Annotated in this window: 102 protein-coding genes (2 of these 102 cut by a window edge); 39 read left to right on the forward strand and 63 right to left on the reverse strand. The window is 53.3% G+C overall.

The window, feature by feature from the left end:
- The 16 genes from AC1UKS_RS20110 to tssB form a co-directional block, all read right to left on the reverse strand.
- Nucleotides 1–2098: the 5' portion of an ImcF-related family protein gene (locus tag AC1UKS_RS20110; RefSeq protein WP_482434990.1), read on the reverse strand. 1316 nt of this gene lie to the left of the window's left edge; the window shows 2098 of its 3414 coding nt (coding positions 1–2098); its start codon is at nt 2096–2098; its stop codon lies beyond the left edge, outside the window.
- Complete coding sequence (locus tag AC1UKS_RS20115) at nt 2085–3245, reverse strand: hypothetical protein (RefSeq protein WP_482434991.1); 1161 nt, start codon at nt 3243–3245, stop codon at nt 2085–2087. The genes AC1UKS_RS20110 and AC1UKS_RS20115 overlap by 14 nt, the downstream gene beginning before the upstream one ends.
- Before the next feature lie 3 nt (nt 3246–3248).
- The gene (locus tag AC1UKS_RS20120) at nt 3249–3515 is read right to left on the reverse strand and encodes a PAAR domain-containing protein (RefSeq protein WP_482434993.1); all 267 of its coding nucleotides are present in this window, start codon (nt 3513–3515) and stop codon (nt 3249–3251) included.
- 167 nt (nt 3516–3682) lie between these two features.
- The gene (locus tag AC1UKS_RS20125; RefSeq protein ID WP_482434995.1) at nt 3683–4300 is read right to left on the reverse strand and encodes a hypothetical protein; all 618 of its coding nucleotides are present in this window, start codon (nt 4298–4300) and stop codon (nt 3683–3685) included.
- A 3-nt stretch (nt 4301–4303) separates the two neighbouring features.
- Complete coding sequence (locus AC1UKS_RS20130; RefSeq protein WP_482434996.1) at nt 4304–4873, reverse strand: hypothetical protein; 570 nt, start codon at nt 4871–4873, stop codon at nt 4304–4306.
- 190 nt (nt 4874–5063) lie between these two features.
- Nucleotides 5064–7007: a lipase family protein gene (locus tag AC1UKS_RS20135; protein ID WP_482434997.1), complete on the reverse strand. Its 1944-nt coding sequence runs from the start codon at nt 7005–7007 to the stop codon at nt 5064–5066.
- 462 nt (nt 7008–7469) lie between these two features.
- Entirely contained in the window at nt 7470–10337 is a 2868-nt protein-coding gene (locus AC1UKS_RS20140) for a type VI secretion system Vgr family protein (protein ID WP_482434998.1), read from the reverse strand.
- Nucleotides 10338–10711: 374 nt separating this feature from the next.
- Nucleotides 10712–11179 carry a putative T6SS immunity periplasmic lipoprotein gene (locus AC1UKS_RS20145; RefSeq protein WP_482434999.1) on the reverse strand — a complete coding sequence of 156 codons (468 nt, stop codon included), beginning with the start codon at nt 11177–11179 and terminating at the stop codon, nt 10712–10714.
- Nucleotides 11173–11727, reverse strand: a complete 555-nt coding sequence (locus tag AC1UKS_RS20150) for a type IV secretion protein Rhs (RefSeq protein WP_482435001.1) — start codon at nt 11725–11727, stop codon at nt 11173–11175. The genes AC1UKS_RS20145 and AC1UKS_RS20150 overlap by 7 nt, the downstream gene beginning before the upstream one ends.
- Nucleotides 11720–14359 carry a type VI secretion system ATPase TssH gene (gene tssH, locus AC1UKS_RS20155; RefSeq protein WP_482435002.1) on the reverse strand — a complete coding sequence of 880 codons (2640 nt, stop codon included), beginning with the start codon at nt 14357–14359 and terminating at the stop codon, nt 11720–11722. The genes AC1UKS_RS20150 and tssH overlap by 8 nt, the downstream gene beginning before the upstream one ends.
- 330 nt (nt 14360–14689) lie before the next feature.
- On the reverse strand, nt 14690–15181 hold the full coding sequence (gene hcp / locus AC1UKS_RS20160) for a type VI secretion system effector Hcp (RefSeq protein WP_482435004.1): 492 nt from the start codon (nt 15179–15181) through the stop codon (nt 14690–14692).
- 4 nt (nt 15182–15185) lie between these two features.
- Nucleotides 15186–16910 carry an OmpA family protein gene (locus AC1UKS_RS20165; protein ID WP_482435005.1) on the reverse strand — a complete coding sequence of 575 codons (1725 nt, stop codon included), beginning with the start codon at nt 16908–16910 and terminating at the stop codon, nt 15186–15188.
- A gap of 3 nt (nt 16911–16913) precedes the next feature.
- Nucleotides 16914–17567: a type VI secretion system protein TssL, short form gene (gene tssL, locus AC1UKS_RS20170; RefSeq protein ID WP_482435006.1), complete on the reverse strand. Its 654-nt coding sequence runs from the start codon at nt 17565–17567 to the stop codon at nt 16914–16916.
- On the reverse strand, nt 17564–18901 hold the full coding sequence (tssK, locus tag AC1UKS_RS20175) for a type VI secretion system baseplate subunit TssK (protein WP_482435007.1): 1338 nt from the start codon (nt 18899–18901) through the stop codon (nt 17564–17566). Before tssK ends, tssL begins: the two co-directional genes overlap by 4 nt.
- Before the next feature lie 18 nt (nt 18902–18919).
- The gene (gene tssC, locus AC1UKS_RS20180; RefSeq protein ID WP_482435008.1) at nt 18920–20467 is read right to left on the reverse strand and encodes a type VI secretion system contractile sheath large subunit; all 1548 of its coding nucleotides are present in this window, start codon (nt 20465–20467) and stop codon (nt 18920–18922) included.
- Between the two features lie 28 nt (nt 20468–20495).
- Entirely contained in the window at nt 20496–20993 is a 498-nt protein-coding gene (gene tssB, locus AC1UKS_RS20185) for a type VI secretion system contractile sheath small subunit (RefSeq protein WP_482435010.1), read from the reverse strand.
- Nucleotides 20994–21516: 523 nt separating this feature from the next.
- On the opposite strand from tssB, the gene umuD reads away from it, so the two are divergent.
- The 3 genes from umuD (at nt 21517) to dld (ending at nt 24171) form a co-directional block, all read left to right on the forward strand.
- A complete protein-coding gene (gene umuD, locus AC1UKS_RS20190; RefSeq protein ID WP_482435011.1) occupies nt 21517–21936 on the forward strand; it encodes a translesion error-prone DNA polymerase V autoproteolytic subunit in 420 nt (139 codons plus the stop codon).
- Between the two features lie 13 nt (nt 21937–21949).
- Nucleotides 21950–22333, forward strand: coding sequence for a hypothetical protein (locus tag AC1UKS_RS20195; protein ID WP_482435012.1), 384 nt, complete (start codon nt 21950–21952; stop codon nt 22331–22333).
- Nucleotides 22334–22476: 143 nt separating this feature from the next.
- Nucleotides 22477–24171, forward strand: a complete 1695-nt coding sequence (dld, locus tag AC1UKS_RS20200) for a D-lactate dehydrogenase (protein ID WP_482435013.1) — start codon at nt 22477–22479, stop codon at nt 24169–24171.
- Nucleotides 24172–24240: 69 nt separating this feature from the next.
- Here dld and AC1UKS_RS20205 read toward each other — a convergent pair whose 3' ends face one another.
- Complete coding sequence (locus AC1UKS_RS20205) at nt 24241–24825, reverse strand: YceI family protein (RefSeq protein ID WP_482435014.1); 585 nt, start codon at nt 24823–24825, stop codon at nt 24241–24243.
- A 144-nt stretch (nt 24826–24969) separates the two neighbouring features.
- On the opposite strand from AC1UKS_RS20205, the gene AC1UKS_RS20210 reads away from it, so the two are divergent.
- Both AC1UKS_RS20210 and AC1UKS_RS20215 read left to right on the forward strand, forming a co-directional pair.
- Nucleotides 24970–25320, forward strand: coding sequence for an MFS transporter (locus AC1UKS_RS20210; RefSeq protein ID WP_482435016.1), 351 nt, complete (start codon nt 24970–24972; stop codon nt 25318–25320).
- Nucleotides 25320–25742 carry an MFS transporter gene (locus tag AC1UKS_RS20215; protein ID WP_482435018.1) on the forward strand — a complete coding sequence of 141 codons (423 nt, stop codon included), beginning with the start codon at nt 25320–25322 and terminating at the stop codon, nt 25740–25742. The genes AC1UKS_RS20210 and AC1UKS_RS20215 overlap by 1 nt, the downstream gene beginning before the upstream one ends.
- Before the next feature lie 3 nt (nt 25743–25745).
- Here AC1UKS_RS20215 and AC1UKS_RS20220 read toward each other — a convergent pair whose 3' ends face one another.
- The gene (locus AC1UKS_RS20220) at nt 25746–26603 is read right to left on the reverse strand and encodes an SDR family oxidoreductase (RefSeq protein WP_265909822.1); all 858 of its coding nucleotides are present in this window, start codon (nt 26601–26603) and stop codon (nt 25746–25748) included.
- A gap of 115 nt (nt 26604–26718) precedes the next feature.
- Here AC1UKS_RS20220 and AC1UKS_RS20225 point away from each other — a divergent pair, with 115 nt between their 5' ends.
- A complete protein-coding gene (locus AC1UKS_RS20225; protein ID WP_482435019.1) occupies nt 26719–27138 on the forward strand; it encodes a winged helix-turn-helix transcriptional regulator in 420 nt (139 codons plus the stop codon).
- A gap of 37 nt (nt 27139–27175) precedes the next feature.
- The gene (locus tag AC1UKS_RS20230; protein ID WP_482435020.1) at nt 27176–27592 is read left to right on the forward strand and encodes a nucleotide triphosphate diphosphatase NUDT15; all 417 of its coding nucleotides are present in this window, start codon (nt 27176–27178) and stop codon (nt 27590–27592) included.
- A gap of 58 nt (nt 27593–27650) precedes the next feature.
- Here the strand turns inward: AC1UKS_RS20230 and AC1UKS_RS20235 are convergent, their stop codons facing one another.
- Nucleotides 27651–28676, reverse strand: a complete 1026-nt coding sequence (locus AC1UKS_RS20235; protein ID WP_482435021.1) for a Gfo/Idh/MocA family protein — start codon at nt 28674–28676, stop codon at nt 27651–27653.
- A 151-nt stretch (nt 28677–28827) separates the two neighbouring features.
- Between AC1UKS_RS20235 and AC1UKS_RS20240 the strand changes: the two genes are divergently transcribed.
- Nucleotides 28828–29607, forward strand: coding sequence for a HalD/BesD family halogenase (locus AC1UKS_RS20240; protein WP_482435023.1), 780 nt, complete (start codon nt 28828–28830; stop codon nt 29605–29607).
- 95 nt (nt 29608–29702) lie between these two features.
- Here AC1UKS_RS20240 and AC1UKS_RS20245 read toward each other — a convergent pair whose 3' ends face one another.
- The 5 genes from AC1UKS_RS20245 to AC1UKS_RS20265 all read right to left on the reverse strand — a co-directional run bounded on the left by AC1UKS_RS20245 (nt 29703) and on the right by AC1UKS_RS20265 (nt 34191).
- Nucleotides 29703–30119, reverse strand: coding sequence for a helix-turn-helix domain-containing protein (locus AC1UKS_RS20245; RefSeq protein WP_482435024.1), 417 nt, complete (start codon nt 30117–30119; stop codon nt 29703–29705).
- Nucleotides 30116–30427 carry a type II toxin-antitoxin system HigB family toxin gene (locus tag AC1UKS_RS20250; RefSeq protein ID WP_482437057.1) on the reverse strand — a complete coding sequence of 104 codons (312 nt, stop codon included), beginning with the start codon at nt 30425–30427 and terminating at the stop codon, nt 30116–30118. The genes AC1UKS_RS20245 and AC1UKS_RS20250 overlap by 4 nt, the downstream gene beginning before the upstream one ends.
- A gap of 80 nt (nt 30428–30507) precedes the next feature.
- Entirely contained in the window at nt 30508–31623 is a 1116-nt protein-coding gene (locus AC1UKS_RS20255; protein WP_482435025.1) for a DUF2817 domain-containing protein, read from the reverse strand.
- Between the two features lie 5 nt (nt 31624–31628).
- Complete coding sequence (locus AC1UKS_RS20260; RefSeq protein WP_265909813.1) at nt 31629–32408, reverse strand: ABC transporter substrate-binding protein; 780 nt, start codon at nt 32406–32408, stop codon at nt 31629–31631.
- 160 nt (nt 32409–32568) lie between these two features.
- Nucleotides 32569–34191, reverse strand: a complete 1623-nt coding sequence (locus tag AC1UKS_RS20265; RefSeq protein ID WP_482437059.1) for an alpha,alpha-trehalase — start codon at nt 34189–34191, stop codon at nt 32569–32571.
- A gap of 479 nt (nt 34192–34670) precedes the next feature.
- Here AC1UKS_RS20265 and AC1UKS_RS20270 point away from each other — a divergent pair, with 479 nt between their 5' ends.
- Together AC1UKS_RS20270 and AC1UKS_RS20275 are read left to right on the forward strand one after the other, a co-directional pair.
- Nucleotides 34671–35972: an MFS transporter gene (locus tag AC1UKS_RS20270; RefSeq protein ID WP_265909811.1), complete on the forward strand. Its 1302-nt coding sequence runs from the start codon at nt 34671–34673 to the stop codon at nt 35970–35972.
- A gap of 156 nt (nt 35973–36128) precedes the next feature.
- A complete protein-coding gene (locus tag AC1UKS_RS20275; protein WP_482435027.1) occupies nt 36129–37025 on the forward strand; it encodes a LysR family transcriptional regulator in 897 nt (298 codons plus the stop codon).
- Between the two features lie 30 nt (nt 37026–37055).
- Here AC1UKS_RS20275 and AC1UKS_RS20280 read toward each other — a convergent pair whose 3' ends face one another.
- Together AC1UKS_RS20280 and AC1UKS_RS20285 are read right to left on the reverse strand one after the other, a co-directional pair.
- On the reverse strand, nt 37056–37835 hold the full coding sequence (locus tag AC1UKS_RS20280; protein WP_013200418.1) for an L-threonylcarbamoyladenylate synthase: 780 nt from the start codon (nt 37833–37835) through the stop codon (nt 37056–37058).
- A 183-nt stretch (nt 37836–38018) separates the two neighbouring features.
- Nucleotides 38019–39086, reverse strand: a complete 1068-nt coding sequence (locus AC1UKS_RS20285) for an SDR family oxidoreductase (RefSeq protein ID WP_482435028.1) — start codon at nt 39084–39086, stop codon at nt 38019–38021.
- A gap of 98 nt (nt 39087–39184) precedes the next feature.
- Here AC1UKS_RS20285 and AC1UKS_RS20290 point away from each other — a divergent pair, with 98 nt between their 5' ends.
- A complete protein-coding gene (locus AC1UKS_RS20290; RefSeq protein WP_482435030.1) occupies nt 39185–40096 on the forward strand; it encodes a LysR family transcriptional regulator in 912 nt (303 codons plus the stop codon).
- Here the strand turns inward: AC1UKS_RS20290 and yjdN are convergent.
- The 7 genes from yjdN to AC1UKS_RS20325 all read right to left on the reverse strand — a co-directional run bounded on the left by yjdN (nt 40086) and on the right by AC1UKS_RS20325 (nt 46003).
- Nucleotides 40086–40526, reverse strand: a complete 441-nt coding sequence (yjdN, locus tag AC1UKS_RS20295) for a VOC family metalloprotein YjdN (protein ID WP_482435031.1) — start codon at nt 40524–40526, stop codon at nt 40086–40088. The genes AC1UKS_RS20290 and yjdN overlap by 11 nt on opposite strands.
- Before the next feature lie 168 nt (nt 40527–40694).
- A complete protein-coding gene (locus AC1UKS_RS20300; RefSeq protein ID WP_482435032.1) occupies nt 40695–40871 on the reverse strand; it encodes a hypothetical protein in 177 nt (58 codons plus the stop codon).
- A gap of 81 nt (nt 40872–40952) precedes the next feature.
- The gene (locus tag AC1UKS_RS20305; protein WP_482435033.1) at nt 40953–41261 is read right to left on the reverse strand and encodes a helix-turn-helix transcriptional regulator; all 309 of its coding nucleotides are present in this window, start codon (nt 41259–41261) and stop codon (nt 40953–40955) included.
- 137 nt (nt 41262–41398) lie between these two features.
- Complete coding sequence (locus tag AC1UKS_RS20310; RefSeq protein WP_265909807.1) at nt 41399–41809, reverse strand: GNAT family N-acetyltransferase; 411 nt, start codon at nt 41807–41809, stop codon at nt 41399–41401.
- 348 nt (nt 41810–42157) lie between these two features.
- Complete coding sequence (locus AC1UKS_RS20315) at nt 42158–43471, reverse strand: c-type cytochrome (RefSeq protein WP_482435034.1); 1314 nt, start codon at nt 43469–43471, stop codon at nt 42158–42160.
- A gap of 10 nt (nt 43472–43481) precedes the next feature.
- On the reverse strand, nt 43482–45263 hold the full coding sequence (locus AC1UKS_RS20320; RefSeq protein ID WP_013200413.1) for a GMC family oxidoreductase: 1782 nt from the start codon (nt 45261–45263) through the stop codon (nt 43482–43484).
- A gap of 2 nt (nt 45264–45265) precedes the next feature.
- Nucleotides 45266–46003, reverse strand: coding sequence for a gluconate 2-dehydrogenase subunit 3 family protein (locus tag AC1UKS_RS20325; RefSeq protein ID WP_482435035.1), 738 nt, complete (start codon nt 46001–46003; stop codon nt 45266–45268).
- Nucleotides 46004–46273: 270 nt separating this feature from the next.
- On the opposite strand from AC1UKS_RS20325, the gene AC1UKS_RS20330 reads away from it, so the two are divergent.
- The gene (locus AC1UKS_RS20330; RefSeq protein WP_482435036.1) at nt 46274–47686 is read left to right on the forward strand and encodes an MFS transporter; all 1413 of its coding nucleotides are present in this window, start codon (nt 46274–46276) and stop codon (nt 47684–47686) included.
- Nucleotides 47687–47734: 48 nt separating this feature from the next.
- Here AC1UKS_RS20330 and AC1UKS_RS20335 read toward each other — a convergent pair whose 3' ends face one another.
- On the reverse strand, nt 47735–50701 hold the full coding sequence (locus AC1UKS_RS20335) for an EAL domain-containing protein (protein WP_482435037.1): 2967 nt from the start codon (nt 50699–50701) through the stop codon (nt 47735–47737).
- A gap of 335 nt (nt 50702–51036) precedes the next feature.
- On the opposite strand from AC1UKS_RS20335, the gene sbmA reads away from it, so the two are divergent.
- Nucleotides 51037–52266: a peptide antibiotic transporter SbmA gene (gene sbmA / locus AC1UKS_RS20340; protein ID WP_265909802.1), complete on the forward strand. Its 1230-nt coding sequence runs from the start codon at nt 51037–51039 to the stop codon at nt 52264–52266.
- An 855-nt stretch (nt 52267–53121) separates the two neighbouring features.
- Here the strand turns inward: sbmA and AC1UKS_RS20345 are convergent.
- Nucleotides 53122–54774 (reverse strand): dihydroxyacetone kinase subunit DhaK, encoded by a 1653-nt coding sequence (locus AC1UKS_RS20345; RefSeq protein WP_482435039.1) that lies wholly within the window; start codon nt 54772–54774, stop codon nt 53122–53124.
- Between the two features lie 686 nt (nt 54775–55460).
- Between AC1UKS_RS20345 and AC1UKS_RS20350 the strand changes: the two genes are divergently transcribed.
- Nucleotides 55461–57017 (forward strand): 2-isopropylmalate synthase, encoded by a 1557-nt coding sequence (locus tag AC1UKS_RS20350; RefSeq protein WP_482435040.1) that lies wholly within the window; start codon nt 55461–55463, stop codon nt 57015–57017.
- Here the strand turns inward: AC1UKS_RS20350 and AC1UKS_RS20355 are convergent.
- From AC1UKS_RS20355 to gltP, 3 genes are all read right to left on the reverse strand, one after another.
- The gene (locus AC1UKS_RS20355) at nt 56990–57553 is read right to left on the reverse strand and encodes an AraC family transcriptional regulator (RefSeq protein ID WP_482435041.1); all 564 of its coding nucleotides are present in this window, start codon (nt 57551–57553) and stop codon (nt 56990–56992) included. The two genes, AC1UKS_RS20350 and AC1UKS_RS20355, sit on opposite strands and share 28 nt — an antisense overlap.
- A 55-nt stretch (nt 57554–57608) precedes the next feature.
- Nucleotides 57609–59153: a methyl-accepting chemotaxis protein gene (locus AC1UKS_RS20360; protein WP_482435042.1), complete on the reverse strand. Its 1545-nt coding sequence runs from the start codon at nt 59151–59153 to the stop codon at nt 57609–57611.
- Nucleotides 59154–59518: 365 nt separating this feature from the next.
- On the reverse strand, nt 59519–60820 hold the full coding sequence (gene gltP, locus AC1UKS_RS20365; protein WP_482435043.1) for a glutamate/aspartate:proton symporter GltP: 1302 nt from the start codon (nt 60818–60820) through the stop codon (nt 59519–59521).
- 532 nt (nt 60821–61352) lie between these two features.
- On the opposite strand from gltP, the gene acs reads away from it, so the two are divergent.
- The 3 genes from acs (at nt 61353) to AC1UKS_RS20380 (ending at nt 65411) form a co-directional block, all read left to right on the forward strand.
- The gene (acs, locus tag AC1UKS_RS20370; RefSeq protein ID WP_482435044.1) at nt 61353–63308 is read left to right on the forward strand and encodes an acetate--CoA ligase; all 1956 of its coding nucleotides are present in this window, start codon (nt 61353–61355) and stop codon (nt 63306–63308) included.
- Nucleotides 63309–63444: 136 nt separating this feature from the next.
- Nucleotides 63445–63756: a DUF485 domain-containing protein gene (locus tag AC1UKS_RS20375; RefSeq protein ID WP_013200401.1), complete on the forward strand. Its 312-nt coding sequence runs from the start codon at nt 63445–63447 to the stop codon at nt 63754–63756.
- Nucleotides 63753–65411, forward strand: coding sequence for a cation acetate symporter (locus AC1UKS_RS20380; protein WP_013200400.1), 1659 nt, complete (start codon nt 63753–63755; stop codon nt 65409–65411). Before AC1UKS_RS20375 ends, AC1UKS_RS20380 begins: the two co-directional genes overlap by 4 nt.
- Before the next feature lie 41 nt (nt 65412–65452).
- On the opposite strand, the gene AC1UKS_RS20385 is transcribed toward AC1UKS_RS20380, so the two are convergent.
- The 3 genes from AC1UKS_RS20385 to AC1UKS_RS20395 all read right to left on the reverse strand — a co-directional run bounded on the left by AC1UKS_RS20385 (nt 65453) and on the right by AC1UKS_RS20395 (nt 67263).
- Entirely contained in the window at nt 65453–65998 is a 546-nt protein-coding gene (locus tag AC1UKS_RS20385) for a YfaZ family outer membrane protein (protein WP_013200399.1), read from the reverse strand.
- Nucleotides 65999–66143: 145 nt separating this feature from the next.
- On the reverse strand, nt 66144–66842 hold the full coding sequence (locus AC1UKS_RS20390) for an LrgB family protein (protein ID WP_265911573.1): 699 nt from the start codon (nt 66840–66842) through the stop codon (nt 66144–66146).
- On the reverse strand, nt 66835–67263 hold the full coding sequence (locus AC1UKS_RS20395; protein WP_134823251.1) for a CidA/LrgA family protein: 429 nt from the start codon (nt 67261–67263) through the stop codon (nt 66835–66837). The genes AC1UKS_RS20390 and AC1UKS_RS20395 overlap by 8 nt, the downstream gene beginning before the upstream one ends.
- A gap of 101 nt (nt 67264–67364) precedes the next feature.
- Here AC1UKS_RS20395 and AC1UKS_RS20400 point away from each other — a divergent pair, with 101 nt between their 5' ends.
- Nucleotides 67365–68282 carry a LysR family transcriptional regulator gene (locus AC1UKS_RS20400; protein ID WP_265911576.1) on the forward strand — a complete coding sequence of 306 codons (918 nt, stop codon included), beginning with the start codon at nt 67365–67367 and terminating at the stop codon, nt 68280–68282.
- 474 nt (nt 68283–68756) lie between these two features.
- Here AC1UKS_RS20400 and AC1UKS_RS20405 read toward each other — a convergent pair whose 3' ends face one another.
- The 4 genes from AC1UKS_RS20405 to soxR all read right to left on the reverse strand — a co-directional run bounded on the left by AC1UKS_RS20405 (nt 68757) and on the right by soxR (nt 73400).
- Nucleotides 68757–70406 carry a Na+/H+ antiporter gene (locus AC1UKS_RS20405; RefSeq protein ID WP_482435045.1) on the reverse strand — a complete coding sequence of 550 codons (1650 nt, stop codon included), beginning with the start codon at nt 70404–70406 and terminating at the stop codon, nt 68757–68759.
- A gap of 168 nt (nt 70407–70574) precedes the next feature.
- Nucleotides 70575–71924 carry an NCS2 family permease gene (locus AC1UKS_RS20410; RefSeq protein WP_265911577.1) on the reverse strand — a complete coding sequence of 450 codons (1350 nt, stop codon included), beginning with the start codon at nt 71922–71924 and terminating at the stop codon, nt 70575–70577.
- Between the two features lie 282 nt (nt 71925–72206).
- Entirely contained in the window at nt 72207–72869 is a 663-nt protein-coding gene (locus tag AC1UKS_RS20415; RefSeq protein ID WP_482435046.1) for a glutathione S-transferase family protein, read from the reverse strand.
- A gap of 72 nt (nt 72870–72941) precedes the next feature.
- Nucleotides 72942–73400, reverse strand: coding sequence for a redox-sensitive transcriptional activator SoxR (soxR, locus tag AC1UKS_RS20420; protein WP_013200392.1), 459 nt, complete (start codon nt 73398–73400; stop codon nt 72942–72944).
- 91 nt (nt 73401–73491) lie between these two features.
- Here soxR and soxS point away from each other — a divergent pair, with 91 nt between their 5' ends.
- On the forward strand, nt 73492–73920 hold the full coding sequence (soxS, locus tag AC1UKS_RS20425) for a superoxide response transcriptional regulator SoxS (protein WP_482435047.1): 429 nt from the start codon (nt 73492–73494) through the stop codon (nt 73918–73920).
- Here the strand turns inward: soxS and dgcN are convergent.
- Together dgcN and AC1UKS_RS20435 are read right to left on the reverse strand one after the other, a co-directional pair.
- Nucleotides 73917–75200, reverse strand: coding sequence for a diguanylate cyclase DgcN/YfiN (gene dgcN / locus AC1UKS_RS20430; RefSeq protein ID WP_482435048.1), 1284 nt, complete (start codon nt 75198–75200; stop codon nt 73917–73919). The two genes, soxS and dgcN, sit on opposite strands and share 4 nt — an antisense overlap.
- The gene (locus tag AC1UKS_RS20435) at nt 75187–75324 is read right to left on the reverse strand and encodes a hypothetical protein (RefSeq protein ID WP_265911582.1); all 138 of its coding nucleotides are present in this window, start codon (nt 75322–75324) and stop codon (nt 75187–75189) included. The genes dgcN and AC1UKS_RS20435 overlap by 14 nt, the downstream gene beginning before the upstream one ends.
- Before the next feature lie 761 nt (nt 75325–76085).
- Between AC1UKS_RS20435 and AC1UKS_RS20440 the strand changes: the two genes are divergently transcribed.
- Nucleotides 76086–76367: a YjcB family protein gene (locus AC1UKS_RS20440; protein ID WP_013200389.1), complete on the forward strand. Its 282-nt coding sequence runs from the start codon at nt 76086–76088 to the stop codon at nt 76365–76367.
- A 56-nt stretch (nt 76368–76423) separates the two neighbouring features.
- Here the strand turns inward: AC1UKS_RS20440 and AC1UKS_RS20445 are convergent, their stop codons facing one another.
- Together AC1UKS_RS20445 and AC1UKS_RS20450 are read right to left on the reverse strand one after the other, a co-directional pair.
- On the reverse strand, nt 76424–77377 hold the full coding sequence (locus tag AC1UKS_RS20445; RefSeq protein WP_322874504.1) for an ATP-grasp fold amidoligase family protein: 954 nt from the start codon (nt 77375–77377) through the stop codon (nt 76424–76426).
- A gap of 8 nt (nt 77378–77385) precedes the next feature.
- A complete protein-coding gene (locus tag AC1UKS_RS20450; protein ID WP_265911583.1) occupies nt 77386–78642 on the reverse strand; it encodes an MATE family efflux transporter in 1257 nt (418 codons plus the stop codon).
- A 544-nt stretch (nt 78643–79186) separates the two neighbouring features.
- Here AC1UKS_RS20450 and AC1UKS_RS20455 point away from each other — a divergent pair.
- On the forward strand, nt 79187–79582 hold the full coding sequence (locus AC1UKS_RS20455) for a transposase (RefSeq protein ID WP_482435050.1): 396 nt from the start codon (nt 79187–79189) through the stop codon (nt 79580–79582).
- A 1079-nt stretch (nt 79583–80661) separates the two neighbouring features.
- Nucleotides 80662–81597, forward strand: coding sequence for a VirK/YbjX family protein (locus AC1UKS_RS20460; RefSeq protein ID WP_482435051.1), 936 nt, complete (start codon nt 80662–80664; stop codon nt 81595–81597).
- A 29-nt stretch (nt 81598–81626) separates the two neighbouring features.
- Here AC1UKS_RS20460 and AC1UKS_RS20465 read toward each other — a convergent pair whose 3' ends face one another.
- Both AC1UKS_RS20465 and AC1UKS_RS20470 read right to left on the reverse strand, forming a co-directional pair.
- The gene (locus AC1UKS_RS20465; protein WP_265911587.1) at nt 81627–82073 is read right to left on the reverse strand and encodes a DUF3828 domain-containing protein; all 447 of its coding nucleotides are present in this window, start codon (nt 82071–82073) and stop codon (nt 81627–81629) included.
- A gap of 97 nt (nt 82074–82170) precedes the next feature.
- The gene (locus AC1UKS_RS20470; RefSeq protein WP_482435052.1) at nt 82171–82872 is read right to left on the reverse strand and encodes an alpha/beta fold hydrolase; all 702 of its coding nucleotides are present in this window, start codon (nt 82870–82872) and stop codon (nt 82171–82173) included.
- Nucleotides 82873–83012: 140 nt separating this feature from the next.
- On the opposite strand from AC1UKS_RS20470, the gene AC1UKS_RS20475 reads away from it, so the two are divergent.
- The 6 genes from AC1UKS_RS20475 (at nt 83013) to AC1UKS_RS20500 (ending at nt 87784) form a co-directional block, all read left to right on the forward strand.
- Entirely contained in the window at nt 83013–83783 is a 771-nt protein-coding gene (locus AC1UKS_RS20475; RefSeq protein WP_482435053.1) for an IclR family transcriptional regulator, read from the forward strand.
- Between the two features lie 337 nt (nt 83784–84120).
- Complete coding sequence (locus tag AC1UKS_RS20480; protein WP_482435054.1) at nt 84121–85428, forward strand: MFS transporter; 1308 nt, start codon at nt 84121–84123, stop codon at nt 85426–85428.
- A gap of 33 nt (nt 85429–85461) precedes the next feature.
- Entirely contained in the window at nt 85462–86367 is a 906-nt protein-coding gene (locus tag AC1UKS_RS20485) for a ketopantoate reductase family protein (RefSeq protein ID WP_482435055.1), read from the forward strand.
- Nucleotides 86364–86726: an SDR family NAD(P)-dependent oxidoreductase gene (locus AC1UKS_RS20490; RefSeq protein ID WP_482435056.1), complete on the forward strand. Its 363-nt coding sequence runs from the start codon at nt 86364–86366 to the stop codon at nt 86724–86726. The genes AC1UKS_RS20485 and AC1UKS_RS20490 overlap by 4 nt, the downstream gene beginning before the upstream one ends.
- 52 nt (nt 86727–86778) lie before the next feature.
- On the forward strand, nt 86779–86880 hold the full coding sequence (locus AC1UKS_RS20495; RefSeq protein WP_482437060.1) for an SDR family oxidoreductase: 102 nt from the start codon (nt 86779–86781) through the stop codon (nt 86878–86880).
- Nucleotides 86881–86884: 4 nt separating this feature from the next.
- Nucleotides 86885–87784 carry a polysaccharide deacetylase family protein gene (locus tag AC1UKS_RS20500; protein ID WP_482435057.1) on the forward strand — a complete coding sequence of 300 codons (900 nt, stop codon included), beginning with the start codon at nt 86885–86887 and terminating at the stop codon, nt 87782–87784.
- Between the two features lie 47 nt (nt 87785–87831).
- On the opposite strand, the gene AC1UKS_RS20505 is transcribed toward AC1UKS_RS20500, so the two are convergent.
- On the reverse strand, nt 87832–88755 hold the full coding sequence (locus tag AC1UKS_RS20505) for a carbon-nitrogen hydrolase family protein (RefSeq protein WP_482435058.1): 924 nt from the start codon (nt 88753–88755) through the stop codon (nt 87832–87834).
- 77 nt (nt 88756–88832) lie between these two features.
- Between AC1UKS_RS20505 and AC1UKS_RS20510 the strand changes: the two genes are divergently transcribed.
- Both AC1UKS_RS20510 and AC1UKS_RS20515 read left to right on the forward strand, forming a co-directional pair.
- Nucleotides 88833–89756, forward strand: coding sequence for a LysR family transcriptional regulator (locus tag AC1UKS_RS20510; RefSeq protein WP_482435059.1), 924 nt, complete (start codon nt 88833–88835; stop codon nt 89754–89756).
- A 150-nt stretch (nt 89757–89906) separates the two neighbouring features.
- On the forward strand, nt 89907–90164 hold the full coding sequence (locus AC1UKS_RS20515) for a hypothetical protein (protein ID WP_482435060.1): 258 nt from the start codon (nt 89907–89909) through the stop codon (nt 90162–90164).
- Between the two features lie 754 nt (nt 90165–90918).
- Here AC1UKS_RS20515 and AC1UKS_RS20520 read toward each other — a convergent pair.
- The 8 genes from AC1UKS_RS20520 to ssb1 all read right to left on the reverse strand — a co-directional run bounded on the left by AC1UKS_RS20520 (nt 90919) and on the right by ssb1 (nt 101787).
- Nucleotides 90919–91194 (reverse strand): hypothetical protein, encoded by a 276-nt coding sequence (locus AC1UKS_RS20520; RefSeq protein ID WP_482435061.1) that lies wholly within the window; start codon nt 91192–91194, stop codon nt 90919–90921.
- A gap of 1223 nt (nt 91195–92417) precedes the next feature.
- Nucleotides 92418–94460 carry an antiviral reverse transcriptase Drt3b gene (drt3b, locus tag AC1UKS_RS20525; RefSeq protein ID WP_482435062.1) on the reverse strand — a complete coding sequence of 681 codons (2043 nt, stop codon included), beginning with the start codon at nt 94458–94460 and terminating at the stop codon, nt 92418–92420.
- A complete protein-coding gene (gene drt3a, locus AC1UKS_RS20530; protein WP_482435064.1) occupies nt 94453–95802 on the reverse strand; it encodes an antiviral reverse transcriptase Drt3a in 1350 nt (449 codons plus the stop codon). The genes drt3b and drt3a overlap by 8 nt, the downstream gene beginning before the upstream one ends.
- Nucleotides 95803–95853: 51 nt before the next feature.
- Entirely contained in the window at nt 95854–96273 is a 420-nt protein-coding gene (locus tag AC1UKS_RS20535) for a hypothetical protein (RefSeq protein ID WP_482435065.1), read from the reverse strand.
- Complete coding sequence (locus AC1UKS_RS20540) at nt 96266–98290, reverse strand: integrase (RefSeq protein WP_482435066.1); 2025 nt, start codon at nt 98288–98290, stop codon at nt 96266–96268. Before AC1UKS_RS20540 ends, AC1UKS_RS20535 begins: the two co-directional genes overlap by 8 nt.
- Nucleotides 98283–99845: a site-specific integrase gene (locus AC1UKS_RS20545; protein ID WP_482435067.1), complete on the reverse strand. Its 1563-nt coding sequence runs from the start codon at nt 99843–99845 to the stop codon at nt 98283–98285. The genes AC1UKS_RS20540 and AC1UKS_RS20545 overlap by 8 nt, the downstream gene beginning before the upstream one ends.
- Nucleotides 99832–101079 (reverse strand): tyrosine-type recombinase/integrase, encoded by a 1248-nt coding sequence (locus AC1UKS_RS20550; RefSeq protein WP_482435068.1) that lies wholly within the window; start codon nt 101077–101079, stop codon nt 99832–99834. The genes AC1UKS_RS20545 and AC1UKS_RS20550 overlap by 14 nt, the downstream gene beginning before the upstream one ends.
- 159 nt (nt 101080–101238) lie before the next feature.
- Nucleotides 101239–101787: a single-stranded DNA-binding protein SSB1 gene (gene ssb1 / locus AC1UKS_RS20555; RefSeq protein ID WP_013200372.1), complete on the reverse strand. Its 549-nt coding sequence runs from the start codon at nt 101785–101787 to the stop codon at nt 101239–101241.
- Nucleotides 101788–102091: 304 nt separating this feature from the next.
- Here ssb1 and uvrA point away from each other — a divergent pair, with 304 nt between their 5' ends.
- Complete coding sequence (gene uvrA, locus AC1UKS_RS20560; protein WP_265911597.1) at nt 102092–104923, forward strand: excinuclease ABC subunit UvrA; 2832 nt, start codon at nt 102092–102094, stop codon at nt 104921–104923.
- A 375-nt stretch (nt 104924–105298) separates the two neighbouring features.
- Nucleotides 105299–106354 (forward strand): NAD(P)-dependent alcohol dehydrogenase, encoded by a 1056-nt coding sequence (locus AC1UKS_RS20565; RefSeq protein WP_482435070.1) that lies wholly within the window; start codon nt 105299–105301, stop codon nt 106352–106354.
- A 107-nt stretch (nt 106355–106461) separates the two neighbouring features.
- Here AC1UKS_RS20565 and AC1UKS_RS20570 read toward each other — a convergent pair whose 3' ends face one another.
- Both AC1UKS_RS20570 and AC1UKS_RS20575 read right to left on the reverse strand, forming a co-directional pair.
- Nucleotides 106462–107112, reverse strand: coding sequence for a TenA family protein (locus tag AC1UKS_RS20570; RefSeq protein WP_482435072.1), 651 nt, complete (start codon nt 107110–107112; stop codon nt 106462–106464).
- A complete protein-coding gene (locus AC1UKS_RS20575) occupies nt 107113–107958 on the reverse strand; it encodes a BtpA family protein (RefSeq protein ID WP_482435073.1) in 846 nt (281 codons plus the stop codon).
- A 27-nt stretch (nt 107959–107985) separates the two neighbouring features.
- Here AC1UKS_RS20575 and AC1UKS_RS20580 point away from each other — a divergent pair, with 27 nt between their 5' ends.
- Complete coding sequence (locus AC1UKS_RS20580) at nt 107986–108846, forward strand: PfkB family carbohydrate kinase (protein ID WP_482435074.1); 861 nt, start codon at nt 107986–107988, stop codon at nt 108844–108846.
- A gap of 36 nt (nt 108847–108882) precedes the next feature.
- Here the strand turns inward: AC1UKS_RS20580 and AC1UKS_RS20585 are convergent, their stop codons facing one another.
- The gene (locus AC1UKS_RS20585) at nt 108883–109836 is read right to left on the reverse strand and encodes an ABC transporter substrate-binding protein (RefSeq protein WP_482437062.1); all 954 of its coding nucleotides are present in this window, start codon (nt 109834–109836) and stop codon (nt 108883–108885) included.
- 353 nt (nt 109837–110189) lie between these two features.
- Between AC1UKS_RS20585 and AC1UKS_RS20590 the strand changes: the two genes are divergently transcribed.
- The 6 genes from AC1UKS_RS20590 to AC1UKS_RS20615 form a co-directional block, all read left to right on the forward strand.
- Nucleotides 110190–111203: a LacI family DNA-binding transcriptional regulator gene (locus tag AC1UKS_RS20590; RefSeq protein ID WP_482435075.1), complete on the forward strand. Its 1014-nt coding sequence runs from the start codon at nt 110190–110192 to the stop codon at nt 111201–111203.
- A 406-nt stretch (nt 111204–111609) separates the two neighbouring features.
- Nucleotides 111610–112356 carry an ATP-binding cassette domain-containing protein gene (locus tag AC1UKS_RS20595; RefSeq protein WP_482437063.1) on the forward strand — a complete coding sequence of 249 codons (747 nt, stop codon included), beginning with the start codon at nt 111610–111612 and terminating at the stop codon, nt 112354–112356.
- 19 nt (nt 112357–112375) lie between these two features.
- Nucleotides 112376–113377: an ABC transporter permease gene (locus AC1UKS_RS20600; protein ID WP_482437064.1), complete on the forward strand. Its 1002-nt coding sequence runs from the start codon at nt 112376–112378 to the stop codon at nt 113375–113377.
- A 3-nt stretch (nt 113378–113380) separates the two neighbouring features.
- Nucleotides 113381–114460, forward strand: a complete 1080-nt coding sequence (locus AC1UKS_RS20605; protein ID WP_482435076.1) for a phosphotriesterase family protein — start codon at nt 113381–113383, stop codon at nt 114458–114460.
- Between the two features lie 12 nt (nt 114461–114472).
- Nucleotides 114473–115228, forward strand: a complete 756-nt coding sequence (locus tag AC1UKS_RS20610) for a glutamine amidotransferase (protein WP_482435077.1) — start codon at nt 114473–114475, stop codon at nt 115226–115228.
- A 43-nt stretch (nt 115229–115271) separates the two neighbouring features.
- Nucleotides 115272–115343: the 5' end (the start) of a M20 family metallopeptidase gene (locus tag AC1UKS_RS20615; RefSeq protein ID WP_482435078.1), read on the forward strand. It continues 1047 nt past the right edge of the window; only the first 72 of its 1119 coding nucleotides appear in the window; its start codon is at nt 115272–115274; its stop codon lies off the right edge, out of view.

The following is a 115343-nucleotide window of genomic DNA, read 5'->3' on the forward strand; positions in this document are numbered from 1 at the left end:
AGCGCAGGCTGTTCAGAAACTCAAGCCAGGCTCCGCCAAAGTCGGCAAAGTAACGCTCGGTCAGGCGCTTTTTCAGCGCTTCCGGCGAGGTCTCGTCCTGTTTATTTACCTGACGCTTGCTGTCAGTCAGCACCCAGTCGAGTTCATCCCGGCGCGCCTTCACCACTTTCTCAATGGCAGGCTGTACCGCCTTCTCCCAGGCGTGCCGCGTAAACATGCCCGGCACGACTTCGGTGGTGTTGAACAGGCGAGACGCATCGGTATCGCCGGTCATGTCTTCAAGGCGCATATCGGCATACAGGTGCGCCACCTGGGAGAGCATTTTCTGATAGAGGGAGGATTCGCTGTTACGTACGCCCATCAGGCGAACCAGCAGGGAACGCGCCTGGTTGACCATGCTTTCATCAGCACTAAGCTGCCACCCAGGGTGTGCAACCAGCTGCGCGCCATAGAACTTCAGCAGTGACGTAGCCACGCCCTGCCAGACGCCATCCTTCACGCCATCACGCTTTGGCCAGTCGTGCAACAGCATCGTACTGAACCAGGCCGCATCCATGTTTTCCGGACGGGCCAGCATCAGGTAGAGCTTTAGCTGGTCATAGGTGGTTTTTGCCATCTGCTCACGCAGCGGGCTGCCCGGCGGCAGCACGTTAAAGGCACTGACCTGCTTCTGCAGATGGTCTGCAGCCGCATCCCGCAACAATGGCAGTGCACTGTCCTGATAGCGTGGCCAGAGTGCCGTCAGCAGGGCATTGTTCTGACTCAGCCCGGCCCGTTCGTACCATGGCACACCATGCTCAGAACGGTACTGCAGACGGGCCAGCGTTTTCTGGAGTTCAGACAGCGCGTGCAGGCGCTGTTCCAGCGGCTGATTTTGTCGGGCGGCAAGTGCGGCCTGGACATTCGCGCCGTCAATCTGGCTGCGGTTGGTGGCATACGAAGTCACCATCCAGAGAGCCCAGCCTGCCATCGCCAGGGCAACAATTGACGCAAACACCTTACGCCATGGAATGCCCGGCTTGCGCGGACGCAGCCTGGCAGGAAGCGTCCGGACAGACTCAGGCAGAATATCCCAGCGCTTATCCATGCCCCAGTGGTGCGGCACGGCACGTTCAGCACCGGCCGAAGGCTGACTGAATACCACGCCGGCCAGCGGTAGCGGGCGGTATGGATTGAGCATCACCGACAGCGGCACAGTCACGCTCTGTGGCTCACGGATAAGCAAGTCAGCAAGCATCAGCAGGAAGTTATGTTTCACTTCACCGCAGGTCTGCTGCAGACCCTGTGAAGTCAAATCCGGCGTCAGGGCAGAGAGTTGTTCTGCCAGCACTTCGGTACGACATCCGGCAGGCAACAGACAGCCGGTCGCCTGAGTAATGCGCCCTTCCGGCTTACCGGCGCGCGGGTGCAGGGACCAGACATACAGCGGAAGCTGCCAGCCAAGTGTATCCATACGCGCGCTGATGGCATGAGACAGGGAGTCCATGTTGCTTTCAGACAGTACCGGCAGTGGCTGCTCCAGACCAGGTGCTGAGAGCTGGTCAAAGGCCGAGGTAACCCACACCAGTCCATCCACCGGACGGCGGCGCAGTTTGCCCAGCGCGGTCAGCCAGGCACTGTCTGCTGGGGTATTGAGGTCACCGCCCCACAGCAACAGTGTGCCGCGGTCTTCCTGCCAGAGCTGAGTTGTAAGGCCCGGAGTCAGTTGCTCCACTTCAGCGGTGGTGCCAGTGACCAGCAGGATGCGTGTTTTACGTCCCCAGCGCCGGCCGTAGAGGTTACGCATGGCGTCACGGATGGTATCTACAGTGACATTGCGAGGTGCGGTCCGGGCCACTCTTAATTCATCAGAAGGCAACGCATTGTTCTTCTGTTCCCGCCAGCGGTAATGCTTTTCCCGCATGAACCGGAATATTAACGGCGAATAAAAAAAAATTAGCAATCCAACCCAGACGACAGCAAATGCAAACACTTGCTTCAGTCGGGAATCAAGGCCATGCGAGGGGCCAGAATGAAGGATCAAGGCTACTATTACTGCTGAGATGAAGGCTATTATGCCGGCAAGCCCTCCTCTACTCCATGAACTACCCGGCATCATTTTTTCCACTCCCTGAAGTAACAGTACTGACAAAACGATCAGTACCTGAGGTAAACAGACCTAAAACAGGTTTATTGCTAACAGACACGATGTCGGACAGTAATGTGGCTAAAAGCCACGCACTGCCAGCCCCTGGAATTCCGTTATATTTTTCCAGTACATCAATTTCCTGCGGCACCCACGGTGTCAGATGTGATTGAGACGCAGTCATTAGATCAGCAAACCCGTCATTCCAGTGCCCGTAATCACAGAACACGTTTGACGTCTGGCAGGCGATCGTTTGTGTTTCGAGTAACAACCCCATATCAGCCCTGAAATTTGTCATGTCCAGCGGCATCGGTCGCAATATGCGGGCGGAGTGTGAAAGCTGATATTTTTCAGCTACATCATCGCTGGTAAGTACCATCGCTGCGAGTGCATCGGAATACTGTTCAGCCCCCTGATTCTGTAATATCAGGATCAAATCAATATCAAAAACGGTATTTTTAAGACGCTTTTCGATCCAAGCAAAAGAAAGGTTTTTACAAAATGAAACCGGACCTGTTAGCGCACGACCCGGGTAAATTCTTCCCCATGATTTGCGGAACCGGGTTTCGAATTCTGAGGAAATCATGTCACTCACAATGGTGACGTTGAATGGCACTGTCGCAGGCAACATCGCGATCGCGTTTTGTACACCGGCCAGACCCAGTTCAAGCAAGGAGGTGGACGTCGCTGAATTCGCATCAAAATGGCTGGTCAGTGAAAACAATTGCGGCGTATCTGCAGCATCCGATTTAGCAATGGCGTCAGAGGTCACTCCGGAAGGTAGCAGTATGCTGCTTCCAAGCACTGCCAGATAGCGTCCAGCCCAGGCTTCCCACTGTTGCTGTCCGTATTCCGCTTCCTTCTGCAAAAACTGATGTTCATTGACTGTTCTGCCCCACAGCCATCCCCGCAAACAAAACAGAAAAAACCAGCCAAGAACCGGGCTGGATGCCAGCCACCAGATATTGAATACAGCCAGTGCCTTAACCATGCCTGATGCATGTAGAATAAAAAGCAAAATACCCACAACCGCGGCCCCGCCCCCTGCCAACAGCCATCCCGTAAAAGATGGCTCAGGAGGCAACTCCATTGTTGTTGCTTTCGTCCTTTCCCAGCCCATTGATTATCCTACTGTGCTGTTCTGAGCACTTGAAATTACAGTACAACCGCACTGACATTTGCAGCCATTGACGACCACAGCACGACCGTTAAAGGTCCGGTGCGGTGCTCCTTCCACGATGGGATTCGTTCCATGCCCCTCTATCGGGCAGCTGACCATATCGCCAACTAACGCGGCTTTTTTCCCGTCGACAGTAATATTGGAAGAAGCGGAGATCACTTTTCCGCCGTGAGAGGTTTTGTCTCCGATCAATACGATGCCATTGGACATAATAAACACCTATATTTATTAGCAGTTACTTTGCATTGATTTTATTAAAATCAGGAATTATTGTACCTTCTGGCGCTACGCTTCCATCCGGATAAATTATCTTCGCGTATGAGCCAGGCTCCTTCTTTGCCACTCCAATATACCGAGTAACTTTTGATTCATCTAACCTAGGAATAAAAACTAATCTTATTAGTCCCATCAGCCTTCAATGAGATGAAATTTTTCTCACCTAAAAGTGACAAAGTAGTTTCTGTAGAGTTTAATTTTCTCTTCCTTATATATGGGTAATATATTGGAGACAAATTAATATCACCATGAACTGTCTTAAATAGACCATTTTTTGTTGCATTATCATCAAACGCAATTGTTGCGCCAACTGCAGTTCCCGGTACCAATCCCTTACCAAGGTGAGTTGCATCAATATATTCAATACCCAAGTTGAATTCACTCAATTGCCAATTACACTTACCACCGCCATCTTTAGTTATTTTTGCGACCCATATATCTGAATCACTTTGTTTCTGAAGTGGAATTTTAACTGGATTATATCCCACCTTCTCATAATGCTGACCATCCCGCATACTCATCAACTCACGCTTGCAAGTCGTAGATACATACAACACTTCAAGAGGAAAAGGCTTTGTATACGTAGAAGGATTTTTTATCTCAATATTAACCCAGGCAGTATTTAGTATGGGTGACAGTGTACGATCATCTGCACTGACACAACTAACAATAAAGGACATTAGCGTGCAGAGGAATAATTTATTTAGCCCCTTACACATAAATTAATCCTTCAACCTGTTTACATCAGGGTGAGTTGTTCCATCAGATACAACCGAGCCATCAGGGTAGATAATTTTATAGTACACTCCAACTTTTTGTTCTGTTGGAGCAATCATCCTAACCACTTTAGACTCATCAACTGTTGGCTCGAATTTAATCGAGACGTTTTTGGCAGTAGGGACTATCCTTTTTTTCACAAAATTGACTTTACCAAATAAATTTAAAGTGTCATTCACGTCAATATCTTTATTACTATCTATCAAAGGGTAGTACACAGGAGATAAAACGAGTTCAGAACCTTTAAACACATCAAACCGACCACTTTTTATTGCGTTATCATCAAATGCAATTGTAGCACCAACAGCCGTCCCCAGCGCCAACCCCTTACCAAGGTGAGTTGCATCAATATATTCAATGCCCAGATTAAATTCACTCAGTTTCCAGTTACACTTACCACCACCATCCTTCGCTATTTTTGCAAGCCATGTATTAGAGTCATCTTGTTTCTGAAGTGGGATCTTTATGGGGTTATATCCCACTTTCTCATAGTGCTGGCCGTCTCGCATACTCATCAGCTTTCGCTTACACGTCATTGATATGTACAGGACTTCAAGGGGAAAAGGTTTTGTATACGCCGAAGGGTTTTTTATCTCGACATTTACCCATTCAGTATTCGATGGTGGTGATAATGTTCTGTCGGTTGCCTGAGCGCATCCATTTAGCAATAAAACAAAATGGAGCAAGACGAATGAATTTAATCTCTTATACATTTTCTATATCCTCTTCACCATAATGGCCAAATCTTTTAAGAGCATCGCAACCGGATGCGGCAGAGATGGTTGAGCTAAGCGAATTTTTTAGCAAATCCTCGATCGAAAGAAACTTTTTATTCCTGTCAAATTCATTCTTAGGGATTTCACTTGAATAGTGATCCATTTGTAAATTGAAGGATGCTACTTTATCGGCATGCTCAGTGAAGCTCTTTCCATCGCTTAACCCTTTTTCATAAGCTAATCCTAACAATTTATTATTTATATAGGGCATATAGGATGTCATAAGATGATTTCCAACATTCGCAGGCATCCCTCGATTTGGATTCATGCCTTTGGGGAAAAATTCTTGAAGATCTTCCTTAGTAAGTGAAGCTTTAAAATCCTTTTGATCTTGCCCGGATTGCTTAGCCTCCTGAAGTGCCAGCGAAGGGACAAGATAGAGCTTAACTTTTTCAGGAAGTCTTGCCTGAATGGTCATGCAATTTCTTGGGTATGGAAGCTCAATACTACACTGTTGCCATTTTCTACTTTGCATAGAGGTTAAAAATACGACCGTATTCCCATGGTGCCAAAAACAATCTCCCCACTCTACGACTTGCCAGGCCGTAAGTTCAACGACAGACCATAAAAAACCAAGTGTTGTTCCCAAAGGCCCCCATAACTTATATAAACGATTATCCAAGTCAGCTTCAGGTGGAACTGATGGTACAGGGTCTTGATCGTTTACATGCCGATAGTGGGTAATGCTTGATAATGCATCTACAGCATTTTTAGTGAACGTTCTTGGCATACCGTATGTGTAAAGAAGTGGGTTCCTATTTTTTAACCTAGCAGAATGAATTAATGCCAGCGATCCTCCTAAGCTATGACCACAAATGAATAAATCTTTACCCAATATTTGTCTGGCTAGTTCACGAAGCTGCTCTTCAAACATTCGTTCAATTAAGGTATAGCTTGCCCAAAATCCCGTATGCACCTTCCCCACAGGAACTAATGAAGTACATTCTGATTTGATATTGCAGCTATCGGACTCTACAGGCCTAAATGAGGCATCCGTTATCCCATCAGTCAGACTAGCAGTTCCGCGCCACGCTATAACTATTTTATTCTTATTGTAGACATAATAAAACTGCGTATCACCTTCAGGTTCTTCTGCTTTAGCTGAATCAAAACCGACAGGGGCAGCATATCGATCAGAATATGGAATATCGATAACTAAAGCATTAATAATCGATTTCCCAATTTTTCGGGAGGGTATAGTCGACAGGTTCTGGCATTGATTAATAAAATACTTCGTGATGATGTCTGTATCATCATAAGCTAAATCTGAGGCTAATCCTAAATTGATGGCATTTGCCATAGAGTAATCATTCTGATGATGGAGAACTAACTCCCAGGCTCTAAACGGGCAAATTTCGATCACATGACGTTTTTCAAGTTCATTTGTTCTGACCTTAACACCCTGAAATGAGCTACTCATGGGAAAATGGAATAAGGGCAATCCCTCCCCGTCCCTTAATTGCAAATCAGGTTGCTCATGACATAGTTCCCCCACTACAGCGTAGTGCCATACATAGACATTTTTCTCTGCTTCTGGACGAACGGTCGAATCTTTTATAGGATCCCTACCAACACGAAGAACTCGCTTTTCCATTTCCTTTGTCAGTTGATTACTGTCAAGTGTCAATTTCAACTCAAGTCCATGGGGCATATCTATGCGAATAAGTCCTTTTGCATCGCTTTGACCTGAATGCGTAAAGTTATCGACTGGCCCTGAAACAGGGTGAGAACTTTCGGCTATCCATGGCATATTCGCCACTGGATCACCCTGCTCATCGACCAGCTGAAATTCAACCCAGTAGGGTTTTTGCTTTCCCGCCTTAGCTTTTGTATCTGTATGCTTAACAGAGGTCACTAATGAATTTCCTGCCATAAACATCCCTCCTTATCCAGGTTTAATAACAAACTTATTGGCTCTCTTTTCTTGTTAGATAAAATGTTCTAATCTTTATTATCTCTGAGATGAACACAGCAGCAAGAAATATCACTCCAGCCTTGATTGACATAGATTTAAACACCCATGGCAATATCGATATAGAAGGAATCATGAAGAACAACCTGAATGGCGTTTGAACATAGACTATCCAATTTGCATACTTCCACTTTTTTAAGAACATTACAGCAGAAAAGATAATTGATATGTTAAGCAGTAACGAGAAAGAAAAAAGGATTAGCGAATACACTCCTTGCTGCGGATAGATATCGCTAAAATATAATATATCATCAACTAAAGGAATTCGGCCCTGAGAGATATTCAACCAACCAAACCTGACAATGTAAAAGAGGTCAAACATAGCCCAAAAATACAATACACGATTCCGTTTTAAGAAAAATTTCATTTACTTCCCTCATAGACATCATCAGCGGTAGTTGGTTGCCAGTGCCACGACTGACCTGTAACAGCCCAGCCATCGTCACCTTCCCGAAAGGTTTGCGTTACCTTTCTCTGATCTCCGTAACGATGAACTGCTGATTGCTGCTCTATCTCGTCTGTAGCATCTGATGGCAAAGGCTGCCATTCCTGGATTTTATCTCTTTTCGTATTCATATAGTCCTTCCCGTCAGAACCAAAAACACGCCCCTCATCTCCCATAGAAGTTAAGCGGTTGATTGCCATAATTGCAGTATTCTTCAACCCGTGATAATCATGATCAACAGTAACCCAATGCCCAGGTCCTTCATCCTTTTGCTCACGTGGAAATTCAATGTTTACGTTGCCAGGCATCGATGTGTAAAGCGGTGCGGTCTTCCCTGACGAGTCAGATATTCCTTCAAATATCTCACCATCAGGAGACGTTACTTTATAACTGGTGAATGGTTTGACATCCCCTGATTCGGGATCGGTAACGGTAAAAGTTCCGCCATATCCTTTAGGGAAAGTAAGAGGTGGAGTATTAAGTGTTGCAGGTCCCGTTTGATTAACATTGGCCGCTTTCAGCAAAATATTTCCCGGACATCCCAATTCAATATTCCCGCCGCTAAGCTTTATATAAGCACCACCGCAACTTAAAATCAGTTCCTTGCTGGCATTTACCTTCACGCTCCCCTGACCGCTGGCGACAGTGATGTCCTGTAATGCTGAGACATTCATAGCATCAGCTTGTGCCTGAATATCGACCTTCCCTGCCCCGGCATACATTTTCATTCCTGTAGCCTGTGCAAACAAACTTACAGCCTCGCTTGCCGCCACAGTGAACGATTGCCCGGTGCTGATATCGGTGTTTTTACCTGACATGATGCCAATACTTGCCCCGCCTGAAGCAAGCCGGACAGCCTCAGGACTCAGAATACCTATACCGGCAGGTGCACTGGCCAGCATTCCTGGCATTTTCAGATATTTCAGTGAGCTGTTAAGCGTCTTTTGGCTGTCGATATCACATACCGTTGCCTGTGCCCCTTTCGCAGCTGCCTGGAGGCTTCTTGCCAGCGTGAGTGCCTGCTCCAGTTGTTCTACAGCCCTGTCCATTTCAAGCATTTTACTGCCGACGTCAGGCTGAGCATCTGCAGTAAGCATTACTCCCTTACCACCACGAACGCTGACCCAGTCGTTAGTGCGCAGTTCCGCCCCCTCGCCACGAAGAATCCGGGAAGCATTGACGTTGTGACCTAAATTGAGCTGAGTCTTGCCGCCATACTCCGTACTGAGCTTAACGTGCTCTTCGCCGCGCTTGTCCTCCATCCGCAGTTTATTCAGCCCGGCGGTGCGGATAACGTTACGCGTGCTGTTGGCTTCAGTAACGTGGTCAACGTGGCGGGAGTCGTGAAGGGCATGCGCGATATACGGACGGTCCGGATCGCCTTCGTGGAACGCAATCGCGACTTCAGTGCCCTGTATCAGCGGAAAGTGGAAGCCGTACTTGTCGCCACCGTAAGGCCTGGCAAAGCGCACCGGCATGCTTTCCATGCCCTGGCGTTTATCGTCGCGGTCGGCATCAAACTTCACCCGGTACAGGCCCGATGCATCCTGCCAGGCGTAAATGTCATTGTCCTTGGCGCTGGTCACGCGCGCCATCAGGGTGCCGCTGACCACCGGGCGCTTTTTAGCGGCAGGACGCCAGCAGCGGTTTTCGTAATACGGCATCCCCTCCCACATCACCTTCAGGGCATTCTTACGGCTGGCAATATAGCCCGTGCGGGTAATGATGATGCCGTTGTCCGTTTCTGAGGGTAGCGTCGGTGGTACCACACGTTCACTGATAGTCAGCACCTGGGCTGGCGAAAGCAGGGCATCATTACTGCTGCCGCTGACGGTCGTCTGCCCGGACAGAAAACGCTCGTGCTCAAGGCGGGCCCAGAAGTTGCCGGTTTCCGCTGAGGGTGTGATTTTGTCGCCACGCTCAAGGTGACGCGGAAGGTAGTGCCAGACCTCACCGTAGGTCATACCCTCCCCGTCGCCACGGGTCATGTCCGCCGGTACAGAGGTGAGGATATTCTGGGCTTCACGGTGATTGTAATCACTGGCGGTGACCGAACGTTCAACCACGTTATGCCGGACGTTAACGCCCCACACCGAGTCCGCGCCATTATCATTCATCCCTGACGCGCTGCTGAGCGGCAGCGATTTACCGAACGCCCATGCGCTCTGCTTGTCCGCAAAGTGCACCACCTCGGTCCGGGTGTCGGGCTGCAGGGTGAAGAAATAGAAAATCCCCACTTCGGCAAGCAGCCGCTCGATAAAGGCGAGGTCATCTTCCCTGTACTGGTTAATCTGTTCACGCTTGGGATACTCAGCGATGAGTTTGAACTCATACTCCCAGCCTTTCAGGCCATGCTCCTGCAATACGTCGCTGACAACTTCCGGTACCGACTTATTGACGAAAAAGCGGTGGGTACGGAATTGCTTACGGAGTAGGGACAGGAACGGCTCAATAATAATCTGGTACGTCGCCTGGTCACGTGAACCGCTGATGCGCTTAAAATGCGTCACCACGCCATGCACCACTTTCTGCCCGGTCAACTCCATCAGTGGCCCTGCTCCCATGGTCAGCGTGGCAGGCCTGGTCAACAGTTGCGCTGAACTGATATTCTGGTCACCGCTGGTAAAGAGAACCGTGTAGTGATAAAGCTCACTCATGAACTCTTTACCACTGAACGTTTCCACATCCAGCGATGCGGTACAGGACGGAATATCCAGGCGGTAGCGGTTCAGCCCGCTATCGGTTAGCGCAGACAGGGTGTTCTTAAGCGTATCTGTCAGACTCATGATATTGACTCCATGGGATAACCTGCTGTCCATGACTTTCCTGCCGAAGGGCAGGTAACAGGTTTAATCAGGGGTACTCAGCGAGTACGAAAAAGAATGATTGTGACTTCAGCCCCGGCAGCACACATAAGGGCTTTGACCAGCAATATGGTCATTTCAAAGTTGTCCATCGCATATTCCCCATTACTGCTGATAAGAATAAAACTCTTAACAAACGTGTAAATAGAAACATCAGGAAGAAATAGAATCCCAGCGATAACTTACAGAAAGAAGATAAAAAATTTCACTCAGTTATCTACCCCTACACCAGCAAGCTGAAGAGTGAATTATATATTTACCAGGAAATATTTAAATACAGACACTTATTACACTTACTATTCTAACACCTGAATTGAACCATATGGCCTTGCAATTTCACGGTCAGTCAACGGAAAATTGTAAATTTTCTCATTATTTATTCCCACGCCAACAACGAACTTGCGTGGTTCATCCTCATGTTTCTTTGAAACTAATATATATTCAACAACAAACCTCCCATTATCAGGGAAGTGATAAAAAGAAGGAGGGATACATAATTTTCCATCAGCGATCGTAAGCTCAGGGGAAAAATTAAAGCCCTTTTCCTTCGAGGGAGTTCCGCGCAGATTTATTCCTATGTCAGCAGGTTGATAATCCTGAGCATCTGTAATGTTAAAACATACGTTTTTTCCCTGTTTACTAACAGAAGTGGTTTCATGGGGGATAAACCTATCTCCCGGACCAGGGCATCCGGTTAAAATCACCAGACTCAGACCAGATAAAACAACAGGCCAAAACATAACAAAACCAAAAACTTTCACCATGGGAACCCCCGTAATGCAATTTTGTATTGTTCACGTATTACTGATTCAGTAGTATCACCATCCAGAGTAATAGTTGGATATTTACCGCCCCATAATCGATGCCATATCTTATATCCCTGCGTTTGCAACGTAAAATTATCTGCAATAATCTGGGCCTGTTGCTCCATCGAATATTCACTTAAGAGACGACCATCAAGTGTATAATGATAACTCACCATCCAGCTTGACAGTCCTCTGAAGATGACATTCATCCCCTTTGCACGTTGCCATACGTGCCCCATTTCATGGATAAACATATGTTGAAGATCGTCTGTCGTCTGGGAGAAGTCATCGCAATATTGATCGCGAAAGTAGATCTCCCCATTCGGGCTCATCGCCGTATTCTTATCCTGTAAATTGAAAGGGAGGTAACTTTCCCTGTGGATCCATATTTTCGAATAGTTAATGGTGGATAAAAAAACGGAATGTGCCAGCTGTATCTCCCCGGTCTTAAGCAGCCTGACACCACCTTCCTTGATTCCGAATTGATCCTGCGTTTCTTCACTCATATGTAAACTCCAGCCCAATCCCTTCTTCATCACTCCAGCCGAACGTCAGGGAGTGTGGCTTCTGTTTCGCCGCCATATGCGTTAAAAGCTGCTGGCTAAGCACCGGCAGAATCTGTTGATTGAGCAGGCTGTCAACATTGCGTGCGCCGGTTTCCGGCAGCAGACAGGCCGACGTGAGCGCATCGTAAAGGCTTTCATCGATTTGAGTGGTCAGGCTGTAGTGTCGTTTCAGGCGTTTACTGACCTGTGCGAGTTTCATCTCAACGATGGTACGCATAGCGGCTTCCGCCAGCGGGCGGTAAATCACGGTCTGGAAGCGGGCCAGCAGCGCCGGCTGGAAGTGGTCACGTAAAATCGGGCGCACCAATTCCTGCAGGTCGCCTTCAGTGGCTTCCGGCTGCTCATCGAGCAACTGCATCAGGTGGTCGCTGCCGAGGTTGGAGGTCATCAGGATAACGGTGTTGCGGAAGTCGATTTCACGCCCTTCGCCGTCGCGCATAAAGCCGCGGTCGAAGACCTGGTAGAACAGGTTCATCACGTCACGGTGTGCCTTTTCCACCTCATCGAGTAGCACCACACTGTACGGACGCTTGCGCACCGCTTCGGTGAGGATGCCGCCCTGGCCATAACCGACGTAGCCCGGCGGTGAGCCTTTCAGTTGCGACACGGTGTGCGGCTCCTGGTACTCCGACAGGTTAATGGTAATCAGCGATTTTTCACCGCCGAACAGCACATCCGCCAGCGCCAAAGCGGTTTCAGTCTTGCCGACACCACTCGGGCCGACCAACAGGAACACCCCCTGCGGGCCGTTTTCGGACGTCAGGCCCGTTTTGGCTGCGCGCAAACGCTGGGCGATAGCCTCAAGGGAAACATCCTGACCGACGACACGGCTGCCGATTTCATTTTCCAGCGTCAGCAGTTCGGTCTGCTCGTCTTTCAGCAGGGAAGACAGCGGCACGCCGGTCCAGTCGGCAATCACGTTGGCGACCGTACGAGTATCGACATCCACCTGAACCAGCACATCACCCTGCTGCGCCTGCTCAAGCTGCTGTTGCAGGTCGGAAATTTCAGCCTGCTGGCTGATGCCCTGACGGCTGGCCATCAGCTGCTCTGCCAGCGCCTTTTCGTGGCTGAAACGCGCTTCCTGCTCCCGAATACGCACATCCAGTTCAGCCCGCTGCTGCTCAATGGCACTCAGGCGGTCACCATGACGGTTACGGCCGGCGGCGATATCGTCCAGTAGCGCCTGCTCTTCCAGAGCCAGGGCGGTCAGCTGTGCTTTCAGGCGCACAATTTGTTCAGGCACCGTATCGAGGCTCATTCGTACACGCGCAGCGGCGGTATCCAGCAGGTCAACGGCTTTGTCCGGCAACTGACGACCGGTCAGGTAGCGACGGGACAGCGTGACCGCGGCACGGACCGCTTCATCGGTGATGTGTACGTTATGGTGTTCGGCATAACGGGATTTCAGGCCGCGCAGCATCAGGCAGGCGGTATCGTCGTCAGGCTCGTCGACCTTCACCATCTGGAAGCGACGTTCCAGCGCAGCATCGCGCTCGAAATACTGCTTGTATTCGGACCAGGTGGTCGCAGCAATGGTGCGCAGTTCACCTCTGGCAAGTGCCGGTTTCAGCAGGTTGGCCGCATCCGCCCCACCCGCCTGGTTACCGGCACCGATAATGGTGTGGGCTTCGTCGATAAACAGCAGAACTGGCACCGGCGACTGCTGTACGGCATCGATGACGTTTTTCAGACGCTGTTCGAACTCGCCTTTTACGCCTGCGCCCGCCTGCAACAGGCCAAGGTCGAGGGTGCGCAGGACGACCATTTTAAGCGACTCAGGTACGTTGCCTTCGGCTATGCGCAGCGCCAGGCCTTCGACCAGTGCCGTTTTACCGACACCCGGTTCACCGACCAGGATCGGGTTGTTTTTGCGACGACGCGAGAGAATGTCGACCATCTGACGGATTTCAGTATCACGACCAAACACCGGATCGATTTTGCCCTCCTTCGCCTTCGCGGTGACATCAAGGGTGAATTTATCAAGGGCGTTCTGTAGTGCCGGGTTCAGTTCGCCCTCTTTAAGCTCTGCACCGACCGGGCGGCCAACAAACTCCACTTCACCACCATGGCTTTGTGCCAGCTTCGCTTCGTGTTGCAGCTCCGGGCGTTCATCTGACTGCGCGTCCAGCACTGGGCGAAGCCGTTCCAGCTGGCTCATCCCGAGCGTCAGCAGTGGCCACAGACCATCACAGTGGACAAGTCGCTGGTTTTCCGTCAGCGCCATCAACAGGTGAACACTGCGAATGTGCTCTTCTCCTGCCAGCGAAGCCAGCATCCAGGCTTCCTGCATCAGTTTCTGGATATCGGCAGATAACTGCGGACGGCTGCGTACTGAACGCGGTTGATTATCCAGCCAGCTGAGCAAATCCTGCCACAGCGCATCCATATCCCACTCGTATCGGCGCGCCAGCACCGTCAGGTCACCTTCCCCCTGCTCGAGCAGCTTAAGCAGCCAGTGCTCTGGCACGATTTCCGGGTGAGCGCGGGTCTGGCAGAGTGAAGCCGCGCCTTCCATCGCACGGGCACAGTAAGGGTTCAGACGTCGCAGCAGGATGGCTGGATTTTCCATGGATTTCTCTCTTTGTCAGTTCCTGGACACGCTACCGCCCATCGCTGTTTCCCGTGAGGGGGACCAAAGCGCATTCGGTCGGGCTGGCAGTTTTTGGTTTTCTTTGCTCAACGCCCGCGCGGGCAGAGGTTCAGCAAAGAACAGCGGAAAGGTCACCCCCTCCGCTTAAGAACGAGGATTACGCGATATATGACGCACTAAGCGATTACGCTAAATAGTTCGCGTCACAGGAAGGCGGCAAGGCCATGAGTCCCCGGGAGCATAGATAACTATGTGACCGGGGCGAATGAATGCAGCCAACGCACCTGTGGCGCGAAATATGACGCGTAATCAGGCGGTGGCGCGTTCGTTCCACGAATCGAAATGAATGATGTTGCCGTCTTTGTAGGTCCAGGTGATTTTTTCGTACCGCAGCTCGATGGTTTCGAGGTGGTTATGTTTCTCGTAGGACGGGTCTTTGATGTCATGCATTTTCGGCGCGACTTTCACCAGCTTGACGTTCTCCAGTTTGGTGTTGAAGTACTCAACTTCCTGACCTGCGTCGTTGATTTTGTACCACTTGAATTCCGCAGATTTCAGGGTCTGACCGGTGGTCACAGCCTTGTAAAGGTATGGGCTGGACGAATCGATTTCCTTAGTGAACAGGAACGGGGTGTGGATACGGGTACCGGTCAGCTTGCCAGTGTTGTTATCGGTCGGGATGTACAGGTTATGCTCCTGCGCCACCACTTCGATGCTACCTTCGCGATCCTGAACGTCCACAGACCCTTTAATGTCCGCGCCGCCGTCGTCTTTCAGCCAAAGATAAACAGGAATTGCCATGGAATTACTCTCCATTATGTTGTGATGCGTCATCATCCTGAGATGACGCTTGGGGATTGCCCGGTATATGGCAGGCGTTTGCCTGCGGTACCAGACTGATTTCGACACGACGGTTAAGCGCACGGCCATCCGGAGTGTCATTGGTTGCGATTGGGCGGCTTTCGCCATAGCCCTGCACCGCAAAACAGCTTTCAGGTACGTCGCCGGTGTCACGCATCCAGTCGCGTACCGCTTCAGCACGTTTCAGGGACAGCATCTGATTGAGCCTCGGGTTGCCGGTGGTATCGGTATGGCCGGACACAACAATCAGCCAGCCCGGTTTCGCTTTAACGCCGACCAGCGAGTTCACCAGCATTTTGGTGGATCCGGCTTTCAGCACCGATTTACCCGAATCGAACAGCGACATGCTGTTGAGGCGAAGGGTTTTCGGACCCTGAATGATTTTCTTAATGCCAGGTTGAGGCGGTGGTGGAGGTGCCCAGTCACTGACGGCAGCCTCAACGGGCGGAATCAGGCGCAGTCCCTGATAAAGCCCCAGACGATAACGCAGTGGCTCCCCGCGACGCTGCCAGTCGTCCAGCAATGCGCCATCGGCCCGCAGATGCTGCTGAGCCCGCAGTTTCGGTGCAACAGGCTTACCTGTCAGTTGGTGATACAGTGCAAGATGATCACCAATATTGCGGATGAGGCGCTGGTTATTCATCCAGGATGCCAGCATGGCCAGCGCGAGGAAAATCCCGCCCAGTAGTCCGACGGAGCGCCAGAACACCATTCTGCGGCTGACGCCCCGTTTGCGGGGTAACGCCGACAGCAGCAGTTCAGGCAGCGGCAGTGGCGCAGTGGTGACGGCTGCATCCGGTGGCAGCGCCGTCACGGAGGTGATGTGCTGTTGCCAGAGATTGTCCGCGATACCGCTCACCGGCACCATGCACATGCCCTGAACGCAGGGCTTCATCACCGGCAACTCGCCCTGCCGTTCCAACAGCAACTCATTCACAGCGCTATTCTGCCAACCAAGCAGACTGTCCAGCCACAAGCCCTGATTCAGACGGGAAAAGCGCCCGTCTGACTCGGTATCCCGGCTCCAATCCGTCATTGACACATTGCCAGGACCGGGCTGATAGACCTGAATACCGGTTCGTGGACTTATCGTGGTAAACCAGACCGGCTCTGCATCCGCGCAGACCGCAGGTGGCGATACCCAGGTCACGGTCCACAGCGGGGGGATCGTACCGATTGCTCGACGGCACAGTACCAGAGCACGCTGCCAGCCTCGCAGAGACTGGGTAAAATCCACACGTGATGTATGCTTCTCAGGTATCACCGCCAACATGACGGAGATTTGCGACACCAAAGCTGGGCGCGCAAGGCTCAAGTGCTCCGCAAAGAGTGTCAGCTGTTCCGCATCCTTCACCCACAAATACCAGCCTTGCCGGGTTTCACGGTGACGGGATCCGGACACAAACAGTGGGGCGTTGTCACCACAGACCAGGATCACAGCCCCCTGAAAATCCTCCGGCGGCAGGTTTTCATCCACAATCTCCCTGACAGCGGTCGCCCGCGCCTGATAAATCCGACACTGACGCCAGAACATCACCCCGGCCACAAGAATAACCAGCAGGCTGAGTGCTACACGGCTGCCCGTGGACAGTGGCCAGAATCCCAGGATGAGCCATAGCGCCAGTACGACACCCAGGGCAGTTAACAGACTTCGGTATGCGTCACGCATCGCTTACCCCGGCCTGACGGTCTGGCTTACCAGGTCGGTAAGCGAAGACGAAAGGAAGAACCAGAGAGCCGCCAGGGCGACAGCGGCCACAACCCAGGTCAGCCAGTACCCGCGACTGCCACTGCGCAGGCTTGAGGCCCGGGCGACAATGGGAGCGTCCTGTGCCAGCGTGAAGGCCGGCACCCGTTCCGCGAGTTCGCGAACAATATCTTCCCGACGCTCATCATCCTGGGCGCGATATTGCCCCACGAACCCCAGCTGCACGGTCCGGTACATACAGGTCAGGACGGCCGCGTCAGCAGCGGTTTCTTTCAGCAGGTTGCGGATCCGTTCCCACAATTCTTCGCCTGCATTGAGAGTGCCAAAGAAGTGTGCCTGCAGCGGGTCACGACGCCAGATCAGGTAACCATCATCGGTGGTTCCCCGGTTCATCACGCTCTCATCAAGTAGTGCACACAGGGCATACACCATATGGTCACGGCTGATGTCGCTGTATCCTGCCTCCGTGAGCGCCGCTTTCACCTCCTGCACCAGACGGCAGGCCCGGCGGTATAGGCCTTCCCCGTCACGGACTTCCTGACCGCCCCGCAGCTGACTTGCCATCAGCCAGCCAGGGTAGAAGAGTCGTTCGATCTGGCTGAGTTCGGTTTTATTCATGTGCGCAGTACCGCAAAGAGTTCAAGATTCACATCCCCCAAAGAGCGCGGGGTATAGAACGTGCAACTGCCCATATTTAGCATCGCGCGTGCCGCCTCAGTACTCAGATCCAGTGAGAAATACTGGTTCTCAAGACGTAACGGGATAGCGGCTGGAACATGGGTCAGCGGCTTGATAACCATTCCGCTCAGGGCCACATTCACCACCTCTGACACATCATCAAAGCTGCCCGCTTTACACAGCTGTGGGAATTTCGTCTGAAGTTCATGGTTCGGCATGGAAGAGCGAACTGAGAGGTAGAAGTCCGCCCCTTCGCGCAGGCGCGCATCGTGCAGGGCACCTTTCCAGATTTGGTCCTGATGCTCCAGGCGGATACTCACCACCCGCGACGGCAGGCTCGCTTCCAGCAGCTTATAGAGCAGTACAAGTAACGGAGGGAATACCTGTTCCGGGGCATCGTGCTGATAAACAGGAATATCCCCGGCTTCATGTTCCAGTGAGAACGTCAGCAGACTACCTGCCAGACGGGTCATTTCGCGGTACAGCAGCTCCGGGTGACGATCCGGTGTCTGCAGCAGTTCGGTCAGCACCGGCTCGGCGCTGTTCAGGGCATTGAGCAGCCAGAACAGGGAGACATCCGCGACAGCAAAGTCGGCCATCCGCTCATTGCTTTCACGGCGCATGGCCATAAGGCGATGGCGGCGGGCCTGTAGCCGGATCAGCAAATCACCCAGTTCGGTAGTCAGCAGCGGGCTTGCAGCAATAGAAAGCATCGGCGGGATGAATGCCGGGTCCCTGCTCCACTGCCCCTGAGCATTACGTACCAGACGAGCCACCGGACAGGTCAGGTATGCCGTGTTTTTCTGGCTGGACAGACGAAGGGTCAGCGCATTACGCAGAATGGCCAGCTCACCACTTTCATGCCCGGCAAGTTCCTGCACCACCACCCGCTCAGTTTTCCAGCGACGCGGGCGCTCACTGTCCTGGCCATTATCGAGGTTACCGCCACTGGCGCTCAGTAGCGGCAGCGCGACAACCACGTCAACAGCCCCACTGCCGACTGCAACAGACAAATCACAGACTGGGGGAAGCGTGTCTGCCAGGTCGGTATCAACAAGTGTACCGTCTTGAAAACGCACCACCAGACGGGTGGCATTCAGGCGCGAGAGAGCCAGCGCGGCATCATCAAATTCAGCCGCAACCACGCCCCAGGGATGAGAAATACCCATCCGGGCGACCATCTCGGCAACGTGCTCACTCCAGCGAGCCTGCTGCTGAAACTGTTGTGGGGCCAGCATGGCCCCCTCAGTCCATAACGGACGGTAAATTTTCATCCCTGATTTCCCCTCGCCTTACGCTTTCGCTTTTGGCATCTGGGAAACCAGAGACAGGTTGACGTCCATGCCTTCCACCTGGAAATGCGGGATGGCGAACAGCCTGACGCGGAAGAAGCCCGGATTATCTTCGATATCTTCGACAATCACTTTGGCATCACGCAGCGGGTGGGATGCCTGCAGCTCGTCACCCGGATCGGTCATTTCCGTGACCAGCCCGCGCACCCAGGTGTTCAGCTCCAGCTCCAGCAGGCGGCGATCCTTGGTGGTGCCGATGTTTTCACGCTGAATCAGCTTCAGGTAGTGCGCAATGCGCGACAGCAGGAAGATGTACGGCAGACGTGCGTTGATGCGACTGTTGGCCGTGGCATCGGCGGTGTCGTACAGCGCCGGTTTCTGCGTCGAGTTGGCGGAGAAGAAGCACGAGTAGTCGCGGTTTTTGTAATACGACAGCGGGATAAAGCCAAGGTTAGCGAACTCAAACTCACGGGTTTCCGGGATCATCACCTCAGACGGGATTTTCACCTGATTACCCGTGCCGAGGTCGTACAGATGGATCGGCAGATCCTGGACGGCACCACCGGCCTGCGGGCCACGGATCTGCACGCACCAGCCGTTGTTGATAAAGCTTTTCACCATGTTGGCGGCGAAGGCGAACGAGGCATTGGTCCACAGGTATTTATCGTGGTCCGGGCCTTTCACCTCTTCAACGTAGTTAAAGCTGCGCACCGGCACGGTGTCCGGGCCGTACGGCAGGCGACCCAGCACGCGCGGCATCACCAGGCCGATATAACGGGAGTCGTCGGTTTCGCGGAACGACTTCCACTTGATGTATTCGGCGCGATCGAAGTAGTTGCCGATATCTTTAATTGCCGCCACGTCTTCCATATTGTCTTTCAGGAAGAACTGCGGGCCGGCGGAGCCGATAAAAGGCATATGTGCGGAAGCCGCGACTTTCGAGATGTTGCGCAGCAGCGCCACGTCCTGCGCCGAGGCGTCGAACTCGTAAGAAGAGATCAGTGCGCCAATCGGCTCGCCGCCAGGGGTGTCGTATTCGGCAATATAGGTGTGTGCGTACAGCCCGCTCTGGATGATTTCCGGCGCGTCTTCAAAGTCCTGCAGCAGGTCCGCTTTCGACAGGTCCAGCACTTCGATCTTCACGTTCTGACGGAAATCGGTTTTATCGACCAGCGACTTCAGGCCGCGCCACAAGGATTCCACCTGCTGGAACGCGTCGTGATGCATTACCGCATCGAGCTGACGGCTGATCTGCCCGTCAAGCTGGGCGATATGGTGGTCCAGCAGAGTTTTATCGAGCTTCTCAACCGTTGAACCTGACTGATTCAGGCACTCAACCAGCACCTTCATCGCCGCAGTGACGCGCTCATCGACGCTGGCATCGGACATCGCCTGATTGTCCTGCCAGATATTCAGGTCGCTGAGATGCGTCACCGGGCTGAGATTGATTTTTTCAAACAGTGAGGCATATACGCCGCCCGCAACGGGGCGATCCAGCACGGTGGTGGCACCGGCAGAGGAGGTTTCATTTTGAACAGACATCAGCATTCTCTCTATATCATTCCGTGAAGGGGGATCAGGCTTTTTCAGGCGCCAGCGCAGACAGTTCGCTACGCAGTTCGTCACTCAGGGCCGGGTTTTTCAGAATGGTTTCCAGCTCTTTACGGAAGGTGACGTTATCCAGCAGGTTGGCTTTCAGGTCGCGCAGCAGGTTGCGCATCGCCAGCATGGCTTTGAGTTGGGGGATCTGTCGGGCGACCTGCTCCGGGGTGAAGTCTTGCATCTCGCGGAAGATCAGTTTGACGTTCTCTTCGCTGCCATCGCCGGCGAGGGTGTTTTCTACCGAGATGTTGAGGGCCGGGGAGAACTCTGCCAGCACGCTGTCGAAGTTGTTCTTGTTAACGTTGATCTTTTCACGTTCAGAAAGTACCCGCTGTTCCTGACCGTGACTGAAATCGCCAGTTACCAGCAGTTTTAGCGGCAGTTCCATTTTTTTCTGGGCATTACCGGTGTGGACATCAAGTTTGATATTTACACGCGCTTTTGGGATTTCGTTCTGATAAGAGTTGCTCATATTTATTCCTGTAAAAATGGGCGCAGAAAGCAGGCACCAGGCACACTCCCCCGGTGTTTACAGGCAAACTATATAGGAGTCTGTTAAATGTGAGCAATATCTAATGACCTTCAAAAGCCACTGATTTTGTTAGGAATTTTCCTACAATTTGAGTTAAGTTGCTGATTAGAATAGTTAATGCGCCATAGGATTATTCTAAAAAAAATAAATTATTATGATACCGCACAAAATGTAGTACGAAAGAAAGCGCCGCCGACAAATAAATAACATAAATTTAACTATTTAAATAAGTTATTGCCAAAAGTAAAATTAATTCACCTATATATTGAGTGGACCTTTTGCGCGATACACAGTATGGGAGGCTGATAAGTAAGGAGCACCTCAGCATGGGACTAAAACGAAATTAATCCCTATCCAACAAATATTTAACATTCTTACGCTAAAAAACCGCGCTAACGGACTTGATCGCTGACCGCAAATGATAATACTGTATTTATATACAGTAAATTTGCGAGTCACCACCATGAATCTTATCCAGCTTGCCGAAGTGCGGGAAAGCCTGCATCTGCCAATGTTCCTTGCCCGCGTGCCCTGTGGGGCGCCTGTTGCGGCCGGGGATGATGTTGGTCAGCGTCTCGATCTCAATAACCTGCTGATCCAGCGTCCAGACTCGACCTACTTTATTAAAGTCAGCGGCGAGTCAATGAAGGATGCCGGGATCAACGATGGCGATTTACTGGTGGTGGATAACTCACTGACGGCTGGCCATGGCGATATCGTGGTCGCCGCTATCGATGGTGAGTTCACCGTAAAAAAATTGCAGCTGCGGCCCACGGTGCAGCTGATCGCGATGAACGCACGCTGGGCACCGATTGTGTTGTCCGGGGAAGATAAGCTGGAGATATTTGGCGTGGTGACCTTCACCATAAAAGCGATGGAATAACACAGAGGCCGGTATGACTGAGTTGATTAAACATGATGTTACGGGTGAGGTACTGGCTTCTCATGCGGCCAGCTTTCCCTCTCCTGCGCGCCACGAAATCAAATTTCTGTTCAGTAAATTGCACGATTTGGTGCCGACGAATCACGACTGCTACCTGACCTCCTGCAACGGCACGCTGTGCATTATTGACCGTTATCGTCCGGCGGTTGCCGGCAGCCGCGTGCTGGTAGAGCTGGATGGCAGCTGCAGCTGGGCACGGGTCAGGCAAAATCCGCCACAGCTGGTCACCGATGACGGCGAGATCATTGAAGGTGAGCTGCTGGATGACGCGACGGTGATAGGCGTGGCCATTCGTGAAGTGGTTTCCACTTATCTGGCACCGCGTCCCTGCCTGTAAAATCAGCGGTATGGGTAAAAAGCAGCCGCACAGAAATCACAGTTTTTTGCCGATGTGCTCTGTAGTATGGAACCTTCAGGCCCAATCAGGCGGCGGCCTTAGCGCGGCCGCTGCTGGACAGGTTACATTCAGGAGCAGTTCAGATGGTGAAGGATTCAGGCGTCATTACCCGGCTGGAGCAGGTATTGGGTAAAGAGCAGGTGCTGACCCGTGAGGACAGCAAAGCGTATTACACCAAAGGCTTCCGCGTCGGCGGCGGCAACGCGCTGGCAGTGGCCATTCCGCAAACGCTGATGCAGCTCTGGCAAGTGCTGCAGGCCTGCGTCGCCTGCGACACCATCATTCTGATGCAGGCGGCCAATACCGGCGTGACCGGCGGCTCAACGCCGGATGGCGCAGATTACGACCGCGAGGTGGTGATTGTCAGCACCCGCAGGCTGAAAGGGGTGCAGGTGATCGACCAGGCCCGCCAGGTCCTTGCCTTCCCCGGCAGCACGCTGACCGAACTGGAAAAGGCGCTGCTGCCTCACGGTAAAGAACCGCACTCGGTGATCGGTTCATCCTGTATTGGCGCGTCGGTTATCGGCGGCGTCTGTAATAATTCTGGCGGCTCGCTGATCCGCCGTGGACCTGCCTTCACGGAAAAATCGCTGTTCGCGCGTATTAATGCGGATGGCTCACTGCAACTGGTCAATCATCTGGGTATTGAGCTGGGCAGCACGCCAGAAGAGATGATTGCTAACCTGGAATCGCAGCAGTTCACCACCGGCACGGCGCCAGACTGGGAAGGTAAAATCTGGGCCGATGATTACGCCGCAATCCTGCGTAATGTCGATGCCGACACGCCAACCCGCTACAACGGCAACGCGCAGTACCTGCATGACAGTTCCGGCAGTGCCGGCAAGATCGCGGTCTTCGCGGTGCGCCTGTCGACGTTCGATGCCAGCGACCGCACCCGCACCTTTTATATCGGCACCAATGATGAAACCGAGCTGGTTGCCCTGCGGCGTTATCTGCTGGAAGGGCTGTCGGAATTGCCGCTCCAGGCGGAATATATCCACCGCGATGCGTTTGACCTGACCGTGCGCTACGCCAAACATATGTACTGGGCGATCAACCGCTTCGGTCCTGAAGCCCTGCCGCAGCTGATGGCTAACAAAGCGAAATGGGATATACGGGTAAAAAACCTGAAGATCCTTCCTGCAAACTTTGTCGATAAAGTGCTGCAGTTTGCCAACAATGTGACGCCAAAAGGAGTTGCGCCACGCATTCTCGATTACCGCGAGCGTTTTGAGCACCATCTGATGATCAAAGCGGAAGCGCGCCATGCCGATGAGTTGCAGCGGTTGCTGCACACCTTTTTCTCCAATCGGTCGGGTCAGTATTTTGCCTGCGACGCGCGCGAAGAGCGGGATGCTTTCCTGGTGCGTTTCGGCGTCGGCGGCTGCACCATCTCGTATTGCGACTATAAAGGCATTAATACCGATCGGCGGCTGGTAGCCTTTGACGTGGCATTACGTCGAAACGATACGGAATGGCGAATTAAATTACCGCAGGCGTTGCAGGATCAGGTACAGGAAGACTCGTGCTGTGGGCACTTCTTCTGCTTTGTGAATCATCAGGACTATATTTTGAAACCTGGCGTGGATGCGCTGGCGTTTAAACATGATGTGCTGGAATACCTCGATCGGCGTGGCGCGAAATATCCGGCGGAGCATAACGTCGGCCATCTTTATCACGCGTCCTGTGAACATGAGTCGCATATGCGTCAGCTCGATCCGACCAACAGCTGTAATCCGGGGATTGGCAAAACCAGTAAGAAGAAATTCTGGTTGTAGCCCAGGCAGGGAAATCGCAGAAGAGGACGATAAGCAGTGCGGAAAGCAGGCCTTCCGCACTGAAAAAGCTTATTTCGCGTAAGCTTCGGTAGAAATAGTCAGCTTCACGTCATCGCTGACGGCTGGCACATATTTATCCAGCTTGAAATCAGAGCGCTTGAAGGTGGTGGTGGCATCAAAGCCAACCGCCTGCTTCTTCACCATCGGATGCATACCCTGCTTGTTCAGCACCGCGTGCAGGATCACCGGCTTGGTAATATCTTTGATGGTCAGGTCGCCGTAAACGTCCATTTTATTTTTCCCTTTGCTGACCACTTTGGTGCTTTTGAAGGTCGCGGTTGGGAATTTAGTCACGTCGAAATACTCAGCACCTTTAAATTCGGTGGTCAGCGCATCAACATGGGTATTAATGGTGTCAACCGGAATGGAAACATCCACTTTTGATTTCGCCACGTTGCTATTATCAAAATCAATATTACCGGTGATGCCCGATAAATCAGCTGTAGGATGCGAAAAACCAAAGTGCGTCCAGGAGACGACAACCGAGGTGTGGCCTGAATCCATCGCATAGCTTTCAACAGCAGCCGCAGAGAACTGAGAATATAACGCAGCGGTAATTAATAACGGAACGGACATTTTTTTGATTAAGGACATCAATCTAGCCTTTATTTTCGCGAAGTGTACCGCTGATAGTGCAAGATTAATCTCTGTACCGATAGTGAAGATATTTGACCGGGTCTGTCAAAAAGATTAGCCGACACGCGAAATTACTTTCCCGCCAGGGATTCTATTTCCGCTTTGGTTTGTAATAACGCGCGCAGTAAACCTTCCAGCCGATCGTCAAAACGGATGGTGGGTCTGCTGAGCTATGGCGCGTTAGGCGCCGCCGGGGCGTTCCTGTTGCATCCGGCAGTGCTGTTCGCCGATCGTTTTCTGTTAGGAGGGTCAACGGCGCTAGTGATGTCAGCCGGAACCGGGCTGCTTTCCAGCTTCTTTAGCGGCGAACAGCGGCTGAAGATGATTGCGCGTCAGGGCATGTCGATTGAGCTGGGTGGGGTGATTTTCCTGTTCTTTGGCGGGTTGCTGGCCACGGCAGGCTGGCGCTGGCCATTCAGTTTGTATCTGTTTGCCTGGCATTTATTTCGCTGATGGCGGTGGTTGCCGCCTGGCTGATGCCGCGCGCCGTCAGGGTACTGGGGGAGTTTACGACGCTGTATCTGGCGTTTGTGGCCTATGCTGCCGCGCATCTGCTGCTGGCTTTTTCTTCCGATCCCGGTGGCTTGATCGCCGCAGGCATTCTGATGGGATGCGGATTTGGTCTGTCGGTGCCGCTGGTCAATCATCTGGTGGTTGAGCACAGCCCGGTCAGTCGCCGGGGACAAAATCTGGCTTACCTGTCGATGGCAATTTTTTCCGGGCAGTTCTGCTCTTCTTTTATGGCGCTGATGCCTGGCAATCGCAGTGGGATTTTCTGTGGCGCGGCGGCGATCGCGTTGTTGGTGGTGCCAGTGTTATGGCGATTCCACGCCAGCCAGCATAAAGAAGCACGGGAGAGTCAGACTCTCCCGTAATCATCAGCCTTTGGTCACGAACGCTTTGACCACATCCTGCCACGGGGTGGTCGGGTGTCCGGTCAGTTTGCTCAGGGTGTGGCTGTCATCAAACAGACCGCCTTTCGCCGCTGCGGCATCAGAATCCGCCAGCATCTCTGCCAGCCAGTCCGGCAGGCCTGCGCCTTTCAGCGCGGCGGAGAAATCGGCCTGTGGCATATCGATATACTGGATGGCTTTGCCGCTCTGGCGGGCAATCTCGGCAGTGAATTCCGCCAGGGTGTAAGCGGTATCGCCAGACAGCTCATAGATCTGCCCCGCAGCCTCATTGCCAGCCAGCACCGCAGCAGCGGCTTCGGCATAATCCTTGCGGCTGGCGGAGGCAATCTTGCCCTCGGCTGCTGCGCCAATAAATGCGCCGTGCGTGATGGCCGGCGCAATGCTGGCGGCATAGTTTTCGGTATACCAGCCGTTACGTAATATGGCGTAAGGCACGTTTGATGCAATCAACGCCTGCTCGGTGGCCCGGTGTTCCGTTGCCAGTCCCAGCGGGCTGGTGTCCGCATGCAGCAAGCTGGTGTAGGCCAGCAGAGACACACCCGCCTCTTTTGCCGCGGCGATCACCGCTTTATGCTGCGCCTCACGCGCACCGACTTCGCTGGACGAGATCAGCAGCACTTTTTCCACGCCACTGAAGGCGCTGGCCAGGGTTTCGGGTTTGGCATAGTCGGCCTGGCGCAGCTGCACGCCCAACGCCGCCAGATCCGCCGCCTTTTCAGGCGAACGCACGGCGGCAATAATTTCCGCGGCAGGCACTTTTTTCAGTAAAGCATCAATCACTAAGCGGCCCAGTTGGCCAGTCGCACCGGTAACAGCAATCATGATTATCTCCTGTGAATTTTAATAAGGTGTGGCGGCCGCTGCCGCCGAAATCGCTTTCACCCAACCAGCCTATGCCATACACTAATCAAAAGTAAGTACTTACAGGAATGTTAGTGTGAAAAAAAATCAAGATCCGGCCTGTGACTCGCTCAGCGAAAAGTTTCGCCGGGGTGAACTGTTCGATGCCAACTGCCCCTCACGCGACGTGCTGAAACGGCTGACCAGCCGCTGGAGCCTGCTGATCCTCGTCGCCTTGCAGGATGACACGCTGCGCTTTAGCGAACTGAGAAGAAAAATCGGCGGCATCAGTGAACGCATGCTGTCGCAAACGTTACGATTTATGGAAGAGGATGGCTTTGTAGAGCGTATAGCCTACGACGTGATCCCGCCACACGTTGAGTACCGCCTTTCGCCAAGCGGGCATGAGGTGCGGGGCCAGGTGATCGGGTTAGCAGACTGGATTGAGATGAACCTGCAACAGATTATGGATCATCGCCGCCAGTATGCTGGCGACGTTGAGAAAGCTTCTGGCTAACAATGGCGGATTCACCCGGCCCTCGAAGGAGACAGAAATGACCCAGCCCAAAATTGGCGTAGGCGTACTGATTGTGCGGGAAGGCAGGCTGTTACTGGGCCGACGCAGGGGAAGCCATGGCGCAGACAGCTGGTCAGCGCCCGGCGGACACCTGGAATTTGGCGAAACGCCAGAGGAGTGTGCGCGTCGGGAAGTGCTGGAAGAGACGGGTCTAGTGGTGGGAAAACTGGCTAAGGTCGCGTTCACTAACGACTTTTTTATCGCCGAGAAGAAACACTACGTTACGCTTTTTATGCTGGCAGAAGACATTCGCGGCACGCCGCAGCGCTGTGAACCCGACAAATGTGCTGGCTGGGAATGGTGTTCCGCCGATGAATTGCCGCAGCCGCTGTTCGCCCCACTGGAAACACTGCTTCAGGAAGGCGGACTGTTGCCATTGCTGGCTGGCTGCTGATGCCCCGATGTCTTCAGAGGCATCCGGCCAGCTTGTTAGCAGCAGGCCGCTGAGCCGCTTATTCCAGCGTCACCAGCTGCCCTTCTTTGGCGCTCAGCAACGCCGCATCCAGCACTTCCAGCGTCATAATCGCCTGCTCGGGCGTGACCGGAGGTGCGGTCCCTTCCCGCACGGCCCTGGCGAAAGCTTCGTAATAGGCGTGATAGCAGCCCTGCGCTGACGGCACGCGTTCTTCACCCGCCGCCGTGCGCAGCGTTCCCCACAGCGCCCGATCTTCATAGCCCCAGCCTTGCAGATCGTCGGCCGGACGTTTTCCGGCAAAGATGGCGTTGGCCTGCACGTCCGTGCCGTTAGAGACGTAACTGCCCTGGTCGCCATAGGCGCGGATATCGCGCGCGGCCAGGTGATTCAGCTTGCTGGAAGAGATATGCGAATGCACGCCGCTGGTGTGCGTCAGGGTGATGACAAAGCTGGCATCGGTCTGGCCTTCCGGGCGGTCGACCCTATCAGTCTGAGCCAGCACCGATTTCACCGGCCCAAGCAGCCACACCGCCTGATCGACCAGGTGGCTACCCATATCACGCAGCAGGCCGCCGGTTTCGCCGCCTTCCAGGGTATGGGGATCGTCAAGATCCATGCGGTTATGCAGCCGCCACAGCTTGCCGACGCGCTGCTGTTCCAGCACATCCCGCAGCGTCAGGATATCTGCGTCAAAGCGGCGATTATGATAAATGCCCAACACCACGCCTTTCGCTTTCGCGGCGGCGGCCAGTTCGCGTCCGGTGGCGGCATCCGGCGCAAACGGCTTATCGGCAATCACCGCCACGCTCGCCTCAATCGCTTCCAGCACCAGCTCACGGCGGGTTTGCGGGGGGGTGGTGATGGTGACGATATCCACGCCGGCCTCCAGCATCGACGTCAGGTTTGGATAGATCGGGACATCCGGAAAATCCGCCTTCACGCGGGCAATGGTGGCCGGTGCTCTGGCGACGATCCCCACCAGCTCCACGCCTTTTGCCGCGGTAATAAACGGTGCATGAAAGTTCTGACCGCCGGTGCCGTATCCCACAAGTCCAATTCGCATTCGTGGCTCCTGTTGGATGTTGATCACAATTTAGCTTTTAACTTTAGTCAGTTAACGACAAAACAGCGAATCGGCACGGTGAATATCTGGTGAGCAAGACCAACTGGCAGTAGAGTAAGAAATCCTGATAACTGATGACGATGAGCGTGTGATGACCCAGCTGGCCCCGATTATCAATTTGTCCTCCCATCCGATTATGGATGCCAAATACCTTGCCAGTTGCAAAGCGTCGCTGGACGACAGCGGTGCGCTGGTCCTGCGAAATTTTCTGACTGCCGACGCGCTGGACGCCATACGCCAGGAAGGTGAAGCGCAGCAGCATCTGGCGTTTTACACCGCCAGCAAGCACAACGTGTATCTGAAAGCGCCGGATGACGCCTATGCGGCCGATCATCCGCGCAACCATCAGATTGTCTCGTCCAAAGGCTGCATCACGGATGATCAGGTGCCCGAGCACTCCCCTTTGTGCACGCTGTATAACGCCGAGGCATTTAAAGCGTTTCTGTGCAGCGTGCTGGGTGAGCAGCAGCTGTATCCCTATGCGGATCCCCTCTCCTCCATCAATTTGCACTATGCGCATACCGGCCAGGAACTGGGCTGGCACTTCGATAACTCGTCGTTTGCTATCACCCTGCTGATCCAGAAACCGCAGGGCGGCGGCGTGTTTGAATACGTCAGCAATCTGCGCAATGCAGAAGCGGGCGAGATGAATTTCGAGGGTGTGGAAAAGGTGCTGCACCAGCAGCAGCCGGTCGAAAAGCTGGCGATTAATCCCGGCGACCTGGTGCTGTTCCGCGGTCGCAATGCGCTGCACCGCGTCACGCCAACCGAAGGCGATACCAGCCGGATGTTAGTGGTGCTGGCGTACAATGCCCAGCCCGATATTGCCCTGTCCGAAACCGCCCGCATGACCTTTTACGGCCGTTTGTAATCGCCGGAACACCGCGAGGTGATCCGCTTCGGACAATATGTTGCTCTCCTGCTCTCTGTTTGCTGTGCAGGACTGATGTCATTCAGCCCTGCACCTTATTTATCAATGAACAGTTCGACCGGCACAGAAAAACGCCGTGACAGCGCTCTGATATGTTCAATAGTCAGCTTTCGATCGCCGCTGAGAATACGGCTGACCAGCGATTTCTTGCCAATCTCCTCCTCCAGATCGCTCAGTTTAAGCTGATATTGATCTATCAAGGTTTTAAGGACCCCTACACCTGTTGGGATGGCCTTAAGGCTGGCATTGAAATCCGAAAACTCCTCAGAAAGGCCCTCATAGAGATCGATTTTATTGCACAGGATTTCCAGCAACGGATTATCCGGGTCGTGTTCAACCAGATACTCCGCCAGGCTGAGTGCCTGCTCATAATCAGAACGTTCATGGCTACCCGCAAGCAGCGGAACGGCATTCATAAGCTGTCTCGAGCAGGAAAGGGCTTCAGTAATCATTGGCGTGACTCCCGATACTTTTTGATTAATTTGTCGTACTCCGAATGTGAGCAAATATGCTTAATGAAGATTTTACCCCGCTCAAAATCGGCAAAAAATAGCACCCTGATGTGGTTTCCCAGAACATCAATGACCCACCACTTATCTCTATATTTCATCCGATCCAGACTCGGATAAAGACATTTGAGTTCATCTGGTGAGGGAAAGTCATCCTTGCATAGCTGACGATAAAGCAATGTCAGGGCAGAGTTGGCTGTAGGGTATTTTCGTGCCGCTGCTGTAAACGGGCTTTTTGATATGACATGCACTCCCTGCCCCTTAAGTTTCCATTTTGGCAACATTCTCGCATAACACGGTTAAGTTGACAAGACGGAAACTGAAGTCGGTTTCACTGTTGAGAGCTGGCTTGTAAATATTCTTGTTGTAACGCCTTCCAGGCCCGGGCGAAGATATGCTGGGTGCGGAAGGCGATCAGCGCCTGCCAGTCAGGATCGCAAGGATAGAAACCGTCATAAAGATCCTGCTTGATCTGCTGCCCCCGATCGCTGGCAGGATCGCCATACAGATGCAGCCAGTGATCGTCGCGAATGCGGCGATGCATCGCTTCCCCGTCCAGCGTGCCGCACTCCACCACCAGCTGCAGCAGCTGCGTCTCCGGCAGATGATCCAGCATAAATTGCGACAGATAGCCGGTCGCCGTCGCGGTGACGCCGGTTTCGCTGTCGCGTCCGGCGCCAGTGATCAGCACCGTCAGCCATTCGCCAAAGATCGCCCGCGCCTGTTCGAGCGCCGGATAATCCCGTTCGGCAATCGCCATCAGCATCGGATGACCATAGGCGCCCGCGCCGGTGTGAAGATCAAAGCTGATGATGCGCTTCGCCTGTGTCAGGTGACGGGAAATGATGGTTTGCAGCGTCTGATGCGACCAGCTGGCCTGCTGGCCGCCGAAGAAAATGCCGTCGGCAAACTGATACTGACCGGCTTCCACAATACGCTTTACGCCCGCCCAACCCAGCGCTTCGCGACTGGCCTGCAACAGCGCATCGGCCTGCTGACGCGCTGCGCCATCCAGATCCTTGCAGCTATAAACCGCATGCAGATCGCGATAGGCGGCGTTATCCGGTGCGCCGGCCGCGAAGTCGATAAAGTTACGGTTAAGATCGGCGTTATCTTCATTCACCCGGCGCAGGTGCGCCGTGCCCCACGGATTGATCAGATGCACCATCACCAGCGCCACACCGACGGGTATTGCCGCCACGTCGAGTCCGTCCAGCCAGGCGATCTGGCTGTCCGATCCGTAATAGCCTTCGACGCCGTGGGTGCCGGAGACGATCAGCAGCAGATTGTCTGCCGCCGGGTCGCCAATCACCGCCACATCGGTGCTTAAGGCTTCGCCCTTCGGTCCGCTCAGCGGATGGGGATAGTGGGTGACCTTGCCGTCCACCCGCGCCACGGCGGCAAGAAAGCGCGCCCGCTGCGCGCTGTAATCAGGTAGGGATCGCATCAGGCTCACTTCTGAATATGATAAACGTCAAAGCTGAAGTACTTCTTCGCCAGCTGGTCATAGGTGCCGTTTTTATGCAGTTCGGCCAGCGCCGCGTTGATCTTCTCAACCCGCGCCCGATCGTCTTTGCGCAGACCGATCCCCACGCCTTCGCCGAAGTATTTTTTGTCATACAGGGTATCGCCGCTGATCTGATAATCCTTGCCCGGTGGCGATTTCAGGAAGCCGGTTTCCGCTGAGGCGGCGCTGGTCAGCGTTGCATCTACCCGTCCCGATGCCAGATCCGGCCAGATCTCTTCCTGGTTAGGATAGGACACCACGTTAATGCCGGTGGTCGCCCAGACGGCTTTGGCATAGGTCTCCTGGGTGGTGCCCTGCGCGACGCCCACTGACTTGCCCTTCAGTGACTCGGCATCGGGTTTCAGGCCGCTGTTCTTCCTGGTCACCAGTGCGCTTGGCGTGTTGTAGAGCATATCGGTGAAAGCAACCTGCTGGCGGCGCTTGTCGGTCATCGCCATCGCCGAGAGGATCGCATCGAATTTACGCGCCTGCAGCGCCGGAATAATGCCGTCGTAGCCGGTCTGCACCCAGACGCATTTCACCTTCATCTGATGGCAAATGGCATTGCCCATATCGATATCAAAGCCCTGCAGGCTGCCATCTGGCGCTTTGGACTCAAACGGCGGGAAGGTCGGATCGACGCCAAAACGCAGCGACTCGGCAGCAAAAGCGCTTGAACTGGCGCAGGCGAGCAACACCAAAGCAGACAGGGCGATTTTTTTCATGCAGGCTCCCAAAAAGCAAAAAGGGTTACTAAAAAAGCGGTTATCCTCTTTCATACCATGATTTATTGCGAAAAGTGGGGATTTTTTCTCCTTGCCCGATCGGGTCTGAGCAAAAAAAAAGAGCCTTCATAAGAAGGCTCTGATTCAGTGACAACGCGGATTAGCGTTTGGGTGCAGCATCCGGGTACATCTCCAGCAGGCGGCGCGTGACGCCGTTGGTCCAGCCGAAACCGTCCTGCAGCGGGTACTCACCCCCGCCCGCCAGCACCGGCGCGCGTCCGGCGACGTTATATTTCTCCACCATCTTGTGGTGACGATGGTAGGTGGCGCCGACAATCTGCAGCCAGCGGGTGGCAATCTCTTTCGCCAGCAGCTCTTCGCCGTAGTTATTCAGGCCTTTGATCGCCATCCACTGCATTGGCGCCCAGCCGTTAGGCTTGTCCCACTGCTCGCCGGTCTCTTCCACCGTTGACAGCACCCCGCCCGGCGCCAGCAGATGCGCGCGGATCGCCGCTGCGGTGTGCGTGGCCTGATCGAGGCTCGCCATACCGACAAACAGCGGCGTTACCGACGCGGCAGAAAACGCGCCTTTCTCACGGTCACGCCAGTTATAGTCGCGATACAGTCCCGCTTCGGCATCCCACAGATATCTGTCGAGGATTTCCCGGCGGCGCACCGCTTTCTGCTGGAACAGCTCGGCCGTGGCTTGGTCGTTTTTACTGGCCGACAGCCGTGCAATGGTGGTTTCCAGCTTATAAAGGAAGGCGTTCAGATCCACCGGCACGATGCTGGTGGTCTGGATGCTCTCCAGACGGCCCGGCTCGCTGAGCCAGCGCGACGAGAAGTCCCAACCAGACGCCGCACCGGCACGCAGGTCGCGGTACACTTCGTTTGACGGACGCGAAGAGTTTCTCGCCGTTTCCACATCTTCAATCCACGACTCGTCGCGCGGCGTATCCCGATCGTCCCAGTAGCGGTTGAGCACCGAGCCATCCGACAGCATCACCACGTGGCGATAGGCTTCGTTCGGCGTCAGCGACGCTTCACCGTCCATCCAGAATTCGTACTCGCGCTTGAGGTGCTTCAGATAGCGCTGCGCTTCGTGCACGCCGTCCTTCTCGAACAGCTCGACCATCATCGCAAACACCGGCGGCTGGGAGCGGCTGAGGTAATAGGTGCGGTTGCCGTTAGGGATATGCCCGTAGGTGTCGATCATCCAGGCAAAGTTATCCGCCATATTTTTCAGCAGATCGTTGCGACCGCTGGCGGCAAAGCCCAGCATGCTGAAGTATGAATCCCAGTAGTAGGTCTCACCAAAGCGTCCGCCCGGCACCACGTAAGGCTGCGGTAACGGCAGCAGCGAAGAGAACTCCGAGTGCTTTTCCGGCTTACGGGTTAACACCGGCCACAGCGCATCGATATGCTCGCCCATCGATTTATTGGGGTCCGAAACGTAGCGGCTGTCATGGACTTTAGGCAGGTCAAAATTCTCCAGCACGAACGCCAGTAAATTAAAATCCTCGCGCTCACGCTGCATAAAATAGCGGTACAAAATTCGTTCAGGTTCAATTTTGGGCGCACAGTCGGCAAACGTTTTACTGTCGGTAAATATCCGCGACGTTTGCACGGCTTCAAACAGCTCCTGATAACGATCAGAAGGCGTCAGGATGTCCGATGCGGGCAGACCACGAATCGACTCCGGTTGCGGTTCAACGACCGATTCCAGACCCGCCTCGTAATCGTGATAATAGGCTTCGTAGTCAGTCTGATTATTGTCAATGATTAGGTCATTTTGGTTAAAAGTGATAGAAACCTCCTGTGCCAATTGATATCGACAATGATTGCGCTGAATTTCAGAAACAAGCCCTCAGTATAGTACCCCAGTCTCACAACGCAACCCATTGAACTTATTACCGGCAATGAGAAGATATTTCAAAAAATAACCGTGCGCGCTTACTTAAGATTATTCTGCATATTAATTTACAGTAATTGAAAAGCGAGCGTTCCACATCGCCGGTGTTCGAGATCCGCCAGCCCTGCACTTAAGCCAAACCGCTAAAATGATGGTTATTTATCCAGTTTTGAAATTAAATTAACTAAAAATTTACGTTTATAAAAAATAATTGGTTTTACCATTTACATTATATTTAAACCGCCGAATACTGTGCAGGCCAGATCGTCGTGCAGCCCTTGCCACGCCTGGTAAAAATACGTTTATCTGATAGCAAACCAGACCTTTAAATGATTAATTAAGGAACTCTCGTGGCACCGGTAGTAAATAAATCCGCAGCGTTGCACTCGGAAAGCCTCTCTGATGAGGATGACAGTTTAGTTTCCCCCTTCGATACATCCGCTCCCATAAATAAAACCTATATTACCCGTGGAACCCGGCGTTTTACCCACGCCACGCTGGCGCTATTTTGTGCCGGGCTTTCGACGTTTGCGGTGTTGTATTGCGTTCAGCCCATTCTGCCGGTGTTCTCGCAGAGTTTTCATCTGACGCCGGCACAGAGCAGCCTGTCACTTTCCGTCACCACGGCGATGATGGCACTGGGATTGCTGGTCACCGGGCCGTTGTCGGATGCCATCGGGCGCAAATCGGTGATGTCGATTTCGCTGTTGCTGGCGGCGTTCTTCACGCTTATCTGCGCCACCATGAGCAGCTGGGAAGGCGTACTGGCGATGCGTGCGCTGACCGGCCTGGCCCTCAGCGGCGTGGCGGCGGTGGCGATGACCTGGCTGAGTGAGGAGCTGCACCCGGTGTTCCTCTCCTTCTCGATGGGGCTGTATATCAGCGGCAACTCGATTGGCGGGCTGGTCGGCCGACTGTCGACCGGGATGCTGGCGGATCACTTCTCGTGGAACGTGTCGCTGTTTGTGGTCGGGCTCTTTGCGCTGGCGGCCGCCGGGCTGTTCTTCCGCCTGTTGCCGCCCTCGCAGCATTTCCGCGCCTGCTCGCTGCGGCCGCATAAGCTGCTGGTGAACTTTATGTTCCAGTGGCGCGATATGGGGCTGCCGATGCTGTTTATCGTCGGGTTTATCCTGATGGGCAGCTTTGTCACGCTGTTTAACTACGTCAGCTACCGCTTTATGGCCGCGCCGTTCTCGTTAAGCCAGACGGTGGTCGGACTGCTGTCGGTAGTGTATCTGACCGGCACCTACAGCTCGCCGCGCGCGGGAATGATGACGGTGAAGTACGGCCGTGGCGTGGTGCTGATGGGCTCACTCAGCCTGATGCTGGTCGGCTTGTTAGCCACCCAGTTCACCACGCTGTTTCTGGTGCTGCCGGGACTGATGCTGTTTGCCGCCGGCTTTTTTGCCGCGCATTCGGTGGCCAGCAGCTGGGTAGGACACCGCGCCCGCCGCGCCCGAGGACAGGCGTCGTCGCTGTACCTGTTCTTCTATTACCTCGGCTCCAGCGTCGCCGGTACGCTCGGTGGCGTGTTCTGGCACAACTGGGGTTGGATGGGTGTTTCCGCCTTTGTGGCGGTGATGCTGATCGGCGGCCTGTTTCTGGCCAACAACCTGCGTAAAATCCCGGTGCTGGTGAAAAAAATTCGCTAACCGGCGGGCGGAGCTCAGGCTCCGCCCCTGCTCGCCTGCCGTGACGATTTACTTCCCCCTGCCCAACCATTAAGCTAGCGCCCCTGATTATCACACCCCTTTATTCCCCGCCTGCAACCCTTTTCAGGCAGCGAATTTTCAGGAGCCGGACCGGCGATGAGCGACGTAGAAAACCTGCAGGGGATGGTGATCTTCGCCAAAGTGGTGGAGACGCTGAGCTATACCGAAGCGGCAAAACTGCTGGGATTATCCAAATCCTCGGTGAGCAAAGAGATCTCCGCACTGGAAGTCCGGCTGGGCACCAAGCTGCTGCAACGCACCACCCGTAAAATCGTGGTCACCGATGTCGGCATAACCTGGTATCACTACTGTGCGCGCATCCTCAGCGAAGTAAAAAGTGCCGGGCTGTTTATCCGCCAGTATCACGAAGAGCCGACCGGCAGCCTGCGCGTGGTGGCGCCGGTCACCTTTGGCTGTCAGTGCATCGTGCCGGTGCTCAATCAGTTTGTCGCCAATAACCTGCATGTCAGCGTCGATCTGGATCTGACCGATCGCCCGGTTAACCTGGTCGATGACAATGTCGATCTGGCGATAGTCATCCGCCGCGAGCCGCCGGAGCACGCCCACTGCACGCCGTTGATGGACATCGGCTGGGGCCTGTTTGCCGCACCGGACTATCTGCAACGCTTCCCGCCCATCGCCCAGCCGGACGATTTACCGCGCCATGACTTTATCCTGTTCCGTGGCCCGGCCCACACCATCTCGCTGCCGTTCCGTAAAGAGAAGCAAAAGCTGGATATCGAAGTGCGAAGCCGTTTTCGCGCCAATAACAGCACCGCGCTGCTGAATTCCGCCATCGCGAACAGCGGCATTGCCTATTTGCCCGAATACGTCGCGCAGGAAGCGGTCAAAGAGGGCAAGCTCAGTCGGGTGTTAGCGGAATGGGAAATGGACGTCTATCAGTCGTGGATCCTGACCAAAGCCGACAGTATGATTTCACCGCGGGTCAGAGTATTTATCGAGGATTTGCAGCAGGCGTTGAGGTTGAAATAAAGGGCGGAACAGCGTCCGCCCTCATCATGCTTAGTAGTAATTACCGTGACGGTAATCCCAGGTGGTAAAGGTGTCAGACAGCATCGACATAATTTTATCCACATCCAGACCTTTACGGATCAGGATTGGACATGGCGTGATGTTGCGCTCGCCTTTCTGCTCTGGCACCAGTTTGCCCTGCTCATCCACCATCGCCACCATCACACCCTGCTCGTAACGGGTTTTCTCAGACTCGTTCGGCTGGATGGATTTCACGTAGTCGTTGGCTTCAATAATCAGGTCAGCCTGCGATTCGATACGCTCGCCGATCCCTTCGACCAGGCCACGGTTGCCTTTGCCTGACGGGTTAGCGGAGCTGGCGAAGGAGAATTTACCGTGGTTTTCCCACAGCTCTTTCGCCAGGTTTTCGCCAGGGGTTCCGAATTTGATCACGAAGCAGCTGGTCTGACGGCGATCCATCATCAGGTCTTTAGAACCGTCTTCCGGAATGCGTGCAACCGCGTCTTCTTTCCACGGCAGGATGCAGCCCAACAGCACGTCTTGATCCCAGTGCTGCTGATACAGCGATTCGATTTCCGGGTTCAGCTGCGCCAGCTCTTTCAACTGCTCCAGAGAACCACACAGCACCACGCCCGGCTTATTGCGGTTGCGCTGCTTGGCATCAAATTTACGCTCCAGGCCTTTGGCATCGGAGGTCATGATGATGTAGCCCACTTTGGTCGGGCAGACGATCATGCCGCCGTCAGCAGACAAAACCTTAACTGCTTCTGGCTGTAAGCCGCCGTTCCAATGGATAGTCTTATTGCTCATGGTCGCACCTGTATAACGTAGAGGGTTAAAGTGTGTCGGTCAGTATTTCAAGGTAGCACGGCTGGCTAACCCTGCACTGGCCTGTTGCAACCATCCTGACGTCAAACTGCCATTCTGGCAACAATAAAACACTTTAACCCTGCATTGTTTTCCACAGGAAACAGTCGTTGCTGAAAACCGAAGTCAGGAAGGGATCAACTTTTCCGCTTTCAGCTTTTCAAACAGCGCGAAGAAGGCGTCACGCGTTGACTGGTAGCCGGTGAAGCCCGCCTTGCGGCTCTTGCTGATGTCGGTAAACACTTCCATCGGACGGCCCAGATCGGCATCGGTATGCCACCAGGACACCAGCTTGCTGATATCCGCTTCCTTCAGGTTGAACTGCTTCGCCAGCGCCTGCCATTCGGCGGGAGCAGCGTCCATGCGGCCATCCAGCGGCTGTACTTCGTCCGGGAACGGCGCGGCCTCAATGCCGAAGTAGTTGGCGATTTCGCCCCACATCCACTTCCAGCGGAACACGTCACCATTCACCACGTTGTAGTCCTGATCCTGCGCCGACGGCGTGGTGGCGGCCCATTCGAGCTGCTGGGCGAGAATATGCGCGTCGGTCATATCGGTGACGCCTTCCCACTGCGCTTTGGATCCTGGGAAGACAAACGGCTTGCCGGTCTGCTTGCACAGGCTGGCGTAGACGGCCAGCGTCTGGCCCATATTCATCGCATTGCCCAGCGCGAAGCCGATGATGGTGTGCGGGCGATGCACGCTCCAGCTGTAGCCATATTTTTCGGCACCAGCGAACACTTCGTCTTCCTGCGCGTAGTAGAAGTTATCCACCGGCTGGCGGCCCTGCTCTTCGCGGAACGGCGTCATCGGCACCGCGCCTTTACCGTAGGCATCAAACGGGCCGAGGTAGTGCTTGAGACCGGTGACCAGGCCGACGTGTCCGCCTTTCAGGCTATCGCCCAGCGCGTCAATCACGTTGCGAACCATGGCGCTGTTGACGCGAATGTTCTCTTTCTCGTTGGCCTGACGGGCCCAGACGCTGAAAAAGACCTTATCCACGGTGACGCCTTGCAGCGCCTTTTCTACCGAGGCTTTGTCAGTGAGATCGGCAGTCAGCGCGGTGCAACCGGCAGGCACCGCGGTGCGTCCACGTGACAGGCCGTAAACCTGCCAGCCGTCACCGGTGAGTTGTTCCGCCAGCGCGGTTCCAATGACGCCACTGACGCCGACAATAAGTGCACGTTGTTGCATAGCCAGACTCCTGAAAAAGGGGGTAACAATCAGCTTAATAGAGAATTGGAGTCTTATCTGAGGTATAAATTCACATAATTAATGAACTGGATTCCCTAATGATGATGACTCAGGACCGCCTTAAGGGCATTACGCCGTTTGTGGCCAGCGTCGAACAGGGCAGTTTTACCGCCGCCGCTGCGGTACTGCACTTGACCAGTTCCGCAGTCAGTAAAAGCGTGGCGAGGCTGGAAGCGCGATTAGGTTCGCAGCTGTTTGAGCGCACCACCCGCCGGCTGGCGCTGACCGACGCCGGTCAGGCCTTTTATGAAACCTGCACGCGCGTGCTGAACGAGCTGTCGGAAGCGGAGTCGGTGCTGGCCGCCCAGCGCGCCATTCCGGTCGGACGACTGCGGATTGCCGTACCCAACACCTTTGGCCGGATGCAGGTGATGCCGCTAATCAACGAATTTTGCCAGCAAAACCCGGAGATGCAGATTGCTCTCTCTTTTTCCGATCGCTTTGTCGATCTGTTTGAGGAAGGCGTGGATATCGCGATACGTATTGGCGGCTCGACAGATTTTCCGCCCTCGCTGGGCTACCGCTTTTTGGGTAATGAAAGGCTGATCTTCTGCGCTTCGCCGGACTATCTGGTGCAGCATGGCGTGCCTGACTCTTTGCAGGCGCTAACTGAAAGGCGAGCCATTGTTTACGATCGGGTAGATGGCAGCACCAGTCCGTGGCATATCCGCTCGCCGGATGGACGAACGATAACCCGAACCCTGCCTTATCGGATGGCGTTGGGGGATGGCGAAGCCCAGGTCGCCGCCGTGGTAGCCGGACTCGGCGTGGCGCAGATGGCGACCTGGCTGATGGAAAAAGAGTTAGCCAGCGGTGCGCTGGTGACGATCCTGCCAGAGCTGGCGGTAGAAGGTCTGCCGCTGTTTATCGTCTGGCCACGCAGAAAGCAGCTGCTGCCGAAGGTCGACGCGCTGCTTGCCACGCTGGATCGGCTGAAAATCAGTCAGTAGCGGATTTGTTTACGTTAATGCGCCACGGCACGCCGAACTTATCGATCAGCGTACCGAAACCGGCCGCCCAGAAGGTTTCTTCCCATTCCAGCGTGACCTTACCGCCAGCGGAAAGATTATCAAACCAACGTTTGCCTTCGGCTGGATCGTTGCTCGACAGGCTAACGGCAAAACCGTTATAGCTTACCGCTTCCGCGCTGTCGCTCAGCTGTAGCTCGCTGTCGCCGACTTGCAGCAGGGCATGCATGATTTTGTCGTCCGCCGGTTTTTCTCCACTGGCACGATTTTGCTTCTGCGGCTGCTGCTGTTTTTCAGGTGGGACATCGCCCCACGTTATTTTAACCTTCAGATGAGCATCGATCGCCTGCTGATAAAACGCGATAGCCTCTTCACAGTTGCCCGCAAAGTACAGATAGGGTGAAATTTGCATAACCTCTCCTTGAATGATCGTTGCTGCTGGAGAATAAGCAGTATGGAAAGGGTAGCAACGCAGCCGATAACTGCCTCTTTCCAGCTCAATGTTTTCTTTTTTCAGTCTCTTCCTGGTCAGCAAGAGAAAAAAGATAAAGCGGAATGACTTCGCTTGATCCGCCCGGAATCAGGCCGTTTTCAAGCGGCTTGCAAAGAGTTTTTCCGCCAGTTTTTCCAGGATGACATAGCCGACGCAGGCGACTAAAAATAAGTTAAAGGTTGAGACGCCCCACGTCACATACAGGCCAACGTAGCCGCCGAGCAGACTGGCAAAAATCGCGGGCCAGCCGCTAAAAATAGCCACACGCTCAGAAAAGAGACGCGGCTGCGTTGGGGCACACGTTCAAGTGGATAATCATTGATTTGCATAAAGAAACATTCCGTATTAAATAAATTCCATCCCTTTCTTCATCAAACGGGCAGGGATAGCGTTTTCCAGATTGTGAGCGATACAATATTCTTCAAATTGCTTCAATGAATGGACATCAGCTTTCTGATATATTGTATATACCCGATTTTCAATTATTTTTGTGCTGACGTTAAAGATATTAGCGATCTCCTTGGCTGCATACCGTTGCAGCATCAGAAAGATAATATCCAGCTCGGACGGCGCAAATAATTTATGTTCCGTATCGGTCGTCAGTACGCCAGGCTTTTTGTGATTAATAAACTTCAGCGGCGTCAGCGTATCCAAAGGTCTTGTTCATATAAATGTTTCTGGAATCAAGGTCTTCAATACCCCAGGGCTCGTTCAGATGCTCCATCATGGTAATAAAGCTCCGAAAAGCGCTGAATTTCGCATTAACGGGCGGCATAGCTTTTTCCGTATTATCAGAACATTTTCTGTAAATAGAACCGCGTATGTTTGCCCAGGTAGCCTTCCATGCTGCCATAGACGCTGTAGCCCAGTTTCTCGTAAAAGCCTTTCGCCTGGAAATCAAAGGTATCCACATAGGCCATGCGGCAACCGCGATTTCTGGCGACCTCTTCCGCTTTTATCATCAGCTCCCGGCCCTTACCCTGTCCGCGTGCGGCTTCACCAACCCAGAGATACTGCACTTCTAAGCCCTGCCACCACGTCCGCGCCACCAGGCCGCCGAGGATCTGGTTTTGCTCGTCCCGCAGCGTAAGGAAAAGCGGTGTAATATCCACTTCGTCAAACTGGCTGTTATGTTTCCATAAATTATCAATAACGAACTCTTCATCATGCAAAGAAGGATTATCCGTGACAACGATTTTCATTATTTCTCCCGTCGTAAATTAACGTCCAGTCCGCAGCTAATAACATTTTTTACGATAGTAATTCGAGAGTATTTTCTACCGTGTTATTGAATGCGTGTTCGTCTTTATTATACGGAAATAAATTAAAAAAATAAGCAGTCATTTTATTTTTAGTCAATGCCGACACCAGGGAAACCATTACACTGTGCAACTAATAATATTGCATTTAAACTGACATAAAATTAAAAAGTAACGTCTTTTCGGAAATAACAAACGCCTTTTGAAATACCACGGTAAAAATAGCGAGAGGACTAAAAATAAAGCAAAAAAAACGGCCAGTTTGCTGGCCGTTTTCGATCGTAAAGTCGCTTATTTCACTTCAGTCAGCTTCTCAACATCGGCATTGCCCTGATGCTCAGGCACCGTCTTGCGCACTTTCGCCACATCGCTGGCGCTGACCTGCTGCTTCGCACTGTTACCCCAGCTGCTGCGGATAAAGTTCACCACGTCAGCGACCTGCTGGTCGTTCAGACGCCAGCCGAAGGCCGGCATGGTGATGCTGGAAGGCGCACCCTTCACGCCCGGCAGCGTGGCACCGCTGAGCACGATATGGATCAGCGAGGTTGGGTCTTCTGCCTGCACCACCGCGTTACCGCGCAGTTCCGGGAAGAAGCGCTTATAGCCGCTGCCGTCGGTTTTATGGCAGGCAGCACAGCTGTCGACGTACACCGAGGCACCTGGCTTGCTGTCATCGCCTTTCCACAGGGCTTTCGCCACCGCGTCATCAGGCTTGAAGCCTACCTGATTCGGATCGCGCGCGCCCAGCGACTTCAGATAACGGGCAATCGCCTTGGCATCTTCCGGGCTGAGGTGCTGCAGGCTGTGCTCGACCACGTCGGTCATGCCACCGAATACGGCGGTCTGGTCGTTGCGGCCAGTACGCAGGAACTGTACCAGATCGTCTTCACTCCAGCGGCCCAGGCCGTCACGGTTATCGCCACGCAGGTTGCTGGCGGTCCAGCCATCAATCGGCGCGCTGCTGCCGGACAGATAGTCACTGCCTTCGCTGTCGTTGAGGGCTTTTTCCTGCATGGTCAGGCTGCGCGGCGTATGGCAGGCACCGCAGTGGCCGAGGCCCTCAACCAGATACTGACCGCGTGCCAGCACCGCATCCTGACCTTTGATTGGCTGGAAGGCCTTCACGTCCGGCGCAAACATGCCGCGCCAGATGGCCAGCGGCCAGCGCATCGACAGCGGCCACGGAATGTCGCTGTCCTGATTGGCCTGCGCAACCGGCTGCACGCCATGCATAAAGTAGGCATACAGCGCCTGCATATCCTCATCGCTGACCACCGCGTAAGACGGATACGGCATCGCCGGATAGAGCGTATCGCCGTTCTTAGCCACGCCATGACGCACCGCTTTCTGGAAATCGTCGTAGCTGTAATCACCAATACCGGTTTGCTTATCCGGCGTGATGTTGGTGGAGTAAATATTGCCGATTGGCGTCGCCATCGACAGGCCACCGGCGAACGGCTGGCCGCCCGCTTTGGTGTGGCAGGCCACGCAGTCACCGGCGCGCGCCAGGTATTCACCGCGTTGGATCTGCGCCGCGCCGGAGTCGTCCGCCAGCGCGGCAAAGCTTGCCATGCCCAGTAACAGGGCCGGGATCATCATCTTCATCGGGTTGTCCTTATGCCTGCACCAACGGACCTGGATTTTTCAGGTACTGTTCACGAATCGCTTTAGCTGACCAGTAGGTCAGGGCTGCCACCATGCCGGTTGGGTTGTAACCCAAACCTTGTGGGAAGGCAGAAGCGCCGGGGACAAACACGTTCGGGACATCCCAGCTCTGCAGATAACGGTTCACCGCACTGGTTTTTGGATCTTCACCCATGATCGCGCCGCCGTTCATATGGGTTGTCTGATAAACGGTGGTGTCAAAGTGCGTGCCGGCCGCTTTCGGTGAACCGCTGATCAGTTTCGGGTTCATTGCTTCGGCAATTTTGTGCATTTTGCCGTGCATAAACTGCGACATCTTGATGTCGTTGTCCTGCCAGTCGAAGGTCATACGCAGCAGCGGCTGGCCAAAGGCATCCTTGTAGTTTGGATCCAGGTCCAGATAGTTGTTGCGATAGGACTGGTGAGCCCCGTGCGCATCCATCGACACGTGATGGGTGTAGTGATCGGCCACCGCAGCTTTCCACTTGCTGCCCCAGTTTGGCGTGCCCGGCGGCGTTGGCAGACCGGAGATAGGCTTCACGCCCGCCTGGTTAACCCACATTGGCGAGCCGCCAACAAAGCCGTATTTGGCGTGGTCAAAGTTATCGGCATTGAAATCATCCAGACCCACGCCCGCGCCGCCCGCACCAATAAAGTTATTGGTGAACACGTCCTTATCGAAGAACGCTTTGATGGTGGAGATGTTCTGGTAAGCAAAGTTACGGCCCACGGTCCCTTCGTTAGTGACCGGATCGTAAGGCTTACCAATGCCGGACAGCAGCATCAGGTGCACATTGTGGAACTGGAAAGCAGAGAGGATCACCAGATCGGCAGGCTGCTCAATCTGACGGCCTAATGCATCGACATAGGTGACGCCGGTGGCGCGCTTTTTATCGGCGGTCAGGTTGACGCGCAGCACGTTGGCATTTTCACGCAGCTCGAACTTCGCTTCCTGACGCAGCGCCGGCAGGATATTGACGTTTGGCGAGGCCTTGGAATACATGTAGCAGGCATAGCCGCTGCAATAACCGCAGAAGTTGCACGGCCCCATCTGCGCGCCATAGGTATTGGTATACGGGCCGGAGGTGTTGGCCGACGGCAGATCGTACGGGTGATAGCCGATGGATTCTGCTGCCTGGGCAAACATCTGCGCCGAGAAGGTGCGCTTCTGGGCCGGCAGCGGGAATTTATCGGAGCGGTCTGGCGCAAACGGATTGCCCTTGCCCTGACCAATCACCTTGCCTTTTACGCTCCATTCAGAGCCTGAGGTACCAAATACTTTCTCCGCTTTGTCGAAGAACGGTTCCAACTCGTCATAGGTGACGCCGTAATCCTGAATGGTCATGCCTTCAGGAATGAAGTTCTTGCCGTAACGCTCTTCGTAATGGCTGCGCATACGCAGTTCCATCGGGTCGACGCGGAAGTGCACGCCTGACCAGTGCAGGCCCGCGCCGCCGGTGCCGGTGCCCGGTAAAAATGCCGCCAGCTGACGATAAGGCTGTGCGGTTTGCGCCGAATTGTGGCGGATGGTGACGGTGCTTTTCGACAGATCCTGGAACAGCTTTTTACGGATGTTATAGGTCAGCTCATCAATCACCTGCGGATAGGCGCCGTCCGGATAGGTATCGCGATGCGGGCCGCGTTCCAGTGCGACCACGTTCAGACCGGCTTCGGTCAGCTCTTTGGCCATGATCGATCCTGCCCAGCCGAAGCCGACGATCACCGCATCTACTTTCTTCATTTCGTTTGCCATGGTTATGCTCTTTCCCCACGAATCGATACCGGTGGGAACGGATAACGCTCGCCACGCTCAACCCAGTCCATAAAGTCAGCACGCGCGCCGGGGAAGTTAATTAGCGTCCAGCCGACCATGCCCTGATTGCCGCCGTGGATCGGATCGCTGAAGAACCCTTCACGGGTGTTCTGCAGCAGGAAAGAGAAGAAGACTTTGGCCGGAACCTGTTTGAACTCGACGCTGCCCGCTTCGAACGCCTGCAGCAGCGCATCCTGCTGATCCGCGCTCAGTTTGGCGAAGACCTTGCCATGCTGCGCTTTGGCCACCGCATCGGCATCTTCCAGCCCTAAACGATAAATCTGGCGGGGCACCAGCGGATACTGATAACCCAGCGCTTTGTCGGCATCCGGGTGGAAAGGTCCCTGCATATACCAGTTGGAACCGATGGCATACGGCGTGTTCATCTGGCGATCGATATATTCCGCCACGCCCGCTTCCAGCGCGCCAGGTCCACGATCGTCGGCCGGGATCAGGCGCGCGCAGGCGGCCTGCACAAAGGCATATTCTTCGGGGGTGAACCAGGTCGGTTGGTAATCACGGGCTTGTTGTGGACCGGATGGCGCGGATTCTTTTGCGGCGGCCGGAGCAGCGGCGGTCAGCGCGCCAATTCCGGTACTGCCGATCGCCATGGCCGGAGCCAGGGTGATGGTTTTCAGCAGAAAGTCCCGGCGGGAGCTTCCTGTGGTTTCTTTCGACATGACATTGCCTTAATAACTTGCGCCTGGTGCTTCGGCTTAGGATTCATGGTTGCTTGCAGTATTTTTTTTATCGGGCACATAACCAGGTTACCGAATCAATGTTACCGGTAACAATGCCATAGAGTTTAACAGGTCTTTTAGCAAAGATTTAGCGCAGGGAAACAAAATGGCACAAATTCATTAACAAGATTTGCATCTGAATATACAAAACCTGACATAAACCCTTAGGATGGAGGATCTGAGTACCGCAAGAACGAGGATTAAAAAGCAATGAGTGAAGTTTCTTCGCCAGGGACGATGCCGTCTGAACCTGCATTCAATAACAATAAGCTTTCCGAACGTATCGATGCACTGCCGGCCTCAGCCGGACTATGGCGCTTTATCGCCCTGCTCTCACTGGGTGGGTTTTTCGAGCTGTACGACCTGTTTCAGACCGGCTATATCAGCGCCGGTCTGGTAGCGGAAAATATTTTCCATGTCGGCAGCCAGGGCGTGTTTGGCATCTCCGATCAGGCCGCCTTTGCCTCTTCCACCTTCCTGGGTTTATTCCTTGGCGCCAGCCTGCTGGCTCCCTATGCCGACCGCTTTGGCCGTCGCATCACCTTTATGTGCGCGCTGGCCTGGTACGGCTGTTTTTCGCTGATCATGGCCTTCCAGAACCAGGCTGAGGGGATCATTTTCTTCCGCTTCCTGGTCGGCGTCGGGCTGGGCATCGAACTGGTGACCATCGATACCTATCTGACCGAATCGGTGCCGAGCTACCTGCGCAGCAAGGCGTTTGCCTTCGCCTTTTTTGTGCAGTTTCTGTCGGTGCCGGCGGTTGCGCTGATGTCATGGTGGCTGGTGCCGCAAACGATCCTCGGCCTGACCGGCTGGCGCTGGGTGGTGATTGCCGGGGCGTTATGCTCGCTGGTGATCTGGTTTATCCGTAAAAATCTGCCGGAGTCCCCGCGCTGGCTGGCGCAGCAGGGCCGCCATCTGGAGGCGCATAAAGGCGTGACGGCGATGGAAATCCGCTGTGGTAAAGCCAGTACCGAACCGGCGGCAGATAAGATCGAAACCGGTAGCATCATTGAAAAGAAAGGCCGCTTCCGCGATATCTGGCGTCCTGAATACCGTCAGCGCACGCTGATGCTGGTGGTGATGAATATCTTCCAGGCGATCGGCTTTTTCGGCTTCGGCAACTGGCTACCCGCCCTGCTGTCCGGCAAAGGCGCGAGTATCACCCACAGCCTGCTGTACGCCTTTTTCATTACCCTCGCCTATCCGCTGGGGTCGCTGATTTGCAGCCGTTATGCCGACCGGATTGAGAACAAATGGCAGATCGTGCTCGCTTCGTTGATGACGGTGGTCTTCGGCACGCTGTTTGCGCTGCAAACTAACCCGGTGTTGCTGATCGTCTGCGGCTTCTGCATTACCTATTCCAACGCCTGGCTGACCTACAGCTATCACGCCTATCAGACCGAGGTGTTCCCAACCTTTATTCGCGCGCGCGCCGTCGGGTTCTGCTACTCGTTCAGCCGTCTTTCCACGGTGTTCAGCAGCATTATCATCGGCATGATTTTGCAGGTGGCTGGGGCGCAGGGCGTGATTGCCTTTATCGTGGTCAGTATGGTGATTGTGATGCTGGTGATTGGGATTTTCGGTCCAAAGACGCGCGGGCTGGATCCGGAGCGGGTCTAAAACCCCGCCCGGTATTGCCTGCATGCGCAGGCAATACCGGCGGCAGGCTTACTTTTCTGCCGGGGACCCGTGTTCGGGATGCCGGTCCGGCATGACGGGGATCGGCACCGCTGCGTCAGCCATCGCGAGGCGGATTCCGGCTGAGTCTTCCGTGAAGCGTTCTGGCGGATTGAACATTTTAAGCCGCGTTTCGGCCGGCTGCGGTCGCCCGAAGAAATAGCCCTGGAACAGCGTACAGCCTTCACTTTTCAGCTGTTCAAACTGCTCATTGCTCTCCACCCCTTCTGCCGTAATTTGGATATCCAGGCTACGGCTCATGCCGGTAATGGCGCGAATAATCGCCAGCGCTTCCCGGCTGTCCTTCATATCGTTGATAAACGACTTATCAATTTTGATTTTGTCGAACGGGAAGGATCGCAGATAGCTGAGCGACGAATAGCCGGTGCCGAAATCATCCAGCGCAATGCGCACGCCCAACGCCTTCAGCTTCTGCAAGGTGCGGATATTCACCAGCGTGTTGTCGAGCAGCACCGACTCGGTAATCTCCACTTCCAGCCTGCCCGGCTCCAGCCCGGACTCTTTCAGCGCTGCTTCCACCACCGACACCAGCGAGCTGTTTTTAAATTGCAGCGGCGACAGGTTAACCGCCACGCTCTGGTGCGCCGGCCACTTGGCGGCCTCGCGGCAGGCTTCATACAGGGCATAAGCGCCCAGGCTGTGGATTAACCCCGTTTCTTCGGCAATCGGGATAAAGTCCATCGGCATGATCAGCCCTTTTTCCGGGTGATGCCAGCGCATCAGCGCTTCGTAGCCGATGATTTCGCGACCGTGATTGTTGGTAATCGGCTGATAGTAGAGCCGCAGATGCTTATGGGTGATGGCATCGCGCAGGTCATTTTCAATCATCCGACGCAGATTGGCGGCTTCGCCCATTTCTACCGAGAAGTGTTCAAAGCGGTTACGACCGTTGCGCTTGGCTTCATACAGCGCCATATCGGCACAACGCAGCAGCTGCTCCGGCGTCGCCAGCTCGCGGCCGCCAATCGCGATGCCGATACTCAGACCGACCGAGAGGTTATGACCATCGACATTAAACGGCAGTTTGGTCACGTCAATCAGCCGGTGCGCAATCGCGTCAGCTTCCTGCTGATGGGTCAGGCCGGGCAGCACAATCGAGAATTCGTCGCCGCCATTACGCGCCAACGTATCGACATCACGCAGCACCCCACGCAAGCGGCTGGCTACCGCGCGTAGCAAATCGTCGCCGACCTGATGGCCAAGCGCATCGTTGACGTTTTTAAAGTTATCGAGATCCAGCCCCAGCGTGGCGGTCAGTTTTCCGGCCTCGCGATCGGCACGCAGCGCCTCATTCAGCCGCTGGCTGAACAGCACGCGGTTCGGCAGGCTGGTGAGGTTATCGTGATGGGCCATATGATGAATACGCGCATCGGCGGCACGCTGATCGGTGACGTCATCAGCAATCAGCAGCACGTAGTTGGTGCGCGCGTCGTTGCCGCGAATAATCGACGCCGAGGCGGAGATAATCCGCTCGCCGCCACGGGTATTTAACAGCTGTTCGTTTTTATGCAGCCCTTCGAAGCGCTGCGCGGCGGTGGAAAGCTGGGTGAAATAGTCGCCCATTTCAGAAGTCAGGCATTCCACCAGCTTTTTGCCGCTCATCTGTTGCCGAGTCAGCCCCAGCAGCTGTTCGGCCTTGTTGTTCATCAGCAGGATTTCGCGCGAAACCACATCTTCCACAATCACCGAAGAGGGAATATTGGCGATGATAGTGTCGAGGAATTTCGACAGCGATGCCGTCCTGGCGCTGTTCTGCTCGGCCAGATCCTTCGCCCGTAAAATCTGCTGCTCGTATTCCCGCACTTCGGTACAGTCGCGGGTGATTTTGGCGTAGCCAATCAGCTGACCACTGTCGTTATGGATCGCGTCGATCACCACATGGGCCCAGAACGCGCTGCCATCTTTGCGGTAGCGCCAGCCCTCGTCGTCAAAGCGACCGGTGGTTTCAGCCAGTTTCAGGTTGGTTTCAGGCAGCCGCGCCAGGCGATCCTGCGCGCTGTAGAAACAGGAGAAGTGCTTACCGACAATTTCGTCGGCGGTGTAGCCCTTGGCCCGCCGCGCACCGGCGTTCCAGTTCACCACCAGGCCATTCGGATCCAGCATGTAGATGGCGTAGTCAGTCACGCTTTCCACCAGCAGGCGGAACACCTGCTCCCTTTCACGCTGCTCGACCAGCAGACGCTGTTGTTCAGTGCAGTCGCGGGTGATTTTGGCGTAGCCGATCAGCTTGCCGTCGTCGTCGTGGACCGCATCAATCACCACGTGGGCAAAGAAAGCGCTGCCGTCTTTGCGGTAGCGATAGCCCTGCTCTTCAAAGCGTCCGGTGCGGTGCGCGGTCCGCAGGTTGGCTTCCGGCACTTTCGCCAGTCGATCCTGGGTGCTGTAAAACACCGAGAAGTGTTTTCCGACGATCTCTTCGGCGGTATAGCCTTTTGACCGGGTGGCACCGGCATTCCAGTTCACCACATTGCCTTCGGCATCCAGCATATAGATGGCGTAATCTTTGACGCCATCCACCAGCAGGCGGAATTTTTCTTCGTGCGCACGCTGCCCGGCCTGGGCGGCCTTTTGTTCGGTGCAGTCGCGGGTAATTTTGGCAAAACCAATCAGCGTGCCGTCTTCCGCGCGCACGGCATCAATGATCACATGCGCCCAGAAGGCGCTGCCGTCTTTGCGGTAGCGCCAGCCTTCCACTTCATAGCGACCGGTGCGGGTGGCGGTTTCCAGCCCATGCTGCGGCAACCCTTTTGCGCGGTCCTGTTCGCTGTAAAACAGCGAGAAGTTTTTCCCGACAATTTCGTCCGGCAGATAGCCTTTGGTGCGCTGTGCGCCGGCATTCCAGTTGGCGACGGTGCCATCCGGCTTGAGCATATAAATTGCGTAATCCACTACGCTCTGTACCAATAAGCGGTACATCACATCGCTATTTTCTGTCATGGTCTTTTCGCCTGGTTGCTGAAGGTCTGGAGGGGTATTTGCCTGTCCAGACTCCTGGCTTTCAAGTGCGTCAGGGCTTGACGCTAATGGGCTTAACGCTGCCTTTTATCAGCAGGCCGTCTGTTTTTTCTAAGAATGTTCTCAATAGCTATAAACTGAAAAGCGCTGTCAATTCAAGCGATTTCAGATGAATGTCAGAGGTTGTTTTCTGTTTATCGGCATTGTTTAAAAAACATTCAGCGTTTATTTAGGGCTGACACTTTCGGAAACAACCGCGATAAGATTGTTCACAGCAAAAAGCGTTATAAAAAAAGAGCACATTATTTGGAGTCATTATGTTCAAATCATTTTTTCCCCGACCGGGGCTGTTTTTTGGAAGTGTCGTGCTCTGGAGTGCCCTGGCCATTCTGTTGTGGTTTGCGGGTGCCAGTACCTGGATGACTCACTTTTCGGCCTTAGCAGGCAACGCGCAGGAACCGTTACCAAATAACGCACTGCGCTTTATCGCCCCCAGCGCACTGGCTTTTTATCTCTACTATCTGCTGGTGGTAGCGATATTTTATGCCTTCTGGGCCATCGTCAGTCCGCATCCGTGGCAGCGATGGTCGATTCTGGGTTCGGCGCTGATTATCTTCGCCACCTGGTTTTCGGTGCAGGTCAGCGTGGCGGTGAATGCCTGGTACGAGCCTTTCTATGATTTAATTCAAAAGGCGATGTCGCACCCTAATACCATCAAGATCGAAGCATTTTACCTACAGCTTCAGGGATTTTTAAGTATTGCGATGATTGCAGTGGTGGTCGGCGTGCTGAATATGTTCTTTGTCAGCCATTACATCTTCCGCTGGCGCACGGCGATGAACAATTACTATATGGATCACTGGCCGGAACTGCGGGGTATTGAGGGTGCGGCTCAGCGTGTGCAGGAAGACACCATGCGCTTCTCTTCCACGCTGGAAGATATGGGCACCAGCTTTATCAATTCGATCATGCTGCTGATTGCCTTCTTACCGGTGCTGGTTGCGCTGTCGGTCCACGTCAAAACCATCCCGATTCTCGGCAGCATTCCCTATTCGCTGGTGATTGCCGCGCTGCTGTGGTCCGTACTGGGAACCGGGCTGTTGGCGGTTATCGGGATTAAGCTGCCGGGTCTGGAGTTCAGGAATCAGCGGGTTGAAGCCGCGTACCGTAAAGAGCTGGTGTACGGCGAAGACGATCCGCACCGCGCCCGTCCACCGACCGTGCGCGAGCTGTTCTCCAACGTGCGTCGCAACTACTTCCGCCTGTACTTCCACTATCTGTACTTCAATATTGCACGCATTCTGTATCTGCAGCTTGATGCGGTATTCAGTCTGTTTGTCCTGTTCCCGTCGATCATCACCGGTGCCATCACCCTCGGGTTGCTGACGCAGATCACCAACGTTTTCGATCAGGTTCGCGGTTCATTCCAGTATCTGATTAACTCCTGGACCACATTGGTCGAGCTGTTATCAATCTATAAACGTCTGCGCAGCTTCGAGCGCACGCTGGATAATCTGCCCGACCCTCAGGACGTCACCGTCGAGTAATTCCACAGTGCGCGATAGCCAGGTGTCTGCCGCAGGGATGCGGGACAGATTTGGCATTTTGGAAGTCGTCTGGATGTTTCGGTGGCAAGGTCAGGGAGAGAGGGGTGTCGCCTGATCTTATCGGGCAACACACTTCAAAACCCACTCAGCAGCAGCCTTTGACCTGTGTGACCACCAGCCCAACCCAAAACTCAAAAGCTAATGGGTGTCGGCATGGAGCGCGGTAGCCGGGTGTCTGCCGCAGGGAAGCGGCAGCCAAGCCTCCAGGGAAGGATTTACGGCGTCCCGGATACCGCGCTCTATGCTGACGCCGTACCACTAAAGCCGATTTTGACCTGTGCGGCCCCAATACCACCAACAACTCAGAAGCTTTAGGGTGACGGCACAAAGCGCGATAGTCAGGTGCCTACCGCAGGGATGTGGGACAGATTTTGCGTTTTGGACGTCGTCTGGATGTTTCGGTGGCAAGGTCAGGGAGAGAGGGGTGAACGCAAAGACGCCGTGAACCCATCCCTGGGGGCTCAGCGGCGACATCCCTGTCGCCGATGCTTTGCTTATCACCCCTCTCTCCCTTCCCCAAAGCTTCGGTGTTGCCTGATCTTATGGGGCAACACACTTCAAAACCCACTCAGCAGCAGCCTTTGACCTGTGTGACCACCAGCTCAACCCAAAACTCAAAAGCTAGTGGGTGGCGGCATGGAGCGCGGTAGCCGGGTGTCTGCCGCAGGGATGCGGCAGCCAAGCCTCCAGGGAAGGATTTACGGCGTCCCGGATACCGCGCTCTATGCTGACGCCGTACCACTAAAGCCGATTTTGACCTCAAGCCCGCAAGTCCTTGACCTACCCCTAAACCCCTTAAGCCTTACCGCCCTTAGCCAACGTCGCAAACACCTGCTCGACGGCATAAGCGCCTGGGTCTTTCACCCCGTTCAGACTGTCCTTGTTCAAATACGATGAACGCCCGGCTTTGGCTGAACTCATCTTCGCGGTGCTGTCCGCGCCCTTCTTCGCCGCGGCAGCCACCTTCTTCAAATCCTTACCGGCAACCAACGCTGCAAAGGCCGGATGCAACGCATCGATCATCGTGCGATGACCCGGCTGCGCGCCGCCGTAATGCTGCATTCTGTCCAGTCCCCAACTCAGCGCCTTCGCTAACGGCTCGCCCTCTTCCAGCTTTTGTCCTGCGGCGGTAAACATAATCGACATCAATACCCCGCTGGAGCCCCCCATCACCACCGCCAACTGCTCACCGACATAGGTCAGCAGACTGGACAGATCGTCTAATGGCAATGCCTTCGCCTTCAAGTCCTTCAACACCTTGCCCGCGCCGGCCGCAAAAGTTGAACCGGTGTCACCATCACCGACCTTCGCATCCAGCTGATTCAGCTCACTCTCTAGGTCAATCAACGTGCTGGAAATGGCCTTCACCACCGCTGCAACGCTGGCATTCTCCGAAGGTTTCACCTTCTGCTGCGACGCGACTTTTTTACCCTTGATCACCTTCGGCGCCTTCACCTTCACCGCCGACTGCCAGCCGCTGGCTTCCACTGGCGCCAACAACGCTTCCTCCAACGAGGGCGTCAATACCAGTGTCGAAAGGGAAAAGCCCTTCATATCCAACGCACTGACCAACGTTGCCGGACCGACCAACTGCTTAACCGTTTTCCCCAGATCCGTTTTCAACACCTCGCGGGTTAACACCGCCATCTCCAGCGCCGAAAAACCGCCAAGATTGTTCACTAACAACGCCACCTTCTTACCATCCGGATTGTGCTTCGCCAGCTTCTCCACCAACACGCTGACGATCTCCTCGCTGTTCTGCGTCTTCAGCGTCGATGCGCCCGGTTCGCCATGAATGCCCATGCCCAACTCGCTCTGCCCTTCCTTGACCCGATCATCACGCTTCTCACCAGGCACATGGCAGGTGGAAAATGCCAGCCCAATACTCGCCGTGGCCGCAATCGCTTTATTCGCCAGCGCCGTCACGTCTTTTAAGGATTTGCCATGCTCTGCCGCATAACCCGCCACCTTATGCACCAACGCCGTTCCCGCAATGCCGCGCGGCTGCGGGTTATCCGGCAAGGCGATATCATCGGTCACCATCACCAAATCGACCTTGAAGCCCAGCTTCTTCGCCTTCTCCGCCGCCAGACCAAAATTGAGCCGATCGCCGGTGTAGTTTTTGACGATCAGCAAACAGCCTTTATTACCGGTTACGTTAACAATGGCGCTTAACACTGCGTCAACGCTGGGTGAGGCAAAAATATCGCCGCAAACGGCTGCGGTCAGCATCCCTTTGCCGACAAAACCGACGTGAGCCGGCTCATGACCGGAACCCCCGCCGGAAATCAACGCCACGCGCGACTTATCCCAGTCATTCCGCACCACCACCCGGATATCCGGCCCCACGTCCAGCTGACTGATATTGTGGAAACCACTGCTAATCAGGGCACCTTCGATGGCTTCATTGACCAGGCCGCTCTTCTGATTCATAAAAAACTGACTCATGACGCTACTCTCTCTGATGATGTGAATGATGAAGGGGAAAACGAGCTAAGTGTCTAACTGTAGCTGAATTATTTTTTGTGATTGGGCAAAATGAGTCAGTAACGGGTTGCAGTAATAAAGCCAATTTCCAGAAAACCTGGCGGCAATACCAAAATAGTTATTACTGACTCCACTAATTATTAATTCTTTGTATAACTCCCTCAGCAGAATAATGTTCTACTGACGTTTCAAAAAACCTGATACATGCTGTTACAATCAGTTAGTTTTTTTCAATATCAATTACAACCGATTGATATAGAGCAGTTTTATGATTACGCACAGCCAAAAGAAAATGTTTCACATTCTGAAAAAGATCAGGAGAGTGTTGTTTTTGTCACATATCACCGTAAAGCTTGCTGCAATTTCTTGCGAAATAGCTTAAAAATATGGCGGATTTCCAGGAACAGCTTGTGGCAGAGATTGTTTTCCTATAAAAAATAAGCCAGCGGAATTTTATATAACCAACAATTAATACCGCTGACAGCAAATCCCTTGGGTTCAACACGCCAATTCCAGGGCGTTCAGAAGGCAGACCGCAAGGTCTGCTTTTTTTTCATTTGTCACTTTTTCCACACTGATTGTCAGCTTTCCGCCAGTCTCTGCCGCGACCTGCGGTCATGATGCTTCTCCCTTTCAGGAGACTCATCATGCTGTTATCCCCCACAGAAAAATACCGCACTTCCCCGGTGCTGGCACTGCCCGACCGTCAGTGGCCGGGCAAGATCTTAACCCGGCCACCACGCTGGTTATCCACCGATCTCCACGACGGTAATCAGGCGCTGGCCGAGCCGATGGACAGCCAGCGCAAAATGCTGTTCTGGAACCTGCTGCTGCAGTGCGGTTTCACCGAAATTGAAGTGGCGTTCCCCTCGGCGTCACAGACGGACTTTGCCTTTGTCCGTGAGCTGATCGAAGGGGATCATATCCCCGAAAACGTCACCATTCAGGTGCTGACTCAGGCCCGCAGTGACTTGATCGACCGCACCGTTGCCGCCCTTGAAGGCGCACACCGCGCCACTTTGCATCTGTATAACGCCACCGCACCGGTGTTCCGTAAGCTGGTGTTCCGCCAAAGCCGGGAAGAGATCGTCGCGCTGGCGGTCAACGCCACCCGACAAATTCGCCAGCGCTGCGAAGAGAACCCGACCACCCGGTGGACGTTTGAATACTCGCCGGAAACCTTCTGCTTCACCGAAAGTGACTTTGCGTTGGAGATTTGTGAAGCCGTCGCCGCCGTCTGGCAACCCTGTGCCGAACGCCCGATGATCGTCAACTTACCGGCCACGGTGGAAGTGAATACGCCGAACGTTTATGCCGATCAGATTGAGCACTTCTGCCGCCATTTTTCGGCGCGATCGCAGGTGTGCATCAGCGTGCATCCGCATAACGACCGTGGCACCGGCATTGCCTGTGCCGAGCTGGCGATGCTGGCCGGGGCCGACCGCGTTGAAGGCTGCCTGTTTGGCAACGGCGAACGCACCGGCAATGTCGATCTGGTGACGCTGGCGCTGAACCTCTATAGCCAGGGCATCCCACCGGGTCTCGATTTCAGCCAGATTAAACAGGTGGTGGAAACCGTCGAGCAGTGCAACCAGCTGCCGGTGCATCCCCGCCATCCGTATGCCGGTGAACTGGTGTTTACCGCTTTTTCCGGATCGCATCAGGATGCGATTAAAAAAGGCTTCAGCGCCCGTCGGCAGACGCCGGACGCGCAGTGGGAAGTGCCGTATCTGCCCATCGATCCGGCGGATATCGGCTGCAGCTATGAAGCGGTGATCCGCGTCAACAGCCAGTCGGGGAAAAGCGGTGCTGCCTGGATGATTGAGCAAAACCACGGGCTGTTCCTGCCTCGCGCGCTGCAACTGCAGGATTACCGCAGCCAGGGCGAAGGCGGCGAACTGCTGTTACAGGGCGAACTGTGGCAGGGCGAAAAACGCCAGAAACTGGACGGTCGCGGAAAGGGCCTGCTGTCGGCGGCCGTGGCGGCATTGAGCAAGACCTATAACGTCACGCTGTCGATCCAGGATTACCACGAGCATACGCTGGGGCAACACAGTGACAGCCGCTCGGTGACCTATCTGCGCTGCATCCTGCCGGACGGCCAGAGCAGCTGGGGTGTGGGCATCGATGGTGACGTGGCCAGAGCTTCTCTGCAGGCGCTGCTCAACGCCTTCGCTCACTGGACGTCTTTGGCCGGGAAATAGTCGCTGGGCGCCACGCCCATAATCCGCCGGAACATCGCGCTGAAGGCACTGTGGCTTTCGTAACCCATATCCAGCGCCACGCGCAGCACCGAATCACCCGCCGCCAGCCGCGTCAGGGCTTCCATCAGCCTGGCGCGGCGCACCCAGTCACTGAACTGCAAGCCGGTTTCCTGATAAAAACGGCGCGGCAGCGACAGCGAGCTGACGATCAACTCTCTCAGCAACGGCGAAACCTGCACCACCTGACAGCTGACCGGCAAATCCGCGCGGGCGAGCGGGTCGATAAACAGCGTTCTCGCCGCCACCTGGCCGGTGATCTGCAACGCATGCCGCACGCCGGCGGGCATCCAGACGCCGCGCCCCGGCGGCACAATCCAGTGTCCGGCGGCGGTTTCGACCCTGACCACGCCGGTCAGGCTGTGGATCAGCTGTGCGCAGTCGTGGTGATGCATCCGCTCGCGGTCGCCATGCTGATAATCATGGGCAAAGGGGATCAGTGGACGGGTGGAAAATTCGGGGATAAAGGTGGTCGACATGACGGTTACCGGCGGCGGGCTGTGACAGAAACGTATCACGCCACCGGACCGACCGTTAGCGGAAGACGCTGATCGCTTCCACCAGGCGTGTTGCCTGACGCGTCATGCGGCCGGAGGCCTGAGCGCCCTCTTCCACCCGCGCAGCGTTTTGATGGGTGATGTTATCCAGGTCTTCCACCGCCAGGCTGACTTCGCTGAGCGCGGTGGCCTGCTCGGAGGTCGCCGCGCTGATCTGCGCAATCAGTGAGGTGACGTTCTGGACCTGGCTGACGATGTTTTCCATGGTTTTACCGGCATCGTTGACGTGATCGCTGCCCAACCGCACCTTGGTGGCGCTGTTTTCCACCAGATTCTTAATCTCACTGGCGGCGACCGCGCTGCGTTGCGCCAGGCTGCGCACTTCGCCCGCCACCACCGCAAAGCCTTTACCCTGCTCGCCGGCGCGTGCGGCTTCCACCGCGGCGTTCAGCGCCAGAATATTGGTCTGGAAGGCAATGCCGTCGATCACGCTGGTAATGCTGGCGATTTTCTTTGAACTCTCGTCGATTTCGGCCATCATCGTCACCATCTCGTTCATCGCCTTGCCGCCTTTGGTGGCCACATCGCTGGTGCTTTTCGACAGCGTGTTCACCTGACGGGCGGTTTCGGTATTGCTCTGCACCGTCGCGGTCATCTCGTTCATGGTGGCGGCGGTTTGCTGCACGTTGGCGGCGGCCTGCTCGGTGCGGCGGCTCAGTTCGTTGTTGCCGTGGGCGATGGCATCGCTGGCACTCAGCACGTTAATCGCCTGGCCGCTGACGTCATCCACCAGCCAGCGGAACATCAGCCCCAGCTGACCGACCGCCCGCAGCGTCATGCCGACGTCATCAACCCGATCGGTTTCATCCACCTTGTGGCTGGCCCCGGTCGCCACCTTCAGCGCCTGCTGGCACATCCGCTCGATCGGGCGGGAAATCTGCTGCTCCAGCCAGGCCGACGCCAGCATTAACAGCACCGCCATGACGGCGGCAAAGATCGCCAGCGACCGGCCCGGCAAGCCCAGCAGCCAGACACCCAGCAGCGCCAACGGCAGCAAGGCGATCATCGCGCTGCGGATGCGCCAGCGCAGAGACAGAGTTTTAAACAGCGTGGTCCAGCTCAGCAAGCCGGTTCGCACCAGCAGCCCTTTATGGAAGCGCCAGCCTTTACGTTTCCCTTCGCGGAACGCGCGGTAAAGCTTTTCGGTTTCGCGCACTTCCTGCTTGCCGGGTTTGGTGCGAACCGACATAAATCCCTGCACTTTGCCGTCCCGGACGACCGGAATGGCGTTGGCCCGCACCCAATAATGATCGCCATTTTTACGGCGGTTCTTCACCAGCCCGGTCCAGGGTTCGCCCTGCTTGAGGGTCGCCCACATATCGGCAAAGGCTTCAGGCGGCATATCCGGATGGCGCACCATATTGTGCGGCTGGCCGACGATCTCTTCCGGCGAAAATCCGCTGGCCTCAATAAACGCATCGTTGGCATAGGTGATGTGGCTGCTGATGTCGGTGGTGGTCATCAGAGTGGCACGATCGTCAAACACATATTCCTGCTGTGTTACGGGCAAATTTGTACGCATGAATCAACATCCTTGAGGCTGTCGCCAGGATTGGGGTTAGGCAGAAGAGTTATCTTTTTTTATAGTTTCGGCGGGAAATCAGTGAACTTTAGTGACTTAACCTAACTTTTGCGATCCAGGCCAAAAAGCAGACAAAGCCCTTCCGCTGCGTGATTAGTGCAATTTGAACCGGTTCCAGGGCTGGCAATGCCCCTTAAATTGCTAAGCCATTATTATTAAGGCGGGTTTTAGTGTATTGCAGATATATCTTAGGAGAAGGGATAGAAAGGGCTGAGATCGCCCAGCTTTTATTCGTACCTGACTGCCGATATAAGATGCTGCAAAGGCTGGCAGCAGGAAAGCCTGCCGCCAGCACCAGCGTTAAATCAAGATGTCGAGGCTAAGGTCTTCATTTTAGTCTCGTAGGCAACCGCCTGTTTAGCATCAAACTGGTTCTCCCACTTGGCAATAACCAGCACCGCCAGCGCATTACCGACCACGTTCAGTGCGGTACGCGCCATATCCATGATACGGTCAACACCGGCGATAAAGGCCAGTCCTTCCAGTGGGATACCGACGCTACCCAGCGTGGCCAACAGCACCACAAAAGAGACGCCCGGTACGCCAGCAATGCCCTTCGAGGTCACCATCAGCGTCAGGACCAGCAAGATTTCCTGACCAATCGACAGGTCAATGCCGTACAGCTGGGCGATAAAGATCGCCGCAATGCTCTGGTATAACGTCGAGCCATCGAGGTTAAACGAGTAGCCGGTCGGCACCACAAAACTGGTGATGGATTTTGGCGCGCCGTAGGCTTCCATCTTCTCCATGATGCGCGGCAGCACGGTTTCGGAACTGGAAGTGGAGTAGGCCAGGATCAGCTCATCTTTCAGGATGCGCATCAGCGTGGTAATCCGCAGGCCACAGAGTCGGGCCACCGCGCCCAGCACCACAAAGGCGAAGAACAGGATGGCGGCGTACACCAGGATCACCAGCTTCGCCAGCGGCCACAGGGAGGCGAAACCAAAGTTAGCGATGGTCACCGAGATCAGCGCAAACACGCCAATCGGCGCATAACGCATGATCATGTGCGTGACCTTAAACATCGCTTCCGAGGTCGAGCGGAACACCTTCAACAGCGGGTCGCGGTGTTCAGACGGTAGCGAGGAGAGCCCCAGCCCGAACAGCACCGAGAAGAAGATGATCGGCAGCATGTCGCCCTTGGCGATCGCGGCAAAAATATTCTGCGGGATCAACGACAGGATGGTGTTGACCAGGCTGTGCGCCCCGCTCTGCACCTGTGCCGTGGTCGCTTCATATTTAGAGATGTCCACCGTTGCCAGCGTCGACATATCAATGCCGTAGCCAGGTTTAAACACATTCGCCAGGGTAATCCCTACCACGATGGCAATGGTGGTAATCACTTCGAAATAGACGATGGTTTTCACGCCAATGCGTCCGAGTTTTTTTGCATCACCGACGCCGGCAATACCGACAATCAGCGTAGAGATGACGATCGGCACGACAATCATTTTGATCAGGTGAATAAAGATGTCACCGGCCGGGCTGAGAATGTTGGTGATTAACCATTCACGTTCGGATGGCTGATTATGCAATATAGCGCCGACGATGATCCCCAGTACTAACGCCGTCACTATTTGCCAGGCAAGGCTGAATTTTACTTTCATAACTTGTCTTTTTCCTTAACAAAACCCGGTCTCCGCGCGCAGTTGGCGGAATGAATCACTCTCAAGGGGAGTAGGCCGAAGTCGGCTAATTCGCGGATAATGGATGGTTGAAACCTGAATTTCAGGCGCGTGATAAGTACCATTTTCACTGGGTAAATTGCAACCCTCGGCGAGATGTGGCTACTTTATGGCCTGCGGACAGGATAAAGCTCTGAAACAGCCCCACACAAACTAAGCCATTGTTATACTTGGCAATATTTGTTACTGATAAAGCATATCTATGCATTATCGTGCTGTGACCTGAAATAGCCCTGCGGTTCGGTTGTCTACTTTTTACTCAACCCAGCGGCCCGCGTCGGCGTTGTGACCGACGGAAATAAAGGCAAATTTCGCGTCTCGGGCGGCCGTTTTCGCGCTTTTCATTACCTGTTGTTATGACGTGATCTGTGGCGCAAAAAGCAAACAAAACTCCCCGGCTCGCTTCAATTAACCTTTGATTGACATATCATTAACATCTTCAAGGAGAATAGCCATGAGCCAACAACACCGACATCCTGTTCCCGCCAATATTGCGGAAAACACCCTGATTAATGCCCAGCAGTATGAGTCCATGTACCAGCAGTCCGTGCAGGACCCCGATGCTTTTTGGGGCCAGGAAGGTAAAATTCTCGACTGGATCAAACCCTATACCGCGGTGAAGAACACCTCGTTCGCGCCGGGCAATATCGATATTCGTTGGTTTGAAGACGGCACGCTGAACCTGGCGGCCAACTGTCTCGATCGCCATCTGCACAGCCGCGGTGACCATCCGGCGATTATCTGGGAAGGCGATGATGCCAGTGAAAGCAAAACCCTGACCTTCCGCGAGTTACACCGGGAAGTCTGTCGCTTTGCCAACGTGCTGCTGGAACTCGGCGTGAAGCGCGGCGATGTGGTGGCTATTTATATGCCAATGGTGCCTGAAGCGGCCGTTGCCATGCTCGCCTGCGCCCGCATTGGCGCAGTGCATTCGGTCATTTTTGGCGGCTTCTCACCGGAAGCCGTTGCCGGCCGAATTATCGACTCCAACGCCCGGCTGGTGGTCACCGCCGATGAAGGCGTGCGCGCCGGCCGTTCAATCCCGCTAAAGAAAAATGTCGACGATGCGCTGGCCAATCCTGGGGTGACATCGATCGCCAACGTGGTGGTGTTCCGCCGCACCGGCAAAGAGGTGGCCTGGGAAAATGGTCGCGATCTCTGGTGGCACGAGCTGGTCAACAAAGCCAGCGCCCACCATCAGCCCGAAGAGATGAACGCGGAAGACCCGCTGTTTATCCTCTATACCTCCGGCTCCACCGCCAAACCGAAAGGCGTGCTGCACACCACCGGTGGCTATCTGGTGTATGCGGCGACCACCTTCAAATATGTCTTTGATTATCATCCGGATGACGTCTACTGGTGTACCGCTGACGTTGGCTGGATCACCGGGCACAGCTATCTGCTGTATGGCCCGTTAGCCTGTGGTGCCACCACGCTGATGTTTGAAGGGGTGCCAAACTGGCCGAAACCCAGCCGGATGGCCGAAGTGGTCGATAAGCATAAGGTCACCCTGCTGTACACCGCGCCGACCGCCATTCGCGCCCTGATGGCCGAAGGCGACAAGGCGATTGCAGGTACCGATCGCAGCAGCCTGCGCATTATGGGTTCGGTCGGCGAGCCGATTAACCCGGAAGCCTGGGAATGGTATTACAACAAGATTGGCGACGGCCGTTGCCCGATCGTCGATACCTGGTGGCAGACCGAAACCGGCGGCTTTATGATCACCCCGCTGCCGGGTGCCACCGAGCTGAAAGCCGGTTCCGCCACCAAGCCGTTCTTCGGCGTGCAGCCGGCACTGGTGGACAACGAAGGCAATCCGCAGGAAGGCGCGGGCGAAGGCAATCTGGTGATTGTTGACTCCTGGCCGGGCCAGGCGCGCACGCTGTACGGCGATCACGATCGCTTTGAGCAGACCTACTTCTCCACCTTTAAGAACATGTACTTCAGCGGAGACGGTGCCCGTCGCGATGAAGATGGCTACTACTGGATCACCGGCCGCGTGGATGACGTGCTGAACGTCTCAGGCCACCGTCTGGGTACGGCAGAGATTGAGTCGGCGCTGGTGTCGCATCCGAAAATTGCCGAAGCGGCGGTGGTCGGTATTCAGCACAGCATTAAAGGCCAGGCGATTTATGCTTATATCACCCTGAACAGTGGCGAAGAACCTTCAGCGGAATTGTATGCCGAAGTGCGTAACTGGGTGCGTAAAGAGATTGGCCCAATTGCCACCCCGGACGTCTTGCACTGGACGGATTCATTGCCAAAAACCCGCTCGGGTAAAATTATGCGCCGTATTCTGCGCAAAATTGCTTCCGGCGATACCAGCAATCTTGGCGATACCTCAACCCTCGCCGATCCTGGCGTGGTAGAAAAGCTTCTCGAAGAGAAACAGTCTATTAAGATGCCTTAAGTCCGGTTAATAGATTTCATTTATTGATGGGCAGCGTAATAAAAAGTCGTTAATAACGCTGCCCATTATTCCTTTCACTGACCATTACCCTTTTTAAAAAAATAAACCCTGTACTTATACCTCTGGAGACTCTGTGATGAATGAACTTATTTATCAACGGATAGAAAAGAGTGCACGCTTTAAAGAACTGGTGAGAAAACGCCAGGCCTTTGCCACTCTGCTCTCCGTCATCATGCTCATCCTGTACGTCGGTTTTATTCTGTTAATTGCCTTTGCGCCTGGCTGGCTGGGCGCGCCTCTGCATGCCGGTACCAACGTGACCCGTGGTATTCCGATTGGTATTGGCCTGATCGTGATCTCTTTTCTGCTGACCGGCGTCTACGTCTGGCGCGCCAACGGTGAATTCGACCGCTTAACCCGTGAACTGCTGAAAGAGGTGAAAGGATGAAGCGCCCTCGTTTATTGCTCTGTCTGGCGGCGCTGCTGCCGTTCTCTGCCCTGGCGGCGGACGCGATCACCGGTGCGGTGCAAAAGCAGCCCACCAATTATGAAGCGATCGTGATGTTCCTGATTTTTGTCGCCTTTACGCTGGGAATTACCTACTGGGCGTCGAAACGTACCCGCTCGCGCAGCGATTATTATACCGCCGGCGGCAATATTACCGGCTTCCAGAACGGTCTGGCGATGGCCGGTGACTTTATGTCTGCCGCGTCATTTTTGGGTATTTCCGCGCTGGTTTATACCTCCGGGTATGACGGGCTGATCTATTCGCTGGGATTCCTGGTCGGCTGGCCGATCATCCTGTTCCTGATTGCCGAGCGTCTGCGTAACCTGGGGCGCTATACCTTCGCTGACGTGGCGTCCTATCGTCTGAAACAGATGCCGATCCGCACGCTGTCCGCCTGTGGTTCACTGGTGGTGGTGGCGCTGTATCTGATTGCGCAAATGGTGGGCGCAGGCAAGCTGATCCAGCTGCTGTTCGGCCTGGATTATCATGTCGCGGTGGTGCTGGTCGGGATTTTGATGGTGATGTATGTGTTGTTCGGCGGCATGCTGGCCACCACCTGGGTGCAGATCATCAAAGCCGTGCTGCTGCTGTTCGGCGCGTCATTTATGGCGTTTATGGTGATGAAGACCGTCGGCTTCAGCTTCAATAACCTGTTTACCCAGGCGATGGCGGTGCACCCGAAAGGCGTTGAAATTATGCGTCCTGGCGGGCTGGTTCACGACCCCATCTCCGCACTGTCGTTGGGGCTGGGACTGATGTTTGGTACCGCTGGCCTGCCGCATATTTTGATGCGTTTCTTCACCGTCAGCGATGCCCGTGAAGCGCGCAAAAGCGTGTTCTATGCCACCGGCTTTATGGGCTATTTCTACTTCCTGACCTTTATTATCGGCTTTGGTGCGATCCTGCTGGTCGGCGCGAATCCGGCGTTTAAGGACGCCAGCGGCGTCCTGATCGGCGGCAATAATATGGCGGCGGTACATCTGGCTGATGCGGTCGGCGGCAGTCTGTTCCTCGGCTTTATCTCTGCCGTGGCCTTCGCCACCATTCTGGCGGTGGTCGCCGGTCTGACCCTGGCGGGCGCTTCTGCGGTTTCTCACGATCTGTATGCCAGCGTGTTCCGCAAAGGCCAGGCCACCGAGCTGCAGGAGCTGCGGGTGTCGAAAATAACCGTGGTGCTGCTGGGCTTTGTCGCCATCGCGCTGGGGATTATGTTCGAGAAGCAGAACATCGCCTTTATGGTCGGGCTGGCGTTCTCTATCGCGGCGAGCTGTAACTTCCCGATTATCCTGTTGTCGATGTACTGGTCGAAGCTGACCACGCGTGGCGCGATGATTGGCGGCTGGCTGGGGCTGATTACGGCGGTAATGCTGATGGTGCTGGGCCCGACAATCTGGGTTCAGGTGCTGGGCAATGCCAAAGCGATCTTCCCGTATGAGTATCCGGCGCTGTTCTCGATGTTAGCGGCCTTTATCGGCACCTGGCTGTTCTCGATCACCGACAGTTCGGCATCGGGCGCAGAGGAGCGTAAGCGCTTCCAGGCACAGTTTGTGCGTTCACAGACGGGTGTCGGGATTGAAGGCGGGAAATCACACTAAGCGAGGGTTGAGGGGCGGATCGAACGATCCGCCCTTGCGCATCAGAAGTGAACTGACGCACCGACATAAGGACCATCAGCAATGACGTTGTCTTTACGACCGTCTTTGCCGTTCATGGTCATGTACTTATAGCCCACGCGCACGTCAACCAGCGAGATTGGCTGGAAGCTCACGCCGCCAGACGCTTCCTGGTAGTTGTCGATATGGCTGGAGAACGCGTCCGGTGAGTAGTAGTACTCACCAAATACGTTGAACATGTGGGTGACCGGCACCTTCACGCCAGCACCGACGGCAACGGCATAGCCATCTTTGCTGTCAGTTGGGTTGGTCGACATCACTTTCGCGCCAGGCGACAGGAACACATCGCCAATCGCGACGTTATAACCCAGACCCAGGCTCTCAACGTTGCCATCATGATCGCTACGCAGCCAGTCACCTGAAAGCGCAAATCCTGGGGAATCGGTGCCCAGACCCAGGTGCAGGTTGGTGTAATCACGACCGACGTCAACGCCGCCATCAATTGCCTGCGCGGATCCTGCCAGCGCCAGAAGCGCCAGTGCGCCTGCGGTAGTTGCCACTGCTTTCATTTTTTATTCTCCTGATGAATTTACTCACACCCTGTACGGGCGGCCTCGCAGAGTAAACCAACTGCCAGCGTATTCCTATGAGACATCACTGACAGAACGCAGAATTTAGTTAACATTACAAAACAGCAGTAACAGGATGTGTCTGTCAGACCGTTGCCCACAGTAAATGGCCAATTGCCGGGGCGATAATCACCGTCACTACGCCAGACAGCATCATCACCAGGCTTGATACCACGCCCTCTTCCTGGCCGATCTCATAGGCGCGGGCGGTGCCGGCACCGTGCGACGCTGCGCCAAATCCGGCCCCTTTCGCCATGCCCTGTTTCACCGCCAGACGGATAAACAGCACGTCGCCCACCGCCATGCCAAACACCCCGGTGATCACCACAAACAGCGCCACCAGATCCGGCTGTCCGCCGAGCTGTTTCGCGGCGGCCAGCGCAAAAGGCGTGGTGATCGAGCGCACCGCCAGGCTGCGCTGGATGGCTTCCGGCAGCGTTAACATGCGCGCCAGCCACACCGAGCTAAACACGGCAACCGAGGTGGCGGTGATCACCCCGGCGCTCAGCGACATCCAGTGGCGGCGGATGATCGCCAGATTTTCATACACCGGCACCGCAAAGGCCAGCGTCGCCGGCCCGAGCAGCCACAGCAGCCAGTGGCTTTCGCCGATATAGTTCTGCCAGGAGATATGGGTGATCACCAGCAGCGCCACCAGCACCATCGGCGTCATCACCAGCGGCATCATCAGCAGCTTATGCCAGCGGCGATACAGCCGTTTGTTGAGGAAGTAGATCGCCAGCGTGGCGATCAGACAGAGTACGCTGACCAGCAGATCATTCATGGTTGCGGGCCTGTTTGCGTTCCGCCAGCCAGATTTCGAAGCGATAAACGCGATCGACCACCAGCGCGGTCGTTGCCAGCACCAGCAGCGTACTGATGCCGATCACCAGCATGATGCGCCAGCCTTCGACGCGCAGCAGTTGCGAGTAGTTGACCACCGCCACCACCGCCGGCACAAAGAACAGCAGCATTTCTGCCAGTAGCCAGCGGGATCCGGCTTTAACCCAGTCCAGCGGCAGCACGCGCAGCATAATCAGCGCCAGCAACAACAGCATGCCGACGATATTGGCCGGCAGCGGCAGGTGGAGCCAGTCCACCAGTTGCTCAGCCACTAAAAAGAATCCGATATACAGCGCCACCTGTAATGGCACCTGAACACGTTGCAGCCAGCCCGTTCTTTGCGGATGTAATGCTAACGCCATAATGACCTCTCCCCGAGATTGCGAGTGGGTAGTATAAATCGGTAACAAAGAGTGAAAAAAATGACTTAATATTATTCAAACTATGCCATTCAGGAATGTTTATGGACGTCCGAGCCCTGCGTTATTTTGTCGAAGTGGTCCGCCAGCAAAGCTTTACCCGCGCGGCGGAGCAGCTGTTTGTCACCCAGCCGACCATCAGCAAGATGCTGCGTCAGCTGGAAGATGAGTTGGGCTGCACGTTGCTGATCCGCGAAGGCCGCAAGCTGCATCTGACCGATACCGGGCAGGCGGTTTATCAGCGCGGGCTGACCATCCTGCAGGAGTTTAAGCAGCTGGAAGCGGAAATCACCGATATCAATGATTTAAAAACCGGCGAGCTGAGGCTGGGGATCCCGCCGATGGTCGGGATGCAGATTGCCGGTTCGATTTCGGCCTTCCGTCACCGTTATCCCGGCGTTGAGCTGAAAATTTCCGAATTTGGCGGCCTCACCGTGCAGCAGGCGGTGTTATCCGGCACGCTGGATATCGCGTTGACCGCATTGCCGGTGGCCGATGATTTGCCGCTCAATTCGCTGCCGTTGATGAGTCATCCATTATGCGTATTGGTGCCGCGCACCAGCGAATGGTTGCGGCGCACGCATATTCCGATTGCGGAGTTAGCCGGGCATCCGATTCTGATTTATAACGAGGAGTTTTCGTTAAACCGGCAGTTAATGAAGGCGTTTCAAAACAGCGGTTTTGCGCCACAAATCGCGGTGCGCAGCGGCCAGTGGGATTTCCTGGCGGCGATGGTGCAGGCGGGCATGGGCGTGGCGATCCTGCCGGAGCCGATTTGTCAGCGTCTGGATAAGAAGCATCTGCTGTGGCTACCGTTAGAGTCGGATTTGGTGTGGAAGCTGGGGTTAATCTGGCGGGAAGGCAGCTATCTGTCGAAAAGCGCGCAGGCGTGGATTGCCTGTTGTCGTGAGTTCTGGCCGGGGGAGGCCCCGACGCTGTCGGTTGGGGGAATGAAAGAGTAAAAGGCAAAACCAGCTTCGGGGGTAAGGCGTCAGCATAGAGCACGTTTTCCGGGACGCCGTAAATCCATCCCTGGAGGCTTGGCTGCGGCATCCCTGCCGCAGACACCCGGCTAACGTGCTCTATGCCGCCGCCCACTAACACTGACGTTTTGGATTAGGCCGGTGGACACACAGGTCAAAAAAAATGGGTTTGACGTGTGTGTCCACAATCGACCATTCAACGCTGAAGCTTGAGGGGAAGGGAGAGAGGGGGGAAAAGCAAAGCATCGGCGACAGGGATGTCGCCGCTGAGCCCCCAAGGATGGGTTTACGGCGTCTTTGCGTTCACCCCTCTCTCCCTGAGCAAGTCACCCGGACATCCAGGCGACCTGCGCACTAACAGCGAAAGCCCGCTCTAACCCCAGCCCCCGGACATCCAGACAACTCACGCTACCAGGCGAAAGTCATCCAGACTATCTGCGCTATCTATCCCTGTTACTCTTCTTTATCGATCAGCAGCGTTTCCAGCAGGTCGAGATCGTGCAGCAACTTCTGCATGGTTTCGTTACTGATTTTCTGCGTGGCGCGCAGGTGATACAGCTCGCCTCGCTCGGCGCGCAGAGCCGTCAGACGGAAGCGGCGCTCCAGATTCTCGGCGTATAGCGCACGCTCCAAATCCTCTTTGCCGTCAACGCGGCGGCGCAGGTTGCCGGTCACGCGCGAACTGACCTCTTTCACCAGCTCGGGATCGATGTTCTCTTCGGTATCGGCGGCCAGACGCTCTTCCATCTTATGCAGGCTTTCAATCGCTGTGCCGGCCATTACTGCCCGCGCCATCTGCACTTCATGACGATGGGCGGTTTTATCCATCCCTTCGATGCCGCGCAGCAGCAGCGGCAGCAGAATCACGCCCACCAGCAGCGAGAACAGGATCACGCCCGTCGCCAGAAACACCAGCTCGTAACGTGCCGGGAAGGCGTCGCCATTGGTCAGGAACAGCGGAATCGACAGCACACCGGCCAGGGTGATCGCTCCGCGCACACCGGCAAACGAGGCAATCAGCAGCTCACGCGTCGAGTAACTGGTGAACTCCATCGGCTTCTTCTTCAGCAGGCGCTTGCTGATCTGCTGCATCGCCCACAACCAGCTAAAACGCACAATCATCAGCGCGGCGTAAATCAGCACCACCGACAGCGCCAGCATCCAGAAATCGACGTTAGGATCGGCTTCAGCCAGATTCATCGAGTTGGTGAGGATGTCCGGCAGCTGCAGGCCCAACATCAGGAACACCATGCCGTTAAACACGAATTCCAGCATCTGCCAGACGCTGTTAGCACGCAGACGCATCGCCAGCGGGGCCTGGCGGATAATGCCGGAACGGGAAATGGTCATCCCCGCCGCCACCGCCGCCAGGATCCCGGACACGCCGATATGTTCGGCGATCAGGTAAGAGGCAAACGGCAGCAGCAACAGCAGCACGGTTTGCGTCGCCGGGTCATCACCGCTCCAGCGGCTGAGCAGACGCAGCGATTTACCGTACAGCCAGCAGATGGCGATACCGGCTAACAGCCCGCCAATCGCTACCTTGAGGAACTCGATGGTGGCCCCTGAGACGGTAAACACCATGGTGCCCATCGCGACCGCGACGGCAAACTTCAGCGACACCAGGCCAGAGGCATCGTTCATCAACGCCTCGCCCTGCAAAATCGCCATGATTTTCTTCGGGATGCGCCCTTCCCCGACAATGCCGGACAACGCCACGGCATCGGTCGGTGACAGCACCGCCGCCAGCGCAAAGGCCGCCAGCAAAGGAATGCCCGGCACCAGCCAGTAAATCAGATAGCCAATCCCGACCACGGTGATCAACACCAGCACCAGCGCCAGCCCGATAATTTCGCGGCCGTGGTTCAGAAACTCACTGGTCGGGGTTTTCCAGCCGTCGGCAAACAGCAGCGGCGGGATAAACAGCACCAGGAACAGCTCGGGATCGAAGTCGACGTGCAAACCAAACGTCGGCCAGGCGAGCAAGGCACCCATGGCGATCTGCACCAGCGGCAGTGGGATTTGAAACGGAATGATGCGGGCAGCGACGCCTGAGAGCGACACCATCAGCGTCAAAATGAGGATGGTAAAGAAGATTTCCATGTTGTCCTTATCTGTCTTCCTGCGAAATACACAAATGCCAGTCGGAACGATCGACCTGAGAGAATAGTAAAACAAAAATGCGGTGGGTTTAAAAACAGGAAGTGCGCTATCGGGGGATTAATGCAGTTAAAGGCTAAAATCAGGGGCCGACGGGCGGCCCCTGACGGTTTAGATCGCCCAGCCGCCGGCATAGAATGCCACCAGCGCCACCGCGATAATCACCGTGCCGGCGTTCAGCTTGCGCCATTCGCCCGCAAAAATACGGCCAATCACCAGTGAACCGAAACCCAGCATGATGCCGGTCACGATATTACAGGTCAGCACGATAAATACCGCTGCCAGCAGACCGGACATCGCATCAACAAAATCGTCAAAATCGATTTTTGATACGTTGCTCAACATCAGCAGGCCGACATACATCAGCGCCGGTGCCGTGGCATAACCCGGCACCAGATACGCCAGCGGCGACAGGAACAGGATCGCCAGGAACAGCAGGCCGACGACGATTGCCGTCAGGCCGGTTTTGCCACCCGCCGCCGTACCGGCCGCCGATTCGATATACACCGCCGCAGGCGATGCGCCCACCAGACCGGCGAAGATGCTGCTGACCGAGTCGGTGGTCAGGGCCTTGCCGCCGTTGATGATCTGATTGTCTTTATCCAGCAGGTTGGCCTGCCCGGCAACGGCACGGATGGTGCCGGTGGCGTCGAACACCGCCGTCATCACCAGCGCCAGCACGCTTGGCAGTACCGCAGGCTTCAGCGCACCGAGGATGTCCAGACTGAACACCAGCGAATGACCATTGGCATCATTCAGGCTTGGCATGGCAAACAGCCCCTGGTACTTCACCGCCGGATCAAAAATCAACCCGAGAATGGAAATGGCGATAATGGTCAGCAGAATGCCGCCCGGCACGCGCAGCTTTTCCAGACCGAAAATTGCCGCCAGGCCAACTATCGACATCATCACCGGGAACGAAGCGAAATCACCGAGCGCCACAGGCAAGCCCGGCGCAGGGTTTTTGACCACCAGGCCAACGCCGTCCGCGGCGATCAGCAGCAGGAACAGGCCAATCCCAACGCCCGTGCCGTGCGCCACGCCCATCGGCAGATTACGCAGGATCCACGAGCGGATACCGGTGGCGGAGATGATGGTGAACAGAATCCCCATCAGGAACACCGCACCCAGCGCCACCGGCACGCTGATATGCTGTCCCAATACCAGGCTGAAGGCGGTAAAGGCGGTCAGTGAGATCGCGCAACCAATTGCCATCGGCAGATTGGCCCACAGGCCCATGATTAGCGAACCGAAGCCTGCCACCAGACAGGTGGAGACGAAGACCGCCGTCGGCGGAAAACCGGCTTTGCCGAGCATAGACGGCACCACGATCACCGAATACACCATGGCAAGGAAGGTGGTGAGGCCTGCCAGAATTTCCTGACGGACCGAACTGCCGCGCGCAGAAATGTTAAACCAGCTGTCCAGCGAACCGCCGGGCTGATGAGAAGGAGTCGACATAGTGAAAAATCCCCTGAGATTTCTTATGAGTTATTGATGCGTGACGCATGAAGCTGACTGATTCAACGTTTCACCATCCCAGGACGCACTGTTCACAGACCGCGAAAACCCGTTAGCCGGGCAACGGTCGGAAAAAAGGCAAACGTTTACTACGTCACGCATTAAGCCGCACTATTTTAAAGGCAAACGATTATCCAGCCTTTATCAGTGCATTATCAACTCCTGATCGCACCTATATTTGCAGCAACCTGAAACGCAGGGGCATTTCAGGTAGAAATCCATTCAGTCGAGCTTCACTTCACCACCCTGTTGCAGGGCACGCTGCCAGGCGGCACGGTTTTGCACTTTCGCCAGCCAGGCCTGGATGGCCGGGGAGTTGGCGGCGCCGCCTCGCGCGGTCAGCGCCTGGATCGGGAAGCTCATCTGCACGTCGGCAATGCTGAACTGCTTGCCGGCAAACCACGCGTGGCTCGCCAGATGCTGTTCGATAAATTCGCGATGGGTCGCCAGCTGTTTATCCAGATAGCCTTTCTGCACGCCCTTACCAAAGGCATTGCCAATGGGACGCAGTAGCCACGGCACCGGCGGTTTGCCCATCCGGCTGAAGATCAGCTTCATCACCAATAGCGGCATTAACGACCCTTCGGCATAATGCAGCCAGTAACGACACTGCAGGCGCTCATCCTCATCATTTAGTTTCAACCGATTTTCTGCGTCATAACGCTCGGCGAGGTATTCAAGGATCGCGCCGGATTCGGCAATCACGCGATTTTCGTCGGTGATGACCGGGGATTTACCCAGCGGATGCACTTTTTTCAGCGCGTCCGGGGCCAGCATGGTGCTCTCACGCTGATAGCGTTTGATCTGGTAAGGCACTTCCAGCTCTTCCAGCATCCAGAGCACACGCTGCGATCGGGAGTTATTCAGATGGTGAACGGTGATCATGCTCTAACCTTGTGTTATACGAAGAGTTATCAGTATAGACCCTCCGCCACAGCCTGATGCCGCTCACTCCCGCTAAGACTCCAGCAGGATTGCGCCGGTGCCGCGCTCGCTCAGCCTGTCGTCCGGGTTGCGCAGCGGGCAATCCTGCATCGATAAACAGCCGCAGCCAATGCAACCGTCCAAATCGTCACGCAGCCGGGTCAAGGTTTCGATGCGCCGATCCAACTCCTCGCGCCATTTCTCGGTCAGCACCTTCCACTCTTTCGGCGACATGCGGTTTCCCGCCGGCAGCTGCATCAGATGGTCACCAATGGTGGCCAACGGAATACCGATGCGCTGCGCAATTTTCACGATCGCCACCCGGCGCAGGACGTCGCGGTGATAGCGCCGCTGGTTACCGGCATTGCGGAAGCTGGTGATTAACCCTTTGCTTTCATAGAAGTGCAGCGCAGAGACCGCCACGCCGCAGCGTTGCGCCACGTCGCCTGGGGTCAGTTCTCGCTTGTTGGGGCAGTTGCGACTTTTTTTCATTTAGCTCTTTACCTCAAGTTAACTTGAGGAATTATACTCAGCAGCCATTGAGAAGACGACCAGAAATTATTTCGCCAGGGAGAAGAGCATCATGCATGACGACATCATCCACACCCTTACCGACTGGATTGAAACCAACCTGGATAAAACCCTGTCGATTGATGAAGTGGCCGCGAAATCGGGCTATTCGAAGTGGCATTTGCAGCGGATGTTCCGCACCGTCACCAAACAGACGTTGGGCGGCTATATTCGCGCGCGTCGGCTGACGCTGGCGGCCGAAGCGCTGAGTCAGACCCAGCGCCCGGTGTTTGATATTGCCATGCAGTACGGGTACGACTCGCAGCAGACCTTCTCCCGCGTGTTCCGCCGTCAGTTCTCGCAGACGCCGACCGCCTACCGTCACACCATGCGCCGTCAGTCACTGACCCGCCAGGTGAACTACAGCTTCGACTGCAGCGACTTTGCCAGCTCCGCTTACGGCAAACTGCAGCAGGACAGCAACAGCCCGGCCTGCAACTAGGCCCGGTTACGCATCTTCGGCGTGGCCTGCGGATCCTGGCCCCAGAATGACGGGGAGAAGTACCAGCCGCCGCCCAGTTCCTTGATGTGGTACATCGCCGCATCGGCCTGGGCAATCATCGCCTCGCCGGTGCGGTGATTTTTGGCCAGCGCCACGCCAATACTCAGCGATTGCGCCACGCTGTAACCGTTTGCCAGCCCGATCGGTTCGCGCATCGCTTCGATGACGTTTTCAGCCATTCTGGCCGCCTGCTCGCCGTTATCGATGCCCGACAACAGCACCGCAAACTCATCACCGCCCAGACGCGCCACTAAATCATCTTTCCTCAGCCTGCCACGCAGGCGATGTGCCGTTTCCGTCAGCACGTTGTCCCCGGCAGCGTGACCATAGGTATCGTTCACCTCTTTAAAGTGGTCAACATCGATAAACAGCACCGCCACCCGATCGGCGGTTTGCGGATTGTTCATCAGCGTGTGCAACGCCCGCTCAAACGCTGTCCGGTTAGGTAAACCGGTCAGCGCATCATGCCTTGCCTGATGGGCCAGCGAGTCGTTTTCGCGCTGCAGATGGGTCTGCCAGTCTGACAGCTCATCCAGCAGGCTGTTGAAATCCCCGCTCAGCTTGTTCAGCTCGGCAATTGACGATGACGGCACCCGCAGCGAGAAGGCGCGCCGTCGGCGGACGTCGTGCGCCACCGAGGCAATATTTTGCAGCCCGCTGAGGATCCCCGCGTGCATGCGGTTAGACAGGCACGAGGCCAGCAGCGCGGTCACCAGCAGGCTGCCGCTCAGCCATTTCAACGCCTGGCTAAGGTAATGCATCACCCGGCTGGCATCACCGCTCAACCACACCTGCCCAATCACCTTACCGTTGTGCACGATCGGCACGTTGGCAGGCTGCGGGAAAATCCAGTGGGTGACCAGCTCCCCGGCACCCTGATGATGTTGCGCCCCAGATGAAGGCCAGTTCACCAGCAGGCGATTACTGGCATCGACAATTCTGGCGTGGCCAAACTCTGCTTTCGCCGCGATTTGCCGCACGATATCGTCAGCGGCATCCGCGTCGCCCGCCAGCACCGCCGGCTGCACGCTGTAGCCGAGGGTGGTGGCCACCAGCTGGAGATTGTTTTCCGCATAGCTGCGCAGGGCAAACATCGACAGAACCGACAGCGAGAGGCCGCTGAACAACAGCGACACCACGATGATCACCAGATGAATGCGTTGCAGACTTTTTCGTAAGGTCAGCAGCGGTTTTTTAGCCGTTGAATTAGCCTTGTGCACGGCGCGCTTCCACAGAGGTAATGTGGCCCTGTTGGTTGTGCTGGACCCGTAACACGTGGTGGCTGCTCAAGGCCGCCACGTCATCAGGCGTCAGCGGGCGCTGTTTTGCGTCAGTCGAAAACACAAAGGCTCCTTTATTTTTTTATTGCTCCGTAACCGCATTTCGCTTTAGCGAATATGGCGTGAGCTGTATTTGAGGTGTGGAGATCCCGCCCTGTGGAAATGGAAGGGAATGAGTTATAAGGATTTTTACCATGAAAAATCCTACAACCCATTGGCGGGTTGTACAACTTTTAAGAGGTCGGATTCATCTCAAAGAGGGAATTTGACTTAAGTCACGTCAAATTAAAGCTAAGTAAGGTTTAAGTATAGAACACCCCTGCCAATTGCTAGCAATATCAAACAGCTGTTTTTGCTGACTTTTCACCAATACCGATGAAAGTAAGAGGTAAAACCGGACGACCGGGCTAATCATTTATAATGAGTTTAATTGTCATTTGTCGTCTCAAAATAAAGCTAACTGCCTTAAAATAAAAATAAAATTGATCCCGGAGAGTAATTACTTCCCACAAATAAGGAATGATGCGCAGTAATATAGCCTGTAAGACGGTTTTCATTCTTTCGCTATACGGATTATTCCCCATATTTTGGAATTAAATCGGTAAACCTCAGTTAATAAAAGGCTTAATTTTTCCCTCGCAAAAAACTACCATACCAGGCCTAAATTTTGTTCAAATTTTAAAATCGAGTGATATAATGTGACCGTCATCACACTTCTGTGACCTGTTATGTCCGTTCAAGTGAAAAGCAACCTGGCAACTTTTCGTCTGAATCGGTGATGACACCGCCTCTTGTCAGGGCAGTAAATCTCGGAGTTTGAACGATATGGGTACCTTAACCGCTAGCCTGGTATTGATGAGATGGGAACTGGTTAGTGCAGTAATGATGTTTATTGCCAGCACCTTTAACGTGAAGTGCCGTCAGGCCAGCCACAAAGGCATTGCCTTTGTCTTCACCGGCGTGGGTATTGGCATGTCATGCTGGTTCGTTACCGGGCTGTTAGGTATCACTCTGAGTATGGATAACCTGCATAATTTCTGGCACATCACCAAAGATGTGTTTATCGACGTGATGAGCCACACCCCAACTGATTATCCTATGCCCTGAAAACAAACGAGCCGCTGACTCAGAGAGTCAGCGGCTCGTTATTGTATTCGGCTCAATCAGAATTTCTTCAAGGCCACCGGCAGCGGCGTAACGCTTCCTGACGTTGCTGGCAATACGGCTGCTTTGTGTTCCTGCAACCACATATCACCCATCATCTTATCCAGGCCCATATCCAGCCCGGTCACCATGCCTGCACCTGGCGTAAAGGTCAGCTCACCAAAGAAGATTTGCCCTTCACTGATGTACCAGTCAACGCGAACATAGTCGAAGTCACTGGCCAGCTTTTTGCTCAGCTCCAGCGCCTTCTTCAACGTTTCCATATCCCCGCTGATATCCAGTCCGGTATCGCGGATCTTGTAGAAGCACTGCTCCAGGTTGTTGACGTAGAAGTTCATCGACAGCGGCGAGTTGCCACAGCGGTTGTAGATGATCTGTAGCACGTACTCAAAGTTGCCGTCTTTCTTGTTAAACATGTGGAATTTGTAATCGATGGCGGCAAACTTGCCATCACCAACATACTCTTCCACCAGAATGCGCGGCTTAATGTAGCGATAATGAATTTCCCGCGACTGATGCGAGAAATCACAGCGCAACCACTCTTCACACCGGCGCACCAGCAACTGTTTTTGAATACAGTCTGGTTCTTCAAGAAAGATTTCTACCATACCAGAACCGTGGTTCGGTTTAATAACGGTGTTTTTTAAGGATTTAAGCCCCAGCAATGAAATCGGATCGGCCGTTTCATGCAGCAAAGGGATTAAATACTCTTCACCAATTGTTTTTGCTATGTAATCGCGCACTAAAACTTTATCCGAAAGATTCCCATAACGAACATAGTCGCCAGTGACGAATTTGCGGTACAGAATTTTCTCATTAAACAGTTTCGGCTGGCGAATGTTAGGTAACCGCTTAAAAGTGTGAAAATAGTAAACTCGGTCCTGATAAGACCACGGCATTTTCTTGAGCAGGTATAAGACGCCTTTTCTCAATTCTGCTTTGAGTTTTAACATTTTTTACCTCATTTGTATGTTTTGTAGTTAAGTGAGGAAAGCTGTATTTTAAGAATGACGGCATTCTTAAAGAAATAATTCATTACGGTCAGGGAGAGCAGTTCGGTGACCAGAACGCTCCAGGCTGCGCCTGTTAATCCCCAGAAACGGATGAAGAACCAGTTGGTTGCCACGCTAATTACGACCAGCACCACGATCTTGACCAGCAGGTAATTAAAACCACCTTCCTTCACCATGTAGCGGTAAGCTACTGTTCCCATTGCCGAAAAGCAGGTTGCTAACGACAATAACGTAACGAGATTTCCTGATTGTGTGTAGTCATGCCCATAAAGGGTAGTGATGATCTTTTCGCCAAACAGCGCGACGACGAGAAGCATCAAAAAGGAAACTGCCATTACATAGCCATTCAGCCTTGCGGCCAGTTTTACTGCCACATCCGCACGCTCCCTGAAGATCTCAGAAAAGCAGGATGTAATGATCGCTACCGGGATAAAAATCCACGAAGCAGAGATAGTGTTGGCGGCGGTAAACAGCCCCAGCTCATGCGCTGAGCCCACGCCCACCAGGAAAAATTGTGCCAGCTTTACCTGTATTGAGATGAACACGCTGGAGATGGCCAGCGGCAATCCCGCATGTAACAGGTAGCGCAAATAGCTTCTGTGCTTGCGCTTAGGCGGCGAGCTGATGGTGTTCGCCTGAAGGAACCGGCTGCGCTTGATCATGTACGGCACCAGCGTGACCGCTACGATTGAAAACGACAGCAGCAAAGGACTCAGTTTGAACCAGGCCACCAAAAAGCTGATGCCAAAACTGATGATCATTCCCGTGGCATTCGCCACCGTGTTCATCCGGGACTCTAACCGGGCATTGTTGTAAACGCTGAAGATATCCTGCGTAACAAACATTGCCGACAGGAATGACGCGACCGCGAAAACCAAAAAGTTTTCCCGCATCTCCAGCCAGACGTAAATTAATACCGGCAAAGATAAGACTAACAACAAAACCATTCTCAGCTGTTTGGCCACCGCCATCAGCCGTATTCCTTTTGGCGCATTTTTGCTGATACTTTTAAACAGAATGGTTTCAGTACCGAAAATAGCGATAGTCTGAACAATTGAAAAAAGTGATGCAGAAAATGCTATTTGCCCGAATATTGAGGGGCCAAAGGATTTTGCGACATAGGATGTGACAAATATCACTCCAAATACGGAAACGACTTTTTCCGACATCATCCAGATGGCGTTTGACATTGCGCTGTGTTTCATCGAAGCATCCTTTGTAAAACTAATCACTTATTGCAATAACTCGGTACGTCCATGTCGAAAACGGAAAAAATTAACGCTCAATATACCTGGCGATAAAAATGGACCTAAAATTTATAATACGGACAATTCCTAATCCGCTCGCAATCAAATGCGTTTTTTTGTCTTAACGCTTCACCGCTGAAAAATAGCCAGGCTAATTACGCGCTTAAATTCATGTAAACCTTTTCACAAGTCACTTTTTGGCGCTAATTATCATGGCACAAATTTCAGGCTGCACATGCGGGAGTATTCTGAATCACATGTTGGCATTGAAGATTTCATGAGACGAATTTATATCAAAAACCTGCATATCGAAAGCTAACTAAGGGGTTTGGAAATAAAATAGGAGAAATCCCATGATGATATTTCTTCATAATCACTTAACTTAATCCCTGCCATTCAAATCGCGCACTTAACGACACTGCTGTGATTTTTGGAATAATCAGATCCACTAATTATTGCAGTCGTTCTCATCACATTATTGTTAAGAAAGGGAAGAGCATTTATGAGAAAGTCACGATATACAGAAGAGCAAATCACCAGTGCCATTAAAGCATCTGAATGCGGGGTAAAGGTGAAAGAGATCTGCGACGAACTGGGTATCTCTGAAGCGACCTTCTATAGCTGGAAGAAAAAATATTCCGGTCTTTCCTCGGAAGAAGGCCGTAAAATCAAGGACCTGGAGGAGAAAGTGCATAACATGGAGCGCGAGCTGCAGACCCTTAACTCCGACAAAGAGATGCTGCAAAGCGTACTTAAAAACTTCTTTACTACCAATGACAAGCGCCAGGCCGTTAATTACCTTCAGGATACCTTTGATATCGGGACTCGCCGCAGTTGCCGCCTGCTGGATATTAGCCGTAGCGTGTATCATTACCCGTACAACATTGAAAACCATTAATTGAGATCTACAGCACGTTTCTATATTAGATGCAGGACCAAAATAAAATATTCCCAATGCTAATTGAAAAGTACGGTTCGATTTTCTGGAGACGCTTTTTCTTGATGAGTTAATTGTCTGGATTGTCCCCTGTTAGGCTGTATATTTACTAATCACCAGCTAAAAACCCATCTGTTTCAATCCCTTCTGAGCGCATTTATCTTTGAACCCAAAGATAAATGCGCCTTTCCTGACATTAACCTCGCTAACCGGAAGGTCAAAAAACACCCACCCACCTTAAAATTCCGTTAACATTCTCTTTTAATCAATGGTTCATGGTTTTCATCTTTTGGGCAAAAGTGCATTTCATATGCTACTCACCAATTTGGCTTAAAACCCCGCCTGATGGTGCATTCGTCACGATCAGAGCCAGTCACACTGTAAGAAACCATAAAGTAACACTTAAGATTTAACCCCTTTAGGCCTCCGAAGTGTTCGCCAAAGGAATCATAATCACGGATTTTCTAATGTGTTCGCCCTTACCTATCGCCGATATTACCCTTTAGAAGAACTGGAAATTTGAGTTAAGGCTGGTTTGAGAATATAAAAACCGTCTCAAAAAGCACGCCTTTGCCATTAAGAAGCGCCCATACACTGTCCAAAAAGCGGGTGATTATCATTAACGATTATTCTTATAGCGGAACAATTAGAGACTGTGCCTGGTAAAAGAGTGCGGTGTAACCGCTATTCGGCCTGCGGTATTGTCCTAAAAACACGGTGCGGTTCACAGATTTGACATAATAAACCGCGCATTTACGGCCAGCCGAGAAAGAAGCTTTGCCAGCGGGATTGGCGGGAGAGTATGCAGTAAAGCATTGCAGACTATCGCCAGGTATGAGTCCTGCACAGCATAATTACCGTCCCGCCCTCATTCATTCTCCCTTATAGCCAGCGGTTTGGCGCCTTGATTTGCCTTAAGTCGTCAGCAAATTAAACGCCGCTTCAACCGACTGCGAACAGGGCCATTCGGGGCCAGGATGTTTACCAAACGTTGAGCGTGATCATGGTTGACTGTCATTTTCATCCCTGGAATGCCGACCATGACCGATACCACACTCGTTCCCCATCAGGAAAACAGCCTGACCTTTTTTCTGTCACTGATCTCCGGAAAAGTTAAGCCGGGTAAGTTGTGGTATGACCCGGAGTATCGCATCAAGTATCTGTTCCGCTCGCTGGCCTGGCCTGTGGCCACCCGCAAGATGCTGACGGCGATTACCGAAGAGCCGGTGATGCGCGAGGTTTTGCCGATCCAACACACGCTGCCGAGCAAGATCCACCGCCCTTACCTTTATAATGGCATGCCGATGGCCGCGCGCACTCACGCCATCATCAGCCATTACCAGTATGTGAAGCAGCTGTCTTCCCTGCGCTTACGCCAGGCGATGCTGACCCAACAGGGCGTGGAGCTGGTGAATCTTGCCGGTAAAAACGGCGAAACCTTTACCGTCACCCTGGCCTGTACCGGCCGGTGCGAACGTGAAGGTGAAGTGAACCTGCTGTTCCGCCGGGATGGCGTGCAGCTGGCGATGCTGACCTTTGCAGTGACAACGGTCGACGGTGAGAAGGTGGCGATGATTGGGGGGATTCAGGGTGCCCATCGCGATACGCCGCATGAGCTGATCCGCGAAGCGACCAAGGCGTGCTATGGCCTGTTTCCAAAACGGCTGTTAATGGAAACCCTGACGCTTATCTGTGCCGAGACGGGCGTGACGAAAATTGAGGCGGTCAGCGACAATGGCCACATCTTCCGCAGCCTGCGCTATCGTCTGAAGAAACGCAGCCTGTTCCATGCCAGCTATAACGAGTTTTGGGAAACGCTGAACGCCCAGCCGTCAGGCAACAAGCTCTACTCATTGCCGCTGAGCTTCCCGAGGAAGCCGCTGGAAGAGATCGCCAGTAAAAAGCGTTCGGAATACCGCAAACGGTACGATCTGTTGGATACGCTGCGTGAGCAATTCAGTCAGGTCATCGCCTGATATCAGGAAGGTCCAGCCCTGTGCAGATGTCAGGGCTGCTTATTCTCTTCTTTTTCCACGTCATCGATCTTCCAGATCGCGCCTTTTTTTTGCAGTGTCACCACCAGCAGCTGTTGATCGTTGGGATCGTTACCCAGGGTGACGTCGCCCGTGGCGGTAAGCCCGTTCAGGGTAAAGCGCCCGACGCTGACATGATCGACCCAGGAATCACTGTAATCCTGATCCTGCAGGAAGAAATCATCGTCCATACCATCCGGACTTTTGATCAGCACATTAATTTTGCTCAGCAGCTCAGGCGTCACATAGGTGTTGAGCAGCGGATCGTGCTCATCGATGGGACTCTCATCTTTGCTTAACGCCGTCAGATACCAACTGTAAAAACTCTGGCTGACCGCTTCAGGATCGCTGCGGTGTTCTGCCGCCGCAACCTGCCAAGCCATCAGCACGATAACCGGTGCCAGTAACCATTTTTTCATCTAATGCCATCTCTACCCGCGAATGCCAAAATGCCCCGCTAATTTACCCTTTCGCGACAGTATTTGAGCGATTATCTGCGTTATTTTTGGTAAATGTTTATAGCGGTTGCACCGTCAGCCAGCGCGTCATCACCGTGGCCAGCGCTTGCGGCTGTTCCAGCGGCAGCATATGGCCGGAATCTTCAATCACGGTAAGCGTTGCGCCGGCAATGTTATCGCGCAGTACTTCGGATTCACGTAACGTCCGCATCCGATCTTCAGCTGCAGCAATCACCAGGGTTGGGCAGGTAATTTGCGATAAAAGTGCCGTATCGCTGTTGCGGGCCATCAGCAGCTGACGACAGTACGCTTCCCTTCCCATCCGCTGGCTCATGGCGAGCACCTGCTGCTGTAATCCCCTATCGTCGGCATGCTTTTCACTGAGTGACAGCGTAATGGCCTTATGGCCGAGACCGCGAAACGCGCCGCTTGCAGACTGCAGCGTTTTCGCCGTCGCCGCCTTAAAGGCCTGAGCCTGCTCACTGTCCTGCTGGCTGGAGGTGGCGATCAATATCAACCGTTCAACCCGTTCGGGCGCCTGACGGATCATTTCGCGCGCCACAAATCCGCCCATCGAAAAGCCCACCAGCGCGAAGCGCTCGGGTGCCTGTTGCAGCACCCGCGCCGCCATTGTCTCCAGCGAGCTATCCTGCGACAGATCGCCAAATACCAATGGACCAAACGCCGCCAGATCGTCGGTCATTGCCTGCCATAATCCGGCGTCACACATTACGCCCGGCACTAAAACCAGTCCCGCCATCGTGTTTTTCCTTTGCTTTTTGCCTGCCTGCAGGATAGCAGGCGACGCGAGTGATGGCGATTGGCTCAGCGGATGCATTGCCGGCGTGATAAAGGTATAGTGTTCATATATACGCACAACCGTACACATATGGAATGGTTATGAATGATGTCGTTCGCTCGGCCGCCCGGGTTCTGGATTTGCTGGAGTATTTCAGCGAGGACGAAAGGGAAGCCAGCCTTGCCGCTATCTCCGAGACCTTCAGCCTGCCGAAAAGCAGTGCCCTGGGGTTACTGCGTACCCTGTGCGTGCGCGGCTACCTGGTTAAGAACGATCGCGGCATCTACCGGCTTAACGAGATGTTTCGTCTGCATGGCTTCAGCTGGGGCGGCGCGAAGCTGACTCAGGTGCTATCGCTGGCCAAACCGATAATGGAGCAGATGGCCAGCGAGCTGGAAGAAACCGTCAGCCTCGGCGTGATGACCTCTGAAGGCAAGATCCGCCTGGTGCATCAGGCTCTCTCCTCACAGGCTATCCGTTATGAGATGTCGCCAACCATGCTGCTGCCAATCCACTGCACCGCGATGGGCAGGATGTTTTTGTCATTTAAAAACCCGGCGCAACGGCAGGCGTTGTTGGCCCGCAGCCCGTTGTCACCCTGGACAACATATACCGTGACCGATCCGCTTGAACTGGAAGCGTTGATCAACCAGGCCGGTGCGAGAAATTACGCCATTTCGGCAGATGAGGTCGACGTTGGTGGCACCGGCGTCTGTACAGCGATTTGCGACAGCAACGGCGAGCCGATTGCTGCGCTAAACGTCTCATCGGTTTCGGCCCGCTTTAGCGATAAAAAATCCGCCATTATCCGCACGGTGTTGGAACAGGGACAGCGTTTAACGGCGCTGCTCCAGGCTGCGGAAAAGGGCTGATCGGTTCTGCGAGGAGGCGCAGAATGATACGAACTTCTTATTTCTCACTTTTTTATCTGGCCTGCTGGCGGATGTTCACCACAGTGTTTAACGCTGCATAAAAGCAAACGGAAGGTGAGTAATTTCACCTTTCTCATCATCACCACTCTTTAATACTACAAACCCGCTTAAATTCGATCTCATCGCCGCGCTAAATTGACGGTTTTTTGCCCTGTTCCGACGTTGCCGGCAGGCTGGATCTGCTTTCAGCTGTTTGTCAGGATGAATTCATATATGAGAATTTAAGTTCATATATATGAACATTCATTTTGATGCAGTTCTGACTGAGAGCCTGACTATGAGCCAAGACCAGTTCACCCAGGAAATGAATCTCTATCCTGCCGACGGCCTGACGCGGCACAAGCGGCGGCAGTTGTTTGCCGCGATGATCGGCAATGTTCTTGAATACTATGACTTCATTATCTTCGCCTATATGGCCACGCTGATCGCCCGTAATTTTTATCAGGGCGATGGTGCCACCGGTCTGCTGGCCAGCTTTGCCACCTTTGGCGTTGGCTTCCTCGCAAGACCATTAGGCGGTGCCGTCATTGGCCGCATTGCCGATAAATATGGCCGCCGCGTGGCGCTGCGTATCACCATCTACGGGATGGCGCTCGGCACCGTCGGCATTGGTTTACTGCCGACCTACGAAACCATTGGCATGCTCGCGCCGATATTGCTGGTGACCATTCGCCTGATCCAGGGCCTGTCTGCCGGCGGGGAATGGGGCACCGCCACCGCCTTTGTTGTCGAATCGGCCCCCTCTGACCGCCGCGGTATCTTTGGTGCGCTGGGCCAGGCGGCAATTGCCTCCTCGCAGCTGATTACCAGCCTGGTGGTGGCGGGGATTACCCTGCTCTTCAGTGAGCAACAGATGGTGGACTGGGCCTGGCGCATTCCGTTCCTGCTGGGTGTGCTGCTACTGCCGGTCGGGGTGTATATGCGTCGTAATCTGGAAGAGACCCCGGCTTTTATTGAAGCCCAGGGCAAACCGAAAGCGGTGACCAAAACCCCGATGGGACCGGCGATCCTCATGATGGCGCAGACCTTTGGCTTCGCCATCATCTGGACGGTTTCCTGTCATGTGATGCTCTCTTATATGCCCACCTTCCTGAATAAGCAGGTGGGCTTCACCCAGACCCAGGCGCTGACCTCCAACGCCATTGCGCTGGCGGTGATGATGCTGACCATTCCATTTTTTGGTGCCCTTTCCGACCGCATTGGCCGCAAACCGCTGCTGCTGGTGTGCTGCGCGGCCTTCCTCATCCTTCCTTACCCGTTGTTCTCGCTGGTGCTGGCGTATAAGTCCTTCTACGTGGTGCTGACGGTGCAAATTATCTTCAATCTGTTTATTGCGGCGTTCTCCGGTGCGGCACCGGCTGCGCTGTGCGAGATCTTCCCAACGGCTTCGCGCACCATGTTGCTGTCGATTGGCTACAGCCTGTCCACGGCGATTTTTGGCGGCTTTGCGCCGTTTATTGCCACCGGGCTGATCGAATTCACCGGTTCACCGGTGTCGCCGACCTTCTATCTGATGCTGGCTGGCCTGGCTTCGGGGCGGGTGATTATGCGCCTGCGTGAAACGGCCACTGAAGCCCTGCGCTAACCGGAGAACAACCATGAGCAAAGATATTTTGATTTGGGGTGCATCCGCGATCCGCAAGACGGATTGACCATTACCGGCGAGGTCGACAGCTTCACCGTCCAGGCCGAAGCGTTTCATCCATCGGAACTGACCGATCAGTGGCAGCGCATTTTTCTGGCGGTCAAGGCGCATCACACTGCGGACGCCACGCGCCAGCTGGTGCCCTTCCTCGACGCCGACGGGTATGTGTTATCCCTGCAAAATGGCCTGTGCGTAAGTACCATCAGCCAGATCGTCGGTGAGCAGCGCACCGTCGGCGCATTTATTAATTTCTATGCGGACTGGACCGGACCCGGAGAGATCAATTACTCCAACCGGGGAGCTGCGGTGATTGGCGAGTTGAATGGGACGCTGACACCCCGCCTGGCGACGCTGCACGCTGATTTAAGCCACTTTGAACCGGATATCATTCAGTCCGCAGAACTGTCGGGCTGGCTGTGGGGAAAACTGGGCTATGCCTCGCTGCTGTTCGCACAGGCCGTCGGCGAAAAAGGCATTGCCGATTGTCTGGCGCGTGAGGATATCCGCCCGGTTCTGCTGGCACTGGCACGGGAGATTGTGCAGGTTGCGGATGCCGAAGGCATTGCGCTGAAGGGCTTTAACGGCTTCGATCCGCAGGCTTTCCGCACGGGTGCCAGCGTTGAAGCCATTAACAGCACCTTTCATAACATGGTCGAATTTAACCGGCCTAATACCAAAACCCATTCGGGAATATGGCGCGATTTGGCGATCCGCAAGCGCCCGACGGAGGTGGACGGCCAGCTGGGGATTGTTGTCCGCATCGCCGCCGATCGCGGCATTCCAACGCCCGCACTCAACGCGCTGACCGCTCAGATCCATCAAATCGAACGCGGCGAACGTCCGCTGGCCGAAAACAATCTTAATGAGCTGCTTATATGACCCTTTCATTCAGTGGTAAACGCGTGGCGATCAGTGGCGGTGCCATTGGTTTCGGCCGCGAGATGGCGCTGCATTTCGCTTCACTTGGCGCAGAAGTGCACGTGTGTGATATCCGCGCGCTGGCCGGATTGGAGCATGACGGGATTGTCAGCTGGCAGGTGGATTTGTGTGACCGCCAGGCCGCCGCCAGCTGGATTGCGGACGTCAGCCACAATGGCAGCCGGCCGGTGGATATTCTGGTCAACAATGCCGGTGGCGTCGCCAGCTGGCTCATGAACTTGGCCCTTTTGGTAGTCGGGTTAACGCCATCGCCCCTGGCTTTGTCTTCACCAATGAAGCCACGAAAAACAGTGGGATAACTTTGGTGAGGAACGTCAGCAACAGCTGCTAAACAGCATTGCGCTTCGCCGTCTGGGCACCGCTCGTGACATTTCGAATGCCGCCGTTTGGCTGGCGTCCGACCTGTCTTCATTTATTCACGGACAAATCATCTCAGTTGATGGAGGGAGTTAAGCCCATGTACCCGACAGAATCACAGCAGGAACCCTGGCAGTGGCCGGACGACATCTGGCAGCAGAAGGTTAATCACGTCAGAGCGGGGAGATCCCTGAAGCCCACGCACTGGCCGAATAACGCGCCCTTCGCTATCGCGCTCTCTTTTGACAGCGACCATGAAACCAATGAGCTGCGCGAAGGGGGTAAATCCTTTGGCCGCATGAGCTGGGGCCAGTTTGGTACCCGTTTGGGCATTCCCCGCATCGAAGCCCTGCTCAGTAAGGCGGACGTGCCGGCCAGTTTTTACGTCCCGGCGGTCTGTGCCCTGCTCTATCCTGAAGAGCAAATCAGGCTAACCGCGCAGGGACATGAAATCGCGCTGCATGGCTGGATCCATGAGCTGAATTCGGTGCTGTCGTATGAGGATGAACGCAGCCTGATGCTGAAAGCGTCCGAGACGCTGGAAAAGGTAACCGGCAACCGGCCCGTGGGGATGCGCACGCCCTCCTGGGATTTCAGCCCGCACACGCTGCGGATCGCCAAAGAGATGGGGTTGCTGTACGACTCGTCATTAATGGCCGATGAAAACTGCTATGAACTGTTGCTGGACGGCGAAGAAACCGGCGTGGTCGAGCTTCCCGTGGAGTGGATCCGCGGTGATGCGGTCTATTTTATGATGAACCGCTTTCAGGCCTTACGTCCTTATACGCCACCGGAAGCGGTCTACGATATCTTCCGCCGTGAGCTGGAATATGCCCATCAGGATGGCGGCTTGTTCCAGCTGACCATGCATCCGCATATCATTTCTGCCCGTTCGCGGGTGTGGATCCTGGAAGAGACCATCAAGCTCGGTCGTTCGCATGGCGCCTGGTTTGCCACCCATGCCGATATTGTGCGTTGGGTAAAGGAACACGCTGAATAGCCGACCGGTCCCTTTCCGCTGGAAGAGAGTGGAGAGGGACCGCGGGTTTACTTCAGAAACTCCACGTTGTGCTTCGGTCGTTCATCCACTTTCAGCGAGAAAATATCAGGCCGTGAATAGTGTCCTGAGACATCAAAGTCATAGCGGGCGCGAACCAGCTCGTCGATATCAATTTCCGCAATCAGTAACCCGGCTTTATCCCGCAGCGGTCCGGCAATAACGTCACCAAGAGGCCCAACGATCAGGCTGTTCCCTTTGATCAGCGGCCGCTGGGGATCCCAGCCGACCACCTCGATGCCTAGCGCTGAGGGTGAAGGCTGCACCTGGCAGGCGGAAATCACAAAACATCGCCCTTCATGCGCAATATGCCGCATTGAGGCCTGCCAGACATCCCGCTCGTCCACCGTTGGCGCACACCAAATTTGCACCCCTTTCGCATACATCGCGGCACGGAGCAGAGGCATGTGGTTTTCCCAGCAAATCGCGCTGCCCACTTTCCCTGCGGCCATCTCAACCATCGGTAAGGTGGACCCATCCCCCCGCCCCCAAATCAGCCTTTCGGTGCCGGTAGGCATCAGCTTTCGGTGTCTGGCAACCAGACCTTTTTCTGCAGAGAAAAACAGGGCACTGCAAAAGAGCGAACTGCCGCTGCGCTCAATGACGCCGATGACGATATCCGCGCCGGTGCGGGTTGAAAATTCTGCCAGCCGATCGGTTTCCACACCGGGAACATCGATCGCGTTAGCAAAATAGGCGGCAAATTCTTCCCGGCCTTCTGGCAGGCGAAATCCCAGATAGGTGCCAAAATCACTCCCTTTTGGATACCCTCCCAACAGGGCTTCCGGCATCACCACCAGTTGGATCCCCTGCGTGCGGATCTCCTCCTCGTAACTCAGGATTTGATTCAGGGTCTCCGCTTTTCCTTCCGGTGATGAACCCAGTTGTAATGCTGCAACACGTGAACGCGCCATACATTTTCCTCTGTGGTGTTTTCTTCATCCTGAGATACTCTGAGTTATCAATCAATTCAGCTGGCGCGCTAAATGATATGAATAATATTGATATCAATAAGGTGGATCTCAACCTGCTCAAGGTGTTTGAAGCGCTGTACGAGGAAGGCGGGGCAGGCAGAGCCGCGGTGAGGTTGAACCTGACACAATCGGCGGTCAGTGCCGCGTTGGGCAGGCTCCGCCTGGTCTATGGCGACAGGCTATTCGAACGCACCGGGCGCGGTTTACGGCCCACGGCAAAAGCCAGCGAGCTGAAAACGGCCATCACGGCCATCCTGAACCAATGTCGCCAGACGCTTACCCCACTCTCTGGCGAAGCAGAAAACTGGCAAGGACGGACGGTTATTTTGGCAATGTCTGACGACTTTGAAATCGCCTGGGGCAGCACGATCATCAACGCGTTAAAACGTGATATGCCTGGCCTGCGTATTCAGTTTAAGCAGACGCATGCGCAACTGGTTGAAGATATGTTGATCCTGCGCCAGGCCGATCTGGCAATGACTTCTGGCGGGGTAAAGTCCGCTTTATTGAGCCGGGAGTTATTGGGTTCCGGGGATTACGCCTGTTTACTGGCAGAACACTCTGCTGGTCAGTTTGATTTGGAAGCGTTCCTGGCGCGCGAGCATATCCTGGTCTCCTCAGGCGGGTTTGTCGGGATAGTGGATGAGAAACTGTCTGCCCGCTCGATGAGCCGAAAGGTGATTGCCTCCACCACGCATTTCGCCGCCCTACCGTGGCTGATTAAAGAGAGCAATGCGATTGCAACCGTCCCTTCTCATGCCGCAAAGGCGCTGGCAGAAATCACCGGCTTGGTCGTTGTTCCCTGCCCGCTGCCGTTGCCCACTTTTTCTGTTGAGCTGGCGATGAGGACAGACAGCCAGCGCGATGCTTCAGTGACCGGCGTGCAGAAAGTACTGCGGGAAGCGATCATGCCATCCGGCCTGTTTTTTAGCGGTTTTTAAATTACGCTTTAGCGATAAGATCATAAAACCGACCTGATTATTGCCTCTGTCATCCGCAACCTGCCCTGATATACACGGGCAGGAACTGCTATCCGAACCCGGGAACTCTCTGTTCCCGACTGGTGTTGTACGGGTAACCAGGAGGCCATCATGACGCCCATTTCCCGCCGTGTTTTTATTCAGGCTTTTGTCGGCCTGACCTTAGCTTCTCATCGTATGTTTGAAAAAACCGGTTGGCCGCCGCAATGGGTCGCCAGCATCTACGATTTCCATCACTATCACAGCATCGCGCACGAGGTGCCGGGCTGCGTGTCGGGCTCAGCAAAACTGATGCTGGGCGGCCCCAATGGCCATGAGGTTATGTTCAAGGCAGGCGATCGCGGCGCACTGCTGCGTGAGTGGGTGTGAATAAGCTAACGACAGGCAGTGTTTGCTGCCAAAACGAGACTATTCCCGCCTTTTGAGCGGGAAAACGATAAAATACTATCACTTTGCCCACCACTAACAGGCTTCACTCACCGCCAACCTACATCACCCTTTTCCCTGCGATCTGAGCAGGAAAATAAAGTACGGCGCGCCGATAAAGGTGGTGAGTGCAGTCTAAGGCTTTGTTTGGAGAGCGCATATTTCGGGCACAATCACGGACACGCCACAATAACGAATTTAACACAAAATTATTAGAGGGTTTAGTCACAAGCCTGAGTTATTCAACATCAATAATCCACACATAAATATTAGTCTTAACACTAAATAATTTTATATATTGTATTATGATTATGGGGGAGTTTGCATACAACTTGCAAGTTCATAGCTAAATGATAACAAAGGTAATGAATTATTTTACTTACTTTGACTTTCGTTCATAATCCTTTCAATTTCAGCAACTTCATCAAAAATAACTTTCGGATTTCGCTTGGCCATTTCCAAAAACAAGTCTGAACTTTGAAGAATAAAATGCGCAAAAATACCCTTTCCTAACTTATTATTTTTATGACCAATATCCTTTCTTATTTCTCTAAAAAAAATCTTCCATTAGAAATATGGAATCCGCATCTGGGGCACATTTTTTCAAATGAGACATCCATTTAATATATTTCACCAGAACGTCCTGCCCACCCCAAATTATTACCTTTCGCTGCCATTCTATAAGAAAATCAACAATTTAAATTTGATCGCCTGTTTCGTTATTGTGGAAAACCTTAAATAACTCTTTAAGGAACTCGTCATAGATATCTGTTTTTTTATTTCTATAATGAGCTTCAATATCTTTTTTCCTTTCATAATATTTACCCAATACAACAGTTAAAGTTGAAACTGTAACAGTTGTGAAGGCGGTAAGGGCAGCAAGGGCTATTTTTTCATCAAGGAGTGAAAACTGAATCCAGATTTGTTTTATTACCCAATATACACACCATTGGGAAATGACAAGAATTGTCATCCCGAGAATGACTGATTTTTTTTCATGGCAAGCCTTTATATATAGGAATGACACCGATAAAAATAATGACAGTTTATAGAATAATAATAGTTAGATAATAGCGACTATAAAAAATTGAATAGTTTATTAAGCCTCGTATAAACGAGGCTTAGTTTAATGTTCAACGACGTTCTGAAATTAGAATGGTTAGATTTACCTGATATGTCACAACCATATGTGCCATCACTAAAAACAAGCCATACGTAAAGGGATATGGGCATCCCACACAGAGAAATCACTTAAAATGTAATGTTATTTGTAAAGTTTTCCATAACCTTACCTATTAAACACTACATTGTCCGCAGCGATTACTGAGTAGATGGATCAGCCCAAAAACCAAGTTTGCATCATGAGACAATTTTGTTTTTCGTTAGATTGATCGTTGCTGTTGCCTATCAATCTCGGCCAGTAAGCTCTGGACTAACCGTGTTGCAACACGCTGACGACCAGCAAGCTCGTTTTAGTCGTCTTCGCCGTTCTACTGAAAGACCTAATCGCCTGTCCTATAGTTGACAGTTATGGAGCCTATATGAAAATGTGGAGTGTCAGACTTTTCATCCACAAGTTAGTGATATGATGCTCCACCATATGTTGACATATACCGAGGTATTCATGAAAAACCATGTTGATATAAAACTCCAAAGATTGATAAGGGCGCGGTATGACGCCGCGTTCGAAACTTGGAGTGAATGGAAATGGTTAGAAATCGGGCCTGGCGTCGCCACCATATATCTCGGTTAAAATCCAAGAGAAAAACATATCGAACTACGGTCGCTAACACACCGAAAGTTGTAGGGAAAATTTACCAAACACCTTGTTCATGTTCTTGTTATATTTGTGGTAATGAACGAATAAACCATGGCGAAAACATTCAAGAACTCCGTGCAAAGTCACGGTACACTGATTAATTTACATTAAGTATGTAAGAGAATAGTCAGGCTGGTTTTGACACCTGTAAATCTAATCCGGTGTGTATCCAAGCTGTATAGAATGGTGCCTAAGTCACTTTAGTCTCGACAACCCCCTACTACATAGGCCAAAAGCTGTGCAGTAGGGGGCTACCTCAAAGGAAAGACTCAGGCGAATCTTGCCAAGCATAATTCCCATGCATAGGGCAATCATACCCGTTAGCGCTGGTGTGTGCGGCTGCCAACAGCCATTAAGGATGCCTGATGCGCTTCCTATCAGTATACAGCGTTGCTAAGTTTCGCGTCCAGTTCCTTAGCAAAATCAAAGTCATTCCATTTTGTAAACCAATATTCATTTAATGATATAATTCTTTTTACATACGATTCGTCAATACCATAACGAGAAAGCAGAGCCTTCTTAAAAGAAACAGATATATATGGGCAAGCAATTAGGTCCAACGTTAAGTGAACCAATTCAGACTCATTTAAAAGTGTATCAACTTTCATGCTATAAATATTATCAATATGAAGCAAAAGATGCGCCCTGACTCTATCATATCTTTTCTTGTCACTCATATAAAACATTAGAGAAGTAATGGAAAAGTAATTCAAGTTATCATCAAATGAGTAGACACCACCATCAAAGCTAATGTTAAAATACTTCATCAAGCTTTTTTCACCTAACCAATAATATTTACCAAGCTGCCTAATCAGCACTAATAAATACAAGGTTTCGATAGGTGTTGCTTTATCAACAGAATATTTATCTAAAATAGAACACGAGTTATCGAATACACATTTGAATACAATATGCTGATATTCCTCGCCTAATTTCTGATCTTTAACAAACATAATTATTTGCTGAACTATCCTACATAATTTTATGGTGCTATTCACTTTAGGGGCAACTGCATATATAAAATATGTGAAATTCACTACAGATACAATAGCATTAATTAATTGGCGGTCGCCACTTCCATCTTTTGAAAGCTCTTTATAATCTTTAAAAAGTGTCTTGATTTTCCTTTCAATTATAGACAATGAATAGTTTAAGATATCCGAATATGTTATGCCTGATACAGAAAGTATCGATTTAAAGTCGGTAGATAAACTATTTTGATGTATGTAGACATTTCCTTTCCTTGAATCTTCATCTAGAGAATCATTGTCAGTAATGTTATAAGATATTCTTTCCGATATCAGATTCGCTATTTTTTTCTTGGCAATAGTTATTGGCGTTATTATCGGACGAGAAAACTTCTCTTCTTTATATTTATTCAAACTTAGCTTGTAAGTTTTGAGATTTTTCTGCGTACTTATTCTAACTTTATTAAACACATCATCGTCATTATAAAAAATGAAATAGTCATCGACATAGCGATATACTTGGTAATCTCCCCCAAGAACTAAACCGTCTTTATTAAGATCATTGATGATATTGTTATCCACTGACTGCATTATTATCTCAGCAAAAATCCTGGATAACTCTGGCCCAATTATTATGCCATTTGTTTCGTTGTAGTTCGACCTCTGCATTAATTGATCAAATTTATTTGGGAATGTCGATTGTGTCTTATTTAACTGTTGTTTTGCATAATTTTTTTGCAAAACAGCCCATGAAATTGAATGGGTGTAAATCGAATCAAAACAGTTCGACACATCTAATTTAGAGAGGAAATTAAAATGCTTTTCACACCAATGATGATCTTCAGATTCATAAAACTCAAAAATATTACGATATTTCTTATAAACAAAAAAAGATTTTAAATTTTCATAATCCTGACCTTCAACCTCAATACTTAAATCTTCTTTTTCAAAACTTTCAATAAGAGACTTTGAATCGATGTAAGTACAACCAGCGACCCTTTTTGCTGATCTGAGGCTAAATGGGCTAACATTAGAATAGTATGTTATTAAATCTTTATAATTCCTATAGAAATCCACACCTAATAACTGCCCCTTAGGGTGCATTAGAGACAAGTATCTGTATTCTTTATGTTTATGCGAAATTGGAAAAGTAAAGGCAATGCTTGGCAGTTTAGCAGGCTTGATATTTGTTCTAATATAAATAATGCCCTTATCAACTATTTCAACTGTTGCAGTGTCCTGTTCAAGACCCAATAAAAGTAGAATTAAACTATTTAAACAGTCATCTCTCTTTAACCATATAAAATTCGATCCATCATGTTTTATTTGATGCTTAACAATAAAGTTGTAAAAATGTCTATTTGAAAAAATAATAGGAACTTCATATGGTAAAAAATCGGAAAGAACTACTCGCTCTATTGGGAAATTTATAGATAATGCTTTCTTAGACATGTGACCATCCCTTAGATATATCGCTAAACTCGATGAAACTAAACTTCCTGAAAATTTTATCTTCAAAACCTTTCTTAAAGGAAAACCTACTAATTCTTTTTCTAAGTTTCTGATCTTGCAATCCATTTACTTTATTAGATAAATAAGCATCCAATCCGCTTAAGTCAGATAAATCAGTTATGAATCGATTGCTAAAATATATGCCAACAAAAGCTTTTGACTTACTATTATAAAGTCGAGTATTTCCGGTAAGAAATTTCATTCTAAGTAAAATATTTTTTGCTGCTCTCTTCGGTGTTTTACTAACACTCTGATTATATTCATAAAATGTTTTATCAATCCGATCCCTTATTTTTTGGACTTTATTGGAACTCATCTTTATACTACAACCTCCAGCAGTTAGCTGAAATTTATAGCCTAGATACTCAAAGTTTTTGTTAGATTGCGTAAATAAATCCAACTCTTTTGTTTTATTATTAAGTAGCAAGCCACGGTCATTTATAATATTAGTAATTTTGGGGAGATAGTCACCTATATTCCCTCCTTTATTTGGCGAGAAGATTACTATCAAATCATCTACAAATCGTTCATAATAAGTAACATCTGACAGCGTTCTTATTTTATCATCTACAACACTCATATACAGCTCAGATAAATACGAACTTATGCCTACACCACGAGGCACTCCTTTATCTAACCCTGTCAAAGCCTGATACTTTCTAATTAACTGCGTAATAACCCGACGTGGAGGAACAGATAATTTAGGTGACGAATGTAAAATATCTAATAAAGACTTATGATTTATAGATTCATAAAAACTTTCAACATCGGCCCTGATTATGTACTTTGGGCTCATTTCCTTAGCCAAAGCGCTCAGGCGACTGATAATCAGATCCCTATTATTTGATTTTATTGTGTACAAAGAACTTAAAATATATTTTATTTGCCGAGACACAAATAATGCTTCAACTGAATCCCCAATTGAATATACACTTTTATTTTTCACTTGCTGTGGCAATAATGTCAGAGGCAAAGTATACCCTTTTACACTGACATTACTTGCAATAATCTTCAACTTACTATTTACTTCATTATTATATTGTACCTTCCTTAGTTTGATATGCGAATTAATTTTGCTTTTCTTTTCTTCAAATTTATCCGTGCTAATCTGACCATTTTTATGTCTTCTTGCTAGCCAATAAATAAAACCTTTTAGCCTTATCATTTTCTTCCTGATTTTATAAGCATCAGGAAAGTGTTCAACTTCTATAGTACCTTTATTTTTCCTATCTAGGTCGTATATTCTTCTAAAGTTTTTTGCTGAAAAAGACTGGTCAATCATTTCCAATCTCCTTTATGACCAATATTACGGACAATTTTCCTACCATGATTATCATCGTTTTTCACCGTCAGAACGTTCCCGATCAATCTTTGTTAACTGCGCATTAAGTTGATGTTCTGTCATTCCATGTTTGTATGCATTGTATTGCCAGATCACAAACTGCTGTTTGTACCTCCGATTCTCTTCTTTAAGCTCTTCGATTTCACTTTCAAGATTCATAATCCTAGCAGCAGCAATTTTCAAACTAGCTGGACGCGGATTTTTGGGGCCACGGCCTTTAAGCGCCTCTTTCTTTGTTTGATAGGCAGTCACTATTGCCTCATGTGCATTAAGGGACTGTCTTGACGGCAACTTTCCGACCAATGGTTCTGCCGCCTCACAAATTGCTGACCAGGACAGTTTTGGTTCCTGCCATCCTCGAATTAGATTCACGATGGAGTTAATGTCTCTATTGTCCAGATGCTTAGCCAAGGCCACCTCCTAACAAAGTTGTCAAATCATCTAACATCACAGCTTCTTCGTTTACTTTTCCTTTTTGCTCAATGGACTTCTTTTCGGCAACACGCCGAAGCTGACTAAAATCATTACCCCGAAGCTTAATCTGCACACCACTTTTAATATTTGGATCTTCTAAAATATCGACTAACTCCCGAAGCCGGGTGAAGGTTTTCTTGTGGTACTGATACCAACGATCAGCCCCCATTTCACCGCTTGCCACAGCCGTTTCGGCAAGTGAAAACAATCGTTCCGACTTCATCAGCCGTTTTTTAATTCGATCTGCTTTTTCTGAATCATCACCTTTGATACAAACCTGTTCAGTACAATTGACGCAATCTCGGAACTTCTCACAGGGACTCATGGTGTAGTCATGCACACAATAGCCATACTCAGTCACATGGACTGAGGCATGCTCTAATGTATTGAATTCCTGCATAGTCACGGGCAGATGTTTTGCCACCTCGCCGACAGGCCCAAATAACGCTTTTGTGGGGTCTAGGCGTTCAGCCATACCAACCAGTTCGTATTCGGTCATGTGGTTGTAAGTTCGATTCTGTTTAACATCGGCCCTCCCTGACCACTTGGCAATTTCCAGGTTTGACAGTCCGCCGCGCTGGGCAATGGTGTTGAGCAAGTGCCGTGCTTGATGTGAGGTCAATTTAACCCGTTCTCCGCTTTCAGCACGGTAACCATGGCGATCAAAGATACTGGCATGTTTTCCCTTCAAAGCTAAACGAGGCGTCAAGTCACTGTTGAAGAAATTACTACTTGGCTTATGTAATTGAACTGGTAGGAATCCTTTGTTCCCATGGAACTGGTTTGCATTCAGTGCAAACAAGGCATTGCTGTACTTAATCCCTTTGTCTTTATCAAACCACGGAAAGTCATCTGGCAAATGCGCCATAGCGTGCTGCCACAGGCTATTTAGCGTATGTACACCATCTTCTTTAGCCAAACCTCGACCTCTAAGAGACGATCGGCAAGCCTTTCTGGAATCATGTACAAATCCGAGTGCCTTACAGGCCTGCTGTATCGTCAACGGCTCATTATCAGCGACATTAGGGCAGTTAGCATGGCGGTAAAATCTATCCGGATGTATCTCAATCCACCTGGCCAGTTGTCGAGCATTCTCAGATAGCATTTTAATTCTGGCGACGGCTGTTTTAGCGACGCCGACCATTACTGTGGGTATCCATTTGATGTCGCCCTCATAGCCTTTACCTGCGAAGAAACGCCAGCCATAGCGTTCTATACCTTCGCGGTCCGTTTCGAATATCTCGCAATCCGCGGGCAGTGCTAACACCTCAGAAATGCGTGAGGGTGCTGACATCAACATGGCGAAAACCGATGTTGTGAATATATCTCGCTCATAAATTGGGTCATTGGCAAAAATTTCCGCCAGCGCATAAAGAGCAATATTACTCGGAAGTTTATGTTCCCTATTTTTCCTCGCCTCTCGGCCTGTCTTGTTCTTGTCCTCTGCACGCTTAATTGGATTGATCCAATTTTGCACAGCACTTGATACAAGCTGGTTTTCAGCAACAAACTTAGCCAGCCGCTCAATCTCACGGCCGCAATGATATGCTAAGCCATCGGAGTAGTACTGCCTTGCTAATTCAGCGGCTTCATCCAGCACAGAAATCGACATGCCACCAATATTTGCATTCCCGTTTACTTGAAGCAAAGCCGACTCTACCGCACGGAGGGCCTTACTTTCATTCTTTGCCCCCGTGGGATGATGTCCCTGCTGGTAACGAAAATAGGCTTTGGCGAAATCAATGAACTCAGGGTCTTGTACCTCTCCCTGCATGGGTTTTCGCGTAATAACTCCTAACTTGGCAAACACAGTTATGTTTGGCCAAACAGGATGTTCCCAATTTAGATCGGAGCCGAATACAGTCAATTGATCTCGGCACTTGGAAATGAATGCTTCAAGGTTTTCTGCTGCTGTCAGCGTAGCCTTTGGCTTAAACTGGAAAATCTCAGCCATTTGTTATTGCTCCCTGCTGACTACACTCTCGACGACGTTTTGCACAACGCATGATCACATCTGCCACCGCGATAATGCTGCGATCAAGTACAGCAGCAATCTGGATGTCGCCAGTTATCTCTTTCACCCGTTCACGCTCGTTGAACAGCCCCTTATAGACATCCTCATGTGGGCCATCCAGCCAAGGTTGGAAATGCATGCAGGTGTAGCAAGGAATAGGAACATTGGCACCACAAAATCCATGTTCTCCACAAGTACCGACCCCCTGCCCCATCTCGGTCCGAATACGGCTAGTAGGGTCGTTGCCTCGATGCGCGTCTCTCTCTGAATCGACAAGTACCCCGACAAAGGCCTGAGCGTATGGTGCCAATTGGAAGCCAACCGCCTCATCAAGCTTTTTCACATGTTCGGGAATGTTCTTGATGTAAACGCCGGCGTTTTGCGTATCCGTATGGTCAAGTAGTTCTGCAATAACCAACTCGCCAAAGCCTTCCCTAGCAGCCCGAGTGCCCGTGGTATAGCGAAAACGACGAGCATTGATATGTAATAGCTCACCGGTACGTTCCGACCGGATATCGGAATTTTCTATGACGTAGTGGAGTGTGTCGGTTATCTTTGCCGCGGGAATGTGGAGTTTGTCGGTAGCAAGCAGTTGGCGGAATTGATAATGAGATTGGACGGCAGCTAACACTTCAAGATCCGGAAACAAAGGGATTTGCTGCCGATCATCTTCTTGTAAATCAAACCTCAGGCGCTTCTCAACAAGTGCAATCGCATTCCTTGCCTGAGCGCTCAGGATAGCCCATAGTTCAAGTGATATCGCAAAGGGCTTGAAGTTTGTTCGGAAAGAGCTACTGCGTTGCTTAGCTCTCGGCACATTCAACACATAAAAGGGTTCTCCCTTTTCATTTTTGCCACAGAGAACATCGACCACACGAAGTAACGAGATTTGTATGGGACGACGTCCCGTATGACTGATAACGAGCGTCATAGCCAACTCGGCTATCGTAATTAAGCTCTTTTCATAAGCTCGAACAGCCCCCTCATTAACTGCTTTCAGCTCATGATCAGTCAGAGGCCCTTCTCGAGGGTCCATGCGCTTTACCGCATCCCCCTTACGATTACCCTTTAGTGACCAGCCATCAAGCAGGCGGATCACCTCTTTACTGATGCCGGGATAGCCTAACTCGTGCCAGGTTCGAAGAAAACCACGGATAGTTACCAGATACCATTCAGTTGCAGGCGATAGAATTGACCGATAATTAACCAATATCGTATCAGTAATTGCTTCCGCTTCAGTCTCACGCAGCATGTGCTGAAACCGCATAATAATGTTCAAAGTATGAGAAGCAGAAAGATTAGAAGCATAAAATGCTAGTGTGCGCAGGCATCCATCTAGTACCTCGCCTGACAAGTAATGGTGAATATCTGCAAGAGTAATAGGTGAATTTCTATCCAAAACCCACGATGGATCATGTAATTGAAAGAAGTAGCCATTTGCCTTGGCACGGATTTTCTCCGATGATGATGCAGGTACATATTTATTCGTCATCATTCTTCATGCCCTCTGGCAAACGGGTGCCGCTGCCTTTTTGCAATGCCAGAGCGGCCTCAAAACCCTTTTGCCGAATGAAACGTTTGTTGTAAGTCGCTGCGGTTCCTGAGCCATCTCTCCAGCCCATTAAATACGAACGGAGCTGTTCCTGGCGTTCCTCGCTGACTTTCTCATCCATTGCATCCATTCTTTCTGAAAACTTGCGATTCCAGGTATGACGAAGCGAATGCCCTGTCGCTGCATATAATTGCGGCGAGACAGTCTTGACCACGGAAAAAATTTTGTAATATCCCGCCTTCGAAATAGGATTTCCCACAGTTGGCCCAGACTTGTATGTCACGAACAGGTAGTCATTTTTCTTAGCATTTCGGACTTTACGCCGATCTTGAATGATATAAGTATGCAGTTCTAGCACTAAAGATTCAGCCAACGGTAAGAGTCGTTCTCTGGTTTTGGCATTAGGCTCATTGGTTCTAGAGTCAGCCCGCTCATCTGCTCGCCTAACAATACGGATCCTGTTAGTACTAAAATCAAGATCCTGTATTCTGATATTCAATAATTCACCCCCCCGAATCCCAAGATAAAACAGAAGCAAGATCATCAGCCGATTCCGGCGCTGCACATCTATAGAGAAAGGATTTAACTCGGATCCAGGAAGGATGACTTCAAATAGATAATCCAATTGAACATCGCTCAGTGACCTGTCTTGTAACTCACTACTTCTGCGCTGTTTAGAAGGCCTGCGCTTCTTTATCTGCTGTGCCATAGCATCGATCTGCTGGACCACTTCCAGTTCTGCCGTCTTTAAGATATGCATCGCATACCAGTGTAAATAGTTGGCACACGTTGTCAGCCTAGAATGCTGTGTTCCGTTATCAACAGTATCGGACTCCGGTTCATCAGACCAAAGGGGAAAGGATTTATTTAATGGCTTCCTTGCTTGCTTACGCTGAGCAAAATCTCGCAGGTCGTCCAGCTCATGTGGTTTTAAGAAATTTTTGGTCAAAAAACGCTGCTCAAGGTCAATTCCACGGATATCTAAAAAGCGTAGCAAAACAACTAGGTTGCTAGCCTCCGCTGACATCGTTGAAAAAGCATCCCCTATATTGCGGAGTTGTGTTGTTAAATAAAGAGTAGGGTAATACACGGGAAGGCCAGAAGAACGATCCATCACCATGCAGTAGCGCTCGCCACTGTCCATGATAAATGTTGTAAGCCCGTATTGATTCTTCATGCACCTAAATCTCAGAAACTTTACACAATTGCAAGGTACATAATATTAAAAAAAAGAGTCAATAAAAAATTGACGGTTTTGAGATGTAAAATACAAAAAAGCCCCTGAATTAACAGAGGCTTGATAGAAAATTCATGACTAAATGTTCTTAGGTAAATCCTAGAATGGGATATCGTCGTCGAAGTCCATTGGTGGCTCGTTGTTCGCCGGCGCGCTGTTCTGCTGTGGCTGAGCCTGCGGACGTGCCTGCTGGCCGCCGCTGAACTGGTTGCCGCCACTCTGTGGCTGCTGTGGCTGACCCCAGCCGTTGTTGCTGCCCTGTCCGCCGCCGCCAGCCGGTGCGCCTGCACCGCCGCCCTGACGTCCACCCAGCATCTGCATGGTGCCGCCAACGTTGACGACCACTTCGGTGGTGTACTTCTCAACGCCCGCCTGGTCAGTCCATTTACGGGTCTGCAGTGCGCCTTCGATGTACACCTGAGAACCTTTACGCAGGTACTCTGCCGCGACTTCCGCCAGTTTGCCAAACAGCACCACGCGGTGCCATTCGGTTTTTTCTTTGGTTTCGCCGGTTTGCTTGTCACGCCAGCTTTCGGACGTGGCCAGCGTGATGTTGGCAACGGCGCCGCCATTAGGCATGTAGCGGACTTCCGGATCTTGACCCAGGTTACCCACCAGGATCACTTTGTTTACGCCTCTGCTGGCCATGTTCGAGTCTCCGATAATTGTTCTGCTTTAAGTCTAAGCCGGAAATTCTAACATGCCACTCCCTGAGATCCTACTTTCAGATCCGGATCTCAAAGGCCTTTATCACGCTTGCGCCGTTGCAGATTGCGGCCTGAGCAGGATCGAGATTTTTTACGGTCCTGTCGCAGCCTGCAACAGGATCCTACTGAGTGCTTTCGGCAAAACACTGGATATCCAATCAGGTTATTTTGTGCCATAATTACAGGCTTAATTCTGGCCATGCCGGACCGGCATGGTGAGATCTGTGTTAATCCGGGAATTGTGAATGGATAAGATCGAAGTACGGGGTGCACGCACCCATAATTTGAAAAATATCAACCTGACCATCCCGCGCGACAAACTGATCGTTGTCACCGGCTTGTCAGGTTCCGGTAAGTCCTCGCTGGCGTTTGATACGCTGTACGCCGAGGGGCAACGCCGCTATGTAGAATCCCTGTCGGCCTATGCGCGCCAGTTTCTCTCGCTGATGGAGAAACCGGATGTCGATCATATCGAAGGTTTGTCGCCAGCCATTTCGATCGAACAGAAGTCCACCTCACACAACCCGCGTTCCACCGTGGGCACCATCACTGAAATTCATGACTACCTGCGCCTGCTGTTTGCCCGCGTCGGCGAGCCGCGCTGCCCGGATCATGATATTCCGCTGGCGGCCCAGACCGTCAGCCAGATGGTGGATAACGTGCTGGCGCTGCCAGAAGGCCGCCGCCTGATGCTGCTGGCACCGATCGTGAAAGAGCGTAAGGGCGAGCACACTAAAACGCTGGAGAATCTGGCCTCGCAGGGCTACATCCGCGCTCGTATCGATGGGGAAGTGTGCGATCTTTCCGATCCGCCGAAGCTGGAACTGCAAAAGAAACACACCATTGAAGTGGTCGTCGACCGCTTTAAGGTGCGTGAAGATCTGCAGCAGCGGCTGGCAGAGTCGTTCGAAACGGCGCTGGAGCTCTCCGGTGGCACCGCCGTGGTGGCGGATATGGACGATGAAAAAGCGGAAGAGCTGGTGTTCTCCGCGAACTTCGCCTGTCCGGTCTGTGGCTACAGCATGACCGAACTGGAACCGCGCCTGTTCTCCTTTAACAACCCGGCCGGTGCCTGCCCAACCTGTGATGGCCTGGGCGTGCAGCAGTATTTCGATCCTGACCGGGTGGTACAGAATCCTGAGCTGTCGCTGGCGGGCGGCGCAATCCGTGGTTGGGATCGCCGTAACTTCTATTACTTCCAGATGCTGCGCTCGCTGGCGGAGCACCTGAAATTTGATATTGAATCGCCGTTTGAGTCGCTGGAAGATCATGCCCGTCAGGTGATCCTGTTTGGCTCCGGTAAAGAGACTATCGAGTTTAAGTACATCAACGATCGCGGCGACACCTCGGTGCGTCGCCATCCGTTTGAAGGCGTGCTGCACAATATGGAGCGCCGCTATAAAGAGACCGAATCTTCCGCCGTGCGCGAAGATCTGGCGAAATTTATTAGCAACCGCTCCTGCACCAGCTGCCACGGCACCCGTTTGAAGCGCGAAGCGCGCCACGTGTTTGTTGAAAACACCACGCTGCCGACCATTTCCGATATGAGCATCGGCCATGCGATGGCGTTCTTCCAGAACATGAAGCTGAGCGGCCAGCGTGCGCAGATTGCTGAAAAAGTGCTGAAAGAGATTGGCGACCGCCTGAAGTTCCTGGTCAACGTCGGTCTTAACTACCTTTCGATGTCACGCTCCGCCGACACGCTGTCCGGTGGTGAAGCGCAGCGTATCCGTCTGGCAAGCCAGATTGGTGCGGGCCTGGTCGGCGTCATGTACGTGCTGGATGAGCCGTCAATCGGTCTGCATCAGCGCGATAACGAACGCCTGCTGGAAACGCTGGTGCATCTGCGCGATCTCGGTAATACGGTGATTGTGGTTGAGCATGATGAAGATGCGATCCGCGCCGCAGACCACGTAATTGATATCGGGCCAGGTGCCGGTGTGCATGGCGGCCAGGTGGTGGCGGAAGGCACCGTTGATGACATTATGGCGGTGGAAGAATCTCTGACCGGTCAGTACCTTAGCGGCAAGCGCGGGATCGCCATCCCGAAAGAACGCGTGAAGGCCGATCCAAGTAAAGTGCTGAAGCTGACCGGCGCGAAGGGTAACAACCTGAAGGACGTGACGCTATCGTTGCCGGTCGGGCTGTTTAGCTGCATTACCGGCGTCTCCGGTTCCGGTAAGTCCACGCTGATCAACGATACGCTGTTCCCGATTGCCCAGCGTCAGCTTAACGGTGCGACCATCGCCGAAGCGGCACCGTATCGCGAGATCTCCGGCATGGAAAATTTCGATAAGGTTATCGATATCGACCAGAGTCCGATCGGCCGTACGCCGCGCTCTAACCCGGCCACCTACACCGGTATTTTCACCCCGGTGCGTGAACTGTTTGCCGGCGTGCCGGAATCCCGTACGCGCGGTTATACGCCTGGACGTTTCAGCTTTAACGTTCGTGGCGGCCGCTGCGAAGCCTGTCAGGGCGACGGCGTGATCAAGGTTGAAATGCACTTCTTACCTGACATCTATGTGCCGTGCGACCAGTGTAAAGGCAAGCGCTATAACCGTGAAACGCTGGAAGTGAAGTACAAAGGCAAGAACATCCATGAAGTGCTGGAAATGACCATTGAAGAAGCCCGCGAGTTCTTTGATGCCGTGCCTGCCCTTGCGCGCAAGCTGCAAACGCTGATGGATGTTGGCCTGTCGTATATCCGTCTCGGCCAGTCGGCGACCACCCTGTCCGGCGGTGAAGCGCAGCGCGTGAAGCTGGCGAGAGAACTTTCCAAGCGCGGTACCGGCCAGACGCTGTATATCCTCGATGAGCCGACCACCGGTTTGCACTTCGCGGATATTCAGCAGTTGCTGGAAGTGCTGCATCAGCTGCGTGACCAGGGCAACACCATCGTGGTGATTGAGCACAATCTTGATGTGATCAAAACCGCGGACTGGATTGTCGATCTCGGTCCGGAAGGCGGCAGCGGCGGCGGGATGATCCTCGCCTCCGGCACCCCGGAAACGGTCGCTATGTGCAAAGAGTCGCACACCGCACGCTTCCTGAAACCGCTGTTAAATCTGGATTAAGCTACCTGCCGTTTATCAAAAAGGATAAGCGGGAGATTCAGGACAGTTCGGGCAAAGTGTGAGCAAGGGGCGGATTTCATCGCCCCTTGTTTTTTTCGCCGCCGTCCGCCGGGCGGATGACAGTTTTATTTGATTTACATGAAGAAATAAACTCCACACTCAGCAACAAATTAGCGCCCTTTTCTCCTTCTTTTTGCCGCTTCAGAGCAAATCCTGCAGGATCAGGCAAGATTTAGACAGGTTCCGGCATACCCCATTTGCCAATAGCTAACTATCCTTAATGGGCTCGACTCCCTACACCAATTCTGCCAGCACGGTCTGTCAGAACATCCTCTAAGCAATAAGTTCTAAACACTTTCAATGACTGGAGACACCATGAATATTACGCATGCTTATGCCGCACACGACGCCAAATCAAAGCTGGCTCCGTTTGAGTTCCAGCCGCGCGAACTGCGTGAACACGATGTCCAGATTGAAGTTATGTTCTGTGGCGTCTGCCACTCGGATCTGCATCAGGCCCGTAACGAGTGGAAAAACACCATTTTTCCTGTCGTCCCTGGCCATGAAATCGTCGGCCGTGTTACCGCTGTTGGCGGACACACCCATAAATATAAAGTGGGCGATTTAGTCGGCGTTGGCTGTCTGGTTGATTCCTGTCGCGAGTGCGACAGCTGTAAAGAAGACCTTGAGCAATACTGTGAAAACGGTTTCACCGGCACGTATAACGGCGAAGACCGCATTTCCGGCGACATCACCTACGGCGGCTACTCCACTCAGGTAATCGTAAACGAAGACTTCGTGCTGCGTATTCCTGAAAATCTGGATCCGGCTGGCGCAGCGCCACTGCTGTGCGCAGGCATCACTACCTTCTCGCCTCTGCACCACTGGAAAGTCGGTCCGGGTAAAAAAGTCGGTATCGTTGGTCTCGGCGGCCTGGGCCACATGGGCGTGAAAATTGCCCATGCGATGGGCGCACATGTGGTGCTGTTCACCACTTCGCCCTCTAAAATCGAAGACGGCAAGCGTCTGGGCGCAGATGAAGTGGTCATTTCCAAAGATCCTGAGCAGATGGCGGCGCACACCAACAGCTTCGACTTTATTCTGAACACCGTTGCCGCTCAGCACGACCTGAACCAGTTTATCACCCTGCTGCGTCGCGATGGCACCATGACGCTGGTCGGCGTGCCAGAGCATGACCACCCGGCACCTCAGGTGGTTAACCTGGTGTTCAAACGTCGTAGCGTGGCCGGTTCTCTGATCGGTGGCATCAAAGAAACGCAGGAGATGCTGGATTTCTGCGGTAAGCACAACATCACCTCTGATATCGAAATGATCAAGATGGATGAAGTGAACGACGCCTACGAACGTATGCTGAAAAGCGATGTGAAATACCGCTTCGTGATCGACATCGATACCTTACGTAACCAGTAAGGCCGATGGGCATCACCGGCCTCAGCATTTAGTGGACGGGTAATAAAGAAAGGGCGGAATGATTTCCGCCCTTTTTGCGTCTGAACCGCCTGACGATCCTTGCCCCGTCAGTTCGCTTCGGCATAGGCGGCGCTATGGAAATCAATTTCCCACCTCAGCACCTTGCCATACAGGTCAGACAGCGCGAATTTCTGCTCTGCACTCAGTTGCGCCGCACAGCGATCCAACTCCGTTTTTAACCAGCTGGCCTGCTGGAAAAATTCCTCTTCCGCATGCAGCTCGATCCAACGTCGCACATCTTCATCGGATTGCGTTTTCCGGCTGACGCGCGTGCACCAGTGGTAATACATCCACTCCGCGCCGAACATCAGGGTGATGATCTCTTCATAGCTGCCGCGCTGGGCCACGTTCAGCATGCCGTCACGAAACCGCCTGACGCCAGGCAGATCGTCCGGGTAATCGGCCGGATTGACGTTGCGTTTGGCCAGCACCGTGTCAAACCAGGCGATCTGCGTATCGACCAGCGCGTTCAGTACGCCGATTAACCAGCGCTGCTGGCGGATATCGGGCGCTTTACTGACGCCCAGCGCAAAGATGGCGATGGCGGTGGCGACAAAGTTACCTTCAAACACCAGATAGCGATTGAAAACGTCGTCAGACAACACGTCGTGCTCAATCTCGCAGACAAAGCGATGCTGCTGCATCTCATGCCAGGCTCCCTGATGCTCCCGCAGCAAATGGTCGCTGAAGGTTTCCATCTACTCGCCCTCCAACACGGACGCCGCCGCAGCCATAAAATGCTTCACCCGCGCCAGCTCAACCTCATTCCACCAGACGCCATCCACCTTTAACGCGCTGGCGACAATCACCCCCTGGGTACGCGACAGGATCTGCCCAACGTTATCCGGCGTAACGCCCGATCCCACCAGCAGCGGCAATGCGGTGGCTCCGCGGATCTCATCAATTTCGCTCAGCGTGGCGCTGTCGCCGGTACGCTGCCCGGTGGCGATCACCGCATCGGCTTCGAAGAAGTCGACGTCTCGGGTCAGTTCCTGAATAGAGCGGTCGGCGACGATGGCGTGGCTGCCATGTTTTACGTGGCTGTCGGCAAAGACCTTAATGTGTTCAGCACGTAGTTGGCTGCGATAACGCAGCGCTTTAGCGGCCGCGCCTTCGATAAAGCCTTCGTTGGCAATATAGGCATTGGCCCACTGATTGACGCGGATAAAGTCGGCGCCGCCGGCCAGTGCGGTAGCCAGAGCAGGAATGGCCGCATTTGCCAGCACGTTGATGCCTAACGGCACGTTAAAACGGGTGCGCACCTTTTCGGTGATCACCGCCATCAATGCTGCCGTTTCCGGGCCGATATCTTCCGGTTTAGAAAAAGGAATATCGCCGTGATTTTCAATTATCAGACCATGAACGCCGCCGGAAACATAATTGTCTGCATCACGTAACGCGCGTTCAATAATATCACCAATGGTTTTACCTCTGTATTTCGGCGTGCCGGGAAAAGGGTCACAATGAATTACACCAATGACCACTTTCTTACGTGAAAAAATAGCTTGTATTGCGTCTGTTTTTCCTGCTGATATAGAAACCATCTTCTTCATCCTGTTCAAGGAAACACTATGCGTGTTTATGTCACCGGGAATATTACCGTCGATGAAATCTGGTCGATTCCCGATATCCCCACAAAAGGTTCATCCATTCATGGCAATAAAACGTCACAAGATATCGGTGGCAAAGGCGCCAATCAGGCAATATTACTTTCCCGCTGCGGCATTGAAACCATTTTGGTCGCCGCGATCGGAAACGACAGTAATGGCAAGTGGATCAAAGAGCAGATGCTCGCTGAACCGCTGCAACTGTTGCCTGAAACGTTATTCCCTTGTCACAGTGATACCTCAATTATTTTCAATAGCGCCGACGGTGATAATGCCATTATCACCACCACCACCGCGGCGGATTCATTATCGCTCACCGAGATTACGCAGACGCTTTCTGCCGCCCAGCCCGGTGACGTTTTGCTGCAACAGGGTAATTTCTCCGTTGAGAAAACCCGTGGCCTGTTCGAATTTGCTAATGCCCGTGGCATGATCACCGTGTTTAACCCTTCACCGGTCAAAGCCGCCTTCGCTGAGCTTTGGTCTCTGGTTGATATTGCCGTCCTCAATCAGCATGAAGCGGCGCTGCTGAAGCCAGAAGGGGTCAAAATGTTAGTGGTCACTCACGGTTCACAGGGCGCGTCGCTCAAAACCCCTGATAACGAAGCGTTTTGTTCCGCCATCCCGGTGACTGCGGTCGACAGCACCGGCGCTGGCGATACCTTTCTGGCGGTGATGCTGGCCTCTGCGCTACTGCGTAAGTCAGAGATTGATATGTTAGCACTCACTCACGCCAGCAAGGCCGCTGCCATTACCGTTAGCCGCCCAGGGACCTACAGCGCGTTCCCGAGCATCGTCGAACTGAGCGCCATACTGCAAAATTAAACCGGATGGCCCACATTTTCATGTGGGCCATCTGTCTTATTTAAACAGCGTGCGATAGGGACCGACATTCTCTTTGGTGACCACGGTAGCCGGGACCAAAATTCTTTTCGGTACTGTTTTACCGGCGGTAATCTCATTGAGGGCTTTTAATGCTTCTTCGCCCATCTTCTGCGGATCCTGCTGCAATACCGCCGTGACGTAACCGCCATCAATGCCGCTGATAGCTTTTGCGGTCAGATCCCAGCCAAATATTTTGATATCTTTCTGGCGACCCTGGTTCTCTACCGCCGCGATCGCGCCAAGCAGCGCCGGTTCACCTGTGGCATAAATTGCGGTGATATCCGGGTTACCGGTGATCAGGTTTTCCGCCGCGGTCATCGCGTTGTCCTGAATATTCTGGCCATCCACTACGTCCGCAACGGTAATCTGTTTATTGCTCTTAATCGTCTCTTCGAAGCCCTTCTGACGGTCATTCTGGATAGCCGAGTTCAGCGCACCGACGATACCGACGCGTGCTTTGCCACCCATGTCTTTTTTCACATAATCAACGAAGTATCGGCCGAGGATTTTGCCGCCCTCAATGTTGTCGACGCCAACCTGCGCGGCCTGCGGGCCGTCTGGCAGCACCGCATCAATGGCAATGACGGGGATTTTCGCCGCCGCGGCCTCTTTAATCGCCGGCATGATACCGTTCACATCAATCGCATCGACTAATATGCCCTTCACACCCTGCTGAATATAGTTTTCGATGGCATCATTCTGGGCAACGGGATTATCCGTGGCATTAAAGATCACCAGATCTTTGCCGCTGGCTTTCGCTGCGTCTTGCGCACCCTTATTCATCAGGTTGAAAAACAACGCCTGCTGATTAATCTGCACCAATGCATAAGTCGGTGCCGCTGCCAGCGCCGAGGTCATATAACTGCCAGATGCCAGTAAAACGGTTGCCAGTGCTATAAGACGCAATTTTCCGGTGTTAAAAACCATCATCATGATCCTCAATAGGAGTAAATCTCTACCTCGGCATAAAATACGCCGGGCGGAATTATGGATGGCAGGGCAAATAGTCGCGTCGTGACGTAGACACCCCTTAAAAAGGGATGGCTAAGTTGAAGCCGTGAAAAAAACATTTAGGCAGCCGGTCCATTTCGGTGCAGGGATAAAATGTCTCTCAAACGGGTGGGAATCTCTTCCCGGGTCGGGCAGGTAAACTGCCTATTACAATTCTCCGTGGCCGTTTTTTTGTCAAGCGCTATTTTCGCCAACGCGAATTGCAGCAAAAAGGGTATAACAGCGGCGCTTAACTATGTTACAGATACCCTTCTTTCTCTGAAGTGGCCGGCATGATGATTAAAAAACGCGTTTTGCTCTCCGATGTGGCATCCCATGCGGGCTTGTCGAAAGCGACAGTTTCCCGCTATCTGAACAACAGCATTGTGCTGCCACAAGAGACCATTGCGCGCATTGAATCCGCGATTGCCGAGCTGGATTATCGCGGGAACAGCCTCGCCCGCCGGTTGAGCAAAGGTGGCAGCGAAACGCTCGGCCTGGTGCTGCCGGATATTACCAACCCCTTCTTTGCCGAACTGGCCGATGCGGCGGAAGAAGCCGCTTTCGAACACGGTTACAGCCTGGTGCTGTGCATCACCCGTAACAATCCCGAAAAAGAGACGCAGTTTATTCGCTGGCTGGATACCTGCCAGGTTGATGGCCTGCTGTTTACCACTAACCGTCCCGATAACGGTCTGTTATGTCGGGAGATCCAGCGCCACCAGCGCATTGTCCTGCTGGATGAAGATATCCCCGGCAGCAAGGTGCCAAAGGTATTTGCCGACAACGTTCAGGGCGGCTTTATCGCCACCCAGCAGCTGATTGCCGCTGGCCACCAGCAGATCGCCTTTATCGGCGGGCCCGATGAGCTGATGAGCGTGCGCGAACGTTACCAGGGTTTTTGCACCGCGCTGGCGCAGGCCGGTTTGCACTGTCCGCCAGAGTGGGTGATGTACGGCGAATATCAGCGCGAGTTCGGTCAGCAGGCGCTGCACACGCTGTTCAGTAAGGCGATCCGCCCGACGGCGATCTTTGCCGCCAGTGATTTTCTGGTGCTCGGTTTGTTAGATGGTCTGCGGGAACTGGGCCTGCGTGCACCACAGGATTTATCGCTGGTTGGCTTCGATGACGCCAGCTACGCCGATTTCACCCAACCGCGTATTTCCACCATTCGCCAACCCGCACGGGAACTGGGCAGAACCGCGGTCAGCCTGATGCTGCGGCTGCTAAACGGCGAGGAAAATGTCCCTGCCGAAACCCGCCTGCCGGTCACCTGGATTGGACGCGATTCGATTCAGTCGCGTTAGACTGGTCCACAATGGCGCAGTAATCGCACAGTTTTGGCGCAAAAACCGTTCAACACCGCATACCGTTTGAGCAGCAGGTAAACCGGTTTACCGATACATTTAAAATTATCCCATTAGTTTACAGCCAATTAGAAATCCCCTCTCCGCCCTGCTCTCCAGCCTGGCATGGAAGCTGCTTAGTGATCAGTGGCGAACAAATAGTTAGCGTTTTGTCCCGATGTGCACTGGAGACAGTTCCGTTGTTCAGGTAAACCGGTTTACAAGAAGTAGACCGCGACCAGCGGAACCCTTTTAGGCCATCACCGTCCCGGGTAATCGATGTCTGGCGAGAGGGTTTGCCCTCATAAACGAACTGCGATGGGAGTCAACGATGCAACAGCCACAGCCTGCCAGAGCGCGGGTAGAAATGGTCAATATCACCAAGACCTACGGCGCGATCCGCTCGCTGCGCGGGGTGAACCTCAAGCTGGCGCCGGGTGAAGTGTTGGGCCTGGTGGGTGATAACGGCGCGGGGAAATCCACGCTGACCAAAGTGCTTTCCGGCGCGGTGGTGCCCACCAGCGGCGCGATCCGCATTGATGGGGAAGAGATGCACTTTACCAATCCGGCGGACGCCCGCCGGTGTCATATCGAAATGGTTTATCAGGATCTGTCGCTGTGCGACACCGTTGACGTGGCCGGCAATCTGTTTATGGGTCGCGAACCGCTGAAGCATCTTCTGGGTATCCCGTTTCTCGACCAGGCAAAAATGCATGCCGATGCGCGGGAAATGCTGAAAGGATTGGGCATTTCGATTCCGGATACCCGCCTGCTGGTGCGCAATCTGTCGGGCGGTCAGCGTCAGGCGATTGCCATTGCCCGCGCGGCCGCCTTTGAGCCGAAAGTGCTGATCATGGACGAACCGACCGCCGCGCTGGCGGTGGCCGAAGTGGAAGCGGTACTCGAACTGATCCGGCGCGTCAGCGCGCGTGGCGTCAGCGTTATTCTGGTCACCCACCGCTTGCAGGATCTGTTCCTGGTCTGTGACCGCATTATGGTGATGTACGAAGGTACCAACGTGGCGGATCGTCAGGTGGCTGATACCAGCCTCAGCGATATCGTTAACCTGATTGTCGGCGAGAAATTCACCGCACATTCTGCCGCCGCGCAATGAGGTAAACGGGATGAGTATGATCAATTTAAGCGGTACACGCATGATCCGGCATTCGCTGCCGCGTCGCCTGCTGCACAACCATTCTGGCGTGGTCAGTATCGCGCTGTTTTTCATCTTCTGTTGCGTGGTGTTCTCATTTATCACCAGCAACTTTCTCAGCAGCACCAACTGGCTGAATATCATCCGCCAGAGCGCCCCGCTGCTGATTGTCGCCACCGCGATGACGCTGGTGATCACCACCGGCGGTATCGATCTGTCGGTTGGTTCCACGCTGGCGCTGGTTGGCGCGCTGTCGGCGATTGCCCTGAACAGCTGGGGACTGCCCTGGCCGGTGGTGCTGATTGGCGGCCTGATGCTCGGCGCGCTGGTTGGGGCGATCAACGGTTTCTTTATTGCTTACGAAGGCATTCCCGCCTTTATCGTCACCCTCGCCACGCTGGCGGTGGTGCGCGGGGTGGCGCTGCTGATCACCCAGGGCTATTCGATTCCGATTCCGGCTGACAGCCCGTTTACCTTGATGGGCCGCGCGTGGGTGGTCGGCATTCCGATGCCGGCGCTGATTGGCATCGTGGTGCTGATTGTCGGTCATATCGTGCTAAATCATATGCGCTTTGGCCGTTACGTCACCGCCATTGGTGCCAACACCGAAGGCGCACGCCGCAGCGGGATCAACACCAAAGCGGTAACGATGCGCGTCTATATGATCAGCGGCATGGCGGCGGCACTGGCCGGGATGATTATCACCGCGCGTCTGGGCAGCGGTTCCTCCAACCAGGGCGAAGGCTTTGAATTGCAGGTGATTGCCGCGGTGGTGCTGGGCAGTACCAGCCTGTTTGGTGGCTTTGGCACCATTATCGGCACGCTGCTGGGTGCCCTGTCGATTGCCATCATTCAGAACGGTTTAATCCTGTCCCATATCTCGCCGTTTTATACCCAGATTGCCACCGGCACCATCATCCTGCTGGCGATTTGGCTGAACACCCGCATTCTTAACCCGGCGCGCGCGCCCTCGAAAGGATAGCTGATGAAAGGGTCTATTTTTCGCCATGCCGATCCCCTGCCCGTTGGGGTGAGCAGTGGCCATGTGATGACCGTATTAGGGCCGATGCCGCTGAGTGAGATGGGCGTGACGCTGATGCACGAACACATTCTGCTGGATGCGTCCGGCAAGTGGGTGGCGCCCTGCTGCTGTAGCGATCGTCATGTGGCCGAGATGCCGGTCAAGATTGAAAATCTGGGTGAGCTGTCGCTTAACCCGTTGATGAGCCGCGATAACTGCCAGCTGTTTGATGTCGATGTCGCCATCGAGGAGGTGATGAAGTACCGCGAGCTGGGTGGCCAGACGGTGATCGACCCGACCAACATTGGCATCGGCCGCGATCCCAAAGCGTTGCAACGCATTTCCCGGCTGACCGGGCTGAATATCGTGATGGGCACCGGCCTGTATCTGGAGCCTTCGCATCCCGAATGGGTGAAGACTATCTCGGTCGAACAGCTGACCGAAAAGCTGATTTACGATGTCGGCGGCGCGGAAGAAAAGCCGGAGGTGATTGCCGGTCTGATTGGCGAAATCGGCGTTTCCAGCCGCTTTACCGCCGATGAAGAAAAGTCGTTGCGGGCCGCCGGCCGGGCCAGCGCGGCAACCGGCGTGCCGATTGAGGTGCACCTGCCGGGTTGGGAACGACTGGGCCATAAGGTGCTGGATATTCTGGAACAGGAAGGCGCCGATCTGCGTCATACGGTGCTGTGCCATATGAACCCCAGTTTTGCTGACAAACGTTATCAGCGTGAACTGGCGCAGCGCGGGGCGTTTCTGGAATACGACATGATCGGCATGAGCTACTACTACGCCGATGAGACTGCGCAGTCGCCTTCTGATGAAGAGAATGCGCGGGCGATCCGCGAACTGATCGATGACGGCTTTATTCAGCAAGTTCTGCTGTCGCAGGATGTTTTTCTCAAAACCATGCTGACCCGCTACGGCGGCCACGGTTACGGCTACATCCTTAAACATTTCGTTCCCCGTCTGCGCCGCCATGGCGTCAGTGGTGAGCAGCTTGAAACATTAATGATTGCTAACCCGCAGCGCGTATTTGGCGGGTAAAGGGAGAGAATAATGCCAAAGAAAATTCTGCTGGTCGGTGAATCCTGGACCAGCACCTCAACACACGTTAAGGGCTTCGACCAGTTCGCCACGGCAACCTGGCACAATGGTGCCACCGATTTCCTTGCCGCGCTGGCCGACAGCGATTACGCCATCACCCATATGCCGGCCCATGAAGCGCCGGTCAGTTTTCCGCTGACGCTTGCGGCCTTACAGGAGTGGGACGCGATTATCCTTTCCGATATCGGTGCCAATACGCTGTTGCTGCATCCCGATACCTGGCTGAAAAGCCAGCGCACGCCGAACCGTCTGGCGTTGATCCACGATTACGTCGCCGCCGGCGGCAGCCTGATGATGATTGGCGGCTATTACAGTTTCCAGGGGATCAACGGTGGCGCGCGCTACCGCAACACCGCTGTGGAAAAGGTGCTGCCGGTTCGCTGCCTGGCCTGGGATGACCGGATTGAATCGCCGGAAGGCATTTATCCGGAGATCAAAGAGTCACACGCGGTGTTCAACGATATTGCGGGCGACTGGCCGTGGCTGCTGGGCTACAACGAAGTGGAGATGCAGCCGGAAGGCACGCTGCTGGCGACCATCGCGGGCACGGCGCATCCGCTGGTCGCGGTGCGCGAATATCAACAAGGCCGCTCGTTAGTCTGGACCAGCGATATGTCAGCGCACTGGCTGCCGACGGAGTTTGCCGCCTGGCCAGGCTATCGTCAGCTGTGGATCAACTGTCTGGACTGGCTGACGGAGAAGGCATAATGGCCGTGGCTAACCTGCTGTCCCCGCCTGAGGAGTCCGGCGCATGACCGATCGAACGCTTCAGCTTGCCCAGCGCCTGCTGGGCTTCGATACCATTAATCCGCCCGGCAACGAA

It is taken from the genome of Erwinia sp. AK-PDG3-5, assembly GCF_056821705.1.

Bases quoted from the DNA above. Each gene is read 5' to 3' on its own strand.
- AC1UKS_RS20575 (WP_482435073.1), bottom strand. From the start codon at position 107,958: ATGGTTTCTATATCAGCAGGAAAAACAGACGCAATACAAGCTATTTTT.
- yjdN (WP_482435031.1), bottom strand. From the start codon at position 40,526: ATGCAAATTTCACCCTATCTGTACTTTGCGGGCAACTGTGAAGAGGCT.
- tssH (WP_482435002.1), bottom strand. From the start codon at position 14,359: ATGGAAAATCCAGCCATCCTGCTGCGACGTCTGAACCCTTACTGTGCC.
- AC1UKS_RS20605 (WP_482435076.1), top strand. From the start codon at position 113,381: ATGAAAGGGTCTATTTTTCGCCATGCCGATCCCCTGCCCGTTGGGGTG.
- AC1UKS_RS20565 (WP_482435070.1), top strand. From the start codon at position 105,299: ATGAATATTACGCATGCTTATGCCGCACACGACGCCAAATCAAAGCTG.
- AC1UKS_RS20505 (WP_482435058.1), bottom strand. From the start codon at position 88,755: ATGGCGCGTTCACGTGTTGCAGCATTACAACTGGGTTCATCACCGGAA.
- soxR (WP_013200392.1), bottom strand. From the start codon at position 73,400: ATGAAAAAAAGTCGCAACTGCCCCAACAAGCGAGAACTGACCCCAGGC.
- AC1UKS_RS20500 (WP_482435057.1), top strand. From the start codon at position 86,885: ATGTACCCGACAGAATCACAGCAGGAACCCTGGCAGTGGCCGGACGAC.
- AC1UKS_RS20510 (WP_482435059.1), top strand. From the start codon at position 88,833: ATGAATAATATTGATATCAATAAGGTGGATCTCAACCTGCTCAAGGTG.
- AC1UKS_RS20380 (WP_013200400.1), top strand. From the start codon at position 63,753: ATGAAGCGCCCTCGTTTATTGCTCTGTCTGGCGGCGCTGCTGCCGTTC.
- hcp (WP_482435004.1), bottom strand. From the start codon at position 15,181: ATGGCAATTCCTGTTTATCTTTGGCTGAAAGACGACGGCGGCGCGGAC.
- AC1UKS_RS20280 (WP_013200418.1), bottom strand. From the start codon at position 37,835: ATGAGCAATAAGACTATCCATTGGAACGGCGGCTTACAGCCAGAAGCA.
- AC1UKS_RS20470 (WP_482435052.1), bottom strand. From the start codon at position 82,872: ATGGCGGGACTGGTTTTAGTGCCGGGCGTAATGTGTGACGCCGGATTA.
- AC1UKS_RS20545 (WP_482435067.1), bottom strand. From the start codon at position 99,845: ATGATGACGAATAAATATGTACCTGCATCATCATCGGAGAAAATCCGT.
- AC1UKS_RS20400 (WP_265911576.1), top strand. From the start codon at position 67,365: ATGGACGTCCGAGCCCTGCGTTATTTTGTCGAAGTGGTCCGCCAGCAA.
- AC1UKS_RS20460 (WP_482435051.1), top strand. From the start codon at position 80,662: ATGACCGATACCACACTCGTTCCCCATCAGGAAAACAGCCTGACCTTT.
- AC1UKS_RS20275 (WP_482435027.1), top strand. From the start codon at position 36,129: ATGAGCGACGTAGAAAACCTGCAGGGGATGGTGATCTTCGCCAAAGTG.
- sbmA (WP_265909802.1), top strand. From the start codon at position 51,037: ATGTTCAAATCATTTTTTCCCCGACCGGGGCTGTTTTTTGGAAGTGTC.
- uvrA (WP_265911597.1), top strand. From the start codon at position 102,092: ATGGATAAGATCGAAGTACGGGGTGCACGCACCCATAATTTGAAAAAT.
- AC1UKS_RS20240 (WP_482435023.1), top strand. From the start codon at position 28,828: ATGACCCAGCTGGCCCCGATTATCAATTTGTCCTCCCATCCGATTATG.
- AC1UKS_RS20405 (WP_482435045.1), bottom strand. From the start codon at position 70,406: ATGGAAATCTTCTTTACCATCCTCATTTTGACGCTGATGGTGTCGCTC.
- AC1UKS_RS20450 (WP_265911583.1), bottom strand. From the start codon at position 78,642: ATGAAACACAGCGCAATGTCAAACGCCATCTGGATGATGTCGGAAAAA.
- AC1UKS_RS20245 (WP_482435024.1), bottom strand. From the start codon at position 30,119: ATGATTACTGAAGCCCTTTCCTGCTCGAGACAGCTTATGAATGCCGTT.
- AC1UKS_RS20520 (WP_482435061.1), bottom strand. From the start codon at position 91,194: ATGACAATTCTTGTCATTTCCCAATGGTGTGTATATTGGGTAATAAAA.
- AC1UKS_RS20540 (WP_482435066.1), bottom strand. From the start codon at position 98,290: ATGGCTGAGATTTTCCAGTTTAAGCCAAAGGCTACGCTGACAGCAGCA.
- AC1UKS_RS20310 (WP_265909807.1), bottom strand. From the start codon at position 41,809: ATGAAAATCGTTGTCACGGATAATCCTTCTTTGCATGATGAAGAGTTC.
- AC1UKS_RS20230 (WP_482435020.1), top strand. From the start codon at position 27,176: ATGACCCAGCCCAAAATTGGCGTAGGCGTACTGATTGTGCGGGAAGGC.
- AC1UKS_RS20120 (WP_482434993.1), bottom strand. From the start codon at position 3,515: ATGTCCAATGGCATCGTATTGATCGGAGACAAAACCTCTCACGGCGGA.
- AC1UKS_RS20290 (WP_482435030.1), top strand. From the start codon at position 39,185: ATGATGATGACTCAGGACCGCCTTAAGGGCATTACGCCGTTTGTGGCC.
- gltP (WP_482435043.1), bottom strand. From the start codon at position 60,820: ATGAAAGTAAAATTCAGCCTTGCCTGGCAAATAGTGACGGCGTTAGTA.
- AC1UKS_RS20260 (WP_265909813.1), bottom strand. From the start codon at position 32,408: ATGAAAAAAATCGCCCTGTCTGCTTTGGTGTTGCTCGCCTGCGCCAGT.
- AC1UKS_RS20550 (WP_482435068.1), bottom strand. From the start codon at position 101,079: ATGAAGAATCAATACGGGCTTACAACATTTATCATGGACAGTGGCGAG.
- AC1UKS_RS20315 (WP_482435034.1), bottom strand. From the start codon at position 43,471: ATGAAGATGATGATCCCGGCCCTGTTACTGGGCATGGCAAGCTTTGCC.
- soxS (WP_482435047.1), top strand. From the start codon at position 73,492: ATGCATGACGACATCATCCACACCCTTACCGACTGGATTGAAACCAAC.
- AC1UKS_RS20130 (WP_482434996.1), bottom strand. From the start codon at position 4,873: ATGAGTATGCGAGACGGCCAGCACTATGAGAAAGTGGGATATAACCCC.
- AC1UKS_RS20455 (WP_482435050.1), top strand. From the start codon at position 79,187: ATGAGAAAGTCACGATATACAGAAGAGCAAATCACCAGTGCCATTAAA.
- tssB (WP_482435010.1), bottom strand. From the start codon at position 20,993: ATGAGCAACTCTTATCAGAACGAAATCCCAAAAGCGCGTGTAAATATC.
- AC1UKS_RS20590 (WP_482435075.1), top strand. From the start codon at position 110,190: ATGATGATTAAAAAACGCGTTTTGCTCTCCGATGTGGCATCCCATGCG.
- AC1UKS_RS20595 (WP_482437063.1), top strand. From the start codon at position 111,610: ATGGTCAATATCACCAAGACCTACGGCGCGATCCGCTCGCTGCGCGGG.
- AC1UKS_RS20220 (WP_265909822.1), bottom strand. From the start codon at position 26,603: ATGATTGCTGTTACCGGTGCGACTGGCCAACTGGGCCGCTTAGTGATT.
- AC1UKS_RS20320 (WP_013200413.1), bottom strand. From the start codon at position 45,263: ATGGCAAACGAAATGAAGAAAGTAGATGCGGTGATCGTCGGCTTCGGC.
- AC1UKS_RS20480 (WP_482435054.1), top strand. From the start codon at position 84,121: ATGAGCCAAGACCAGTTCACCCAGGAAATGAATCTCTATCCTGCCGAC.
- AC1UKS_RS20150 (WP_482435001.1), bottom strand. From the start codon at position 11,727: ATGAGTGAAGAAACGCAGGATCAATTCGGAATCAAGGAAGGTGGTGTC.
- acs (WP_482435044.1), top strand. From the start codon at position 61,353: ATGAGCCAACAACACCGACATCCTGTTCCCGCCAATATTGCGGAAAAC.
- ssb1 (WP_013200372.1), bottom strand. From the start codon at position 101,787: ATGGCCAGCAGAGGCGTAAACAAAGTGATCCTGGTGGGTAACCTGGGT.
- tssC (WP_482435008.1), bottom strand. From the start codon at position 20,467: ATGCTGATGTCTGTTCAAAATGAAACCTCCTCTGCCGGTGCCACCACC.
- AC1UKS_RS20345 (WP_482435039.1), bottom strand. From the start codon at position 54,774: ATGAGTCAGTTTTTTATGAATCAGAAGAGCGGCCTGGTCAATGAAGCC.
- AC1UKS_RS20475 (WP_482435053.1), top strand. From the start codon at position 83,013: ATGAATGATGTCGTTCGCTCGGCCGCCCGGGTTCTGGATTTGCTGGAG.
- AC1UKS_RS20570 (WP_482435072.1), bottom strand. From the start codon at position 107,112: ATGGAAACCTTCAGCGACCATTTGCTGCGGGAGCATCAGGGAGCCTGG.
- AC1UKS_RS20205 (WP_482435014.1), bottom strand. From the start codon at position 24,825: ATGTCCTTAATCAAAAAAATGTCCGTTCCGTTATTAATTACCGCTGCG.
- AC1UKS_RS20390 (WP_265911573.1), bottom strand. From the start codon at position 66,842: ATGAATGATCTGCTGGTCAGCGTACTCTGTCTGATCGCCACGCTGGCG.
- AC1UKS_RS20395 (WP_134823251.1), bottom strand. From the start codon at position 67,263: ATGGCGTTAGCATTACATCCGCAAAGAACGGGCTGGCTGCAACGTGTT.
- AC1UKS_RS20165 (WP_482435005.1), bottom strand. From the start codon at position 16,910: ATGCGTGACGCATACCGAAGTCTGTTAACTGCCCTGGGTGTCGTACTG.
- AC1UKS_RS20415 (WP_482435046.1), bottom strand. From the start codon at position 72,869: ATGATCACCGTTCACCATCTGAATAACTCCCGATCGCAGCGTGTGCTC.
- AC1UKS_RS20465 (WP_265911587.1), bottom strand. From the start codon at position 82,073: ATGAAAAAATGGTTACTGGCACCGGTTATCGTGCTGATGGCTTGGCAG.
- AC1UKS_RS20235 (WP_482435021.1), bottom strand. From the start codon at position 28,676: ATGCGAATTGGACTTGTGGGATACGGCACCGGCGGTCAGAACTTTCAT.
- AC1UKS_RS20325 (WP_482435035.1), bottom strand. From the start codon at position 46,003: ATGTCGAAAGAAACCACAGGAAGCTCCCGCCGGGACTTTCTGCTGAAA.
- tssL (WP_482435006.1), bottom strand. From the start codon at position 17,567: ATGAATAAAACCGAACTCAGCCAGATCGAACGACTCTTCTACCCTGGC.
- AC1UKS_RS20330 (WP_482435036.1), top strand. From the start codon at position 46,274: ATGAGTGAAGTTTCTTCGCCAGGGACGATGCCGTCTGAACCTGCATTC.
- drt3b (WP_482435062.1), bottom strand. From the start codon at position 94,460: ATGTCTAAGAAAGCATTATCTATAAATTTCCCAATAGAGCGAGTAGTT.
- AC1UKS_RS20125 (WP_482434995.1), bottom strand. From the start codon at position 4,300: ATGTGTAAGGGGCTAAATAAATTATTCCTCTGCACGCTAATGTCCTTT.
- AC1UKS_RS20255 (WP_482435025.1), bottom strand. From the start codon at position 31,623: ATGCGATCCCTACCTGATTACAGCGCGCAGCGGGCGCGCTTTCTTGCC.
- AC1UKS_RS20355 (WP_482435041.1), bottom strand. From the start codon at position 57,553: ATGTCGACCACCTTTATCCCCGAATTTTCCACCCGTCCACTGATCCCC.
- AC1UKS_RS20285 (WP_482435028.1), bottom strand. From the start codon at position 39,086: ATGCAACAACGTGCACTTATTGTCGGCGTCAGTGGCGTCATTGGAACC.
- AC1UKS_RS20135 (WP_482434997.1), bottom strand. From the start codon at position 7,007: ATGGCAGGAAATTCATTAGTGACCTCTGTTAAGCATACAGATACAAAA.
- AC1UKS_RS20140 (WP_482434998.1), bottom strand. From the start codon at position 10,337: ATGAGTCTGACAGATACGCTTAAGAACACCCTGTCTGCGCTAACCGAT.
- AC1UKS_RS20195 (WP_482435012.1), top strand. From the start codon at position 21,950: ATGACTGAGTTGATTAAACATGATGTTACGGGTGAGGTACTGGCTTCT.
- tssK (WP_482435007.1), bottom strand. From the start codon at position 18,901: ATGAAAATTTACCGTCCGTTATGGACTGAGGGGGCCATGCTGGCCCCA.
- dld (WP_482435013.1), top strand. From the start codon at position 22,477: ATGGTGAAGGATTCAGGCGTCATTACCCGGCTGGAGCAGGTATTGGGT.
- AC1UKS_RS20385 (WP_013200399.1), bottom strand. From the start codon at position 65,998: ATGAAAGCAGTGGCAACTACCGCAGGCGCACTGGCGCTTCTGGCGCTG.
- AC1UKS_RS20490 (WP_482435056.1), top strand. From the start codon at position 86,364: ATGACCCTTTCATTCAGTGGTAAACGCGTGGCGATCAGTGGCGGTGCC.
- AC1UKS_RS20375 (WP_013200401.1), top strand. From the start codon at position 63,445: ATGAATGAACTTATTTATCAACGGATAGAAAAGAGTGCACGCTTTAAA.
- umuD (WP_482435011.1), top strand. From the start codon at position 21,517: ATGAATCTTATCCAGCTTGCCGAAGTGCGGGAAAGCCTGCATCTGCCA.
- AC1UKS_RS20115 (WP_482434991.1), bottom strand. From the start codon at position 3,245: ATGGGCTGGGAAAGGACGAAAGCAACAACAATGGAGTTGCCTCCTGAG.
- AC1UKS_RS20445 (WP_322874504.1), bottom strand. From the start codon at position 77,377: ATGTTAAAACTCAAAGCAGAATTGAGAAAAGGCGTCTTATACCTGCTC.
- AC1UKS_RS20580 (WP_482435074.1), top strand. From the start codon at position 107,986: ATGCGTGTTTATGTCACCGGGAATATTACCGTCGATGAAATCTGGTCG.
- AC1UKS_RS20585 (WP_482437062.1), bottom strand. From the start codon at position 109,836: ATGATGGTTTTTAACACCGGAAAATTGCGTCTTATAGCACTGGCAACC.
- AC1UKS_RS20145 (WP_482434999.1), bottom strand. From the start codon at position 11,179: ATGGTGAAAGTTTTTGGTTTTGTTATGTTTTGGCCTGTTGTTTTATCT.
- AC1UKS_RS20410 (WP_265911577.1), bottom strand. From the start codon at position 71,924: ATGTCGACTCCTTCTCATCAGCCCGGCGGTTCGCTGGACAGCTGGTTT.
- AC1UKS_RS20215 (WP_482435018.1), top strand. From the start codon at position 25,320: ATGGCGGTGGTTGCCGCCTGGCTGATGCCGCGCGCCGTCAGGGTACTG.
- drt3a (WP_482435064.1), bottom strand. From the start codon at position 95,802: ATGATTGACCAGTCTTTTTCAGCAAAAAACTTTAGAAGAATATACGAC.
- AC1UKS_RS20335 (WP_482435037.1), bottom strand. From the start codon at position 50,701: ATGACAGAAAATAGCGATGTGATGTACCGCTTATTGGTACAGAGCGTA.
- AC1UKS_RS20350 (WP_482435040.1), top strand. From the start codon at position 55,461: ATGCTGTTATCCCCCACAGAAAAATACCGCACTTCCCCGGTGCTGGCA.
- AC1UKS_RS20515 (WP_482435060.1), top strand. From the start codon at position 89,907: ATGACGCCCATTTCCCGCCGTGTTTTTATTCAGGCTTTTGTCGGCCTG.
- AC1UKS_RS20440 (WP_013200389.1), top strand. From the start codon at position 76,086: ATGGGTACCTTAACCGCTAGCCTGGTATTGATGAGATGGGAACTGGTT.
- AC1UKS_RS20360 (WP_482435042.1), bottom strand. From the start codon at position 59,153: ATGCGTACAAATTTGCCCGTAACACAGCAGGAATATGTGTTTGACGAT.
- AC1UKS_RS20610 (WP_482435077.1), top strand. From the start codon at position 114,473: ATGCCAAAGAAAATTCTGCTGGTCGGTGAATCCTGGACCAGCACCTCA.